The 91665-nt window shown below is 51.1% G+C and carries 85 protein-coding genes, 2 tRNA genes, 2 rRNA genes, 1 other RNA gene and 1 riboswitch; of the genes, 31 read left to right on the forward strand and 59 right to left on the reverse strand.

The window, feature by feature from the left end; all coding sequences use genetic code 11:
• The 15 genes from AC0YN0_RS30055 to rpoE all read right to left on the reverse strand — a co-directional run.
• A 16S ribosomal RNA gene (locus AC0YN0_RS30055) occupies positions 1-89 on the reverse strand; the annotation flags it as partial.
• A gap of 286 nt (positions 90-375) precedes the next feature.
• Positions 376-639 carry a pro-sigmaK processing inhibitor BofA family protein gene (locus AC0YN0_RS30060; protein WP_442052030.1) on the reverse strand — a complete coding sequence of 88 codons (264 nt, stop codon included), beginning with the start codon at positions 637-639 and terminating at the stop codon, positions 376-378.
• Positions 636-884 (reverse strand): DUF2508 family protein, encoded by a 249-nt coding sequence (locus AC0YN0_RS30065; RefSeq protein WP_475824584.1) that lies wholly within the window; start codon positions 882-884, stop codon positions 636-638. Before AC0YN0_RS30065 ends, AC0YN0_RS30060 begins: the two co-directional genes overlap by 4 nt.
• A gap of 132 nt (positions 885-1016) precedes the next feature.
• Positions 1017-1616 (reverse strand): recombination mediator RecR, encoded by a 600-nt coding sequence (gene recR, locus AC0YN0_RS30070; RefSeq protein ID WP_307208436.1) that lies wholly within the window; start codon positions 1614-1616, stop codon positions 1017-1019.
• A gap of 61 nt (positions 1617-1677) precedes the next feature.
• Positions 1678-1989 carry a YbaB/EbfC family nucleoid-associated protein gene (locus tag AC0YN0_RS30075; protein WP_442052028.1) on the reverse strand — a complete coding sequence of 104 codons (312 nt, stop codon included), beginning with the start codon at positions 1987-1989 and terminating at the stop codon, positions 1678-1680.
• 33 nt (positions 1990-2022) lie between these two features.
• Positions 2023-3828 carry a DNA polymerase III subunit gamma/tau gene (dnaX, locus tag AC0YN0_RS30080; RefSeq protein ID WP_475824585.1) on the reverse strand — a complete coding sequence of 602 codons (1806 nt, stop codon included), beginning with the start codon at positions 3826-3828 and terminating at the stop codon, positions 2023-2025.
• 261 nt (positions 3829-4089) lie between these two features.
• Positions 4090-4357, reverse strand: an RNA gene (gene ffs, locus AC0YN0_RS30085) — signal recognition particle sRNA large type.
• An 88-nt stretch (positions 4358-4445) separates the two neighbouring features.
• Positions 4446-4859, reverse strand: a complete 414-nt coding sequence (locus AC0YN0_RS30090; RefSeq protein ID WP_475824586.1) for a hypothetical protein — start codon at positions 4857-4859, stop codon at positions 4446-4448.
• A gap of 81 nt (positions 4860-4940) precedes the next feature.
• A complete protein-coding gene (gene rpmE, locus AC0YN0_RS30095; protein WP_307208422.1) occupies positions 4941-5138 on the reverse strand; it encodes a 50S ribosomal protein L31 in 198 nt (65 codons plus the stop codon).
• Positions 5139-5301: 163 nt separating this feature from the next.
• Complete coding sequence (locus AC0YN0_RS30100) at positions 5302-6555, reverse strand: radical SAM family protein (protein WP_442052025.1); 1254 nt, start codon at positions 6553-6555, stop codon at positions 5302-5304.
• A gap of 21 nt (positions 6556-6576) precedes the next feature.
• Positions 6577-7917, reverse strand: coding sequence for a transcription termination factor Rho (gene rho, locus AC0YN0_RS30105; RefSeq protein WP_442052024.1), 1341 nt, complete (start codon positions 7915-7917; stop codon positions 6577-6579).
• A gap of 98 nt (positions 7918-8015) precedes the next feature.
• Positions 8016-9284, reverse strand: coding sequence for a UDP-N-acetylglucosamine 1-carboxyvinyltransferase (locus AC0YN0_RS30110; protein ID WP_442052023.1), 1269 nt, complete (start codon positions 9282-9284; stop codon positions 8016-8018).
• A gap of 372 nt (positions 9285-9656) precedes the next feature.
• Positions 9657-10055 (reverse strand): response regulator, encoded by a 399-nt coding sequence (locus tag AC0YN0_RS30115; protein ID WP_337102246.1) that lies wholly within the window; start codon positions 10053-10055, stop codon positions 9657-9659.
• A 221-nt stretch (positions 10056-10276) separates the two neighbouring features.
• Complete coding sequence (locus AC0YN0_RS30120) at positions 10277-11881, reverse strand: CTP synthase (protein ID WP_475824587.1); 1605 nt, start codon at positions 11879-11881, stop codon at positions 10277-10279.
• Between the two features lie 322 nt (positions 11882-12203).
• A complete protein-coding gene (gene rpoE, locus AC0YN0_RS30125; RefSeq protein ID WP_475824588.1) occupies positions 12204-12782 on the reverse strand; it encodes a DNA-directed RNA polymerase subunit delta in 579 nt (192 codons plus the stop codon).
• Between the two features lie 407 nt (positions 12783-13189).
• On the opposite strand from rpoE, the gene AC0YN0_RS30130 reads away from it, so the two are divergent.
• A complete protein-coding gene (locus AC0YN0_RS30130) occupies positions 13190-14326 on the forward strand; it encodes a S8 family peptidase (RefSeq protein ID WP_475824589.1) in 1137 nt (378 codons plus the stop codon).
• 33 nt (positions 14327-14359) lie between these two features.
• Here the strand turns inward: AC0YN0_RS30130 and argS are convergent, their stop codons facing one another.
• The 8 genes from argS to phnD all read right to left on the reverse strand — a co-directional run bounded on the left by argS (position 14360) and on the right by phnD (position 23516).
• Positions 14360-16045 (reverse strand): arginine--tRNA ligase, encoded by a 1686-nt coding sequence (gene argS, locus AC0YN0_RS30135; RefSeq protein WP_475824590.1) that lies wholly within the window; start codon positions 16043-16045, stop codon positions 14360-14362.
• Entirely contained in the window at positions 16045-16512 is a 468-nt protein-coding gene (locus AC0YN0_RS30140; protein ID WP_475824591.1) for a YwiB family protein, read from the reverse strand. Before AC0YN0_RS30140 ends, argS begins: the two co-directional genes overlap by 1 nt.
• 83 nt (positions 16513-16595) lie before the next feature.
• Positions 16596-17105 carry a DNA-deoxyinosine glycosylase gene (locus AC0YN0_RS30145; RefSeq protein ID WP_475824592.1) on the reverse strand — a complete coding sequence of 170 codons (510 nt, stop codon included), beginning with the start codon at positions 17103-17105 and terminating at the stop codon, positions 16596-16598.
• 508 nt (positions 17106-17613) lie between these two features.
• Positions 17614-19833 (reverse strand): bifunctional 2',3'-cyclic-nucleotide 2'-phosphodiesterase/3'-nucleotidase, encoded by a 2220-nt coding sequence (locus tag AC0YN0_RS30150; protein ID WP_475824593.1) that lies wholly within the window; start codon positions 19831-19833, stop codon positions 17614-17616.
• 194 nt (positions 19834-20027) lie between these two features.
• Entirely contained in the window at positions 20028-20861 is an 834-nt protein-coding gene (gene phnE, locus AC0YN0_RS30155; protein ID WP_442052015.1) for a phosphonate ABC transporter, permease protein PhnE, read from the reverse strand.
• Positions 20861-21655, reverse strand: a complete 795-nt coding sequence (phnE, locus tag AC0YN0_RS30160; RefSeq protein ID WP_475824594.1) for a phosphonate ABC transporter, permease protein PhnE — start codon at positions 21653-21655, stop codon at positions 20861-20863. Before phnE (AC0YN0_RS30160) ends, phnE (AC0YN0_RS30155) begins: the two co-directional genes overlap by 1 nt.
• Positions 21655-22467 (reverse strand): phosphonate ABC transporter ATP-binding protein, encoded by an 813-nt coding sequence (phnC, locus tag AC0YN0_RS30165; protein WP_475824595.1) that lies wholly within the window; start codon positions 22465-22467, stop codon positions 21655-21657. Before phnC ends, phnE (AC0YN0_RS30160) begins: the two co-directional genes overlap by 1 nt.
• A 68-nt stretch (positions 22468-22535) precedes the next feature.
• Entirely contained in the window at positions 22536-23516 is a 981-nt protein-coding gene (gene phnD / locus AC0YN0_RS30170; protein ID WP_475824596.1) for a phosphate/phosphite/phosphonate ABC transporter substrate-binding protein, read from the reverse strand.
• A gap of 251 nt (positions 23517-23767) precedes the next feature.
• Between phnD and AC0YN0_RS30175 the strand changes: the two genes are divergently transcribed.
• Complete coding sequence (locus tag AC0YN0_RS30175; protein ID WP_475824597.1) at positions 23768-24415, forward strand: GntR family transcriptional regulator; 648 nt, start codon at positions 23768-23770, stop codon at positions 24413-24415.
• 150 nt (positions 24416-24565) lie between these two features.
• Here the strand turns inward: AC0YN0_RS30175 and speB are convergent, their stop codons facing one another.
• Positions 24566-25435, reverse strand: coding sequence for an agmatinase (speB, locus tag AC0YN0_RS30180; RefSeq protein ID WP_475824598.1), 870 nt, complete (start codon positions 25433-25435; stop codon positions 24566-24568).
• 41 nt (positions 25436-25476) lie between these two features.
• Positions 25477-26304 carry a polyamine aminopropyltransferase gene (gene speE / locus AC0YN0_RS30185; RefSeq protein WP_337102260.1) on the reverse strand — a complete coding sequence of 276 codons (828 nt, stop codon included), beginning with the start codon at positions 26302-26304 and terminating at the stop codon, positions 25477-25479.
• 267 nt (positions 26305-26571) lie between these two features.
• Between speE and AC0YN0_RS30190 the strand changes: the two genes are divergently transcribed.
• Positions 26572-28683: a transglycosylase domain-containing protein gene (locus AC0YN0_RS30190; protein WP_475824599.1), complete on the forward strand. Its 2112-nt coding sequence runs from the start codon at positions 26572-26574 to the stop codon at positions 28681-28683.
• 160 nt (positions 28684-28843) lie between these two features.
• On the opposite strand, the gene AC0YN0_RS30195 is transcribed toward AC0YN0_RS30190, so the two are convergent.
• Entirely contained in the window at positions 28844-28966 is a 123-nt protein-coding gene (locus AC0YN0_RS30195; RefSeq protein WP_475824600.1) for a hypothetical protein, read from the reverse strand.
• Between the two features lie 338 nt (positions 28967-29304).
• Between AC0YN0_RS30195 and AC0YN0_RS30200 the strand changes: the two genes are divergently transcribed.
• The 6 genes from AC0YN0_RS30200 (at position 29305) to AC0YN0_RS30225 (ending at position 34505) form a co-directional block, all read left to right on the forward strand.
• Positions 29305-29592: a hypothetical protein gene (locus AC0YN0_RS30200; protein ID WP_337102267.1), complete on the forward strand. Its 288-nt coding sequence runs from the start codon at positions 29305-29307 to the stop codon at positions 29590-29592.
• A gap of 297 nt (positions 29593-29889) precedes the next feature.
• Complete coding sequence (cyoA, locus tag AC0YN0_RS30205) at positions 29890-30888, forward strand: ubiquinol oxidase subunit II (protein WP_475824601.1); 999 nt, start codon at positions 29890-29892, stop codon at positions 30886-30888.
• A gap of 38 nt (positions 30889-30926) precedes the next feature.
• Positions 30927-32897 (forward strand): cbb3-type cytochrome c oxidase subunit I, encoded by a 1971-nt coding sequence (locus AC0YN0_RS30210; RefSeq protein ID WP_475824602.1) that lies wholly within the window; start codon positions 30927-30929, stop codon positions 32895-32897.
• Positions 32897-33535: a cytochrome o ubiquinol oxidase subunit III gene (gene cyoC, locus AC0YN0_RS30215; RefSeq protein WP_475824603.1), complete on the forward strand. Its 639-nt coding sequence runs from the start codon at positions 32897-32899 to the stop codon at positions 33533-33535. Before AC0YN0_RS30210 ends, cyoC begins: the two co-directional genes overlap by 1 nt.
• Position 33536: 1 nt before the next feature.
• Complete coding sequence (gene cyoD / locus AC0YN0_RS30220; protein WP_442052006.1) at positions 33537-33887, forward strand: cytochrome o ubiquinol oxidase subunit IV; 351 nt, start codon at positions 33537-33539, stop codon at positions 33885-33887.
• Between the two features lie 147 nt (positions 33888-34034).
• Complete coding sequence (locus tag AC0YN0_RS30225; protein ID WP_475824604.1) at positions 34035-34505, forward strand: VOC family protein; 471 nt, start codon at positions 34035-34037, stop codon at positions 34503-34505.
• A 60-nt stretch (positions 34506-34565) separates the two neighbouring features.
• Here the strand turns inward: AC0YN0_RS30225 and AC0YN0_RS30230 are convergent, their stop codons facing one another.
• The 7 genes from AC0YN0_RS30230 to AC0YN0_RS30260 all read right to left on the reverse strand — a co-directional run bounded on the left by AC0YN0_RS30230 (position 34566) and on the right by AC0YN0_RS30260 (position 39027).
• A complete protein-coding gene (locus tag AC0YN0_RS30230; RefSeq protein ID WP_442052004.1) occupies positions 34566-34760 on the reverse strand; it encodes a hypothetical protein in 195 nt (64 codons plus the stop codon).
• 153 nt (positions 34761-34913) lie between these two features.
• Complete coding sequence (locus AC0YN0_RS30235; RefSeq protein ID WP_337102274.1) at positions 34914-35102, reverse strand: hypothetical protein; 189 nt, start codon at positions 35100-35102, stop codon at positions 34914-34916.
• A gap of 162 nt (positions 35103-35264) precedes the next feature.
• A complete protein-coding gene (locus AC0YN0_RS30240; protein WP_475824605.1) occupies positions 35265-35945 on the reverse strand; it encodes a hypothetical protein in 681 nt (226 codons plus the stop codon).
• Positions 35942-37144, reverse strand: a complete 1203-nt coding sequence (locus AC0YN0_RS30245; RefSeq protein ID WP_475824606.1) for a hypothetical protein — start codon at positions 37142-37144, stop codon at positions 35942-35944. The genes AC0YN0_RS30240 and AC0YN0_RS30245 overlap by 4 nt, the downstream gene beginning before the upstream one ends.
• A gap of 77 nt (positions 37145-37221) precedes the next feature.
• Positions 37222-37779, reverse strand: coding sequence for an anti-sigma factor family protein (locus tag AC0YN0_RS30250; RefSeq protein ID WP_475824607.1), 558 nt, complete (start codon positions 37777-37779; stop codon positions 37222-37224).
• On the reverse strand, positions 37776-38360 hold the full coding sequence (locus AC0YN0_RS30255; RefSeq protein WP_475824608.1) for an RNA polymerase sigma factor: 585 nt from the start codon (positions 38358-38360) through the stop codon (positions 37776-37778). Before AC0YN0_RS30255 ends, AC0YN0_RS30250 begins: the two co-directional genes overlap by 4 nt.
• Positions 38361-38505: 145 nt before the next feature.
• Complete coding sequence (locus tag AC0YN0_RS30260) at positions 38506-39027, reverse strand: YwhD family protein (protein ID WP_475824609.1); 522 nt, start codon at positions 39025-39027, stop codon at positions 38506-38508.
• 107 nt (positions 39028-39134) lie between these two features.
• Between AC0YN0_RS30260 and AC0YN0_RS30265 the strand changes: the two genes are divergently transcribed.
• From AC0YN0_RS30265 to AC0YN0_RS30275, 3 genes are all read left to right on the forward strand, one after another.
• Positions 39135-41153, forward strand: a complete 2019-nt coding sequence (locus AC0YN0_RS30265; protein ID WP_475824610.1) for a M1 family metallopeptidase — start codon at positions 39135-39137, stop codon at positions 41151-41153.
• Positions 41154-41180: 27 nt separating this feature from the next.
• Positions 41181-42008 carry a hypothetical protein gene (locus AC0YN0_RS30270; RefSeq protein WP_475824611.1) on the forward strand — a complete coding sequence of 276 codons (828 nt, stop codon included), beginning with the start codon at positions 41181-41183 and terminating at the stop codon, positions 42006-42008.
• Positions 42009-42360: 352 nt separating this feature from the next.
• Positions 42361-42554, forward strand: a riboswitch (cyclic di-AMP (ydaO/yuaA leader).
• 3 nt (positions 42555-42557) lie between these two features.
• Positions 42558-43034, forward strand: a complete 477-nt coding sequence (locus AC0YN0_RS30275) for a C40 family peptidase (protein WP_475824612.1) — start codon at positions 42558-42560, stop codon at positions 43032-43034.
• 127 nt (positions 43035-43161) lie between these two features.
• On the opposite strand, the gene AC0YN0_RS30280 is transcribed toward AC0YN0_RS30275, so the two are convergent.
• Complete coding sequence (locus tag AC0YN0_RS30280; protein WP_475824613.1) at positions 43162-44388, reverse strand: MFS transporter; 1227 nt, start codon at positions 44386-44388, stop codon at positions 43162-43164.
• A gap of 99 nt (positions 44389-44487) precedes the next feature.
• Here AC0YN0_RS30280 and AC0YN0_RS30285 point away from each other — a divergent pair, with 99 nt between their 5' ends.
• Positions 44488-45009, forward strand: a complete 522-nt coding sequence (locus tag AC0YN0_RS30285; RefSeq protein ID WP_475824614.1) for a GNAT family N-acetyltransferase — start codon at positions 44488-44490, stop codon at positions 45007-45009.
• A 15-nt stretch (positions 45010-45024) separates the two neighbouring features.
• Here AC0YN0_RS30285 and AC0YN0_RS30290 read toward each other — a convergent pair whose 3' ends face one another.
• Both AC0YN0_RS30290 and AC0YN0_RS30295 read right to left on the reverse strand, forming a co-directional pair.
• Positions 45025-46263: an EAL domain-containing protein gene (locus AC0YN0_RS30290; protein ID WP_475824615.1), complete on the reverse strand. Its 1239-nt coding sequence runs from the start codon at positions 46261-46263 to the stop codon at positions 45025-45027.
• A 177-nt stretch (positions 46264-46440) separates the two neighbouring features.
• Positions 46441-46740: a hypothetical protein gene (locus AC0YN0_RS30295; RefSeq protein WP_475824616.1), complete on the reverse strand. Its 300-nt coding sequence runs from the start codon at positions 46738-46740 to the stop codon at positions 46441-46443.
• A 247-nt stretch (positions 46741-46987) separates the two neighbouring features.
• Here AC0YN0_RS30295 and motA point away from each other — a divergent pair, with 247 nt between their 5' ends.
• Complete coding sequence (gene motA / locus AC0YN0_RS30300; protein ID WP_442050138.1) at positions 46988-47788, forward strand: flagellar motor stator protein MotA; 801 nt, start codon at positions 46988-46990, stop codon at positions 47786-47788.
• Positions 47772-48599 (forward strand): flagellar motor protein MotB, encoded by an 828-nt coding sequence (locus AC0YN0_RS30305; protein WP_475824617.1) that lies wholly within the window; start codon positions 47772-47774, stop codon positions 48597-48599. Before motA ends, AC0YN0_RS30305 begins: the two co-directional genes overlap by 17 nt.
• Positions 48600-48675: 76 nt before the next feature.
• Here AC0YN0_RS30305 and rluF read toward each other — a convergent pair whose 3' ends face one another.
• From rluF to AC0YN0_RS30320, 3 genes are read right to left on the reverse strand one after another with little or no spacing between them, the layout of a single operon-like run.
• Entirely contained in the window at positions 48676-49380 is a 705-nt protein-coding gene (rluF, locus tag AC0YN0_RS30310) for a 23S rRNA pseudouridine(2604) synthase RluF (RefSeq protein WP_475824618.1), read from the reverse strand.
• Positions 49381-49388: 8 nt separating this feature from the next.
• The gene (locus AC0YN0_RS30315) at positions 49389-50156 is read right to left on the reverse strand and encodes an NAD(P)H-binding protein (protein ID WP_475824619.1); all 768 of its coding nucleotides are present in this window, start codon (positions 50154-50156) and stop codon (positions 49389-49391) included.
• A 26-nt stretch (positions 50157-50182) separates the two neighbouring features.
• A complete protein-coding gene (locus AC0YN0_RS30320; protein ID WP_475824620.1) occupies positions 50183-52024 on the reverse strand; it encodes an ATP-binding protein in 1842 nt (613 codons plus the stop codon).
• A gap of 276 nt (positions 52025-52300) precedes the next feature.
• On the opposite strand from AC0YN0_RS30320, the gene tadA reads away from it, so the two are divergent.
• On the forward strand, positions 52301-52765 hold the full coding sequence (tadA, locus tag AC0YN0_RS30325) for a tRNA adenosine(34) deaminase TadA (RefSeq protein ID WP_442050143.1): 465 nt from the start codon (positions 52301-52303) through the stop codon (positions 52763-52765).
• On the opposite strand, the gene AC0YN0_RS30330 is transcribed toward tadA, so the two are convergent.
• Positions 52766-52960 carry a Spo0E family sporulation regulatory protein-aspartic acid phosphatase gene (locus AC0YN0_RS30330; protein ID WP_442050144.1) on the reverse strand — a complete coding sequence of 65 codons (195 nt, stop codon included), beginning with the start codon at positions 52958-52960 and terminating at the stop codon, positions 52766-52768.
• A gap of 467 nt (positions 52961-53427) precedes the next feature.
• Between AC0YN0_RS30330 and AC0YN0_RS30335 the strand changes: the two genes are divergently transcribed.
• The 9 genes from AC0YN0_RS30335 to AC0YN0_RS30375 all read left to right on the forward strand — a co-directional run bounded on the left by AC0YN0_RS30335 (position 53428) and on the right by AC0YN0_RS30375 (position 65012).
• A complete protein-coding gene (locus AC0YN0_RS30335) occupies positions 53428-54603 on the forward strand; it encodes a carboxylate--amine ligase (RefSeq protein ID WP_475824621.1) in 1176 nt (391 codons plus the stop codon).
• 28 nt (positions 54604-54631) lie between these two features.
• On the forward strand, positions 54632-56125 hold the full coding sequence (locus AC0YN0_RS30340) for a Mur ligase family protein (RefSeq protein ID WP_475824622.1): 1494 nt from the start codon (positions 54632-54634) through the stop codon (positions 56123-56125).
• A gap of 44 nt (positions 56126-56169) precedes the next feature.
• The gene (gene cuyB, locus AC0YN0_RS30345) at positions 56170-56886 is read left to right on the forward strand and encodes a cysteate racemase (protein ID WP_475824623.1); all 717 of its coding nucleotides are present in this window, start codon (positions 56170-56172) and stop codon (positions 56884-56886) included.
• A gap of 312 nt (positions 56887-57198) precedes the next feature.
• Positions 57199-58320, forward strand: coding sequence for a GntR family transcriptional regulator (locus AC0YN0_RS30350; RefSeq protein ID WP_475824624.1), 1122 nt, complete (start codon positions 57199-57201; stop codon positions 58318-58320).
• A 330-nt stretch (positions 58321-58650) separates the two neighbouring features.
• A complete protein-coding gene (locus tag AC0YN0_RS30355; RefSeq protein WP_475824625.1) occupies positions 58651-60000 on the forward strand; it encodes an ABC transporter substrate-binding protein in 1350 nt (449 codons plus the stop codon).
• 72 nt (positions 60001-60072) lie between these two features.
• On the forward strand, positions 60073-60954 hold the full coding sequence (locus AC0YN0_RS30360) for a carbohydrate ABC transporter permease (protein ID WP_337102303.1): 882 nt from the start codon (positions 60073-60075) through the stop codon (positions 60952-60954).
• 11 nt (positions 60955-60965) lie between these two features.
• Entirely contained in the window at positions 60966-61793 is an 828-nt protein-coding gene (locus AC0YN0_RS30365) for a carbohydrate ABC transporter permease (protein ID WP_475824643.1), read from the forward strand.
• 47 nt (positions 61794-61840) lie between these two features.
• Positions 61841-64885: an alpha-mannosidase gene (locus AC0YN0_RS30370; RefSeq protein ID WP_475824626.1), complete on the forward strand. Its 3045-nt coding sequence runs from the start codon at positions 61841-61843 to the stop codon at positions 64883-64885.
• A gap of 49 nt (positions 64886-64934) precedes the next feature.
• Positions 64935-65012, forward strand: a tRNA-Arg gene (locus AC0YN0_RS30375).
• A 174-nt stretch (positions 65013-65186) separates the two neighbouring features.
• On the opposite strand, the gene AC0YN0_RS30380 is transcribed toward AC0YN0_RS30375, so the two are convergent.
• From AC0YN0_RS30380 to AC0YN0_RS30390, 3 genes are all read right to left on the reverse strand, one after another.
• Positions 65187-69173 carry a fibronectin type III domain-containing protein gene (locus AC0YN0_RS30380; RefSeq protein ID WP_475824627.1) on the reverse strand — a complete coding sequence of 1329 codons (3987 nt, stop codon included), beginning with the start codon at positions 69171-69173 and terminating at the stop codon, positions 65187-65189.
• Between the two features lie 42 nt (positions 69174-69215).
• Positions 69216-71627, reverse strand: a complete 2412-nt coding sequence (locus AC0YN0_RS30385) for a hypothetical protein (RefSeq protein ID WP_475824628.1) — start codon at positions 71625-71627, stop codon at positions 69216-69218.
• 214 nt (positions 71628-71841) lie between these two features.
• Positions 71842-72735 carry a LysR family transcriptional regulator gene (locus tag AC0YN0_RS30390; protein WP_475824629.1) on the reverse strand — a complete coding sequence of 298 codons (894 nt, stop codon included), beginning with the start codon at positions 72733-72735 and terminating at the stop codon, positions 71842-71844.
• Between the two features lie 276 nt (positions 72736-73011).
• Between AC0YN0_RS30390 and AC0YN0_RS30395 the strand changes: the two genes are divergently transcribed.
• Positions 73012-73353, forward strand: a complete 342-nt coding sequence (locus AC0YN0_RS30395; protein ID WP_475824630.1) for a YhjD family protein — start codon at positions 73012-73014, stop codon at positions 73351-73353.
• 90 nt (positions 73354-73443) lie between these two features.
• Here the strand turns inward: AC0YN0_RS30395 and AC0YN0_RS30400 are convergent, their stop codons facing one another.
• Genes AC0YN0_RS30400 through AC0YN0_RS30410 form a run of 3 tightly spaced genes read right to left on the reverse strand, consistent with a single transcriptional unit; the run spans position 73444 to position 75091 of the window.
• A complete protein-coding gene (locus AC0YN0_RS30400) occupies positions 73444-74550 on the reverse strand; it encodes an FtsW/RodA/SpoVE family cell cycle protein (RefSeq protein ID WP_475824631.1) in 1107 nt (368 codons plus the stop codon).
• Positions 74520-74762, reverse strand: coding sequence for a hypothetical protein (locus AC0YN0_RS30405; protein ID WP_475824632.1), 243 nt, complete (start codon positions 74760-74762; stop codon positions 74520-74522). Before AC0YN0_RS30405 ends, AC0YN0_RS30400 begins: the two co-directional genes overlap by 31 nt.
• On the reverse strand, positions 74759-75091 hold the full coding sequence (locus tag AC0YN0_RS30410) for a PadR family transcriptional regulator (protein WP_442050151.1): 333 nt from the start codon (positions 75089-75091) through the stop codon (positions 74759-74761). The genes AC0YN0_RS30405 and AC0YN0_RS30410 overlap by 4 nt, the downstream gene beginning before the upstream one ends.
• 283 nt (positions 75092-75374) lie before the next feature.
• On the opposite strand from AC0YN0_RS30410, the gene AC0YN0_RS30415 reads away from it, so the two are divergent.
• Complete coding sequence (locus tag AC0YN0_RS30415; protein ID WP_475824633.1) at positions 75375-75731, forward strand: DUF4870 domain-containing protein; 357 nt, start codon at positions 75375-75377, stop codon at positions 75729-75731.
• 48 nt (positions 75732-75779) lie between these two features.
• Here the strand turns inward: AC0YN0_RS30415 and AC0YN0_RS30420 are convergent, their stop codons facing one another.
• Positions 75780-76628 (reverse strand): MurR/RpiR family transcriptional regulator, encoded by an 849-nt coding sequence (locus tag AC0YN0_RS30420; protein WP_475824634.1) that lies wholly within the window; start codon positions 76626-76628, stop codon positions 75780-75782.
• A 184-nt stretch (positions 76629-76812) separates the two neighbouring features.
• On the opposite strand from AC0YN0_RS30420, the gene AC0YN0_RS30425 reads away from it, so the two are divergent.
• From AC0YN0_RS30425 to AC0YN0_RS30440, 4 genes are read left to right on the forward strand one after another with little or no spacing between them, the layout of a single operon-like run.
• On the forward strand, positions 76813-77694 hold the full coding sequence (locus AC0YN0_RS30425; protein WP_475824635.1) for a DUF8171 family membrane protein: 882 nt from the start codon (positions 76813-76815) through the stop codon (positions 77692-77694).
• The gene (locus AC0YN0_RS30430) at positions 77691-79517 is read left to right on the forward strand and encodes an ABC transporter ATP-binding protein (protein WP_475824636.1); all 1827 of its coding nucleotides are present in this window, start codon (positions 77691-77693) and stop codon (positions 79515-79517) included. The genes AC0YN0_RS30425 and AC0YN0_RS30430 overlap by 4 nt, the downstream gene beginning before the upstream one ends.
• Positions 79498-80331 (forward strand): energy-coupling factor transporter transmembrane component T family protein, encoded by an 834-nt coding sequence (locus AC0YN0_RS30435; RefSeq protein WP_475824637.1) that lies wholly within the window; start codon positions 79498-79500, stop codon positions 80329-80331. The genes AC0YN0_RS30430 and AC0YN0_RS30435 overlap by 20 nt, the downstream gene beginning before the upstream one ends.
• 53 nt (positions 80332-80384) lie before the next feature.
• On the forward strand, positions 80385-81140 hold the full coding sequence (locus AC0YN0_RS30440) for a PHP-associated domain-containing protein (RefSeq protein ID WP_475824638.1): 756 nt from the start codon (positions 80385-80387) through the stop codon (positions 81138-81140).
• A gap of 53 nt (positions 81141-81193) precedes the next feature.
• Here the strand turns inward: AC0YN0_RS30440 and AC0YN0_RS30445 are convergent, their stop codons facing one another.
• From AC0YN0_RS30445 to rrf, 12 genes are all read right to left on the reverse strand, one after another.
• Positions 81194-82261: a hypothetical protein gene (locus tag AC0YN0_RS30445; RefSeq protein ID WP_475824639.1), complete on the reverse strand. Its 1068-nt coding sequence runs from the start codon at positions 82259-82261 to the stop codon at positions 81194-81196.
• A 175-nt stretch (positions 82262-82436) separates the two neighbouring features.
• A complete protein-coding gene (locus AC0YN0_RS30450) occupies positions 82437-82586 on the reverse strand; it encodes a small acid-soluble spore protein P (RefSeq protein WP_475824640.1) in 150 nt (49 codons plus the stop codon).
• A 27-nt stretch (positions 82587-82613) separates the two neighbouring features.
• Positions 82614-82790 (reverse strand): hypothetical protein, encoded by a 177-nt coding sequence (locus AC0YN0_RS30455; RefSeq protein WP_337102447.1) that lies wholly within the window; start codon positions 82788-82790, stop codon positions 82614-82616.
• A 15-nt stretch (positions 82791-82805) separates the two neighbouring features.
• Positions 82806-83153, reverse strand: a complete 348-nt coding sequence (locus AC0YN0_RS30460) for a hypothetical protein (protein WP_337102448.1) — start codon at positions 83151-83153, stop codon at positions 82806-82808.
• A 298-nt stretch (positions 83154-83451) separates the two neighbouring features.
• Positions 83452-83540 (reverse strand) — tRNA-Ser (locus AC0YN0_RS30465).
• A gap of 87 nt (positions 83541-83627) precedes the next feature.
• Positions 83628-84911: a serine--tRNA ligase gene (gene serS / locus AC0YN0_RS30470; protein ID WP_442053387.1), complete on the reverse strand. Its 1284-nt coding sequence runs from the start codon at positions 84909-84911 to the stop codon at positions 83628-83630.
• A gap of 21 nt (positions 84912-84932) precedes the next feature.
• Entirely contained in the window at positions 84933-85517 is a 585-nt protein-coding gene (gene pdxT / locus AC0YN0_RS30475; protein WP_475824641.1) for a pyridoxal 5'-phosphate synthase glutaminase subunit PdxT, read from the reverse strand.
• A gap of 96 nt (positions 85518-85613) precedes the next feature.
• Complete coding sequence (pdxS, locus tag AC0YN0_RS30480) at positions 85614-86495, reverse strand: pyridoxal 5'-phosphate synthase lyase subunit PdxS (RefSeq protein ID WP_442053385.1); 882 nt, start codon at positions 86493-86495, stop codon at positions 85614-85616.
• A 120-nt stretch (positions 86496-86615) separates the two neighbouring features.
• A complete protein-coding gene (locus AC0YN0_RS30485; RefSeq protein ID WP_442053388.1) occupies positions 86616-87905 on the reverse strand; it encodes a D-alanyl-D-alanine carboxypeptidase family protein in 1290 nt (429 codons plus the stop codon).
• 211 nt (positions 87906-88116) lie between these two features.
• Positions 88117-89574, reverse strand: coding sequence for an IMP dehydrogenase (gene guaB / locus AC0YN0_RS30490; RefSeq protein ID WP_442053384.1), 1458 nt, complete (start codon positions 89572-89574; stop codon positions 88117-88119).
• Positions 89575-89717: 143 nt separating this feature from the next.
• Positions 89718-90920 carry a GNAT family N-acetyltransferase gene (locus AC0YN0_RS30495; RefSeq protein WP_475824642.1) on the reverse strand — a complete coding sequence of 401 codons (1203 nt, stop codon included), beginning with the start codon at positions 90918-90920 and terminating at the stop codon, positions 89718-89720.
• Positions 90921-91574: 654 nt separating this feature from the next.
• Positions 91575-91665 (reverse strand): 5S ribosomal RNA (gene rrf / locus AC0YN0_RS30500); the annotation flags it as partial.

The following is a 91665-nucleotide window of genomic DNA, read 5'->3' on the forward strand; positions in this document are numbered from 1 at the left end:
TCATCCCCGAAGGAATAACTCCGCTCGACTTGCATGTATTAGGCACGCCGCCAGCGTTCGTCCTGAGCCAGGATCAAACTCTCCATAAAGGTGTTTGACTTGCTCAAAAACATTTTATTGCTTTAGTCAGAAGCCGAAGCTTCTTAACTGGCAGTTTCGCTCGTTGTTCAGTTTTCAAAGAACAATCACTTGTCTTCCGTGTCGGCGCTTTGTCTCAGCGGCGACTTTTATAATATATCACATTCGCCCATTTTAATGCAAGCACTTTTTTTAAAAAGTTTTCTTGGCCTTCATTACTACTGTTCTAGGCGCGAGATATAATGTAGCATAGATCGACGGATGGCGTCAACCTTTTGCCTAAACTTTATGTAGAGCTCATACGACCACCCACTGCAACCCAACGATTAGCGCTACTCCGGGCACGCCCAGCGCGACGACCGTCCCAATCGTTATCGGATTGAGCGGAACGTGCAGACCCGGTATAACCTCAGTTGCATTTAGCACGTATAGCAATGCCGCCGCAAGCACCAGGTGCAAGCCAAAGCCTCGCAACCACCCCCATGACAGTCGATTGCGCAGCAATACCATGATAAGCAATAACGATGATACAACGAACATGGCTAACCAAATTGTTTTCATTTCATCAATCCTCCCCATTGCGGCCAATGTTTGCATGTTCTTTTTGCAAGTCGAAGAAGCATTTCGTATCTCTTCTCAGCTGTAATGATCGCATAGATCGCATAATCCACCTGATCCTCGCCTGAAGCATACTCGAAGAAGCGATTCGCGTTTTCCCAATCTCGATGTGCTTCTGCTATTTCCTTACGCAGCTTTTCTATCCATTCTAAGTCGCTTACAATTGTCACCGGTCGTTCTGCTGCCATCACGATCCCCTCCCGCTTGTCCTATCGCATCATCTACGCTCTCCTATTTGTATTAGGCTTGTATGCCGAATTAGAACAAAAAAAGACTGCCTCAAGGAAATCATTCCTCGAAGCAGTCTCTATTGCAGCCATCTAGCTTAGCTCTCGCCGACCCTCAATGGCTTTGGATAATGTTACTTCATCTGCATACTCAAGATCCCCGCCGACCGGCAAACCGTGAGCAATACGTGTAACTTTGATGCCGAACGGCTTAACGAGCCGCGATAAATACATCGCTGTCGCTTCGCCCTCGATATTCGGGTTCGTGGCCAAAATCAGCTCTTGCACCTGTTCATCGCTTAGTCTTCTAAGAAGCTCGGCAATCTTGATCTCTTCAGGACCGATACCCTCCATTGGCGATATCGCACCTTGCAGCACATGATATTGTCCTTGGTAATCCTTCATTCTCTCGATTGCAACAAGATCTTTGGAATCCTGCACAACGCATATGACGGATTGATCGCGAGACTTGTCTTGGCATATTTTGCACGGATCGGTATCTGTAATGTTGCAGCAGACCGAGCAGTAGAACAAATTACGCTTCACACTTACAAGCGCCTTCGCAAAATCAATGACATCGTCTTCCTTCATTCGGAGCACATGAAACGCAAGACGGGCGGCTGTCTTAGGACCGATTCCCGGCAAACGGGTAAAAGCATCAATTAATTTCGCAATCGGTTCAGGGTAAAACAAAGATGCTACAGCTCCTTTCAAGCGTCAAAAGCTAGGTGCGATTGCTCGCTTCCTAGAACTCCTAGAACAAACCTGGGATTTTCATACCGCCAGTAAATTTGCCCATATCTTTGTTCGCAAGCTCGTCGACTTTACTTAGCACATCGTTAACTGCCGTCAATACAAGATCTTGCAGCATTTCTACATCTTCCGGATCTACGGCTTCCGGCTTGATCGTAATGCTCAAAATTTTCTTGTGGCCATTGGCAACAACCGTAACAACGCCGCCGCCAGCAGTTCCCTCAAGCGTCTTTGTTTCCAGTTCTTCTTGCGCCTTCATCATTTGATCTTGCATTTTCTTTACTTGCTTCATCATTTGGTTCATATTGTTCATTCCAAATCACCTCATCATTAGAATTAAGTTTAATTAAGTATTCTCTTTCACAACGACCAAATCCTCGCCAAACAACCTTACTGCTTCTTCAACCCACTCCGGACGTTGCGCTCCTGCAGCAGGACCATCGCCTTGCTCGGGTTCGAGCTGAAGCGTCTCGCCCTGCTTCGAGGCTCCCCCATCAGCAGTGGCTGCTTGCCACTCCTTCATCATACACGTAACGAATTGAAGCGGCTTGCCCATTAACTCACGCAGTATTTGCTCGATGATATCCCGGTGCGCTTGCTTCTCGGTTGTCTCCCTATGCATCGTATTCTTGAATGCAATAAGAAGCGTGTCATCCGCGACGGCAACTGGTTCGCCATCGGTCAACCAAGCATGCACCGTGATCTTCGTCTCCTTCACACGCTGGAGCACGGCGCTCCATTTCATGCGAACTTGATTAAAATCATCGTTGCCCGCAGCCGCTAAGTAACGATCCAGCTTAACGGCTGAACGGACAATACCGCCCGAGCTGCCGCCAAAGCCTCCGCCTCGCGAGCCGCCCCCACCGCTTCGGGCTGCAGGTGCCGCTTGTCGTCCTCCAGCGTCTCCGCCAGCTCCAGATGCAGCGATGCCATTCTGAAGCGCTTGCTCCAGCTTGCGCTCCAGCGCCTCAACCTGCTGACGCAATCGATTCACTTCCACGGAAGGCGCAGCGGAGCCAGAAGCAGCACCTTGCTGCGACTGTCCTTCACCGCCAGCTCCCAATCCCTCATCAAGCGTACATAACTTCATAAGCGCAACCTCAAATAATGTCTGAGGCTGTGATGCATGCTTAAGCTCGACCTGATATTTGTTAAGCGTATCAATCATAGCGAACAGCCTCTGAGAGGTATAAGCATCAGCCATCAATCGGAATCGTTCTGTATCGACGACTCTCTCCGTTACAGCTCCGCCCTGTGGGGCGAGCTTAAGGACGAGCAAGTCGCGGAAATAGTAAATCAAGTTCTCTAAGCACTTATCAGCGCTCTTGCCTGCTTGCATCAGACTTTCTACAAGCGGCATGATTCTCGCTACGTTCCGATCTTTGACGGCATCGGCCAGCTCGTAGAATTGATCTGCTGCCATACCGCCTGTCACATCAACAGCTGCAGACAGCGTAATATGGGAATCGCCAAACGCCGATACCTGTTCCAGCAAGCTGATCGCGTCACGCATACCGCCCTCCGATAAGCGAGCGATATACGAAATGGCGTCATCCTCCGCCTGTATGCCTTCTTCACGGCAAATTTGCAGCAATCGTTCCGTCTGTTCTTCAAGCGATACTTGACGGAAATCGAATCGCTGGCATCGCGATATAATCGTTGCCGGCAGCTTATGAGGCTCAGTCGTCGCCAATATAAAAATCACATGGCCCGGAGGTTCCTCCAGCGTCTTAAGCAACGCATTGAAAGCTTCCGTAGTAAGCATGTGTACTTCATCTATAATATAAACTTTGTAACGGACATCCGACGGCGCATACCGCACCTTGTCGCGTATATCCCTAATCTCATCGATTCCTCGGTTGGATGCTGCGTCAATCTCAACGACATCCATAATATGTCCAGCTGTTATTCCAAGGCAAGCATCGCACTCGTTGCAGGGCTCAATGGCAGGACCTCGCTCGCAGTTAACCGCTTTCGCCAACACCTTCGCGGCAGTCGTCTTTCCTGTCCCCCGCGGGCCGTTGAACAAATAAGCGTGCGATACGCGCTGCTCCTTGATCGCATTCTGTAGTGTCTGAATAATATGCCGTTGTCCGACCATGTCCTGAAACGTCTGCGGACGCCAGGCACGATATAATGCGATATGTGACACACAGACCTTTCCTTTCGGATTGCATATAAATGGTTTATCTTAGCTCTAATCCCAATGCCTCTATTATACATGAACGCACAGCAAAGGGCTATCTCTAGACCAAGAAGCAGAAGCTGTTGCCCTTTATCAATTTACTAGAATAATAGCGATAACCCGATAACCAAAAAAACATCTGCGGCCGCGTGCGCCGACTTGAGATCGGGCTTCGATCGAAGATGTTATTTGTAAAGTTGGCTATTGCATGCATGATAGTTCGTTGTACCGTGCACCTGCCTTCGATAGATGCGACCCAGGCGGCATCCTTGCACTACAGCTCGAGTCAGGCACTCCCCCGGCACATGAACTAACCTACTTACGGCTGCTTCCTTCCGGACCTGACCGGGTTCATAAGCGTTCATTGCGGAGGACCCGACTGTCAACACTGCTCGCAAGTGCCAAACCCCATATCGACATAACCTCGAGCAGGAATTCAACCTCGCTACAGCGGATTGCGAGTTACAGGGCACCGCTACCTCCCCGTCTAGCACGGCAAAAATAAGTATAGCCGATTCCGTACTAAAGCGCAACCGACGTTGTCCGTTAATTTATGGACAACCTTTGCAGGAGCTGGCAATCGACTACCGCTTCGCTTCGACATGCACGTTATATCTAGGCATATTGTATTGGACGACTGACTGCGCCTTCTCACGGACCTTAGCTACATCTGCGTCCGACAGCTTATCATTAACGTTCAAATTCACATGCACCGTGGTACCGTTGAAAATAATTTGCGTCTGCTCAATGCCGTCTATCGGTTTCAGCACTTGCTCGATCAAGTTACCGTCTACATTGTAATTCAGCGTGCCGAATCGATTCGGCATGTTCGGATTACTGTTCGAGTAGCCCATATATCCATCATGGCCGTACGTCTTCATATGGTCGGAGGTTTGGTTGCCGCAGCCCGTTGCGCTCAGAGCCATTACGGCAATAACTCCTGTTGTTACTAAGGCTGTGCGTATCCGGTTATGAAGAGCCCCGTTATTATTTTGCAATCAAAAAACCTCCCTTTAACCATAGGATGGCTGAGGGAGGCTCTTGTATTCTGCCAAATATTGGCCGAATGATTCGGACAATTAAATGCCGTATTTCTTCTTGAAACGGTCGACGCGACCGCCGGCATCCAGGAACTTCTGCTTACCCGTAAAGAACGGGTGGCATGCGGAGCAAACCTCAACGCGAAGGGTCGATTTGATCGATCCTGTCTCGAAAGTGTTGCCGCAAGCGCAAGTTGCTGTAACGACGTGGTATGTCGGATGAATAGCTGGTTTCATCTCGTTCACCTCTTTCCGCCCTGAGCTACATGCGAGCCCAGAGTATAATCACACAACTAGGATTATAGCACGAACCGATTTTCAGTTGCAATAAGCGCAATCGGTTGATATTGCGAGATTTGGAAGCCAATTCCGTCCCGAGACGGAAGGCGATCCCTTAATGTTAACGACGAAGTGCCGTTGGCGGTATGTGCGTATACGATCCGATGACGACATCCGGCAGTTCCTCGCGGAAGATTTCCAACATTTGCTTCATGCCATAAATCTCACCCTGCGCCTTCGGAATAATCGACAGATAGCTCTCAGGGTCGATATTCAGATTGCGCATTTGAATAAGCTTAAGGCCTGTGCGCTTCGCGAAACCGATCATCGCTTCGATCTCTTCCTCGCGATCCGTTACGCCAGGGAAGATCAAGTAGTTAATGGAAGTATATACCCCTTTGTCGGTAGCGTACTTAAGCGACTTCTCCACGTTCTGAAGCGTGTAGCCGCGCGGCTTGTAATAAGCATTGTAATGCTCGTCCAGCGCGCTGATCGTGCTGACCCGCATCAGATCAAGGCCTGCATCAACTATTGCGCGCATGAAGTCGGTTAACCCGGCATTCGTATTAATGTTGATATAACCATTCGACGTCTGGCTGCGCACACGGTTCATCGCTTCAACAATGATGCGTGCTTGCGTGGACGGCTCGCCCTCGCAGCCCTGACCGAAGCTAATGATCGCGTCCGGCGTACGCAAATGCTCCAGCATAACCTCGACTACTTCGTCGACGGTCGGCTTGAAGTTCATCCGCGTCTGAGGAGCAACGAAGCCGCTGTCGTCCGGTTGCTCGGATATACAGCCAAAGCATCCTGCGTTGCAGGAATACGATACTGGAACAGCGCCTTCCCAGCGTCCGAGGAACGTGTTCGAGGACGTCAGGCATTCGTAACCGAGAGCGCAATTAGACAGATGCTTATACAACCGATTTTCCGGATATTTGGTCAAAATTCGATCGACTTGAATACCGAGCTCATCGCGATCGCAATTAAGTGGATCCCATCTCTCCGGATCGTCGCATTGTTCAGCCGTCACATAGAACTGATCGTCCTTCCACACGACTGCGGTATAGCCGAATAACGGCAGCTTCTCATTCTTGTCGGCCTTCACGTAGCCGGGCAAGCAAAGTCTTGTGAAACCTTGCGGAAGCAAGGCGCCAACTGCTTGCGCACCGTCAGGCAGCACTTGCATCTGGCCATTGCTTGGGTTCAGACCGATCGGCTTCGTGAAAGGAAGGCTCACAAGCGTCGCTCCGTTAGGGAGCGGAATGAGCTCTTCTTCCATAATTTCGACGATCATATCGCCGCTGCGGCCAAGCCCGATATAATCGGGATGGTCGAATACATTTCCATGTTCATCCGCATATACGAGATTCATGATGTTCTCCTTCCTGCGGCCTTACGATCCGTGCGTCGTGGTTCTTGGCGCTGGGCGCCGGCCGGTAGTCGACGTACTGCCGCTTTTTATGCTTGGGCGTTCCGGTTTCGCATCCGCGGATGTATCCAGCGACATGAGGAACTGCTCATTGTTCTTGCTATCGGCCAGCTTCTTCAAGAAGTTGTCCACAAATTCAAGCGAATCGTTCATATTGCGGCGAATCGACCATACTTTCTCAAGCTCTTCCTTCGTGAGCAGCATTTCCTCGCGGCGCGTGCCCGATCTGCGAATATCGAGAGCAGGGAATATACGGCGTTCCGACAGCTTACGGTCCAGATGAAGCTCCATATTGCCCGTACCTTTAAATTCTTCATAAATGATATCATCCATACGCGACCCCGTCTCAATCAACGCAGTAGCCAATATGGTAAGGCTTCCGCCCTCTTCGATATTGCGCGCAGAACCGAAGAATCGTTTCGGACGATGGAATGCAGCAGGATCGATACCGCCGCTCAGCGTGCGGCCTGATGGAGGAATAACAAGGTTGTAAGCTCTAGCCAGACGTGTAATACTATCCATCAAAATTACGACGTCCTTCTTGTGCTCGACAAGTCGCAGCGCGCGCTCAAGCACAAGCTCCGCTACTTTGATATGATTCTCAGGCAGCTCGTCGAAAGTCGACGCAACAACCTCGCCCTTCACAGAACGCTGCATATCCGTTACTTCTTCCGGGCGTTCGTCAATCAAGAGTACGAACAGCTCGATATCGGGACGATTCTCCGTAATGCTATGCGCAATTTCCTTCAATAACAGTGTCTTACCTGTCTTCGGCGGCGCTACGATAAGCCCGCGCTGACCAAGTCCAACCGGTGCAAGCAAATCCATCATTCTCGTAGACAGCTTGGATTGCGCTGTCTCTAGCACAAGCTTCTTATCGGGATAGAGAGGAGTAAGGGCAGGGAAATGCAGGCGTTCGGCTGCAGTTTCAGGGTTCTCACCGTTAACGGCATTTACCTGCAGCAGGCCGAAGTAACGTTCGTTTTCTTTAGGAGGACGGCATTTGCCGGATACGAGATCGCCGTTACGAAGGTCGAATCTACGAATTTGGGAAGCAGAAATATAAATATCCTCTTTACTCGGCAAGTAATTAATAGGGCGCAGGAAACCGAAACCCTCCGATAAAACGTCTAATACGCCTTCCATAAACATAAGTCCGCTTTTTTCCGCTTGCGCGCGCAATATCGCAAAAATTAGTTCTTTCTTCTTCAACTGACCATAATAAGCGATCTGATATTGCTTCGCTAGTTTGTACAGTTCGGTCAACTTCATCTCTTCCAGATCCGCGATCTGAAGGTCCGTCATGTTCTCACCACTCTATTCAGTTTTCATTATAATTGCTTGATTATCCATCATTGCCGAATCGGACGCCGTCTATTCCACAGCGCCCCCGCTTCTGCTAGTTAGTCTTCTACTGAAGTATCTTGCTCACGCCACACATCTGCGCCTAAACGTCTTAGATTTTCGACTAGATTGTCATAGCCTCGATCAATGTACTCCACGCCGGAGATCTCCGTAATGCCATCCTCGACTGTCAATGCCGCTACAACAAGCGCAGCTCCTGCGCGCAAATCGGCAGCCTTCACTTTCGCAGCATTCAGTCTGCCGCCTTCTATAACGGCCGATCGTCCTTCGACCCGTATATTCGCGCCCATACGAGAGAGCTCAGGAACATGCTTAAAGCGTGTGCCATATACGGTATCCGTAAGAATGCTAACCCCTTTGGCTTGCGTTAGCAGCGTCGTCATCGGCGATTGCAAATCGGTCGGAAAGCCCGGGTAGACAAGCGCCTTTACATCAATGGGGGAGTACTCATGCGATCCAACAATACGGATCGATTCATCCATCTCATGCACCTCGACACCCATCTCTTCAAGCTTTGCAGTCATCGCTTCGAGATGCTTAGGAATGACGTTGTCAATCAAGACGTCGCCGCGCGTTGCAGCAGCGGCAATCATATACGTACCGGCTTGGATTCGATCGGGAATGATGGAATGACGGCAGCCGTGCAGGCTCTCGACCCCTTCAATCCGAATCGTCTCCGTTCCCGCACCCTTGATCTTCGCGCCCATAGCGCTCAGGAGAGTAGCTACGTCAATAATCTCAGGCTCTTTGGCTGCATTCTCGATGACGGTTAATCCTTTGGCCCGTGAGGCCGCCAGCATAATGTTAATCGTCGCGCCAACGCTTGCAACGTCCAAATAAATCTTCGCGCCGCGCAGCTCCTTGGCCGAAATGTGGATAGACCCTTGTTCGTTCGTAACCGTGGCGCCAAGCGCCTCGAAGCCTTTAATATGCTGATCGATTGGCCTTGGCTCGAAGTTGCAGCCTCCCGGCAAACCGATCGTCGCTTCGCCGAAACGGCCAAGCATTGCACCCATCAAATAGTAGGAAGCACGAAGCAGCTTCACCTTACCATTGGGCATCGGCTTGGCCTTCAGATGGGTAGGGTCAATCCGCATCATATCATTATCCCGCGATACGACTGCCCCAAGCTCTTGCAATATTTCACTGTATACAGCAACGTCGCTAATAAGCGGCAAATTATCAAGTACAACTTCAGACTCCGCTAGTATAGATGCCGGCACCAGCGCAACGGCGCTGTTCTTCGCCCCGCTAATCTGTACGGTGCCCCGCAGCGGCTGTCCACCGCGTATCATCAATTTCTCCATCAATATATTAATCCTCCCGTGGATTGGAAGAGAACAAAGGAAAACCGCCGAACTCAATAAGGCGGAATGTTGTCCTATGCTCCTAATTTTACGCTTGGCTGTCGTCTTAACAGCTTGGATATGGTATTCCAGCGACCATTCGCGCGGTAAGCAAACCCTCTATACGCGCTGCCAAACGTCATTCTGAGCCATTATACCATAATGCGTTTCGGAATAGTGAATAAAACTCCTTCCGGTGAGGGTGAAGGAAGCGCGCAAGCGTATTAGCAGAGGCCACATCCCAATCAGAACGGCGGAATCCTACACATGATTAGAAATCTTAAAAAAACGGCATCGCCGCTAGCTAGCGACGATGCCGTTCGTAAAAACGATTTATGACCCGATAGCGAATCGACTCGAAGAGCTGCCGCCTTGCAGCTCTGCATTAACCGCAATCCGCATCTCGTCGATGTCGAACGGCTTCGTAAAATGCATTAAGGCACCGAGATCGGTCGCTTCCTTAATCATGTCGAGCTCGCCGTAGGCCGTCATCATAATAACTTTAATATCGCGATTAATCGTCTTCACATGCTTCAAAATTTCCAGTCCATCCATGCCAGGGATCTTCATGTCCAGCAATACGAGGTCGGGAGCATCTCGCTTGACGATTTCTAAAGCCAGCTTGCCGTTAGACGCCTGAAACGTATCGTAGCCTTCGCTGCTGAATACTTCCATCAGCAATATTCGGATGCCGTTCTGATCATCGACGATCAATACCTTCTTCTTCTCCAACGCTAATTCCCCCCGCAACTGAGCTTAGCCCAATAATTGGCCAACTCTTCCATAATCGCTAATATATTCGCTGAGGTGGGTAAATAATCCTTCTCTTACACTGAAAAACTTGTAGGATGGTGGTAAATGATGCAGCATTGGGCAGGCAACGATTACATAAACCCAATAATCAACGAAAAATCGACCTTGCCGTCATAGGTGCGGCAAGGTCGAAGCGTCTTTTATTGCTCGGAATATTTAAGCGCTGCGTGAACGAATCCACGGAACAGCGGTTGCGGACGGTTCGGTCTGGACGTGAATTCCGGGTGGAACTGAACGGCCAAGAACCAAGGGTGATCAGGCATCTCTACCATCTCAACGAGACGGCCGTCCGGCGAAGTGCCGGAAATGCGCAATCCTGCCGACTCAATGCGCTCGCGGTATTCATTGTTGAATTCATACCGGTGACGGTGACGCTCGTATACAAGCTCATCGTTGTAAGCTTCTTCTGCAAGCGAGCCTGGAACGATTTTGCAAGGGTACAGACCAAGACGCATCGTACCGCCCATATCTTCAATATCCTTCTGATCCGGAAGCAGATCGATAACCGGATACAGTGTCGATGGATTAATCTCAGAGCTGTTCGCGCTAGCAAGCCCAACGACATTTCGCGCGTATTCGATAACAGCGACCTGCATGCCAAGGCAAATACCGAAGAACGGAACGTTGTTCTCACGGGCATAACGGATAGCCGAAATTTTGCCCTCGATGCCGCGATCGCCGAAGCCGCCAGGTACAAGAATGCCGTGAACGCCTTGCAGCTTGTCCGCTACGCTCTGATCCGTAAGCTCTTCCGCATTGACCCAACGAAGCTTGATTTCGGAGTTCGCATCAATACCTGCGTGGCCAAGCGATTCCACGATACTGAGGTAAGCGTCATGAAGCGCAACGTATTTACCGACAATGGCGATTTCAGTCGTCTTCTCAAGCGATTTCACGCGCTTAACAAGGCTTTCCCATTCCGTCATGTCCGGTTGGTTCGTTGTCAGCTTCAGGTGGTTGACGACGATATCGTCAAGACCTTGCTCACGAAGCATTAATGGAACTTCATATAGTGTAGAAGCATCGAGACATTCTACGACTGCATTCGCATCGATGTCGCAGAACAAACCGATCTTGCGCTTTAAGTCCTCAGCAAGCGGATATTCCGTACGGCATACGATGACATTCGGCTGAATGCCGATGCTGCGCAGCTCTTTCACGCTGTGCTGGGTCGGCTTCGTTTTCACTTCGCCTGCAGCTTTAATATATGGAATAAGCGTAACGTGGATATACATCACGTTGTCGCGGCCGATGTCGCTCTTAATCTGACGAATCGCTTCAAGGAAAGGCAAGCTCTCGATATCGCCGACCGTACCGCCGATTTCTGTAATTACGACGTCCGAACCCGCTTCTTTGCCTGCGCGGAATACGCGGTCCTTAATTTCGTTCGTAATATGCGGAATAACTTGAACCGTGCCGCCGAGGTAGTCGCCGCGACGCTCTTTGGTAATTACGTTGGAATAAATTTTGCCTGTCGTTACGTTGTTGTTCTTCGACAGGTTGATGTCTATAAAGCGCTCATAATGCCCAAGGTCGAGGTCCGTTTCTGCGCCGTCGTCGGTGACGAACACTTCGCCATGCTGATAGGGACTCATCGTTCCCGGGTCTACGTTAATGTACGGGTCGAACTTTTGAATCGTTACTTTGAGACCCCTGTTCTTCAGCAAACGACCGAGCGACGCTGCGGTAATGCCTTTGCCCAGGGACGATACTACGCCGCCGGTTACAAATATATATTTGGTCACTGTGATGTTACCCTCCAAGCTCCTATGGTTAATGTTTAGGTTTGCCCATTTACTCGATAAACATGGATGCGGATACCTTCCGCTTGTCCATCCAGTTTGTGGGAATATATCCTGCCGACGCATCCCTCACAAACAAAAAAAGTGACACCCGTAGCCACGGGGCACTTTTTCCAATTGGCATATAAATATGCGTTATTTGTTAACCGAATCTTAAGCCCATGCAATAGTTTACTCCGCCGTTATAGGCGCTGTCAAGCGTAAACAGATGTTGCTGGCCATAAGCGGCAACATCTGACGTTTCGCATGGAATTCTAAGACCGGTTTACTTGTCGTCCTCGTCTTCGTCGTCAAATTCTTCGTCTTCTTCTTCGGCGTCGTCTTCGGAGTCTGCTTCCAGCTCTCCTTCGACTTCTTCCTCGTCAATCTCTTCGTCGTCGATAACGACTTCCTCGTCAACTTCCTCTTCGGCTTCCGCCTCTTCGAAGTCTTCGCGGTCCTCGTCGTATACATCGTAATCTTCTTCTTCCGCTGCGTAAGTATCTTCTTCCTCGTCAGCGAACAGATCGTCATCATCATCGTCGTCGTCATTAATAATACGCGTACGCTTCGCATTGCCTACCGGATCCTCGGAACGCTCAACCGGATACCAGCGCTTCAGTCCCCACATATTGCTGCCTACGCAAGCGAAACGGCCGTCAATATTGATCTCCGTGTACACTTGGGCGATGAATTGGTTAATACCTTCCGCGGAAAGACCGCGTATTTTAGCGATCTCCATCATGAGATCACGGTAATAGTAAGGCGTATTCGCTGCTTTCAGAACTTCGAACGCCAAATCGACCATAGGCATTTCCTTCATACGTTCAGGATCCAGCTTTAACGTAAAATTGCTGCTGCTCATATGGACACATCCTTTCTTGCCAATCTATTTATGTACACATTCATTGCTCGCTTATCACAGTATAGTAAAACCTATTTCGTCCAAAAAAGCAAGCGGCATAGCGCAGCGGCTCCTGACATCATCGGGCGGGACCTCCACATGGGCGTAAGACAACTCACAGCTTGGACGTTCATGCAAAAAGCGAAGGGATTACTCCCTCCGCTCTGACTGTATCCATCCGACACCAAATGCCTGATGCATAACGGTGACGTAAGAGCCCCTGAGAACTCCTAGTTCATACTATGTCCAGCGACGGAATTTGACACGGTTTCTCGCCTATTTATGATAAAAAGGGCAAGTTGCTCACGCCGACGGGTGCGATTGCTCATACAATACCTCAGCATCGTCCGTCGGGAGGGAAGCCAAATTTGGACACCGCCGCATTTATCCGCTCGTTGCAAGACACGATGGCTTGCGCAGATCCCACCGCAACGAAGCGCATTGTTCGCTTCCAGCATGTGAGCGACTACCGACGCTTCCTGCAGCAGTTATCCGATGTTCCAGCGGAATCGCCGCTAAAGCAGGTAAAACAAATGTCTATTATACGCAGCCTCTCCTGCATGCTGCCAGCCGAGGAGACGCTCGAGCAATTCTCAGGGCGGGTCTGGATTGAGAAAGACTGCAAAATAAGCGTTCACGCCGCTCCGGCTCAAAAGTCGATTTCCATTGAGAAAGGAATACCCTGGGGTGTTCAACAAATAAAAGCTCCGCAAGCATGGGGAGCAACGACAGGCCATAAGGTAAAGGTCGGCGTCATCGATACCGGCATCGACTTCAACCATCCCGACCTCAAGCAATCGTTGTCTCGCGGTATTAATCTGTTGAACCGCAGCTTGCTGCCTCATGACGACAACGGACATGGGACACATATCGCTGGCACGATTGCCGCAGCCAACCAGCTTCAAGGAATGATTGGCGTTGCGCCGCGCGCCCTCATCTCTCCCGTCAAAGCATTCGATCACAATGGGAGCGCATTCGTATCGGATATTATACTCGGCATCGATTGGTGCGTCCGAAACCGCATGGATGTTATCAATATGAGCTTCGGTATGAAAACAAGAAGCAAGGCGTTGCTTAACGCGGTAATCAACGCGCACAACGCAGGCGTCATTATCGTTGCCTCATCCGGCAACGACGGCAAGCGGCGTTCGGTCGATTACCCCGCCCGCTATCCCCAGACCATTGCCGTCGGCGCCACGAACAAGATGCGCCGCATCGCTCCCTTCAGTAACCGCGGTGCCTACATCGACGTTTATGCGCCCGGCGATAAGATCGTATCCACCTGGCTGAAGGGCAAATACAACGAAATGAGCGGCACCTCGATGGCTACCTCGCATGTCAGCGGAGCTATAGCTTTACTGCTTGCGCTGAAGCCCGGCCTCTCGCCAACCGATATCAAAGCAATTATCAAACGTTCCGTACAGCCCCTAAGAGGCAGCAAAGCCCGCCGAACAATCGGCGAGCTCGATGTGATGCGTATATTGCAAGCCGTAGAGAAGACCTAGCCTCTGCGGCTTGTTTTCACGTTAGAAGAGGTACTACATCCGCTCTAGAGCGGATACGCCGACGAGGCGCAGCACGTTCGCAATAGCCGTGCGTACGGCTCCAAGCAGCGCTAGACGGGCAACCGACTGCTCCGCGTCATCCGTAATGACCCGCTCCGCTTTGTAATAGCTGTGGAATTGCGAGGCCAGCTCGTACACATAACGAATCAACCGGTGCGGCGCATGCTGAGCAGCCGCTTCCGTAATCTCCTGCGGCAGCTCGCCGAGCTTGCGCAGCAGATCGAACTCCGACTCGGCGCTCAGCTTCGCGAAGTTCAGCTTGCTCGTGTCAACAGCGCCGCTTGCAACACCTTGCTCCTCCGCTTGGCGGAAGATGCTGCAGATACGGGCATGCGCATACTGCACATAGAACACCGGATTCTCGTTCGAAGTCGAGATCGCCAGGTCCATATCGAAATCAAGATGCGAGTCCATGCTGCGCATCGTGAAGAAGTAACGGATCGCATCGACGCCAACCTCGTCCATCAAATCTTCCATCGTTACCGCTTTGCCGGTACGCTTCGACATCTTCATCTTCTCGCCGTTCTGGAACAGGCTGACCATCTGCGCAATCAATACCGTCAGCTTCGCCGGGTCGTTGCCGAGCGCAGCCATAGCTGCCTTCACGCGCGGGATATAGCCATGGTGATCTGCACCCCAAATGTTGATCATCCGATCGAAGCCGCGGCTATACTTATTGCGGTGGTAAGCGATATCCGGCGTCAAATACGTGTAAGAACCGTCGTTTTTGACGAGAACGCGGTTTTTGTCGTCGCCGAAAGGCATCGTGGACAGCCACGTTGCGCCTTCCTCTTCATAGACATGACCGGAAGCCTTCAGAGCTGCTAGGCCCTGCTCAACCTGCCCGCTCTCATAGAGCGACGTCTCGCTATACCAGACGTCGAAGCCGACGCGGAAGCGCCCGAGGTCGCGCTTAATCTTATCCAGCTCGCGCTCTAGCCCGAAGCTGCGGAAGAACGTGAAACGTTCCTCGTCCGGCAGCGAGAGCAGGCGGTCTCCCTCTTGCTCGACCAGCAGCTTCGCGAAGCCGATAATATCTTCGCCGTAGTAGCCATCCTCCGGCATTTCCGCCGATTGGCCCAGTGCTTGGCGGTAACGCGCTTCAATCGACACGGCAAGGTTCTCAACTTGCTTGCCCGCATCGTTAATGTAGTACTCGCGCGTCACTTCATAACCGGCAAAGTCGAGCACGTTGCAGAGCGCATCGCCAACCGCCGCTCCGCGGGCATGGCCGAGATGCAAGCTGCCTGTCGGATTCGCGCTCACGAATTCGACCTGTACGCGCTGACCGCCGCCATCTGATGTGCGACCGTAGTTGTCTCCCGCTTCCAGCACTTCGCTAATAACCGAATATAAATAACTTTTCTCTATACGGAAGTTAATAAAGCCGGGACCCGCAATCTCCGCCGATTGAATCGACGCCTTCTCCGTATCGAGATGCGCGATAATCGCCTCAGCGATTTGGCGCGGATTCTTCTTCGCCAGCTTCGTCAGCTGCATCGCCGCGTTTGTTGCCAGATCGCCGTGGGACTTGTCCTTCGGCACCTCAAGCACGAATACGGGCAGTTCCTCTCTGGCTGCCAAGCCGGCCGCAACCGCCGCATCGGCAATCGCGATTTTTACCTTTTCATACATTTGATCAAGCGCATTAGCTTTCATTAATAAGTATCCTCCTGTATATAGAGTCGAATGTCGAATCGACCCGATGATTGTTCATTTACACGCATCTCATATGCCCACTCCAGCGTGAATGGCAGCCCGGTCGGCAAACCGTGCTCGTCTACATTCGCTGCCCCGCCGGCGCCTGTGAGACCCAGCTTCGACGTATCCGTCTCCAGCTCGAAGGCAATAGCTGCCGAGCGGTAGCGGCCTGTGCGCCGTTGTCCGGCTGTAAACAGCTGCTCCGACTCGATGACTCCGCGCCGTACGATCGACAGCTCCTCCGGACGATAACGAATTAGCGTCCGCACTTCACCTGCACCAGGGTTGTCGTTATCTGCCGCTTCCGTATATCGGATGTAGATCGACCGCTCCTTGCGGAACCATTCCCCGGTATAGCTATGGTTAAATGAGCTTCCGTCCTGCGTGCTCGTCAGCGTAATCCGTACTTTCCTGCTGTCTCCCATTTCCCTGCTTGCTCCTAATATCAGTCTAATCGTATGTAACTACTATATACAGGAAGACTATTTATTTCAACGCCGAGGCCATCTTATTCCGCTATAAAAGGCATAATGACTGTCCATGCCTCGATACGATCCTCGAGCGTTCGCATATGCTTCGTTGGTATCGGGCTGGAAGAATGCAGCTTAATGAGCGCCACGTCGCGGAAGCTCTCATGGCCTCCGTAGTATTTGCGAAACGTGTCGTAAGCCTTCGTCCCGTTGAAGCCAATACAGCGAAGCTCAGGATAATCGGCGATCAGCTCCGGGAAACGGTTAGGCACTTCTTCCTTGATATTCACATCGAGACTGCCCTCCCGCACGCAAGATTCGATCACATCCCATACGGCAAGCTTATGCTCCTGCAGAAAATGAAGCCGGTTCTCATAGATCGGATCGGGACCGCCCGCATCGAATAGACCGTATATAATCCGCCAAAAGTAATTTTGCGGATGACCATAAAATTGCCCATGCTCCAGCGACTTCACGCTCGGAGCTGTACCCGCGATGAGGACGCGGGCGCGCCCGTCGATGACTGGAGGAAATGAATGTATGCGCATCGTTGCATCGCCATCCTTCTCTAACCTAGTTTATAAAACGTACCATAGTTAAGCAGCTCCAGCTAGCCGTAAATGGTTTAGTTATCCACAAAGTTATCAACAATCGGTGCACAACATGTGGGAAACTGTGGGTAAGTTGCTTTGCGCTGAATTGGAACGTGGAGTGGATATTGGAGGCTGTCGATTAATTGTTAACCAATTAGATTAAGACCACATTTTATATGATTTTTCACACAAGACCAGTTAAACAAGAGGCAAATTGTCAAACTTATATGATTTATCATATAAAAGTGGTTAATCCATCTACGCAGCCGATGATTCTGTACGATTTTTCGATCAAAACCTTGATTTGACCTATCCGTAAAATTGGTTTGTACGATATATCGTACAACAATTGGTTAGTCACAGTTAATCGGCGGCCTCTTTTGCGCATTCAAATGGACAGTCATAAGAAAAGACGTTTCCCGCTCTATCATTAGCGGAAAACGTCCTATTCAACCGTTAAATGTTACTTGGCAGGAATCTTGATCTTCTGACCTGGGTAGATGAGATTCGGGTTTGCCAGTTTATTATAGCTCGCCAGCTTCTGCCACGTTGTGCCGTGTTTGATCGCAATCCAGTAAAGCGTATCGCCGCTCTTCACGATGTAAGTGACGTCCGGGGCAGGCTTAGGCGCTCCCGGCTTTGGTTGCTCCGGTTTCGGTTGTTCTGGCTTCGGCTGCTCTGGCTTTGGTTGTTCCGGCTTCGTGGACGTTGTCGCAGCTTTCAAGTCGAGCTTGAACTCGGCATAGCCATCTTCCGTCGTAGCCGTGTACGTGAGCCATTTGAGCGCTTCGTCCATCGACTTCGCATCCGGAGAAGTCTTGTACGTCACGTTGACCTTGTCATTAATCGGTGCAAGCGACCAGTTGCCGTCGGCGGACGGATTAATCGTTTTGTTCGAGCGAATGTAGTCAATTACGACTTGGCGGTTCTCATCCGGGGAAGCGAGAATGATCCTTTTGCCATCCGGATTAGCGAACTTGCTCGAAGAAGCGCGGTAGTTGTTCGATGCCACGACGAACTTCTGATCCGCCTTGATCGGCTTGCCCTCGAATTGCAATCCGACAATACGGCTTGACCCTTCATTTTTAAGCGTGCCATTCGCCTCGTATTTCGCGGGCTTCGTCACGTCGATCTGATAAGTAATGCCGTCAATAACATCGAAGTTGTAGGTCGGGAAGTCGTAATTAACCAAGTCCTGCTTCGCCGTGCTGGCCGGATCGATCTGATTGAATTGCCCAGCCGACCACTCCAGCCATTCCTTGATTTCTGCACCCGTTACGAGTACCGCATTAACGGTATTGGAGTACAGATACAAGTCCGCTACGTTCTTAATCGCGATATCGCCCTTGGCGATGTTCGTGTAATAGTTAGGTCCTTGGCGGCCTCCGGCCTTGAATGGCGCACCTGCCGACAGTACCGGGATATTTTCATATTCTGTTCCTTGAAGCTGCTTCTCGACGTACCACTTCTGCGCGTTCGTTACGATCTGAATCGATGGATCGTCCTGTACGAGGGCGAACCAGCTGTTGATCGGCGCCGTCGTCTGACCGACCGGACCGCGAATATAATCAAGCGTATGCTGATGATCGTCCTTCACTGCTTCGACGATCGCAGGATCGGCATCGACAAGCGGCGTTTTGTTAACCGTATCGAAGATCGGCTTCACGGACGACTTGGAATCGGCAACGACCCACTTGCCATCCTTCTGCTGGAGCGTCAGGTCGATAATACCAAGATTGTTGCCCCAGAAGCCAGGCTCAACGGCGGCTACCCCGTTAATCGTGCCCTTCGTTAGATCCACGCCTGTTTTCCCTTCGAACGACTTGTCAGGGAATACTTTGTGCGCATGGCCGAACAGAATGGCATCGATACCGCTAACCTTGCTCAAATAGAGAACGGAGTTTTCCATGAGCGGCGTCTGCGGAATATCCTCAAAACCCGAATGCGGAATGGCGATAACGATATCCGCGCCTTTGGCCTTCATCTCCGGCACATATTTGTTCGCAGTGGCTACGATATCTTTCACTACCACTTTGCCTTCGAGATGGGCTTTGTCCCATTGCGTAATTTGCGGCGGCACGAAGCCGATGACGCCAACCTTAAGCGTATGGGCCGCTCCAGTGCTGTCTTTCACTTCTTTGTCGAGCAATAGATATGGGGTGAACAGGTTCTTGTCGTTCGTCTCGTCGGCGTCCCCGTCGTAGACATAGATGTTGGAGTTCACATAAGGGAAGTCTGCGCCTGCAAGCGCAGTGTTCAAGTAGTCGAGGCCGTAGTTGAATTCGTGGTTGCCGAGATTGCCCGCATCGTAATCAAGCAAATTCATCGCTTTGTATACGGGATGCGTCTCTCCTTGCTGGAGAGGGTCGATGGTGGCGATGTAATCGCCGAGCGGATTGCCTTGAATCAGGTCGCCATTGTCGAACAGCAGGCTGTTCGGCGACTCTTGGCGAGTCTGCTTGATGAGCGTGGCCGTCTTCGCAAGCCCGTACTCATCCGTCGACTTGTCGGAGAAGTAGTCGTAATTCATGACATTGACATGAATGTCCGACGTCTCCATGATCCGCAGTTGAACCGTCGTTTCTCCATCCGCCTCGGCCGCTACCGAATAAGGAAGCGACACCAGGCTGAAGGAAATGACGGCGAACAGCGTTCGCTTCCACTTCGATTGATACAATTGCATTCCCTTCACTCCTTGTCCAATAATTCGCTAAAGGCTTGCGACGGGCGCAAGCCTTGAAGCTTCTTTATATACAAAAGCCATGCTGCAGCTCATGATGGACAATCTATAATCTCTTCGAACAATATAATAATTTAAAAATTCTGAATTGTCACTCTCATTTACCAACTCTTAGGAATCGACAAAATATCGCCCCGTTAAGCCCGCTTGCGCATCCTCAGCTTCAATCGGTTGGACACCAGCTCGACGCTGAACACCATCATGAAAATAACTAATCCAACGAACAATGCTTCGTCAAAATGGTAGCTGCGCATCGCATGCGTCAGCTCAAAGCCGATCCCGCCTGCGCCAACGGCTCCCAATATGGTAGATTCGGCAAGATCACCCTCGAAGCGCATGACGCACCATGCCAACAGCGCGGACAACGCGCATGGCAATACGCCTTGCAGCACGATCTGCAGCCAGCTTGCGCCCGTTGAGCGCATCGCTTCAATGACGCCTTCATCTACCTCCTCGAGCGATTGGGAGAACACTTTAATGAGACCGCCGATCGCATGCACCATGATCGCAAGCACGCCTGGCAAGGGACCCATGCCGACCGCGACGATAAAGATAAGCGCCCAAATCAATGTCGGAATTGCTCGAAGGAGCGACGCAAAGCTGCGGATAAACCAGCTGAGGGCACGGTTAGGAGCAATATTGTCGGCTGCAAGAAATGCCAGGAAAAACGCGACGATGATGCCGATCACCGTTCCCAGAATGGCTACTTGAATCGATTCCACCGCCGCCAGCAGCACATGCTTCCACTGCGAGGCATCCGGCGGGAACATAAGCCCGGCCGTCTTCGTGAACTTTGCAATACCCGGCAGAATGCGGCTGTAATCAAGTTGTAATTGGATAAGGCTGAATACGAAAAACGCCGCACCGAACCATCCATACCACCTTAGCGGATTGCTCCGTCTGCGCCGCTCGCCGTTTGCGCGCAGCGTCCCGTTCTTAGGCGCTTGCCCTGTGTGTGCCGCTGTAGCCATTAGATGATCCGCTCCCTAATCCGATTTGTCAAAAACTCAGTTGCCAGTACAATCGCCAGCACGAGCAGCACCGCCATGCTGACCTCCTTGTACTGGAATAGCTTTAGTCCGGACTGTATCGTGAAACCAAGGCCGCCTCCGCCTACCATGCCGACAATAGTCGATGCGCGAACATTGATCTCCAGATTGAATAACGACCATCCAATAAGGCTTGGCAGAAATTGCGGCAGCACCGCTTGCGTAATGACTTGCATGTAGCTTGCTCCCGTCGAGCGGAGGGCCTCCACTTGACCCATATCGATCTCCTCGAGCGATTCCGCGAAGCAGCGGACAAGCATGCCGATAGAAACGATAATAAGCGACATCGTTCCGACTAGCTTGCCCAGCCCGAAGGAAGCAACAAGCAGGATCGTCCATATGATAACCGGCACGTTGCGAAGCATTGCGGATGCTGCCCGCATGCCCACTTGCAGCACCGGATGCGGCGATGTGGTTGCAGCGGCAAAAATAGACAGCACACTGGCGATGAGCGCGCCAATAACCATAGCGACGAAACTCATATAAATCGTGTCCAGAGCCGGGCCGATCAGACTCGGCAGCTCCGCCGTCTTCGGCGGCATCAGATCGACGAACAGGAATCTCGCACCGTCGCCGATTCCGCTCCATAGCGCATTAGGCGTAAAGTTCGTCCCGATTGCCGACCATACCGTTAATGCCGCAAGAAAAGCAAGGAATAGAATAAGCTGATTCCGCTTGCCGCGGCGTACTCTCTGCAGCTGTTCAGCCTTCATCATTACGCCGTCTCCTTCTTGAGGGCGCGAGCCAGTCTAGCATCGGCTTCCGATATATCGCTTGCTTTATCGTTATGCTGATTATAGATAAAGTCGATCATCTCATCCGTCAGTTGTTCAGGCGTACCGTCGAACACCTTCGTACCTTTATAGATGCCGATAATGCGCGTCGCATACTTTTTGGCGACATCGACTTGATGCAGATTGCACAAGCAAGCAATGCCGTCCTCCTTGCAGAACGTATAAAGACTGTTCATTACGATTTCCGATGAAGCCGGATCTAGACTTGCTATAGGCTCATCTGCCAATATAAGCTGCGGCTTCTGCGCCAGCGCCCTGGCAATGCCTACCCGCTGCTGCTGTCCGCCGCTAAGCTCATCGGCGCGCTTATGGACCTGCTCGCTGAGCCCGACGCGCTGCAGCAGACGGGTCGCTTCCGCAACATCCGGCTTCGTGAACAGACCAAACGCGCCGCGCCACGCGCTCATATAACCGAGTCTGCCGTGAAGAACGTTGGTGAGCACCGACAATCGCTCGACAAGATTGAAGCCTTGGAAGATCATCCCCATGCTTCGACGAATTTCGCGCAGCTTTCTTCCGCTTACGCCGGTCGTGTTCGTTCCTTGGAACAGCACCTTGCCCGACGTCGGCTGGACCATTTGGTTCAAACAGCGAAGCAACGTGCTCTTGCCCGCTCCGCTCGGTCCGATGACGACGATGAATTCACCTGCCTCCACCGATAAGTCAATACCGTTCAGCGCTGCCGTTCCATCTGCATATACCTTCTTCAAGTTCTCAACCTGCAGCAATGTCATTTCCATTGTCCTCCGCTTCATCACTCATTTATATTCGCGCGCTTGTTGTTAGCGCTATTACGTTCTACTTACTTCAACATCTCTTCCGGCGACATATTCAGCAGCTTCGCTACTTCGCGAACGCCGTCGAAATCCGATTCCTCACCCGGGAAGAAGCCAGCTACACCGAGCGCTTTGAAGTACTCCGGATTTTTCTCGGCATAGCCGAGTGCGAATTCACGGATTTTTTCGACAAGATCCGTTGGGAGATCGCCACGGTATGAAAGTGCGCCGCCGCCCTTAATTGGCTCGGATTCGCCAATAACGCGAATGTCCTCTGCCTTAATCAATCCGGCGTCAGCAATCATCTTGATGCACTGGCTGCATGTTGCAGCGCCGTCGGCATCGCCATTAGCGATCGCAAGCAACGACTTATCATGACCGCCGGAGAACGATACGTTGCTAAAGAACGTGTCGACCTCTTCGTTCGTAATGCCCAATTCCTTCATAATCGTAGCTCGCGGATACAGATGGCCCGTCGTGGACGCCGGATCGGCGAACAAGAAGCTCTTGCCTTTCAAATCGGCGATCGTCTGAGCCGGGGAGTCTTTCGGCACGATAATAACGCTCGTTCCTTCCGTTCCTGGTCCGTTGCTCATTTCCGCGAGAAGCTTCGCTCCGCTTCTCTCAGTCGCGATAATATATCCGAAAGGGCCATACGTCGTGATGTCGATTTTTTTGGAACGCATCGCTTCGATCATCATGTTGTAATCTTCGCCCTCGAACGTTTCTACTTTAATATTCAAATATTCGCCAAGATCCTTCGCGAATTGATCTGCGTTACGGGAAGCCTCACCGTCTTCCATTGGAAGACTGCCGATTCGCAGCACGTCCGGCCATTCCGTTTCAACCGCCGTCTCCGCTTCGCTGTTGCTGCTATTGCTGCCATTTCCACCGTTGCCGCCGTTTACTTCAGCAGAGTTGTTGTTAGCGTTCTGTCCGCAGCCAGCGAGCACCACCATTAACGCAGTAATCACTAGAGCAATCGGTAATCCCATCTTCTTCAGCACAGTACATCCTCCTAATTTGTCGCGGGCGCTATTTTAGCATTCCTCGCATCTTCTCTCACGCTTTCTCTACTGTGGTACACAACTAGGATACAAGTTGAATGTCAATGCAATGTTCGAAAAGTGTCAATGGAATGTTTGCGCTGTTTTGAGATTTTGTTAATTTCGAAATCGTGTTGCGAAGACGAAAGACGGACTGTTAAGATGATGTTAATCCGTTCTAGAGAACTATGAATTCGAGAGGAATATGCGCCATGGCATCGCAATCGCTTGTGAATACGGCCTATACGAAATTAAGAGAAAGAATCGTCGGTGGCAACCTCATGCCCGGCACACTGTTGTCAGAGAATGAGCTTGCGGAGGAGTTGCAGATGAGCCGGACACCGGTCCGCAACGCCATAACGCACTTGGAATCGGAAGGGTTCGTCGTCGCTCTTAAAAATCGAGGAGTGCTGGTGAAGGAAGTAAGCGGCAAGGAATTGCTTGATATGTACGAGGCCATCTTGGCGCTCGTCGTCTATGCCATTGATGTTCGAAGCGAAAGGGAAAATCATATTCCGATGGAATTGCTGAAGGAGTATTTGGACCGTCAATTCGAAGCGGAGCAAGCGGGGGATTACTATACCTATATCAACAACTCTATGCTGTTCATGCGGACGCTCGTATCGTCCATCAACAACACCGCTATGACGTCGCAGTTGGATATGTACGTGGACAAAATTACGATGGCTTCTTACATTAACTTTAAGCTGACGCCGCATATTAAACACTATTCAGCCAATCAGCTGAACAAGTCGATTTACGACGCGTTGCTTGCCGGCGACGAAGAGCAGGCCCGCAAGCTGGCGAAGGGCGCTTTCATTTATGCGCGCAGCCGCATGTTCGATCGAGGTCAATTCTAATAAAATGATCAATAAAAAGGACCGGCATGCCTCGTTAATCGAAGCGTACCGGTCCTTCTCCTGTTGGCAAAAGAAGAGAAATAACGAGAAGAAGCTGCTCACGGATACGAGGATCCATGGCAGCTTCTTAATAAATATATGATTCATTCGTTATTTAATGAAGCCAAGCAGCATTTCGCGGATCACTTTCGCCGCAACGATCTGCGTCTGTTCCGTAGGGTCATAGGCGGGTGCCACCTCGACAAGGTCGCAACCAACGACGTTCACGCCGGAACGAGCGATTGCATGAACCGCCTCAATCAATTCCTTCGACGTAATGCCGCCCGCTTCCGCCGTACCTGTACCAGGAGCAGCCGATGGATCAAGCACGTCGATATCGATCGTCAGGTATACCGGACGGCCAGCCAGCTCAGGAAGCACCTTCTTCAGCGGCTCAAGCACCTCGAACGGGTGGAAGTTGATGTTCTCGCGAGCATACTGCCACTCTTCACGGGAACCGGAACGGATGCCGAATTGATAAATGTTATTGCCGCCCATAAGCGTTGCCGCTTTGCGAAGCGGCGTCGAGTGAGACAAAGGCTCGCCTTCGTACGACTCGCGAAGATCGGCGTGCGCATCGAAGTGGATGATCGCCAGATCCGGATATTTCTTGTATACCTCTTGGAATATCGGCCACGATACAAGATGCTCGCCGCCAAGTCCTACCGGCATTTTATCGTCAGCCAGCACGCCGTTTACAAATTCCCCGATCACTTCAAGGCTGCGCGCCGCGTTGCCGAATGGCAGCAGCAGGTCTCCTGCGTCGAAGTACGTAATGTCTTCCAAGCTGCGGTCAAGATACGGGCTGTATTCCTCAAGGCCGATCGACACCTCGCGGATGCGCGGAGGGCCGAAGCGCGAGCCAGGACGGAAGCTGACCGTGAAGTCCATCGGCATGCCGTAGATGACCGCCTTGGAGGCTTCATAATCCTCCGAGCTCAAGATGAATACGTTGCCGGAATATTTTTGATCTAATTTCATGAGTGTAATCCTTTCTAAGCTGCAGTCGTACAGCCGTTCGCTTACTTAATAAGGTCTTCCACAAACTTCGGCAATACGAATGCCGCTTTGTGCAAGCGCGGTGTGTAATACTTTGTATCGATCTCTGGTATCGACGCCTCATCCACTTGAAGCGGATCATATTTCTTGCTGCCCATCGTGAAGGTCCACAGACCGCTCGGGTAAGTGGGAATGTTAGCGCCGTATACGCGCACGATCGGGAATACTTCCTTCACGTCCTTGTTCACGCTTTGAATCAGGTCAGCCTTGAACCAAGGATTGTCTGTCTGTGCTACGAAGATACCGTCTTCCTTGAGCGCGTCGTAAATGCCTTGGTAGAAGCCACGTGTGAACAAGTTCGCAGCAGGGCCGACAGGCTCAGTGGAATCGACCATAATAACGTCGTACGTGTTTTTGTGATCGTGAATATGCATGAAGCCGTCGTTCACAAGCACTTCGACACGCGGGTTGTCGAGCTCGCCTGCGATCGTCGGCAAATACTTTTTGGAGTATTCGATAACTTTGCCGTCAATGTCAACGAGAACTGCCTTTTTCACTTGCGGGTGTTTCATCACTTCACGGATAACGCCGCCGTCACCCCCGCCAACTACAAGGACATACTCCGGATTCGGATGCGTGTAGAGGATAGGATGCGCGACCATTTCGTGATATACGAACTCGTCCTTCACCGTCGTCATGACCATGCCGTCAAGCACAAGCATCGTGCCGAACTCTTCGGTTTCGATCATATCAAGCTGTTGAAAGTCCGTTTGTTCGGTTACGTACGTTTTCGTAATCTTCGCCGTAATGCCGAAGCTTTCGGTTTGTTTTTCTGTATACCACAACTCCATCGTGATGAATCCCTTCTTTCCTTCAATAGTTCACACTGTATTATAGTAAAAACTGCCCTTTGCTACAAGTATTTCTATGGGTGATGCGGCCAACTTAACATTTCGCGAATCCCCGTACCTTCGAGTGACTTCGATAGAAGTTTTTCTTATCGTTGCCATAATGCACGCAAATTAATTCCCCTTCCACGTTCCCCTAATGAATAGCGATCTCTTCGTTTTTCCATACTAAGGAAAAGTGAAGCTTTGCGCTGAAGGGAGTACGCTTACGTGACTAAGACTTCCAAACGACCGGTCAAGCCGCGCCGCTTGCCATCCATACCGATATTGGCCGAGAGATTTCTCCCTCAAATACTCCATATGAAAAAGTGGCTGAAGCGTTCCGCCATTCTGTTCGCTATCATTACTGGGCTTGCCTGCGGACTGCTTATTTTCTTGCGAACGCAGTCGCTGCCAGCTGCGAGCATCAGTCAGACGTCGCAGATGCTCGATCTGAACGGCAACGTGATCGATACGTTCCATGCGGGGGAGAATCGACGCTCCGTTAAGCTCGAGGATATTTCGCATTATGTAATCGAAGCAACGCTCGCCATTGAGGATCGGCGTTTCTATGACCATAGCGGTTTCGACGTGAAGGGTATGGCGCGAGCCGTCATGGTCAACGTGCAAAGCATGTCCGCACGACAAGGCGCCAGCACGCTGACGCAGCAGCTCGCGCGGAACTTGTATCTGACGCATGAGCGTACGTGGCAGCGCAAGATGAAGGAAGCCATGTATACGGTGCAGCTCGAAATGAACTATTCCAAGGACGAGATTCTCGGCATGTACTTGAACCAAATTTATTACGGACACGGCTCCTACGGCATTGAGGCAGCGTCCAAAATGTATTTCGATAAGCATGCGTCGGAGCTGTCGCTAGCTGAAAGCGCCATGCTCGCCGGCATTCCGAAGGGACCTAAATACTATTCGCCGTTTCTCGATATGAAGAACGCGAAGGATCGGCAGCACGCCATTCTCCATGCGATGATGGAAGGCGGAGCGATTACGAAGGAGCAGGCCGACAGCGCCTATGCTGAAGTACTGAACTTCCAGTCGCTTGAAGCCGGGCAGAGCGAAGGATTCGCCCCGTACTTCCGTGACTATATCCGTTCGGTCGCGGTCGATAAGCTTGGCATCGACGAGCATCTGCTGAACGAAGGCGGCATTACGATCTATACGACGCTCGATCCAGAAGCGCAAGCAGCAGCCGAGGATGCGATCAAGAAGACGATGCCATCCAAATCCGAGCAGCAAGCGGCGCTCATCGCTATCGATCCGCGCAACGGCTATATTAAGGCGATGGTCGGAGGACGTGATTATAAGACGAACCAGTTCAACCGTGTATTCGCGCAGACCCGTCAACCCGGTTCATCGTTCAAGCCGTTCCTATACTTGACCGCTCTGCAAAGCGGCTATATGACGCCGGTGACCCGTTTCAAAAGCGAACCGACCATCTTCACATTCGATGAAGGGCGCAAAACGTATGAGCCGCATAACTATAACGACAAATACGCGAACGAGTTCATCGACATGCGGCGGGCGCTCGCAGGATCAGATAATATCTACGCTGTTAACACCATCATGACCGTCGGGGCAGACAAAGTTATCGATACGGCTAGGAAGCTTGGCATTAAGAGCAACATGCAGCCCGTGCCTTCCCTTGCGCTCGGAACGTTTCCCGTCAGTCCGTTCGAGATGGCTTCCGCTTACGGAACGTTCGCGAATGCGGGCGTGCATACCGAGCCGGTCGCGATCATCAAAATTGAAGATCGCAAGGGCAACCTTATATATGAAGCGAAGCAACAGAGCCAGCAAGCCATATCGCCTGCCGAGGCTTACGTAATGACCAGCCTCATGGAGAGTGTTTTCGACGAGGGCGGCACCGGCTACCGCGTTTCTTCTATAATAAAGCGTCCCGTCGCCGGCAAGACGGGAACAACGGCTGCCGACGCATGGCTGGTCGGCTACACGCCGGAGCTTGCGACCGCGGTATGGGTCGGCTATGACAAGGATCGCACCTTGTCGGTAGCTGAGGCTCATCTAGCCGCGCCGATCTTTGCGCGGTTCACGGAGCAGTCGCTAGCGACTGTACCGCCGAAGATCTTCCCGATCCCGGCGGGCGTCGTGAACGTCTATATCGAACCGGAGAGCGGCAAGCTGGCGCTCGACACTTGCCCGACACGCAGACTGGAGACGTTCATTAGCGGCACGGAGCCGACGGAAGTGTGCGGAGCTCCTGCTTCCGCTGGCCAAGAAGGCGGCGGCACAGGCAAGGACGACGGCGCTGGAGCGGTTAAACGCCACTCGTGGTGGCAAGACCTCAAACGTTGGTGGACAGATTAAGCTAAGCACGCTTGCAGCGGGTAGTACAGTTAGCCCAACCCCTGATCGAAACACGATCAGGGGTTTTTTGATGACTATATGTCTTGTTAGGACTGATTTCGTTGCACATTTTGCAACAGAACGACCCGCTCGTCTTCCAACTGACCCTCGCCGCTGCACTTTATGCAACAGATAGATCCATGTAGTCATTCTTTTGCCAGTTCTGAGTCATTTCCGTTGCATATTGTGCAACGAAGCCCCTCTCCAACAGCCCTTTCTCCCTATTCTGTTGCACTTCCTGCAACGACCCCGCACCTCCCCCTTCATACGACCCTCTCTACTTCGCCCCTCACTCCCGCCTCTACTGCAAACGCCGGCATACGCGTCGCGCTATCGGCATAAACTAATTAGGATACTCCCGCTCCTACAACATATAGACGGCAAGGTCATAAAACCGCCATATTTTGCGTTTATTCGATAGGTGCAGATGGTCATTTTTGCGATTTCAAGTCTGCTAACCCCTGATCTTCGTTTATTTTTGACGGAAATATGATGAAAAAGTGAAATTTCTTTGAACAACGCAGACATATTGTGGTATAGTAAAAGCAAGTAAGCACTTACAATGACTCGGGAGTGTTGAATATGACGACGAAAACTGCATCAATCAGCCACGCGCAGCCGACTAAATCAGATGTCAAACGTCTTGTCAAAGCAATGACTGCCATTGCCTGGGGTATTCTCGGCATCGGCTTTCTGCTCTGCCTCGTTAATCTTAGCCACTTCAGCGATCAAAATGTCGGACTTATGGTCGGCATCGGATTTCTAATCGGCAGCGTTCATATTTATGTCATCGGTACGGCAATCGGACTCGTTCATGCGCGTCTCAATCAAGATCAGACAACGAAGGATCATCACGATCCGCAGGTTTGAGCTCCATAAGTAACGTGAATTAGAAGCTTAACAACCAGAATACCGGAGCGAGAAACTCCCTTTCCTATGTTGAGCTTGCCAGAGGGCCACTTTCTTCCTTGCGAAGAAGTGGCTCTTTTGCGTTATAAAACCAATTGAAAGCGCTTAATTACTGGTTAAAAGTAACTGGTGTCTAACAGGTGAACTTTCTATTACGGAAAAAAGACGAATTGTTGACGTAATTGTTAACCATGGAGTATTTGTTCTTCATATCTGCTATCTTAAGCGTAAGCAGTCATTTTGAGGAGTTGAAACGTTATGAGACCGTTTATTCGCATGCTGACACCTGTACTCTTGTTGCTGATGGCCGTCACGCTCTCCGGCTGCGGCGAGCAGTTCATTGTACTCGATCCGAAGGGACCGATCGGGGAATCCCAGAAGGATCTCATCTATTTATCCACCATACTATGTGCGGTCATTATCGTACCCGTGCTGATCTTAACGGCGATTATTGTATGGCGATATCGCGATAAGAAAGGCAGTACCGCTAAATATAGACCGAATTGGGAGCACAGCACGAAGCTCGAGGTCATCTGGTGGAGCATTCCGATCGTCATTATTATTGCGCTAGCCGCTGTAACCGTGAAATATACGCATGATCTGGAGCCTTCCAAGCCGATCGCTTCCGAGAAAGAAGCGATTACGATTCAAGTAACTTCGCTCGACTGGAAATGGTTATTCAAATATCCGGACGAGAACATTGCAACGATTAATTACGTGAAAATCCCTGAGGATGTGCCGGTACGCTTCCAGCTTACATCCGATACGGCGATGAACTCATTCTGGGTTCCGCAGCTAGGCGGACAAATCTACTCCATGTCAGGCATGGCAATGACTTTGTTCCTGCAAGCTGACGAGCAAGGCAGCTACTTCGGCACCGGCGCCAACTTTACGGGTAAAGACTTTGCGCAAATGACTTTCCAAGTCGATGCGACGACCGAAGAAGATTACAACGCTTGGGTGCAGGAAGTGAAGAACACTGCTCCGGCGCTTACAATGGAAGGCTTCGAGAAGCTGACCGAGCCGAGCACGTCCGAAACACAGCTGTTTTCCAGCTTCCCTGAAGGCTTGTTCGACAAGATTGTTACGCAGTACGTAGAAGAAGGCAGCGCGGGCGGTCATCATCACGGTGCTGCTGCACAAGACAGCGAGACGGATACCGCATCTGCAAAAGATGCAAAAGATGCAAAAGATACGAACGACGAAGCTGACAGCACAGATATGGATCATGAACATATGAACCATGAGGGGCATTAACCCCTAAGCACAATTACATTAATGTAGGAGGTCCCCTCATGTTGGACAAAATAAAAGAGTTCGCATCCGAGTTTTTCGTTACGGGCGACCCGCTTATTCTAGGGGCGCAAGTATCGATAGGACTGTCGGTCGTGGCGATCGTATTTGTACTCACCTTTTTCAAAAAATGGCGCTGGCTCTGGACCGAATGGCTAACGAGCGTCGATCATAAGAAAATCGGCATCATGTATATCATTGCCTCCATTCTTATGCTGTTCCGCGGCGGCGTCGATGCGCTGCTCATGCGGCTTCAGCTGGCTGCGCCGCAGCTCGAGTTTCTAGAGGCCGAGCACTATAACCAAATTTTCACGACGCATGGCGTAATTATGATCTTGTTCATGGCCATGCCGCTTATGTTCGGCTTATTCAATATCGTCGTTCCGCTCTTGATCGGCGCGCGCGACGTCGCATTCCCGTTCCTGAACTCCCTAAGCTTCTGGATGTTCTTCTTCGGGGCGATGCTGTTCAACGTATCATTCATCATCGGCGGTTCGCCCGATGCGGGCTGGCTCGCTTATCCGCCGCTATCCGAGCTGTCAGGCAGTCCCGGCCTCGGCCAAGACTTCTATATCTGGGGTATTCAAATCTCCGGTATCGGCTCGCTGGCAACAGGCATCAACTTTATCGTTACGATTCTGAAGATGCGCGCGCCTGGCATGACATTGATGAAAATGCCAATGTTCGTCTGGTCCGTCCTGTCTTCGTGTATTACGATTATTTTCGCATTCCCGATTCTAACCGTTACGCTGTTCCTGCTCTTCATTGACCGTTACCTCGGCGCGCATTTCTTCACGCTCGACGGCGGCGGCAACCCGATGATGTACATCAACCTCATCTGGATGTGGGGACATCCCGAAGTATATATCGTTATTTTGCCGGCATTCGGTATTTTCTCCGAGGTTGTATCGGCATTCTCGAAGAAAAAGCTATTCGGCTACAAGTCGATGGTATTCGCTCTTATGTCGATCAGCTTCTTCTCGTTCTTCACATGGGCGCATCACTTCTTCACGATGGGCTCCGGCGCGAACGTCAATGCGTTCTTCGCCGTTACGACGATGCTGATCGCGATCCCGACAGGGGTCAAAGTGTTCAACTGGCTGTTCACGATGTACCGGGGCAAGCTAAGCTTCCCGACACCGATGATGTGGTCGGTCGCATTCATTCCTTGCTTCGTTATCGGGGGCATGACGGGGGTGCTGCTGTCCGTAGCACCTGCGGACTTCCAGTTCCACAACAGTTACTTCCTGATCGCCCACTTCCACCAAGTATTAATCGGCGGCGTCGTATTCGGTTACTTCGCGGGGCTATACTATTGGTGGCCGAAAATGTTCGGGTTCAAGCTTCACGAGGGACTCGGCAAATGGGCATTCTGGTTCTGGAACATCGGCTTCTACGTCTGCTTCATGCCGCAATACGCGCTTGGCCTCATGGGCATGACGCGCCGCGTCAACACGTACGACTTCGATATGGGCTGGCAGCCGCTTAACGTCATCTCTACTGTCGGCGGTTTCTTAATGGGTATCGCGTTCCTGTTCCAAGTATGGCAAATCGCGCACAGCATTAAGTTCTTTAAGAAAGTCGACAATGGCGACAACTGGGACGGCAGAACGCTCGAATGGTCGATTCCATCGCCTGCGCCGCTCTATAACTTTGCAAGAATACCGCAAGTACAAAGCCAGGATGACTGGTGGGAAACGAAGCAACGCCGCGCTGCGGGCGAGCCTGAACCGGCGCCTGCGCCGCTTGAACCGATTCATATGCCGAAAAACTCGGGCATTCCGTTCATTATGTCCGTCTGCTGGTTCGTATTGGGCTTCGGCCTTGTCTGGGATTGGCTCTGGATGGCGATACCGGGCTTCATCGGCATCGTAGCCTGCTTGCTGGCCCGTTCGTTCACCTACGACACCGACTATTACATTCCTGTCGATGAAATCGAGCGCACGGAAGCTGCTCTAAGGGGGGCAAAATAATGGCACACGCGATTTCAAAAACAGCGGGAGCCCATGGCGGCGGCGGTCACCATGACGAGCACCACGGCCATGACCATCACGATCAAGAATCGATGAAAATGTTCGGCTTCTGGCTGTTTCTTATTACAGACGTTATCCTGTTCGGCACTCTGTTCGCGACGTTCGTCGTGCTGCGCCTCAATACGGCAGCAGGACCTACGCCGGGCGAGCTGATCGAGCTGAACGGCATCATTATCTCGACGTTCATCCTGCTTACGAGCAGCTTCACGAGCGGTATCGCCGTGCTGGAGATGAACCGAGGCAACAAGCGCGGGCTTATTCTATGGCTCGCCATTACAGCGCTTCTAGGCGCATCGTTCATCGCCTTGGAGGTTACCGAGTTCATTCACCTCGTTCATGAGGGAGCGAATATCGGCACTAGCGCCTACTGGTCGGCATTCTTCACGCTTGTCGGCACGCACGGACTTCACGTCTCGGTCGGTCTCGTCTGGATGGTTGCGCTCATGCTGCAGCTGTCACGCCGCGGCATTACGCCGGTCACGAAGCGCAAGGTCGGCATTATCAGCTTGTACTGGCATTTCCTTGACGTCGTATGGATCTTCGTATTCACAATCGTTTACTTGATGGGGGTGATGTAGGATGGCGAATCATAACGCGCACGATGTGCAGCATGGCAACGGCGAGCACGGCTCGCATGAGCATGGCGGCACGATGAAGTCCTACGTCATCGGCTTCTTGCTCTCGATCGTGCTTACGATCATCCCGCTTGTCGTCGTCATGAACGACTTGCTGAGCAAGTCCGGTACAACGTTGCTTATCCTTATCATGGCGGTGCTCCAATTCGCCGTTCAGCTCTTCTTCTTCATGCATATCCGCGATGAAGAGAAGCCGCGCTTCAATCTGATGGCGCTCATCTTCGGCCTGGTCATCCTGCTTACGATCGTCGCAGGTTCGATCTGGATTATGACTTACAATACGGTTGCTCATTAAGAGCAGCGCATAGACACAATTAAAGAGGCTGCACATAAGTTCGCTTATGTGCAGCCTCTTCTCTTTTTTTCACAACTGCTGTTTGGATTTCATTCCAGTTCTCGTTTATTAAATGACAAGACAGTGACCATAGAAGGGATGATCGAGATGTCTGAAGCGTCGAATCAACAACCTCTTAATGCATTAAAATGCGTTTGCTCGAACTATGTACCAGTCAAGGACCCGTTGCGCTCCGCCGAATGGTGGCAACGAAATTTCGGCCTGGCGTATGCCGTGCCATTCAATCCGGCCGAGTTCCAAGTCATTCTTAAGCTTTCCGATGGACAGTGGCTTCACTTGGTGGAAACCGACGGAGTCATTGATAACCAATTCCCTAATAAGAAAGGTTATGAAATGTTCAGACTTACGTTCGAGGTCAGGCAAATCGAGCAGCTGTATGACCGTCTGCAGAAAAACGGCGTACGTACGGAGGAGCTTGAGGATCGGGGCAGCTGCGGCATTAACTTCGTGTTCTACGATCCGGACGGCAACAAATTCGATGTCAACGAGGTTGTCCATATCCATCGCACGCCGGAAGAAGCGGAGAAGGTCAAAACGCATCTCTTTCATATGGCCTAACGAACAAACGAATAAGGGCTGCCTATGCGCACGGCAGCCCTTATTTTCCATTCAGCACAATCAATTGGCGAGCGTCTTGCTGTTCATCATTTTATACATGAAGCGTTGAAGCTGCTTTTCCCGATTCACTCTCATTTGGAGATGATCAAGCGCTGCTTTGGCTCTATCCCTATACGCTTGGTCGCCGAACATTCCATAAAGACGCATATAATCATTGTATTCGTCCAGCCATTCGTTGACGTAAGAAGCATTCATATCCATCCCTCCATCAGCTCAATGTCTAAATGATAACGCTTCACTATGAATCTATTATGAGTTTAGGATAAAAGAATTGTAAATATTCCATTTTTCTTACCTTCCGAAAAAAAATACTCGCACTCCTTGGGGAGAATGCGAGTTCATTCGAAGCTATACCGTAATGGCATCGATCTTCACTTGCGGTGCATTCGCGCATTTCTTGCACACTTTAACCGCTTTATTGCCGGATGTCGTTCTCGAATAAAGCAGCTTGATTCTCGTGCTGCTGCATGCCGGACATGTACCGCGTCCACGCGTAGGATCATTCCAGAGCGCCTTGCCTCTTTTTGTTTTGGCCATTGCCTATTACCCCTTTGCAGACAGATGCGGGGCTTTGCCGGGACAGCCCGGAATGCTGTTCGGCACGCTTCCCTTGCCTCCATTGTAGCGGCGTTGCATGCTGCCTGAAAGGGAATAAATGGTTTAAATCGAATGCGGCTATGAACCAAGCCTCTCTACCAACTAGTAACCCCGATGCTCAACCTCTAGTCCCTTCGGCAAGACGAGCGTGAGCTGCGAGTCGTATGTATCGGTAACGAGACCGCCGTCTCTGCGATCAAGCGTGCCGATCATCATATAGAGCGTATTGCCGACAACCGTCGTCTGCATCAGCTCTTTGTCCGGTTCGCTAATCGGTTCAGCCGACCAATAGCGGATCTGTCCGAATAGCTTTGCCTCGCGCGTATCCGACTCTCCAAGCACAACCCCGCCAATCGATTGCACGATGACTTTGTTCACGTTATCCGGCACTTGCAGCGAATGCGGCTCCACGAAGACCGATCGTTGCGTCGTTTGCAGGCCGCGTTGCAGCTCATCGAATAAGCCAGTAGACATCAGCAGCGCAAGCCCGAGGCTTGCAGTGCCGATAAGGCCTACAAAGAACACGCTTATCCAATCATATCTGACGATGGCAAGGTCGCTTCCGGAGAACTTCAAATATAATAGCAGCTCCAAGCCAAGCAAGATGAACACGATCGGCGCAACCCATAACAGCATTTCATAGGCTTCAATGTCCTGCCAAAGCGATGCGGCAAGCGCCGCACCAATCAGCATTAACGTAACACCCATCGATAGGGAGCCTACTCGCCAAGTGCGAATCCCTCCATCGGGAAGGGGACGATTCAACGTATCTAACGCATTCATTGCATGTCCTCCTCTTGCTTGGATAAAGTCGGCGGCGGTGGCGGTGCCATCGTATCATGCCGCCCCTCGGAATAGGTTTTACCGCCAAACACAAGCCGCATGCCGACGATAATCATAACGAAAGCGACGACCGCCGTCGGAATCATATATTTCAGTTGCAAGTATTGGGTGTAAATTTCGTTGGAATATCTCGATGCCACTTCCGCGGCTACACGGTCAAGCAAGTAGTAAGCGCCGAAACCAAGCAATGCGAAGCCGAACCAGCGTTGGTACGGTACAAGCTGCGTCAATACAGGCTCATCGCTAAGCGTCTGACGCTCGTAGCGTGACGTCTGCTGCAGCGCATCGAAGAATGCGAAGCACCAGAACAAGGGCAATAAGAAGAAGAACAATGACAATCTGAGATTGTCCATAATGTAGACGGTGAGCAAGAAGCCGCCCATCAATTGCAGGCCGCGCTTTTGAAGACCCAGATACAGATGGCCTGCCCCGGGGAAAATCGATAGCGCAATCGCCAGCACCTTGCTTTTGCGTCCCGAAGCGATATGCGCCTCAAGCTCCTCGAACACCGCGCGATCCTCCATACGCTCACCGCGCTGCTTCGCATGCATCTGCTGAATCGCATCGAACATGCTAAAAATCCAAATAATCGGAAGGCCCAGCAGAAAGATGAGCAGCGCTGCCTTACCCGTCACCACACTCAGAAACACGATAATCGCGAACAGCCCGATAAATGAAATGAGAAACGTAATGCCGCGCTGCATCAGACCGAGACTCATATGACCAAGACCAGGCAGGAAGGAAAGCATAATCGTCCTCGTCTTCTCTTGCTGCAGCTGATGCTGCATATGATACGCCTGAGCCTGATCATACGGATTGAAGCTTGATTCCGCCCCTCCTTGACTCGGGTACGAGCCAAGCATCGGAGGCACTGCGGGCGACCCCGCATTCACTCGTCCCGAGAACAGCGTTATAAGCATATCGAGCATATTGATAGACCAACTGACCGCCATAATAAAGAATCCAAAGAAAGCGAAGCCCTCATCCAAATTGTTCGATATGCCAAAAAGGAACATGAAGAACATAGTTCCGAAAAACGATCCTCCATATAATACGAACCGGACGGGACGGCCTAAGTAACCATGACCTACCCCCGGTAAAAACGACAGTAAAAAAGCAGCTAACGGGCTTTTGTTCATTCTAAATTCCTACCTCTCTGTTCATCGTACTCCCGTGCATCTATCTTCATCGAGCGAAGCCGTACATACGCTCTTGCTTACCTGTACCTGCTCTCCCGAATGCCATCCAGCCAAGATCCCGTACGATCAACCATACGATCCGACCATGATTCGGACGGTAGCGACGGCAATTGCTCTGTTGCCTGGGGAGGTTGAACGACGGCCTCCTGATCCAGCTTGGACAGCTTGTCGGACAGACCGGCGAATGTACCTGTACCCAAAAGCAGCAGCGTAATAGATGCCGCTATCGTATATTGAGCGACCGGATGCTGCAGCCAAGAACGGCGGCGAGCAGGGCGGGGTGATGACTGAACAACCTTGACCTCAGCTGCAGCTGCACTCTCTGCATGGAGCTGTGCAATGACCCGCTGCTCCAATATATCCATATCCGGCAGCAACAGCTCACTCTCTGCTTGCGTGGCCTGGGCCGCATCCATAAAGCGCTGCAAGCAATGTTCGCACTCAGCCAAATGCCCATCAACGAGCTCGCGATCCTGCTCCGATAGACGATGCTCCACGTAGTTCTTCATCATAGGTTCGGCTACATGATCGACCGTCCCATCTGCACCTTCTCTGCTTGCTATATGCTTGTTCATTCAAAATCCTCCCTTCGCCAATGCTTCTTCATCCAGCTTCGCGCCCGGTACAGCCTGGATTCGACGCTCTTGCGCTCCAATCCGGTTTCGACCGCAATCTGTTCATACGATTTGTCTTCCATATAATAAGCGGTGACAACCTCGCGATAATTTCCCGGCAGCTCGTCCACCCGCTCACGAATATGCCGTAAATGTTCTTGTTCCAGCGCGATCGATTCCGCGGCGGGAACATGGCTGTCATCATGCAGCTGCTCCTCGGTCCGCAGGTTCGCCTCGCTCTCGAACAGCTCCTCGGGTTTCCTTGCTCGGCTGCGCTTGTAATCAATCGCGCGATTAACTGCTATTCGTGTAATCCATGTCTTCAAACCGTCTAATCGGCATTCCGGGAGGGAGCGATAGATTTGAAGGAGCACTTCCTGTGTCACATCCTCCGCATCATGCGGCGAATGCAGCACGGCATAGACGGTTTTGTATATATACGGACCATAAGCTTGCACGAACGGTCGATAATGCTCGGGCCCGCCGCTCTGTACCGCCTTGATCCAATCCGTATCCTGAATGTCGCTCTCCTCCTTCCCCATACAATAGACGACAGAGACTGTCCTATACCCTGCACTTTTTTAAAAACTTTTTTAGACATAACGATGAAAACCCCACCATTCGCAGTCAAGCTCATCCCTGCGAACGGTGAGGTTCTCCCCATTATTTCACTAGCAAAGTCGGAAATTACACCTCAAGCGCTTGCTTGAGCTCATCTGTCGAACGATTCCACCACTCGGCGTTGTGCTCCACGAGCAGCTTGCGCAACGCGGCTTTCTCCACATCGCCAAGCTCGCCAAGAACGATACGGCGCTTCAATGAATAATCCAGCTTGTTGACGTGATCGGCGAGAATCTTCCACCCGCGGCGCGCTTCCGTATCGATCCACATCTCGCAAGCCGTAGCGCCTGCGTAATAAGCGCCCTCTTCATTGCGATCCACCGCTACCCATACGATCCAGCATTGGCGGCCGTTCGGCGTATCTTCCCGGTTCGGCGTAAACTTAATGCCGCGCTCGATCTTGCTCTTCGCATGCATCGCGCCTACATCGATATAGGCCTCTCCGTTATCGATAATGATGCAGGATACTTGGCTCAGATCGATGGATCCGGCTCCGAAACCTTTATGTTGTTTGTTGCTCACAACGTTGAGCGACAGTTGTTTCTTCTCTTTCTTCTCTGGCTGTTCTTGCTGATTCTGATCATCCATCCCTGCATTCACACCTTCCCCGTACAATAATTACATTTTAGCTAATAATCCTCGAAAAGCAAACATATACATGCTGTAGATGCTTGTCAACGGGAGGGAAACGTTCAATGACTCCACGCAACGTCAAACGAATCTTATTAGTTATGCTCGGAATTGTACTGCTCGGCGTGTCTGTGCAGTACGGCTTCGGGAATGCTTGGCAATCGCAGTATACCTATGCATTAGCTCCCGCGGCGATTGCCAAGCAGCCACCGCCCGCTTCTGCCCAAAAAACGGCCAAGCCGCCCGCCCAGCAGCAACCCGACACGGGCGCAGCGCCTAAGCCGCAATCGCTCAGCAAGCGTGTAGTTGAGTACCACATGAACGTCAGCTTGCGCGAGGACGCTCGGCATTTGGACGGCGATCAGATCGTAACCTGGACCAATCCCGGCAAAAAAGCGGTGTCCGAGCTCTACTTCCATCTGTACCCGAACGCTTTCCAGTCCAAGAAAACAACGTTCATGAGCGAGTCAGGCGGCAAGCTGCGCGAGGACAAGGCTACGGCGGACAGCCTCGGCTTCATGAACCTGCTGTCGCTTCAGACGCTTGAGGGGGAGAACCTGCTGCCTCGCCTCCATTACGTTCAGCCCGATGACGGCAACGTCAACGATCTTACGCTGGTCAAGCTCCGCCTGCTGGAGCCCGTTGCGCCAGGCAAGACCGTAACGCTGCGCATGGGCTTCGAGGTGAAGCTGCCCGAAGTGTTCGCCCGTATGGGCTACTCCGGCAACTTCGTCATGGCGGGCCAATGGTTCCCGAAGGTAGCGGTCTACGAAACGGTGGGAACGCGAGGACGTACCGCCGAAGGCTGGAACGTTCATCAATACCACGGCAATTCCGAGTTCTATAGCGACTTTGGCATTTACAGCGTGAAGATCAACGTACCTGAGTCTTATACCGTTGCAGCTACAGGCTTCCAAACGAAGACGGCTGAAGGCGGCAACGGAAGAAAGTCGTATCAATTCTACGCGGAAGACGTTCACGACTTCGCATGGTCGGCATCGCCCGACTTCGTCTTCGCGGAGGAAGCTTTCTCGGATAAAGGCGTGCCGGGCGTTCGCATTAAGCTGTACCTCGACCCGCTGCATGCCGACCTCCAGGAACGTTACATGCATGCGGCCAAGTCCGCGCTCTCCAAGTACGCGCAGTGGTACGGCGAATATCCTTACAGCACGCTGTCGATCGTTGTCCCGCCGAAGGGCGGCAATGGCGCAGGCGGCATGGAATACCCGACGCTCGTCACCGCGTTCGCCGCCGAGAAGGCGAATCCCGGCTACGACCTCGAGCGTACCGTCGTTCATGAGATCGGCCACCAATATTGGTACGGCATGGTTGCCTCCAATGAATTCGAGGAAGCTTGGCTGGACGAGGGCTTCACCTCCTATGCCGAGGATATGGTCATGGAGTCCGCCTACGGACTTGAGCCGAACCTCAGGATTGAAGCGAGCTATATGACGGACCCTGCGCCGCTTAAGCAGCCGTCTTGGGCTTATAGCAGCCATAATCAATACGCGGAGAACGTCTATCTGCGCGCGAAGCTTGTCCTTGTCGGCATCCAGCATCAGGTCGGCGACAAGACAATGGCGAAGATTATGCGGACCTATTTTCAAAAATACAAATTCAAGCATCCTTCGACTGCCGACTTCCAGCGCGTTGTCGAACAGGTAACGAAGACGAAGTGGCATGACTACTTCAGCGGATACGTTTACGCGAACCAAATGTCCGACTACTCGGTCGAATCGATTCAAGTGAAACCGACTGAGCAGGACGGCCAGAAGCTCTATGAATCGACCGTGCTCGTGAAGCGGAACGGCGGTGTAAGCGGTCAAATCCCGATCACGCTGCAGTTCACGGACGGCGCGACGGTGACAAAGCTATGGGATGCCGACGACTCCCACGTCCAGATTACGCAAGTGCATACGGCTCCTCTGCAATGGGCGATGATCGATTCCGAGCATTCGAACGTACTCGACAATAAGCTCATCAACAACTATATGCAAGCCGATCTGCCGGACAAGACGCGCATCCGGTGGGGCATCAGCGTATCGAAGCTGATCGAGGGACTGTTAGGTACGCTGAGCTGGTAAGTATAAGCGCGCAAGGAGCGATCGAATATGAAAATGTATATGAAGCAAGGTTGGCAGCTTGCGGTCAAGCACTTCCACCTCATCATTCTGTTATTTCTGTATCAGTTGCTATGGGGCTTCTTCCTCTATCGATTTATCGATTCGGTCGTCTCGCCCTTGCTGCGCCGGTTTCCAGCTGCATACCCGTCTGATACAGCCGTTCACCTCTTTCTGACCGAAGCGCAGTTCCAACTGCTGAAGACGGACATCCTTACGCCTTATGTATGGATGCTAGGCGGCTTGTTCGCCATCCGCATGCTGCTGACTCCCCTGTTCAATGCCGGACTGTTCTATTCGCTGCACCATTCTAGTACGCGAGGCGAAGGCGTGTCCGGCGGCGGCACTAAATTTGTAGAAGGCATTCGCAAAGCTTGGAAACCGGTCATGGTGCTCCACTGGGCGGAGGCCGCGCTAACACTTGCTCCCGGATTCTGGGTGCTGCCTCATGCGCTCGACGCATACCTGCAAGGCGGATCGAACGTCGACCTGCTGCAATCCGTCCTTCCCGGCGCTGGACTATGGCTGTTCTGGGGCGTGCTGCTGCATCTGCTCTTCCTGGCCATGCAGCTTGGCGCCGCTTCAAAAGAAGGCATCCTCCACTCGCTCGGGCGCGCTCTGAGGCATATCATCTCATTCGCTGCCATCTCGCTGGTTATGTGGGCCATCGGAGCCGGATTAGGACTTCTCATCACCGGCGTATCGCTGCTATGGGCCGGACTATTCGCGCTCATCCTTCATCAAGGCTACAACTTGGTGCGAACGCTCGTCCGAGTATGGACCATTGCCGCCCAATACGAATGCCTGCAATCCAAGTAGCTTCATTATCTTAGCCCGCTTTAGCTCAAATACCCCCGAATTTACGCCTGTCCTATTATGGCGAATTCGGGGGTTTTTACGTTATCATCCTACTAATGACGGCGACAGCCTTTTTTGCTAGAAAGATGAGAATCCTCTCACCATTAGTACCTTGGGGTCATACTTTACAGAATATCCACATAATTAATGAAATCGAGTATCGATTATTTAGTCCCTCGGTCCTAGTTGCGGCTTAAATATTACATGAAAAATGATTATACGAAGCAGTTTGTCAAAAGATTACATGAGAATTATTAGAATTTTGTTAGAAAGGCAGGAGATCAATGAAAATAATCGAATAATTGTCAAGAGCAAAACAAAACTGCCTAATTTCCTAGCGGAAAACGGGGGAACCACTCTGGGTGAATTGATTCCGACGCCACGGCTATAAGTCATACCGCCTCTGTAGAAGAGGACATCATCGACTTGTTCGTAGCGCCTGAGGAATCATAGGGAACCTTCAACCGAACCCCACAGCTAACCTCGTCGGCACCGGAAGGAGTTTCACAATTGAAAAAGGTTACCGTAATGCTTTTGGGGCTTGCGCTCTTGCTCGCTTTTCAAGCGGGAAGCGTTTTCGCAGACTCCAAAATGAACGGATTTATCAATGACGTCATTGGTACTCCGTACAAAAGCGGTGGAACTACCGCGAAAGGCTTCGATTGCTCCGGCTTCACGAGCTATGTGTTCGCTAAGATGGGCATCGATCTTCCTCGCGTTTCCTCCGATCAAGCAACAGTTGGCACGAAGGTCGCTAAAGATGACCTGATTGCCGGGGATCTTGTGTTCTTCGACACAAGCGGCGGCAACAACGGCGCAATTTCCCACGTCGGTATCTACATAGGGGACGGCAAGATTGTACACGCTTCGGTTAGCCGCGGCGTTGTAGTCGACAAGCTCGATTCCTCTTACTACAAACCTCGTTATGTGACAGCACGTCGCATTCTTAGCGAGGAAGCATTCACTACTTACGCCGACGCAAAATAGTTTCACCCTTTACAACAAAGCCGCACTCTGTTCGTCCACACGAGACAACAGTCTGCGGCTTTGTTGTTTTTCTGACAAAATAGGCCACCCCAACAGCCTGCGGGCTGTTGGGGTGGCCTATTACTTTCTATCTATTACGCACAGCATCGCGCCGCTGCGACTGCCCTCTGCCCAGCACAAGCATTGCGCCCAGTACGAGCAGCATGATCAGAACCAGTACGCTTACATACCAAAGCGTAACCCCGCCGTCATATCGATCCATGAACCAGCCGGTAACGCGAGGGAAGATTGCCCCGCCAAGCCCGCCGCATGCTACGAGCAGGCTCGTCGTCCGCTCAGTCATGCCTGGGATTAACGCGTTCGCATAGACAAGGGCGATACCGAATATACCCGAGAAGAACAGACCGCTTAAGGCGACGAAGAAGAGCATCGAGCTGAGTTGACCCATGAGCGCCATTAATGCGAACACGATCGTTGCTCCGCCAGTAGCAATAAACAAATACTTCGCGTACCCCATTTTCTCCGCCAACGTGCCTGCAAATATACGTCCGAACACCATTGTTGCCCAGAACAGGCTGAGCGCTGCCGCAGCACTCGACTCATCTACCTGCGAACGCTCAATAAGCAAGGAAGGCAAGTAATTGGAGAAGCTCATCTCCATGCCTACGTAGATCATGAAGAACGCTGCCGACAGCAGCAAGAACGGAAGCGCAGTGCGCGGATAACCGAATAAACCGGTTCTTGCACCCGCCGTCTCTTGCTCCAGGCTGCTGCTCACCACTGCTTTCGGCGGTTGAAAGCCGATCTGCTCGTCCAGCTTGCCGAAGGACATCGTGAGCCATAATACGAATGTAACGCCCGACAGTGCCGCCAGTATCGGGAACGATACCTGCCATACGTTCTGAGCGATCAAGTAAGCGGCTGCAACCGGTATAATAAGCGCGCCGACGCCAAAGAACGTTTCCAACCGGCTCATCGCCGAAGCCTTGCCCTTAGCAAGGTCGATAATCATCGCGCCGACGACCGCTTCCGTCATGCCGAAGCCGAACCCCGCGAGAGGAGCAACGGCCAGCATCCAGCCCCAGGGAAGAAGCAGGCTGTAAGCGGCTTCGCTTAAAGTAAGCGCGCCAAGCGCAATAAGCACCGCGCCTCGCTTGCCGATTCTTGCCGTGATGGAGGGAGCCAGTATGACACCGACCAGGAAGCCGAGAAATTGATTCATAATCCATTGTCCGCCGTCTTTGTACGTGAGCCCATAATGATCAATCAGCTGCTCCAGTATCGATCCGCCTACCACATGCGCAATACCGATTACCAAGTAAGACAGACAGCCGATCCATATTAACTTCTTCATGCCGTAGTTCTCCTTATGTCCGCGCGCCTTCTGGCGCCTATCTGATATACTTATTCGTAAGTATCCAACTCATTTGCTCCGTCCGGAGGTTATAAGAAATTGAATCATTTAAACCACTCTTCTCATTATAAACGCTATCCGATTCAAATGACCATATGTCCGCTGGAAATACAGCATGCTGTCGAAATATGTAATTGGAATTACGAGCCTCCCTACGACGTCTACCACTGGCCAACTTGGGAGCAAATGCAAAAGGACGAAATCGAATTCGGCGATCCCGTCCTGCGTGCGCAGCAATATATAGCAATCGTTGACGATAGGTCGAGACTGATCGGCTTCGCCCAGTTGTTCCCCATGACCGACGTAACCAGGCTCGGGCTCGGCCTTCGGCCCGATCTATGCAGCCGGGGTCTTGGACCTTCCTTCGCTAAGCTAATTGCACTTGAAGCGCGAAGAAGAATGCCTCAGCATGAGATCGACTTGGAGGTGCTCGCTTGGAATACGCGAGCCGTACGCGCCTATGAACAGGCGGGCTTCCGCATTACCGATACGTATGCCCGTCCTTCTCGGAACGGTTACGCCGAATGCCACTGCATGGTGTTCGAGCCCATCCAGAGCTAACAGCTCTGAATGCAATTATATCGCTTGCGTGCCATGCTCTATATCGATTACATCCGCGAATAAAATAAGTCCAGGTCCAACAAGCACCGATATCGTCCGAATCCATGCATGTGTATCGAGATCCGTATAAGCTCTCGATACAATCGATCTTCGATCCTCGTTCATCTGTACGATGTTCGGAACGAAGTAAGGCCGCCAGCACCAGTTCGCGCCTCGGAACTGGTCCTCGCTCCGCCATGAGCCGTCAGACTCGCGAAAATAGTTCGCCGATAGCTGGATGCCGTCCTGATTGCACAAGTACACGCGAATATAGCTCGTGTCCAGCTCCGGCAGAAGCCGCAGAGCCCAATCGTCATTATTTTCCGTAATGCCATCGGAGGTTTCCACAATATGCGCGAGTTGCTTCGCAAGCTGCTCGGCCTTGACTTGCCAATCGCGCTCCGAGATGACGTGATGCAGCAGATGCCTCTCCAGTTCCTCTACAATAATCGGAGCGAAGCAATCGGGATCGCGGAAGTCCGCCTCGGCCCTCGCGAACATGAACCCTTGCACATAACGCGCGCCCGCTCGAATCGCCCTGGCAAGATCCTCTCTCGTCTCGACACCTTCCACGAGCAAGGAGGCGCCGATCAGCTCCGCCATATCTGAGAAGGAGCGAAGCACGCCGAAGTAGCCGTCATGCGTTGCGCTCCTCTTAATCATATGTATATCGATCTTCAGCAAGTTAGGCTGAATCTGAGCAATACGGTCGAAGCTGCTGAAACCGCTGCCTACATCATCAATTGCAATCTGACAGCCTTGCTCCCGATAGAGGTCTACAACGGTGCGAAGCACCTCCATTGAGCCTTGGAAGCTCTGCTCCGTAATCTCAATAACGACTTTCCTTGGGTCAATGCCGTATTTCTTAAGCAGAGACAACGTGAACAGCTCTCCGGATTGCTCATAACGATAAATCCAGGAAGGCTTTAGATTAATAAACAGCATAGGAGGTTCATCCATCTGACCCAGCTTGGCAAAAGCCTGCTCGCGCAACAGCCGATCCACGAGAATATGCTCCTCATCGGGCACCGTCTCATCACTAAAGAAAGGCCCCAAGCTGCGAACAGAATCTCCCTTTACCGCTCTAGCCAGCACCTCATAGCCCATAATTCGCCGAGTATCCATCGCTATGATCGGCTGATAGTAGGCTGCTAGCTTTTCGTCTTGTAGACCTAGCGCTTTTGGTAGTGCTATTGTAGTGTGACCATCACTCATAGCGCTCTCCTTTGTGTTACTCGCATGTTATATTATCTACCATATTAATGAGTACCATTGTAAATGAATCGACATTAAATGTAAAGAAGCGACATATTAACTGCCATTCCGACTATTTTGTCGAATGATACATCTATTATATAGTAGCAATCTAACAGCATCTGGAGAAAAGGTGACTTAGATCAGTCTAACTATGCGTGTAACCTGATTGCTCTGGGATACTTCTATAATATGATGTTTGCTGTTGTAAGTAATGACGCCTTCGCCGACCTTAATTTCCGGATTCTCGCCCAGTCCGAAAAACACGTCGTCAGCCAGCGCTTCCATTACCTCATGACGGTCATCCTCATGCAGCGCTTCCCATTCCTCGGTTTCCATCTCAAAAAACGTGTAGCTGTTCTCAATCTCCGCTACAGCCTCCGTCAACTCTTTCAAAATATCCGCGTATTCTCTTGCATGTCTTACTCCCATGTTCATAACCTGCCTTCTATTATTAGTGTCGTTTATCGGGCTTGCTCCGCATGTCTTCATCGGGCTTTCAAATCCCCAATGCATATGGCCTTATACTCCTATTTTACATCATTTCGACAATATTAAACGTCTTCCGCCCCAAATCGTTTCGTTTACTCTAATCTCAGCCACCCTATTTGTCGATAATAATAGAAAGTAGACAAGCGTAAACGCTAGAATATTTAATTCGAATACGTACTGGACGGGGTGTATGATGAAAAATTCAACAATTATAGGTATTGTACTAGGTCTTGTCGCTGTTTTGGGAGGTATGGTGTTTAAAGGCGCTCATTTATCGTCTCTAGCCAATCCGGCCGCATTCATGATTATCATACTAGGTACAATTGCAGCGGTCATGGTTGCCTTCCCAATGTCTGAGCTCGGAAAAATCGGTAAACTGTTCAAAATGGTTTTCTCCGAACAAAAGCTTATGCAACGCGATCAGCTGATCGCTAACTTTATGGAATGGGCATCGATCACGCGCCGCGAGGGCTTGCTTGCGCTTGAAGCGAAGGTCGACGATATCGAAGATCCGTTTCTCCGGAACGGCATGCGCATGATTATCGACGGCAACGACCAAGACTTCGTTCGCGACGTCTTGCTTGAAGACATTGCCGCTACCGAAGATCGCCACAAAGCCGGCGCGCTCATCTTCACGCAAGCTGGTACCTATGCGCCTACGCTCGGGGTACTCGGCGCCGTTGTCGGTCTCGTCGCGGCACTTGCCGACATGAGCGACATGGAGAAGCTGGCTCATGCGATCGCCGGCGCTTTCATCGCAACCTTGCTTGGTATATTCACAGGTTATGTATTATGGCATCCGATTGCCAACAAATTAAAGCGTTTGTCGAAGAGCGAGATTCAAATCCGCCTAATGATGGTTGAAGGTCTGCTGTCCATTCAATCCGGCGTATCGACGATTGCGATTAACCAGAAGTTGTCCGTATTCCTCACTCCAACAGAAAGAAGAAAACTGAGGGAGAAGGAGGAAGGCGCCGTTGAGCAGAAAGCATAAGCATGACGATCACGAAGAGCATGTAGACGAATCTTGGCTCATCCCTTATGCCGACTTGCTGACCCTGCTGCTTGCACTCTTCATCGTTCTGTACTCCATGAACTCCGTTGATGTGAAGAAGTTCGAGGAAATGTCCAAGGCATTCAGCATCGCGCTTAATAGCGGCAGCGGCATACTCGATAGTCCGGCAATCACGCCGGAAGGCGATTCTCCCGATAAGCCGAAGGAAGATCAAATCAAAAAAGACGATAATCCGAAGGATCAGAAAGAACAAGATGCACAGAAGCTTCGCGAGGCTGCCTTGAAGCAAGAGCAAGAGGATCTCGAGAAACTGAAGAAGCAGCTTGACGAATATATTGATAAAAACGGCCTGACAACCGATCTGGAGACGAAGCTCAATATGTCCCAGCTCATGATTACGATCAGCGACAATGCGCTATTCGCTCCTGCACAGGCGACCGTCAAGCCGGAATCGAGAGAGCTTGCCATAGCCATCGGCAAGATGCTGCAAGGATATCCCGATTACGAAGTCATCATATCCGGCCATACCGATACGACCCCCATTTCGACCGTCTTCTTCAAGTCCAATTGGGATTTAAGCTCGATGCGGGCCATTCGGTTCATGGATATTTTGCTGGAGAACAAGCAGCTTAAGCCTCAACAATTCAGAGCCGTCGGCTATGGCGAGTATCAGCCGATTGCCGACAATAAGACGACTGAGGGCAAAGCGAAGAATAGACGGGTCGAAGTATCGATCTCGCATACCGTCGCCGATCCAACTAATCAGCAAGTCATTCCAGCCGCCAAATAAATACGAAGCCCCGGCAAGCTGCTTCATCGCAGCCTGTCGGGGCTTTATACTTTCATCGGAATTAACATAGATAAGGTTAGCTGTTTACCTCATACCCCAGTGTCCGGAATAACGCCGACTTCTCCGCCTCCGTTAGATCACGCCACTTCCCGGATGCGAGCCCGCCAAGCTGAATATTCATAACCCGTACACGCTGAAGCTTCCTGACATGATAACCGAACGCCTCGCACATGCGACGAATTTGCCTATTCTTTCCTTCGGTCAGAATAATGCGGAATACGCGGTCTGTCACACGCGTTACCTTGCAAGGCAGCGTCATGCTGCCGAGTATGCGCACACCCTCCGACATGCCTCGAACGAAGGAATCGTTAATAGGACGGTCAACGGTTACTATGTATTCCTTCTCATGCTTGCCTTCCGAACGCAGAATCGGGTTCACGACATCGCCATCATTCGTAAGCAGAATGAGGCCCTCGGAATCCTTATCGAGTCTTCCGATCGGGAATATGCGTTCCTCATGACCGATAAAGTCAACGATATTGCCTTTAATATGAAGCTCAGTCGTACAAGTAATGCCGACAGGCTTATTCAACGCAATATATACATGCCGTTTCTGTTCGCCAATCCGTCGTCCATCCACGCGCACATCATCGCCTAGCTCGGCTTGGCTGCCGAGCACGGCCGTCTCGCCATTAATCGTAACTCGGCCGCTGTCCACCAGCTTGTCCGCCTCGCGGCGCGAGCAGTAGCCCGTCTCACTAATAAACTTGTTAATTCTCATCTGTATGTTCACCTCGCCTGTATATGCCCTATCTCAGCAATGTCGCCCGAAGCGTACACCTTTACTTCAGGACTCCGCTGAACGGTCCTATTCTGCCCTTGCCCATGCTGCTCCGCCCATGCGATTCGAGTAGCCCGAAGCATTGCAGCAGCCACTACATCGCCGCGAATCGCCCTATACCTGCGCAGCGGTCCGACCATCGTGAAGCCAAGCGCCGTTGCCAGCCACGTCCCCACCGTCTCGCCTAGCCGCTTTTCTTTCCGGTGACCAAGCAGCAACGACGGCTGGAAAATATGGAGCAGAGGTATTTCCAGCTTCGCAAGCTCCTCTTCAAGCTCGCCCTTTACTCGGCTGTAGAAGAAAGCCGAGCTCTTGGAAGATCCCATCGCCGTAATTACAGCGAACTGCGATGCATTCACTCGCTTCGCATAGCGAGCCAGCGCGAGCGGATATTCCAAATCAACCGTGCGGAACGCTTCCTGCGAGCCCGCCGCTTTAATCGTTGTTCCAAGCGCGCAATAGACAATATCGGCCTCTACGTCCTGCAGCGCTAAATCGATATCATCGAAGGATGCTACAATTATTCGCAGCTTAGACCTCTTGGCCTCAAGTCCCGCCGTTGCAGCAGCATCCAGCGGCCGCCTAGCGAGCACGGTCACCGCTCTAGAATTCGGATCCTCCAGCAGTTGTCTTAACAGCGCAGCGCCAACAAGCCCGGTCGCACCTGCAAGCACACAGCTATAGCCCTCTCCATCGTCACGAGGCCCAGCGCTCATTGCATCCTCTCCCTCGCACTTCGCATCTACATACCCTCGGTTAATGATGCTTCTAGTATACCGTCCTCCGTCAAAGGTTTCAAAGCCGGAAGCGACACATGCACCGTTGTTCCCACATTTTCTTGGCTTTGAAAATCGAGATTCCCTTTATGATTCAGAATAATTCGCTGGCTGACCATAATACCAAGTCCCGTGCCCGATTCCTTCCCCGTGAAGAACGGGTCGCCGATCTTCGAGATCATCTCCTCCGGAATGCCGACACCTTCGTCCGTAATCGTAATCGAAACGATCCCTTTTCGATTCGTAATATGAATATGGATCGGGCCGCCTGCCGGCATCGCCTCGATCGCGTTTTTCAGCAGATTAATGAATACTTGCTTCAATTGATTCTCTTCGCATGAAACGAGACAGTTCTCTTCCGTGAATAGCGACTTAAATTCGATATTGTGCAGATGCGCCTCGCTATTCATCAATGCAACAACATCATTTAAAATATTGCGCATATCCTTGGTTACAAACTTCGTGGCCTGCGGTTTCGCCAAGATGAGGAACTCGCCGACAATCAGATTAATTCGGTCCAGCTCCGATAACATCAGACCTACATGAGACACATTAAGCTGCTTCGTCTGCTGCTGCAGCTGGAGAAAACCTCTCAGTGTTGTAAGCGGATTCCGAATTTCATGCGCGACCCCTGCCGCCAATTGTCCGACCGTGGTTAGCTTCTCGGAGCGCCGCAGCAGCTCGTCCATCTTATTGCGGGAGCGCATATCTCTAGAAATGCTTGCGAAGGCGCGGATTGTCCCGTCTGAATCGCGGATTGGCGATATGGTGATACTCACCGGGATCAACTCTCCCGACTTCGTCATTCGCATGGTTTCCTTGGCCGGAAGAACTCTGCCTGCGACGAGCTGACTGAGCATCTGTTCCAGCTCGTCACGGTGTGAATCGGGCAAGATCGGGAATACAAGGCCAATCGCCTCCTCTTCCTCATAACCGTAAAGCAGCTCGAAAGCGCGGTTCACCTGAATAATCGTGCCATCCAGCTCCAAGAGATGGATCGCATCGCTAGTATGATTAATGAACGACTCCAGATGCTCCTTCATCCGTCTATTCTCTTCGAACGCCTTGCGCAGTTTGTCCATATAGATGCTTAAGTTTTGCGACATGGCATTCACCTTCAAAGCGAGCAGACCGAATTCATCCTTGCGCCGAATCTGTATCGGCTGATGGAACCTTACGGATGACACCTCATTAACCTTCCATAAAATATCTTTGAGCGGGCGTATCATAACGCCTACAAGCCAATAACTAATTAATAGTACGAGTACCGTAACGATTGCGGAGTAGATTAACGTGTCATTTCGTTTCTCTCCAACGAGATCCTGAATGCCTTTGCCGTCATAGACGATACTGATTGTATAGCTTCCAAGCTTCTCGTTCGAATAGTAGCTTCGATAATACGTTTTGTCGTCGATGGTCATTTTGCGAAACACAAATTCACTGTCTCTCGCTTCTTGCACAAATGGGCTATCGTTGATAGCATCATTGTAAGCATACGTTCCCGCCGATATTTCCTGCGAGTTATTATGGAAGACGGTAATCTCTTTGATATTGTTATTTAATTTCTGTACCAGGTCGAACATGTCTCTGCCTTCTACCTTACTCTTCAATCCTAGAGACCCGCCATCCGATCTCGTTTTGAAGGCATCCATGGATACAGCTACCTGTATGGATGTGTCCAGCATGACCTGCTTCATTTCTTCCCGTATGCTGCGTATCCAAGCATATTCGTTCAACATGCTGTAGACAATGAAAATCGAGAGTACAATAAGAGAAATCATAAGTGAAAACTTCATCTTAATCGACAACGATAGACACATCCTTTTGTTCGATGATCATTTCGGAGCAGTTCCTAGGAACTATTCCATTAACTAGAAATTTATAAAAATAGCGATATCGCATAAAAGTCGTTACTTATAGACAGCTTATACCCACTGTTCACATGAGTTATACACAGAAGTTGATATAATGTGCATAAGTTTGTGGATAACTAATATTTTATCCACAATTCTATCCACTGCATGTTAACAACGGAATATTTGTTCGCAGAATAAACTACGATTATCGAAAGGAAATTTACCAAAATGATACGAGAACTGGAAGATCAGGCCTGGATGACGGAAGCTATCGCAGAAGCCCGAAAAGCTGAGCAGATCGGGGAAGTGCCAATCGGGGCTATTATCGTTCGTAATAATGAGATTATCGGAAGGGGTTATAACTTAAGAGAGACGCATAACGATCCAACCGCCCATGCGGAGATGGTCGCAATCCGCGACGCCACAGAACGCATCGGCGCATGGCGATTACTGGACTGTACGCTCTACGTCACATTGGAACCTTGTCCGATGTGTGCAGGCGCAATCGTCCAGTCTCGTGTGAAACGTGTCGTCTATGGCACTACCGATCCGAAGGCCGGCTGTGCAGGTACACTTATGAATCTGCTTCAAGAGCCGCGCTTCAATCATGAGACGGAGCTGACGAGCGGCATTCTTCAGCAAGAATGCGCCTCGCTGCTAACGCAGTTCTTCCGCAAATTGAGGGAGAAGTAATCATATATTCGATTGCCTGGAAGAACTGTATGTCAGCTCTTCCCGCTGTAGATATTGCAGTTCTACGATCAATTGATCAGCCTCTTCGCTGATCGCCAGAACGTCGGGGTCAGTCAAGCTGCCTCGTGCCTCAGCAATTTCATGAAGCTTAAGCCGCAGCGAATGCAATTGTTGTAGCAGATTGTATTTGTCCATATTCGCTTCGGGGCACACTCCTTATATAGCACTCGTGTGGTAATAGTTCTATTATACTCCTAGACTTTTAAGGAGTTTGTAAAATCATGTCGACGATCACCAGCAATTTTCATTTATTATTCGACATCTGCGCTTTATTTTTTACCCTTTAATAGTTCTAATTTCCTATTTCTGTTTATAGTGAAAGGAAATCAATTTATAATCGTTTACGTTTAAAACCGATTATGGCGCCTATTATTGCTAATAAATCCATTTGTATTATAAGGAAGTATGCAGTAAAATTATTTGAGAAAAACTCCTGTCGGAGCACCTCTAAGATGTGCGACCCTAAAGTTTGCAAAGGCAAACTCGCTTCGAAAGCATGGGAAGTTTTTATCGCCAATCAGAATGATTGCCTTTACCTTATATCTGTAAAGTACATAACCATTCTGATGTGGTAAGCAAATCAAGCGGGGTGTGCCTTTTCTATGAACAACAAAGCAGTCATCTTAGGATGCAATTATTATATCGGCCTTAGTACGATTCGTTGCCTCGGCGTTAATGGAATACATACGGTTGCTGTCGATTACACAGACAATCATAATTACGGTGCTCAGTCCAAGTATTGTTCAGAGCGGCTGATTGCCCCTCATTATAAGAATGACAAGAAGGCTTTCATTCAATTTCTGAAGGACTACGCCAAAGGGCAATCCGCGCCTCCAGTGCTCATTCCTTGCCACGACAATTATGTTGAGGTAGTGGATGAATTTTTGGAGGAGCTGCGCGAGTTTTACCTCATTCCGCAGGATGTTCCAGGCATCTACACGAACCTGATGAACAAAGAAATTTTGCACCGTCTGGCGAGCGAGAACGGCGTTGCTGTCCCGGAAACCGTCCGCGTGGACGAAGACCAATTTTTCGAAAAAGTAGAATCGATCTTGAAATATCCGTGTGTCGTGAAGCCGACTGATTCTCCTTCGTTCGTTGCTAAGTTCAGGAAGAAGCTGTTCATAGTCGACAACAAAGCGCAGCTCGTTGAGGCGCTTGAGAAATCGAAGCAAGCTGGACTTGAAGTCATCGTACAGCGCATTATTCCAGGCTTCGATGATCATATGTACACCTATGACGCGTATTTGAATCAAGATTCCAAGGTGACGAACTGGGTAACTTGCCAGAAGTACCGCCAGTTCCCGATCAACTTCGGCGCTTCCGTCTATACGGGACAGAAGTATGTACAGGAACTGCACGATATCGGCGCTCCCTTCCTAGAGAAAATGAAATGGAAAGGCTTTGCCGAGATTGAGTTCAAAAAAGACGCTGATACCGGTCAGTTTTACTTGATCGAGGTCAACGTGCGCATCACTAACTTGAACAACCTGCTTTACAAAGTCGGAATGAACATTCCTTATCTCACATATATGGAACTGACAGGCTCGCCGCAGCCGCCAAGCGCGCTCAAGAAGGACACGAACCGCGTGTTCTGGTATTTCTACGAGGACTTGTTGGCCATCAGAGGTTACGTTCGCACGAAGCAGCTAACCGTCGGCCAAGTGTTCAAGTCGCTGTTCAAGCCCAAAGCACCTGCTATCTGGTCATGGAGCGATCCGAAGCCTGCCTTCGGATTCCTTCGCATGATTACCGGCAAAATTTTACGCAGATCATGAATCGATTCGGACAAAGGAGTGCGTTTAAATGATTCTGTTACGGGAACTACTGACATCCACCGCAACTTTAGATACGCTGCATCCGAAGGATATAACGGTTTCGGGAATTAGCTACCACTCCCAGAAGTGCAAGCCGGGCGACTTGTTCGTCGCAATCAACGGCTACCAAACGAATGGCCACAAGTATCTCGGCAACGCGGTAGAGAACGGCGCTGTCGCTGCTGTCGTCGAAGAGTTCAACTTCGATCTCGACATACCGCAAATTCGCGTAGCGAACAGCCGAATCGCTTTAGCGCAGCTTGGCGCGGCATTCTACGGCAACCCTGCCGACAAGATGAAGATGATCGGTATAACGGCGACGAACGGCAAGACAACGACCTCCTATATGACCAATGCCATCCTAGAGAACCATGGTCTCAAGACGGGGTTGATCGGTACAGTTGTCATCAAGGTTGACGATGTCTCTATCCCGTCGGAGCTGACAACGCCGGAATCGCTTGACCTGCAGCATTACTTGAAGCAAATGGTCGATAAGGGCGTTTCGCATGTCAGCATGGAGGTATCCTCCGCCGCTCTGGAAACTCGCCGGGTCGAGGGCGTCGATTACGACATTGTGACGTTCAACAATTTAAGCCGGGAGCATATCGATTCCCACGGAACGTTCGAGCAATATTTTGAGGCCAAATCCAGCTTGATCACGAATGCGGGCGAGCACAGCTACGCCGTCCTCAATCTCGACGATTCCTACTCGGCATCGCTCGCGGATAAGACGAAAGCAAGCGTCGTGACGTTCGGCGTGAAGAGCAAGGAAGGCCATTTTTATTGCAAAAATCTCGATCTGTCAACGGGACGCGCACGTTATACATACGAGATTGTGAAGCCGTTCCAAGTGGATGGCACTTGGCACACGGCTGGTGAATTCGATATTCAGCTTGCTGTACCAGGTCTGCATTCCGTCTATAATTCGATGGTGGCCATTACAGTGGCGCTGCTCTGCGGCATTCCCGTAGAAACCATTCAGGCTACGATGCGTACATTCGCCGGCGTTGAGCGCCGGTTCGAGTTCATATATGAAAATGATTTTATGATTATCGACGATCATTTCGCCAATCCAGGCAATATCCATGTCACGCTGGAGACGGTGAAGTTCATGGATTACGATAAGCTTCATCTTGTCTATGCCATTAGAGGCAGCCGCGGACCTACCGTCAATCGGGAAAACGCCGAGACGATTGTCCAGTGGATGAAGCGTTTGGAGCTTGATGAGATCATTGCTACGCGGAGTATTTCGCATGTGACGAGCAAGGACTTCGTCACCGATGAGGAGACGCAAGTATTCCTCGACGTCATGGAGCAAGCGAACATCCGTGTACGGCTGTATGACGAATTGCCTGACGCGATTGCTGAAGGGCTATCCCATGCAGCGTCTCGCGACTTAGTGCTGTTGGCAGGCTGTCAGGGCATGGATCCCGGCGCTCAGATCGCTCTGAAGCAGCTTGAGGACAGATCCGCTGCCAATTAATCCGCCGCATGGACAACTAATTCATTTTAAAAGTGGGTAGAGCAATGGAACATAAAAGCTTAGGCGTCATTGGCGGAATGGGCCCGAAGGCAACCTCCGTTTTCTTCGATAAGGTGATTGAGCATACGGCAGCCGACCGCGATCAAGAGCATATCAACATGATCATTCTGAATCATGTGACGCTGCCTGACCGTACGAGTGTCATTCTTAGCGGACAAGGAGAGCTGTTTTTGGAGGCGATCGCGAAGGACTTCAAGCTGCTCGAGCTTGCTGGGGCGGCGCATATCGCCATTCCGTGCAATACGTCGCATTACTTCTACGATCAGATGCAGGAGATGACCACCGTTCCAATTATTAATATGGTCGACGAAACGTTGAAGGCCATTCACGCGAAATACGGCGACAATAGCAAGATCGGTATACTGGCGACCACCGGCACTATTAACAGCGGTGTTTATAAGGCGGGCTGCGAGAGCTACAATATGAAGCTCCATGAGCCGAATGAAGCGATTCAAGAGCTCGTGATGGACATTATCTATAATCAGGTAAAAAGCAATCTGGAGGTCGATCCGGCCGTTCTTGAAGGGATCATTAACGAGCTCGTCTACCAAGAAGGCTGCAACTGCGTCATTATCGCTTGCACGGAGCTGTCGTGCATACCGATTAGCAAACAAACGATGGAAATCAGCATCGACGCCATGCAGGTGCTCGTGGACCAATCGATTGTGCGTTCTGGCAAGCAGACGATCACAGAGATATAACTAAGAGCGGTACAGGGATCGATCCCTGTACCGCTCTTTTTCTTTGGCGCTCTCATCGACCACCACTGCCACACCAGACCCTCACGCCGCAAGAGCACATATGGCTCCTACAGCACGAACACACTAGCTACTTCACCGCTACCGCTGTAAGCTCACCGGCGCTCTTACAGCTCCCTCTCGATCGAGCGACAAAGGGATGTTTATACGAAATGCACACCTATCTGCTTATTTCCGTTTTTCGTTGCAATTTCATTGATACAGTTGATACAATAGTTGCAGGTATTTCAATTCGGCTCTGAAGAAAGGAAATCCATGTCGACATATCCTTATTCCCGTATCAAGGAAGATATTAAGAAAAGAATACTGGAAGGCGAATGGCTTGGCGATACGAAGCTACCATCAAGCCGCGACTTCGCCGAGTCGTACCAATCAAGCGTGAATACGGTAGAGAAAGCGATCAAGGAGCTGTGTGCGGAAGGGCTTCTGAAGAGGGACAAGCGACGCGGCACGTTTATCGAGAACGGCGTCTCCTCGCCGCTCAGCCAAAGCCGATCCGGACTTATTGCCGCTTCGGTCGTCGGTATCGATAACCCGTTATGGGCATCGGCGCTTCGGGGGATCCAGGACGTGCTGCAGCTGCGTGGATATCACCTGCTCAGCTATAGCGACGACCGCAACCTCGACAAGCTGGAATCGCTTATTAAAGGAGCGGTTGCCAAGCGCGTAGACGGCGTCATTCTTAGCCCCATCTACGATCAGAACCATGAGGAGCGCAACCAGAAGCTTTACCGCTTACTGAAAACGAACGGCATCAAGGTTATTTTTCTCGACCGCTACATGTACAATAGCGACATTCCATTCGTAACGAGCGATAACGCGGCTGGTGCCTATCAGCTCACGAAGATGCTGATCGAGAAAGGCCATCGCCGCATCCTATTCATACGCAACTCCGATCTCAGCACGTTCAATGAACGGCTGCTTGGCGTAAAGCAAGCTTTTCTCGACTCGGGAATCGAATTCGCGCCCGAGCTGGATATACTTCTTCCGACCGCCTTCGAGAATTTCGCCGATGAATTCGAGGCGTACAGCTCGCGCCTTGCTTCGCTCATTACTGAGAGCGGCTGCACAGCGATCTTCTCAGCCAACGACCAGATCGCCGAAGCCGCAATTGCAGCGCTGGATAAGCTGCAGCTGCGTATTCCAGAGGATATCTCGCTCGTTACCTATGACGCTTTAAACCTCAACCTTAAGCTGAAGCTCGATATTACGGGCATTAATCAACCCTTCTACGACATGGGACGCACTGCAGCGCAGCAGCTCATGTATGTGCTCGAAGGCAAAGATCATCTATCCGTGCTCGGACAAATATGCAAAGGTGAGATCAATTACGGCAGCTCGATCGGCAAAGCACTGCCACTGGAATCCATCGTGTAATTTCACCCCTCATACGGCTTGGCAAAAAGAGAGACTGAACCCGTTCAGTCTCTCTTTTCTGTATCATCTGTATTAATTAATAACAATATATCATTTAATTATTGACACAGTGAATAAACGGATTTATGATAAGGCTGTAAATTAACACAGAATATTCAAATCTGTATCAAAGTTATTGATACAGACGCCGACGAGAATCGAGCTGCCACCTTCAGCAAACTTCAACTAATGAACGCAATCGATGATGCAGGCCTCAGTTGTAAGCGCTATCGTCTCTATCTATACAAGACGAAGCCTTCAATATACTATTTTCACTAAGGGGGTAACGCAATGCACAAGCGGTACGGAAAAATAGTGGTGGTCTTGTTCGTATTCATCCTCATGACAGCGCTTGCTTCGGCATGCAGCGGAGGATCGAATAAGGACAACAACGAGGGCTCTTCAGGAACGAATGAGCCCAAGAAGACGGATGAAGCAACCAAGGCGCCTGACTCCGGCAAAAAAGAGAAGCTCGTCTACTACGGGTTCTCGGAATGGGTGGCCGATCCGAACATCGCTCCCGTCTTCGAAGAGTTGAAAACGAAGTTCGAAAGCGAAAATCCCGGATACGAGGTGGAATTCCAAAGCGATCCATGGGGCGATTGGGAAACAAAGTATAAAGTGATGTTCGCGAGCGGCAACGCGCCTGACGTATTTATCGTGAACAACCCGGACTTCCCGACATTCGCGAATTCCGGCTATCTGCTCGACCTCGGCCAAACGCTGGGCGACGGCGCGTTCACCGACTTCTTCCCAGGCATTCTGTCCATGTATACGTGGGACAACAAGCACTTGGCGCTTCCGTACACGACCGACGCACGCGTCCTCTGGTATAACAAGGAAGTGTTCAAGCAAGCTGGGCTCGATCCGGAGAAGCCGCCAACAACATGGAGCGAGCTTAAGAATTATGCCGCTAAGATTACAGAAGCAACGGACGGCAAAGTAGCAGGCTTCGGCATGGACCTCGGTCTTAAGGAATTCCCGACACAAAGCTTGTTCACTGCTTCCACCGGATCCATTATCAATGTGGACGGCGGCGCCATTACGCCTAACGTCAATACGCCGGAATTTAAAGGCTATCTGCAACTGCTTGCCGATATGAAGTCTTCTTATGAATCGGATTATGCTACACTCGATCACCTCAAGCTCGGCACGCTCTTCGCACAGCAGAAAGTAGCGATGGTCATTGCGGGTACATGGGTAACCGATCAGAACCCGGATTTGAAAGCAGCAACGTTCTTCGGCCAATCGCTTGTTCCGAAGATGGATGCAAGCGCACCGGACGGCTCTTTCGGCGGCGGCTTCGGCATCGGAGTCTCGGCTAGCTCGAAGCATCCGGAAGCGGCCGCGAAGCTGGCGCAAATGTTAACCTCGGTCGACTTCAACGCACGCACGATGACCGACGTACCGGCGAATAACGCGTCGCTGGCCGTGTCGAAGTTCGCAACCGATCCGGCTTACGCGATTTTCAAAGACCAAATTAAGTTCGCAAGACAATCGCAGCCAAAGACGCTTTACTACAAAGAAATCGACGCAGCTGTCTATGACACGGTGACAAAAGTCATCATCGGCGACCAAGCGGTCGACCAGGCTGTCAGCGATCTAGAGAACAAAATCAAAGAAATTGCAGCGCAAAAGTAACCGGCTAGGGCAGGCAACGCAACCCGCGGACACCTGCCCTCTTCGTTAAGCCGAAGTTCGGGAGATATGTTTATGACAGATAAACGGCTTCTACGCAAGTTTGTTCCTTACCTCTATTTATTGCCATCGCTAGTCGTAATCGTAGGTTTACTGGCTTACCCGTTATTTTATAACCTATATGTCAGCCTTCACCGGTGGCAGCTCAGCAAGCCCGATAAGCCGTTCATCGGACTCGATAATTTCAAGGACGTAATAACTGACGATATTTTTATGAAAATATTGCTTACGACAATGATATGGACAGTGTGCGGAGTGCTGCTGCAGATGGCAGCCGGGCTATTATCCGCCCTATACGTGGACGAAAGAAGACGAAGCAAAGGCATTCTGCGCTCCGTGCTTCTGCTCCCTTGGGTGCTGCCGGGCGTCGTAACCGCTTTAATGTGGAGCTGGATGCTCCAATCGGATATGGGCATCGTGAACGACATTCTCCAGTACTTGCATCTGACCGATAAAAATATTTCGTGGCTGGGCCCCGACCGGGCGCTATCCACCTTAATTCTCGTCAATACGTGGAAGGCGTTTCCCTTCTGGTTCTTGATGCTGCTTGCATCGCTGCAGGACATTCCTGACGATCAGCTGGAAGCGGCGAAGATTGACGGCGCAAGATGGTTCAGTATTGTTCGCTATATCAAAGTGCCGCATCTCATGCCGATTATCGGCGCGACAGGCGTCATTACGACGATATGGACGCTCAATTATTTCGACCTGATCTGGGTAACGACCAAAGGCGGTCCGATGGATGCGACCTCCACTCTGCCGATCTACACGTACCGGCTGGCATTTGAATTTTTTGACTTCGGCAAATCGTCGGCGATGGCGCTCATTAGCTTGGTCATTATCGGAGTGATCTGTTCGCCGTATATGCGGGCCATGCTGAGATCAGTGAAGGAGTGAGCGTGAACACCATGAAATCGTCTCTTAGAACCGTTATAAACGTTGTTGTTATTGCCGCTGTAATGATCGTTATCTTGTTCCCCCTCTATTGGCTGTTCGTGACGTCGACGAAGCCGTCGGAGGAAATATTCCGAGATCCGCCAACGATGCTGCCGGAGCAATTCACTTGGGAGCATTACGGCAATGTGTTCCGAAGCTCGGAAATTCCGACCTACTTTATGAATTCCGTCATCAATACGGCAGGTACGGTGCTAATCGTGCTCGTTATCGCGAGCTTTGCCGCCTACAGTATGACGAGATATGCGTTCAAGGGGAAGCTTCTCTACTTCACCGTTATTCTATTTGCTCAAGTGATGCCGTTGACGACGCTGATCGTGCCCCTGTACATCATGTGGGGCAAGTTCGATATGCTGAACTCGCACGAGAGCATTATTTTGACCAACAGCGCTATTATGCTTCCGATGGCGATTTGGCTGTTAACCGGCTATTTCAAAAGCGTGCCGAAAGACATCGACGAAGCCGCGACGATCGACGGCGCTTCCTCGCTCGGCATTTTGTTCCGCATGGTTATTCCGCTTGCCAGGTCCGGTCTCGTGGCGGTCGGACTGACCGTCTGCATTACGGCTTGGCAGGAGATGCTGCTCGCCATGACGTTCATTAATTCGGACGCCATGCGGACGCTGCCTGCGGGCATCAATACGTTCATTACGAAATCCGGCATCCAATGGGGACCGCTGAATGCGGCGGGAATCGTGACGACGCTGCCCGTGCTTATTATTTTCATCGTGTTCCAGAAGGCGCTCGTCAGAGGACTAACGGCGGGAGCGACGAAAGGCTGACCTCCCCGGGGTCCACACACTTATCTGCAATACCGGAGGCGTTAATTATGTATGCAAAAGAACGTTTTTATCATATAGCGAAATGGATCAGGGAAAAGGAACGGCTATTGTACCGACCGCTTCAAGCGGTGGCTCTCACATACGCTCCGGCGGATCAATGGTTGTCGCTTGAAGAGGCGCTCCAGCTGTCGTATAACGAGATTGCGCCCGGCACGGAATGGGGAGCGACTTGGCAATACGGCTGGTTTGGCGGACTCGTCGAGCTGCCTAATGAGGCAGCGGGACAACGTGTTGAACTGCGGCTCGCGCTCGGCTCGGAGAGTACCGTGTACGTGAACGGCAAGCTAGCCGGCGCTATCGATCTGCAGCACAAGACCGTGACGTTGACGACGGATGCAGCGGCTGGCGAGCGGTACGCGATTATGGCGGAAGCTTATGCCGGTCATGACCGCGAGCTCCCCGTCTATAAGCAATCATGGCTCGTTCGATCCAATGAGGAGATGTACCATTTTTTCATCGATCTGGAATCGCTGTACCAGCTTTGGAACTTGATTGACCCGAAGACGCTCAGAGCAAGCGAGATCGACCAGGCGTTCGAGCGGTTAATCGCGCTCATGGATTGGAGCGTCCAAGACGACGAGATGGAAGCGATGGCCCGCGCCGGACGTGACGTGCTAAGGCCGCTGCTCGACTGCGTGAACGGATCGACCGCGCCAAAGCTGTTCATGATGGGACAGTCCCATCTCGACATTGCTTGGCTGTGGCCGATCGAGGAGACGAAGCGCAAGATCGCGCGCACGCTCTCCAATCAGCTCTCCCTTCTGGAGCAGTATCCGGAATATCGCTACGTGCAAAGCCAGCCTTATTTGCTGCAACTGACGAAGGAGCTTTATCCCGAACTGTTCGATCGTGTGAAGCGGTACGTCGCAGAGGGACGGATCATTCTTGAAGGCGCTATGTGGGTAGAGCCGGATGCGAACATCCCGAGCGGCGAAAGCCTAGTTCGCCAGTTCCTGTACGGAAAGGCTTTCCTTCGGGACGAATTCGGCGTCGATAGTCAGATGTTATGGCTGCCCGACGTCTTCGGCTATTCCGGCAATCTGCCGCAGCTGATGCTGAAGAGCGGCGTCCGTTATTTCGCTTCGGTCAAAATGTTTCAAACCTACGATAACGACGGCGATCCATTCCCGTACAATACGTTCACATGGGAAGGCATCGACGGCTCGTCCGTTCCCGTTCATCTGCTTGATTACGGTCCGTTCCCGAATCCGGCGGACGTCAACTTCGCCATGCTCCAGTGGAAGGACCGTCCGCAGACGTACGGCATATCGACTCGCCTCTCGCAATTCGGCTATGGCGACGGAGGCGGAGGCGCGAACCGCAACGACTTGGAGTTTCTGCGGCGCATGAATGACCTGGAGGGCGTACCGCGAACGGCGATCAGCTCGCCGATTGATTACTTTGAGGATCTGGAGCGGCGCGGCATGCCGGACAGCCGTTATGTCGGCGAACTGTATTACTCCGCTCATCGCGGAACATTCACCTCGCAAGCCGCGATGAAACGCGGCAACCGCGCCGGTGAAGCAGCGCTGAAAGAAGCCGAGCTGCTCAGTACGCTTGCAGCTTTGGCAAGTGCAGGCCGAACCGCTTATCCGCTCGCGCAGCTAGAGGAAACATGGAAGAAGCTGCTGCTCCTGCAGTTCCATGATATTTTGCCGGGGACGTCCATCGAGCGTGTGCATGAAGAGGCTAGAGCAGGCTTTGCAGGTATGCTTCAGACTGCTAATGGGATAAGCCGCAAGGCCGCCGCCTCTTTAGTGAAGGGCGAGCCTGAGGCGGGCATTACACTGTTCAACGTGCTGCAATGGGAGCGAAGCGCCCTGATTGAGCTGCCGCAAACGTACGAAGGCGCTAAAGATAGCCTTGGACGAATGCTGCCTGTGCAGTCTGTGGACGGCAAGCTGTATGCTAGGGCAGAACTACCGGGCAGCGGTTATCTCACTATCGAGCCTGCTCCCGCGCTGCCTTCCGAGGAGGCAGCCACGCACGGCGCATGGGCAACGGCGGACACGCTCGAGAACGAGCTGCTGCTCGTCCGCTTCAATGAACGGGGAGAAATCGTCAGCATTCGGGACAAGGAGCGCGGGGAAGAATGGGCCAGCGGATTGTGCAATCAATTCCGCCTATATCGTGATCAAACGTCTAACTATGATGCTTGGGAGCTGGATCGCCGTTATGCAAGCTCCGAGCTTGCACTCGATGGGGCTGCCGAGCTGACGGTTACGGCTAGCGGGCCCTTATTCGCGGAAATCACGATTCGCAGAAGTATTGCATCGTCTACTCTTGTGCAGACCGTTCGGCTGACTGCGGGCGGCCGCCGCGTCGAATTCAAGACAACCGTCGATTGGCAGGAACGCCATAAGCTTCTAAAAGTCGGTTTCCAAGTAAACATGCATACGAACGAAGCGCTGCACGAGATGCAGTTCGGTTATGTTAAGCGCCCAAACCATTACTCAAGGCCGCATGACGCCGACCGCTATGAAGTGAGCCAGCACCGCTGGTCCGCGTTCGTCGAGGGCGACCGCTGCTTCGCGCTGTTGAACGATTGCAAATACGGCATGAATACGTATGGCAACGAAATGAACCTGACGCTGCTTCGCGCGCCTTCGGACCCTGATGCGACGGCAGATGCCGGTCTGCATGAATTTACGTATGCGTTCCATGTCTGGAGCGAAGGCTTCGTCAGCAATCCGGTCATTCGTGAAGCATTAGAGCTCAATACGCCAATTCCGCATGCGGCCGGCGCAGCCGGCACGTTCTGCGGCTTGCTCACATCATCCAATGTAAATATTATTGTCGACACGGTGAAGATGGCCGAAGACGGCTCCGGGCATGTCATCGCACGGCTGTACGAGTCCAAAGGCATGTCGGCGCGCAGTACGATTTGCTCCGCTTACGGTTTCTCCAGCGTTCGGGAAACGGACCTGCTGGAGCAAAATGTAGGCGATGAGTTGGCTGCGAACGGCCCTTCGGAGGTCGAGCTGCGGTTTACCCCATTCGAAGTGAAGACCATTCGAATCATCCCGCAATAAAGCGATCACTTGCGCCTCCAACTTCACCCATGTTAAAATGTGAAGTGTTGCGCCCGTAGCTCAGCAGGATAGAGCAATCGTTTCCTAAACGATGGGTCGGGGGTTCGAATCCCCCCGCGGCGCGCCATCATGTGAAACTTATGCCCGTACTGATTTTCGGGTCTTTCCTATTATTAGGCTAACCTTTCTGGTTAGCCTTTTTTCATACTTGTTCGTCAATAGTTAAAATCGTAGTATAAAAAACGAATCGCCCCACTAATGGAGCGATCCGTTATAGAAACAATGACTATGTGCTGCTATTTTATTGATTGCCCAGCGCCTTAAGCAGGATAGCTACCGCTTCCGCCCGAGTCGCTTGATCGTTTGGAGCAAACAAGTTGCCTCCGCGTCCCGATATAATGCCAAGTTCCCTTGCAGCCTCTACGGCTTCCCTGGACCAAGACGGAATATCGTTTGCATCAGCAAAGCTGACTTCCGCTGCCGACTCTGTCCTTGCAAAACCAAACGCTCTGCTGATCAATACTGCAATCTCAGCGCGCGTAATTTCGGCGTTTGGCCTGAAGCTGCCGTCGTTGTATCCAGAAATGACCTTCGCTTCAACCGCTTGCGCTACCGCCTTCTCTGCCCATGAGCCAATGGACTCCTTGTCCGTAAACGATAGGACAGAGCCTTCGTTTTTCCAGTTCAGCGCCTTTGCCAAAATAACGATGAATTCGGCACGGGTAATCGTTTGATTAGGCTTAAATGTACCCTCCGGATATCCCGTAATGAGCGATTTTTCTACAGCACGCTTAATGTCCAGCTCCGCCCAATGTCCGGCAATATCGTTGAACGCGACCGACGGCTTCGGAACTTCCTTGTTCACCGCGAACACGGCAAACTTTGTGAAATGGTCTACTTGTACCGTTATGAATCCATTATTGACGTCCCCGCCGATTTCAATCCAGCGCTTCTCCGTCTCGTCATAGTAAAACACCGAGACAGTCAAGCTTTCGTCCTGCAAAATCTTTTGATCGAACGCAAATCGAAGCGTCACCGGATTTTTGAAGTTTTCGGTAAAGTTTTTCAGCAGTTCAAAAATCGGGCTGGCGAGCTTTTGAGTGTCCTCGATCAAATTAGAGCTGCCCGGAAGCTTCTCCACCTTAATTTGAATCGGCTGATCGGATGTTTCGCTCGGAATAGAAACCCATATTTCCTCGTTCAACTTGACTTCACCCGCTTCGTTGGCAGGAATAACCGTTTCGACAGTTGTAGGCGTTGCTGTTGGTTCTACTGTCGGTTCTACCGTTGGCTCTACCGGTGTTACGGGAGTCGAAGAGCCCCCGCTTGTCGGTACAACCGATGCGGAAGAATCCGATGGCAACGAGTCCCCTACGCCATTGCTCGCAACGACCGTAAACGTATATGCGGTTCGATTAACGAGACCCGTTACCTTGATCGGGCTGGCAATGCCGGTCGCTGTCTTGACCGCCTCGCCACCGCTCCATGCCGTGACCGTATACAAGCTAATATCGCTGCCGTTTCCTGACGGAGCCGTGAATCGTACCGTCGCCTCGCGGTTACCCGCCGTCGCCGTTACGTTTGTCGGCTTATTCGGCGCACTGGCTGGCGTTTCGGCTGCTGTCGGCGTGATCTCATCCGACGGGTCGGAGGCCGATGAGTTACCTACTCCATTGGTCGCAACAACCGTAAACGTGTAAGGCGTACCGTTCGCAAGTCCCGTTACCGTTATCGGACTCGATGATCCAGTGGCCGTCTTGACCGCTTCGCCGCCGCTCCACGCCGTAACCGTGTAGACACTAATATCGCTGCCGTTCGAAGACGGCTCGGTAAAGCTTACCTCCGCTTCGCCGTCTCCCGCCGTCGCCGTTACGTTTGTCGGCTTATTCGGCGCACTGGCTGGCGTTTCGGCTGCTGTCGGCGTAATCTCATTCGACGGGTCGGAGGCCGAGGAATTTCCGACTCCGTTGGTCGCAACAACCGTGAACGTGTAAGGCGTACCATTCGCAAGTCCCGTTACCGTTATCGGGCTGGATGATCCAGTGGCCGTCTTAACTAGTTCTCCGCCGCTCCACGCCGTAACTGTGTATTCACTGATATCGCTGCCGTTCGAAGACGGCTCGGTGAAGCTTACCTCCGCTTCGCCGTCTCCCGCCGTCGCCGTTACGGCCGTCGGCTTGTCCGGCGCGCTGGCCGGCGTTTCCGGCGTTACCGCTTCCGAAGGCTCGGATGCCGGCGAGTCGCCGGTCGCATTGGTTGCAACTACCGTAAAGGTATAGGCTGTGCCATTTTCCAGGCCTGTTACGGTTACAGGGCTTGATGCTCCGTTAGCCGTCTTCACCGATTCGCCGCCGGTCCATGCCGTAACCGTATAATTCGTGTTTATGCTGCCGTCCGGATTATCGGAAACGTTGAAGCTAACCTCCGCTTCCCCGTCACCAGGAACTGCGCTAACTTGGACAGGCGCAAGCGGATGAAGCGGAACAACTTCTACAAGTCGGCTCGAAACAGCTGGTGATTGCTTAGTTGTCGTATTGGGCTCTACAGCTGCAGTCAGCGTTGCAAAACCCAGCTTATGCGCCGTCAATTCGCCTGTCGCAGGATCAATGGAAATGACGCTTTCGTCGGAACTGCTGAACGTAATGCTGTCGTTGCCCTCACTGAGAGCAGCAGTAATGACCGCTTCCTCCCCGAAGCTATACGTTTCCTGCAAATTCGTAAAGCTCACCGTTCTTTTCAGCCATTCCGCAGTCAGCGTGGAGGATAAGCTCCCCGCAGAGCCCGCTTCCAGCTTGGAAGCGCTAGAGGAGATCGCAATGAATTTGGCTCTGTATATATCACCGGATAAAGCCGTGATCGTCAACTGCGACGGGTCGTCGGCATTGCCGGCAATAGCTGCTGGGTTGGAGCCTGCTCCTTTATGCCATTCGACCGTGTAATCCGTACCATATACAAGCGGATACCCGCTTTTGTTGACTACCGAGTCCAAGTTCGTAACGGACAAGGTAACCGGCGTTCCGTAATAGAATCGGCTGTCTTCTTCAACATCAGCCTGAACCGAAATGACCGGCAATGTGCTCAGCTCGCGGGAAACCGTTGCGTTACTGTTCGGATAAGAGCTCGTAGACGTCGTTGTCGTAACTTGTCCATAGTAAGTCTTTCCGGAAGGTTTCAACGTAATATCGACCGGAATTTTGCCCGCTGGAAGGAACAGGTATACCGTTCCAATGCTCAATATAGACGTGTCCAACGTTTGGTCCCCAAAATGTACGGTTACGGCCGTACCGTTCGCAGGAACGGTTGAAGCGTCCACCTTAATCGCCGTAGCATATACCGTCTGGCCGTCCTTATTCACAGCCTGCCTGCCATAGAGGAGAGGAATGCCGTTCGTAAACAGTTGACCGCCGTTGACGATCACGGTTGTCTTCAGAACATTGTCCGCTCTGTTTGCGGAGGAGGCGTAGCCTGACCCAATCGCATCATAATTATAACTGGCAGCATTGGTAGGGACCTTAGCCGTAATCGTTCCGCCATTAATCGTAACTCGCGTCGTCTTGCCGGGATAAGTCGAGTATACGTCGCCGCCGCCTATCGCCGCTGCTGTACCGTTGTAAGACTCCGCATTAATAACGCCCCCGTTTATGACGATATTGCCACCTGCGCCTCCTCTGCCGCCGCCGATTGCGGCGGCCGTATTACCGGTCGCTCTGAATCCTGCTGTAATCGTTCCGCTATTAATCGTAATGTCGCCTGCGGTTTCCGTAATATTGCCGCCAATTGCCGCTGCGCTGCTGTAGCTGCTGACCGACAGAGAATGGCTGTCCGTACCGTCAATCGTATCAACAATCAGCTCCGTTCCTTCTGGCACGCTGATAGCTGCCTTCTGGGTAGCACCGTTATAAGACGAAACGGTGTTTGCGCCGTTAAGAGTCAGATAGACCTTCGTACCGCTGCCTTCGATTGAAATCGTCGGAATAGAAACATAAGCGGCGGTCGATTTAGTAATGGACGCGTTCTCCAGCGTCACATGCTGCTCCACGCCGCCTTTGATCGTCACTACGTTGGCGGAAGATGCGCCCGTAATAATGTAGCCATTCTCATTGTAAGCAGCCGCCCCGCCGCTTGCCGTTTTCCCCGTAACGATGCCGTCGCCGATTGTAATGCTACCCTTGGAAATATCCAGCGTCGTCCTCAGCTCGTCGGCGGATGCACGGGGGACTGCCGATGTAAATAAATTCGCAATAATGGCAGCCGCAAGGCCAAGCCGCAACCAGTTTCCTTTCTTCATTGCGTATGCTCCTCTCATGATTGGAATGTGTCCGGCTCTTCTCTATTCAATCCGGGTAGCGTTAATGACGATTCGGGTATCGCTCGTAATCGTATCTAGGCTTAATAATCCCGTTTCGCTGTCATAGCTATAGTTGGCGTACTTTACTTGAATGTCGCCATCCTGTATTTCATAGCCCTCTTGCGCATGCACGTAAAATTGCGCGCTGCCTCCGGCCACGACGTCTACTGCAGCTGTCTCCCATACAACGGAGTCGGATGCTACGGGAGTTACCGTCCACTGAGCGGTTTGAACCCAAACATAATAACGATAGTCTGATGCAATCGTATATACATCGCCATCGTAGGAGGCTTTATAACGGATGCTGTAAAGGCTCGGAAACGCATTTTCAATGACATTTCCGGTAACCGAATAGATTTGCTGGTTGGTCCCGATTTGAGGAATCCATGTGATATACTCCATTGATTCATCCACGCCATAGATTTTCCCATTCGTCGTCCCCGTCTTGGCTGCAATCGTCGTAAATCCTGACGGCCTCTCCGGCTTTACAACCGTGAAGCTTTTGCTGTAGCTCGCTCCTTGGTAGGAAACGGCCTTTGATTTGCCGCCTTCGTAAACGATGCGAATGGAGTGCTCGCCCGGTAATAGCGCGTTGAAGGTAAAGCTAATAACGCCTGCTTTGTCTCCTGTACCCGTCACTCTCGTATAAGGATACTTGGAGCCGTCTTGATAGAACCGCACTGTAGCTCCCTCAATCGGCGTGTCTAGACCGTCGTCTGAGGTCAGCTTTACGGTATACGTAATTGCCCCGGCGGTTGGGTCCGGCTGCCTTGTAAACTCCGCCTCCGAGGTAACGCTCAGTTTGGCAGGCACGCTTGAAATGGTACTGCCGCCTTCCTTAGGGGCAAGAGCCGTCTTAACCGCGGAGAGCGAAGAAGAACCGGTAACTTTGCCGCCGGATACGGCTATGAATTTAGCCTTGTATACATCGCCTTCAATAGGAGTAACGGTTAGTGTCGCCTCGTCTTCCAAATCTCCGGAGATCGGTTCCGATCCCTTATACCACTGCACGACAAAATCAGTGCCAGGTTGAAGCAGGTAGCCTCCTGCATTAACGACTTCACGGTAGTTGGAAACGGCTAGCACGCTTGTTTTGCCCTCATTTAAATCCGTATCTTCTGGATCGCCATTGTTAACCGTAAGAACAGGTGCGCTCTTAATCGTGCGGGATGCGACGCCGGGAATAAAAGAACTGCTGGTGCCGCCTTCTCCGATGTTTACAGTTCCGTAATATACCGTCTCTGCAGCCTCGCGAGTAATCGCCACATCATGAGCGCCTGCCGGCAAAAAGAGATAAACATATCCGCTGTTCACTAGGTTCGTCCGTACGCTGCCCCCCTCGTACTGTACGTTAACCGCCGTGCCGTTTGCCGGCGCGTCTTCCAGCTTAATGCCCGCTGCATACAACGCCTGCCCCTCTTCATTAACCGGCTGCCGTTTGTATAGAAGAGCGGTAATATTACTGCTATCATTCCGATTAACGATGCTGCCCCCGTTAATGATGACTGAGGTTGAAGCCTGTACCGCTGCTGTATAACTAGAACCGACTTTGCCATAGCCGATAGAATCGTACGCTGCCGCATTCGGAATTTTCGTCGTGACCGTTCCTCCATTGACAGTTATTGCGGTCGTTTTGCCGTTATAGCCAGTAGAGGAGTTGCCGCCCCCTATGGCTGCGGCATAGCCGCCATACGACTCTGCCGTAACCGCGCCGCCGTTAATGACGATTTTGCCGCCCGCTCCGCCTTGTCCGCCTCCGATTGCCGCTCCATAGTTGCCGCTGCGGACAAACTTGGCATTGATTGTACCTTCGTCAATCGTTATTGTGCCTGATGCGGCAGCTTCATTGCCTCCGATCGCCGAGGCGTAGCCCCCATACCCGTTGGCCGTCAATACATGGCTGTCTGTTCCGTCCACCGTACCGATTGTCAGCTCCGTCCCTTCGGCCACGCCGAGCGCTGCCTTTTTCGGATTGCCGGATGTGAGCAAGCTCGTTCCGCTAAGCGTCAAATAGACGACTGTTCCCGCATTTTCAATCGATATCGGGGACAAGCCGTTATAGCCGGTGCTGATTTTAACGTTTTTTAGCTCGATGTCATGGACTCCGCCGCCAATTGTGACCGTATTAGCGGTCTCAGAACTAGAGCTGCTTGTAATGATATAACCATTCGCGTTATATACCGCCGCAACCCCTGCAGTCGTTTTACCGGTAACTGTACCATTGCCAATCTTGATGCTTCCCTTCGATAGATCAAGCGTTGTCTTTGGCGTCTCCGCCGACGTGTAAGGAGCCGGGGCAATGAGGGAAAGCAGAAGCGCGATGACACCGACGAACGCTGCCAGCTTGACACGGTCGGCCTTAGAAGCTGTCCGCAGCTTTGATTGTTGTTGCATAGTCAACATCCTCTCTTTTTATATATAAATAACCCTATACGCATAGTCGGATTTAAAAAACAAATAAACAATGCTCCGACGCATTTCCATACTAATCTGCTTATCTCCGCAAGCTATCAATCCATACGGGAAGCGTCTTCCATGGAAAAGGATAGAATATGATCCTAAGATTATCACCCTGGTTAACATACGTCCAATAAGCATTTGCAGCCGATTAATAGAACCGTTCTATCAACTTCAGCTCTTTATTGATCTCTAGAACCGCCTCGAATATGGAAGGAGCACCGCCTTTGGGCATAATAAGGTTGGTCACCAGCGACAGCTCCGACAACGAAGGAATCGTGACCGGTATGAGCAGTCCATCGTTAATCTCCCGCTTAATGCACAACGTAGGCAAAAAGCTGATACCTTGACGCTCAAGGACAAGCTTCTTCGCCGTCTCCATATTATCAATATGATAATCGATTTTCGGCGGCTGGCTTAGCGTTTCGAATAAACGATGGATTTTGGTCCAATTGAGCGATCCGCATTCATAAAAGACGAACGACTCGGACTCCAGCGCTTCAATGGATAACGGCGGCGCATGCAAAAAGGGATGACCTTGATAAACGCATAGTTTAATGGGATCTTCCATAAATCTTACAGATTCCAAAGCGGGGTGGGACACGCTCCGCACAAAGCCCAGATCGATTTCTTTGTTCAATACCTTTTCTATGATGGAGTCGCTGTTGTCCGTAATGATACGAATTTGAAAATTCGGAAAACGTTCCTTAAGCTTCGGCATAACAAGCGGCACTACATAGTGGGAGATCGTCTCGGTGCAGCCAAGCCGCAGCGTCTTTACTTCCGCCGTTTTGCCGGACATCAATTGCTCCGCTTTCTTGAAGGACTTGAGCGTCTGCTGGGCATGGGGCAAAAACATTTCCCCTTTCTGTGTCAATGAGAAGCGTTTCCCTTCTCTGACAAGCAGCTCAACGCCGAGCTCCTTCTCTAGTGTCCGGATTCGAGATGATATAGACGGCTGCGTCAAAAACAGCGCATCCGCTGCCTTGCGAAAGCTGTTGAAATGAACGACATATACAAAAGCTTCAATGTTTTCAAGGTTCATCTATTCCGTCGCCTCCTCAAGCGGTAGGGGTAGTCTGCAGGGCGATAATCCGACAATCGGATGAGACTTAAGGCCTGCCTTTCGGTTTGCCCATCGCATTATTTCAGACTATTATACTATGTTTTATCGGAATTAAAACCATGAAATTCCTAACCTGTTAAAGTTCCTATCAAAATTCTAGAGAGAAGATAGATAGTTTGGTTATCAAATTCGATTGAAGTGTCCATTGACTGCAGAACAAACGTTCGCATATAATGGAAATGAGGTGACGAACGAATGGCTATGAACGCTTATGTAACAGAGCAACAACCTCCCCTGAGGGAGCCGAATGGACTGATTAAAGAATACATCATTCTTTCTTATACGCTTGCCGCTGTGAAGCGCAATCGCTTGGAGCTTGACAAGAAGGCAAGGTCGCTTCGACCGCTCTTTATTCAAGCGGCGAGCATCGTCGTCGCAAGAATCGAAGCCGATCTTGCGCTTGCCGAGCAGCTGCTTCGGAGCATGCATATCGACATGGGCATAGATGTTCCTCTCATGCCGCAAGAACGACTGAATGCCGAGATCAATAATCGTATTTCCTTCTACGTGACGGAGCTGTTCTCCAAGAAACAGTAGCGGCGGTTGCCGATAACGGGAAAGAAGACCGTACACATGGGAGCTGCGCTCCTCTGTTATATGGTCCACCTTAGTATGGCCAATCGGCCGTTATATGTTGTGAGAAGCTATGGACTTTGCCGCAGATTGTCCGACGATATCTTTACGTCTATACGCCCCCAGCATCAGCCCGACCACTGCCAGTTCAATGAAAGTGTACGAGCCCCAGCCAATAAGGGGAAGCCTCGTAGAGGAGATCGGCATAAATCCGAAGCTCATGAGCAGATTCCAAACGAATTGAACACCTAGAACCGTTACTACCCCGACAATGATTCCTTTTGCATACAGGTCTTTCAGCTGCAGCGCCATGCTAACGACTTTCATAATAAACAAGAACGCTAATACGACTATCATGAGGCCGAATGCCCAACCTAAGCTGTACACAAGATAGGAATAGAGCATTTCGCCGTTAAAGGCAGGTAGCCGGTCGTTGATCGCCCCGAAGCCTTGACCCCACATGCCGCCGCTGCGGATCGCTTCGATTGATCGGTCAGTGTGATAGTTGCTATCCGCATAGGGATATAGGAATCCCTTTAATCGCAACCATACATAACTATATCTGTAGCTATCCTGAGCAATCCATAGAATAATGGCCGCCAAAGTGCCGAAACCGGCTAGAGCCAGCTTGTATTTCCTGCCAATGACAATGATCAGCAGGAAAGTACCGAAGCAGAAGATGCTGTAATATAACAACAAAGAGTTTGAGAGATAGAAGTAAGAAGGCAACAGAAAGAAGAAAACAATCTCCCTCAGAGTCCTCGACTTCTGTTTTAGTCCGCTCTGCTCTGCGGCTCTTTCCATCGTCAATATGCCAGCGAAGGCAACCATGAACAGCAATGGGGAAGCAGCCGCAATATTGAAGGTGAATGGTCCAACCGCAATCCATTGCCGCAAACCAGTTATCACCGGGCCAATCTGGCTAGCGGCCAGCATCAGTGCAATGGTGAAGCCGTATAGATGCCAGGAGTAGCGCTGCAACTTTCGATAATCGAGGAAATAGAAGTACACCATCGCTGCCAAACCCAAGACTACATAAACGATTTTTTTCACGACGTAATGATGGCCGAGTACGGCGCTACCCGTCGCCTGTACCGCCAGCATTGCGACTAGTCCGATCCCAATGAGCATCATGCAGATGCCAAGCAAAGTCCACTCCATTCTCGGCCTATGCGCTGCATGAAGCTGCTTGCGTCGGCTATGGCGGTTTCCTCGGATACATCACCTGCTTGAAGCTTGTCCTGAACCCGCTCTTCCAGATGACTGAGCATTTCCAACCTAATATCCTCATGCACTTCCTTTGCTTTCACTTTGCCGCATACGCTCTCTAGATATTGCTCGACCAAAGGATGCCGCTTAAGCTCATGGTTCATGCATGTCCCTCCCCGATCACGCGATCCACGGTCGCACGGAACAAGGACCATTCCTTCTTCTTCTCGCCTAGCTGCTTGCGGCCCAGCTCCGTTATCCGATAATACTTGCGCTTGCGTCCGCCCTCTTCGTTCCAATAAGACTCTACTTGCTGCTCCACCTCAAGCGTATGCAGGATCGGATATAACGTCCCTTCCTTGAACGTAAACACACCGCCCGAGCTTTGTTCGATTTCCTTCGTCATCTCGTAACCGTACATTTCTTTCCGATTCAGCAGCGTCAGAATAAGGATGACCGTGCTTCCCTTCATTAGCTCTTTATTGATTTTCACTGCAATCCTCCTCATGAGCGAACCAATACATAGATTAACTATACATCGAATATCTATGTATATACTATAAAAAATTTGCCCTTGCTGCAAGCAAATCTTTAAACGGCTTAATGCGACTTGTCCGCCGAGGCGTAAGCAGGCCCGTTAAACGCCACCCCTTGTTATCAATGCGACATACAAAATATTACATGAATTTCCGAGCTAGAGCTGTTATATTTATACATAAATGCTGTGCGTCCGCGCAGCGAACGACAGCTAACGGACAAGAAAGGAGAATCGTTACTTGAACCATCCCTACACGCCTCATCCCGACGAGAAACAATTTGCGATGTTAGCCCACGTCATTGCCTTCGCCGGATTCATCATTCCGCTCGGCAACATTATCGGACCGCTCATCATTTGGCTGATCAAGAAGGATCAATCGCATTATGTGGACTTCCACGGCAAAGAATCGCTGAATTTCCAAATCAGCGTCATGATCTATGGCATCATATCCGGTATTTTGTGGCTGGTGGTCATCGGTATTGTTGCATCGATCGCCGTCGGTATCTTCTGGCTCGTATTGACGATTATCGGTACGATCCGCGCTACGGAAGGACAGTACTACCGTTACCCGCTTACGATTCGGTTTTTTAAATAGCCAAAAAACGGATTCTCTCGACAATCGAGGAATCCGTTTTTTTGTGTCTTACTTCGGTAATTGCGCCGCATATCGCTTGCGCAAGCCGTGCAGCTTATCAAGCTTGTCGAGCGCCTCGCGACCGCGGCGCTTCGTAAGACCTACCGTCAAGGCGTCGATCAGCGCGACAGGAGCGGTCATCGAGTGAAAGCCCTCCAGCTCGCCGCGGTCCAGCTGCAGTACGATATCGCTTTGCGCCAGCATATCCGATACGAGCAGATCGGTCACGAGCACCGTCGTGTAGCCCGCTTCCCGCGATTGCTCAAGCAATACCGTAAGCTCAGGCGACCGCCGCACGAAGCCGAACATAAGCACCGTATCGCCATCTCCCGCTTGTGCCAGCGACTCGAGCAGTTCGCTCCCGCTTCCCGCCATGCCAATGACCCTTACGCCTAGCCGGTTCATACGAAATTTCAGCAGCTCCGTTAAGCAGACGGAAGCTCCCGTTCCGAATACGTAGAGCGTACTCGCTCGATCAATCGCCTCAACGGCTTGTTCGAACTGCTCCCTCTCCACCCGCTTCGACGTTTCCTCCACGTTAGCCGAAGCAATACCCATCATTTCCGTCACGATATCCGCTTCTTCATGCTCGACCTTGCTTAAAATCGACTTCATCTTGCGTGCTGGTGTTGCATGTTCATTTTGCAGCAAGCTTTTCTTGAAAGCCTTTAGATTCGGATAACCGATCGACCGCCAGAACCTAGAAACAGTAGCCGTGCTAACGCCAACGGCTACCGCGATATCCTCCTCCGTACAATACGGGATATGCTGCAGTGCGCCCGCTACGTAATTGGCAATCGCCTGCTGGCTTTTCGACATCGACTCCAAATCCATCTCCAATTGAAAAGAAGTTGCCATCCTGGTCACTGCTCCCCCCTCTTTCTACTTACATGGATTATAGCAAATGATTTTCGATTATGAAGGTTTTCTTTCATACATACATTGAATGAAATTTATTTTACATAAACCATACAATTTGTTGATGATCCGATAACAATTGATCCCTATATTAGGGAGGAATCTAATTCGAGGAGGAATTACAATGGTTTCTGCCCCAAGGCGCCGATACGAGCTTACGCAATCCCAAAAACTGATGGTGTTCATACTCGCGATGTCGCTTTACGGAATTTCTAATATGTTCTCCGAGCTTATTCCCGAGCTCAAGCTTGGGCCGATTGAAATTAAGGTCGAATATTTCGCATTCATTCCTTTGACGCTTTGCATCTTGTTCAACCCGCTGTACGCCGCGCTGGGTGCCTCCTTCGGCGAAGTCATCTTCGGCGAGCTGCTGCTGGGCCAATTCGGCGGTCTTGGCGAGCTGGAGAAGTTTATCGAGTTCACTCTTGCGATGTACATAGCCGGCCTGCTCGTCAGCGATCCGCGCAACCGCAAGCAGCTTGCGCTCGCTTCGTTCGTTGCCGTCGGCATTGATCAAATGCTTAGCGCGATTGTCGATATTAGCAAAGTATGGTTCGGCATCGAAGAGCTGGAGGCCGTTCCCGGCATTCCAGAGAGCATCGTGTTAATCGAAGGTCTCAGCTTCTTGAATGCGATGGTCATTACAGGCGTACTGTTTTCCTTGCTTCCTACGCTGTATCTTGTACCTCGTCTGTACGGCAAGATCGAGCCGCTGCTTGGCATGAAGCCGCGCGACAGCCGCGTGCAGGTGTCGTTCGGTCAGTTGATGACGCCGCGTCTGCTTATCACGTCGATTATGTTCGTCTTCATCGGCGTAACCGGCGAATTTTTATCGGAAGCCGACATTAATATCGCCGTATGGGAGCCGGAGTTCTTGGAGCAGTACGGCAGCGGGTTCATGTGGGTAAGCGTTGGCGCTGCGGCGCTGATTCTGATTGTCACCTTATTCGCAGCCATTCGGGCTAAGTCCAAAACAAGTCAATCTCCGGAGGGAAAACAGATTTGAACGCACATCGGAACGACAGACAACAGGAGGGGCCGCTAGCCGCGGCTCCTATCATCGAGCTGCAAGAGGTTAACTTTCAATACCCCGGTGCGGAAGTCATGGCACTCTCGCATATCCATCTTACCGTACAGCCAGGGGAGTTCATCGCCATCGCGGGAACGAACGGCAGCGGAAAGTCGACGCTGTGCAAATGCCTCAACGGACTGATCCCGAACTATTACGTTGGTGATCTTAGCGGCTATATTCAAGTCGCCGGTCTAATCGCCGAGAACGAATCCGTATCCGCCCTTTCTCGCAAGGTGGCTTACGTCTTCCAAGACTTCGAGAACCAACTGGTACGCCCGACCGTCTATGACGAAGCTTGCTTCGCGCCGCTTAACTACGGCTTCGCGGACTACCGCGAGCGTGCCGCCCGAGCTCTAGCGATGCTGGGATTGGAGCCTTTGAAGGAGCAATGGATATGGCAGCTGAGCGGCGGGCAAAAGCATTTGACGGCGCTGGCCGGCGCCTTATCGCTTGATCCCGATATTATTATCGTCGACGAGCCCGTGGCTCAGCTCGATCCCTATCACGCTAGACTTATTTACGACAAGCTTAAGATGCTGAACGAGCAATATGGGAAAACGATTATCGTCATTGAGCATCATACCGAGTTCATAGCCGACTATTGCAGCAAAGTGGTGCTTATGGACAGCGGCACGATTCGTTGGGTGAAGCCGGTTCAAGAGGCGCTATCGGCGGTTGAAGAGCTGGAAGCTCTTCATATATTGCCGCCGCAAGTGACGCTCGCGGTTAGGGAGACAGAGGCGCATCGACAACTGTCGCCGCTCTACCCGATTACGATCCCGCAAGCCGTCGATTATTATCGCGCGAAGCTGCCTCAGCATCCGGAGCACTCAACAGTCGTTACAACTCAGACCGAGGATAACAGCCCATCTATTTCAGCAGCAGCTGCAGCAGCACCGCTTGTCCATTTCGATAACGTATCCTATGGTTACAAAACGATCACTCGAACCTTGCATCCCGTCCTTCGCGGCATCGATCTCTCCATCCATGAAGGGGATCGCATTGCGCTTGTTGGAAACAATGGCGCAGGCAAATCGACCTTATTGAAGCTCATATCGGGCATTCGGCGTCCGAATGAAGGTTCACTCTCGGTATGCGGTCATCTAACGAAGCATACTTCACCGGAGACGCTATCCGACTACGTGTCCTATATTTATCAAAATCCGGAAGAGATGTTCATTGAAGATACCGTCCGCAAGGACGTCGAATATTTTCTCAAAGCCCGCAGCACCGAGGATTACCGTCCCTTTGTGGATGAAGTGCTGGAGCGGCTGCGACTCACTCCGCTGCAAGACCGGGATGGCCGGCTGCTCAGCGGCGGTCAGCAGCGCAGGGCAACATTGGCGATCGGGCTCGCCATGCAGCCTACCGTCATGCTGCTGGACGAACCGACGGCAAGCCTTGACGCATCCAGCCGCCGCGAGATGACTGCCATGCTGAATCAGCTGCAGGGGCGAGTGAAGGCGACAATCATCGCCACGCATGATATGCAGCTAGTCGCCGAGTGGGCGAACCGTGTCATCGTTATGCATAACGGCCAGGTTGCGCTCGACACTGATCAGCAGTCGCTGTTCGGCCATACGGCCGTGCTGGAGCTTGCGGGACTCATCGCTCCCCAGATCGCCCAGCTCAGCTTAGCGCTGGATTTACGGCCGCCTTCCTTGTCCGTGGACCATTTTGCCGCTCGCATCCATTCGCTTATGGGGCAACATCACATTCGAGAGGAGGCTGCCTCCATTGGAACTGGAAGCCATTAAACAAAACATGCTCGACAAGCTGAGCGTGGAGCAAATCAAGATTGAGCTGATGCGCACCGCCTTCGGTCGTCAGTCCGTCCTGCTGTCCCGTTTCGACCCGCGCATCCTGATTGTTTGGTACTCGTTCTTTGCTGTGGCGCCTTGGTTTTTCCACAACAAAACCGTATTGCTCGGCATGCTCATCCCGATGATTTTTCTTACGATCTCGTCCAAAGTTAGTCCGCTCGTGCTCATCATTATGGGCATCGGCCTTGTCAGCGAGATCGCTTATATTTTATTCGGCTCGCTCCTGTTCGGCGGAAGTTTGGACGCCGTCTGGCCCTTATTGACGCTTACGCTGAAAATCCTCATCATATCGCTCGCCAGCATTGCGGTCTTCTCCAGCATGGATCCCGAGAAGCTCAGCGATGCTTTGCTCAGTATGGGGATGCCGGCGCAATTCAGCTTCGGGGTTTCCTATGGCTACCGCATGCTGCCGATTCTGATCGAGGAGTACCATAACCTGATTCACTCGTTCAGGCTGCGCGGCCGTACGCCCCGCAAGAAAGGTTTGCTGAAATGGCGGTCCCTCGTCTATATGGGCAAAATCGCGGTTTGCGCTTTTTACCCGTTGATCTTGAACACAGCCAAGCGTACGCGCACGACCGTAGAAGCCTTGGAGGTACGCGGCTTCACGTATGCCCTGATCAGCCCGGACGCTAAGCGGTTGAAGCTTGCTTACTTGCGCGTGAAGCCGCTGGATTTCGTTTTCCTAGGCTGCTCGGCGCTTTATATGATCGCTTTGCTCGCTTTTGGCCACATGTTCGTCTTGTGATCCAATGAAATCAAATCAAACCAACACCTCATTTATAGATTGGAGACATAACAATGAACATCGATTTGCATACACACGGCAAGTTAGCGAAAAAAACGGATTTTTCGATGGACTACTTCCTATCGATGACACGCGAAGCGAAGGAAAACGATCTGCAAGCGGTAGCTCTGACCGAGCATTTCAACACGCGCAATTTCTTCGACATGCTGGATCAGCTCGATCGCGAGTTTGAATATAACGGTGACCACTATGTAGTGGGCGGCCTTAAAGTGTTCTCGGGCATGGAGGTTGACGTTGCCGAAGTTGGCCATATCCTCATTATCGGTAACCGTGTCGCTATCAGGGAGCTGCGCGGGCAGCTGGAGCCTTATAGCGGCAAAGACAGCTTTATCCCCTTCAAGGAGCTGCTTGATCGCACGGATAACTATGACGTTCTCCGTATCGGTGCTCATCCGAAACGCGAGAGCACACCGCTGACCCATCACGATCCACTCCAGCTGCAGCGTCTCGATGCGCTTGATGTCAACGCCAAGGATCTGTTCCAATACGGCTTCGGCATGGCCGATGAAGTGCGCCGTTTCGCCGACCAGCTTGGCTTGCCGGCCTGCGCCGGAAGCGATTCGCATCAGCCGCTGCAATTCGGCAGCGTCTACAACCAGCTCCAAGCGGATTGCGATACAGCAGCGCAGATTCGCGATGAAATCCGTGCAGGTCGCTATAGTCTCGAGATTTCCCAATGCCTCAACGTAAAGGTGAAAGCAGCCCAAATGATGAAAGAGCTGCTCAAGAAATCAATGGTGGTTGCGTGACAACCGAAAAAGGCAGGGACAGCGGTTATCCGCGTTCCCTGCCTTTCCTATTTTCACATGCCAGTTGGCGACTTGAACAGCTGAACGAGCTGCTCTAACGTGATTGTTTCGGTTGGAGTTTCGTACTTCAGCTCCGGTGATTTGTTCACATCCGCGTAGCTGACGTTCATATGCAGTCCGAGGTTCAGCTTCTTGCCCTCTTCCTTATCGCTTACCTTAACCGCCAAGTCCATCCCTAAATAAGACAGATACTCGTCCTTAATCGCTCCGGTTGCTTTGAAGAGGTCGAGGCTAACGTCGTTTTTCAACATGTCGAGCGCCTTCGCTTTGCTTGCATCCATTTCGGATTTCATTTTCTCGACATCTGTCTTCTCCAGCTTCAAGGCTGGCAGGGCCGCCTCGTTCGCTAGCAGAACATCGATCAGCTTCGGAAGTGTCTGATTAACAAGCGTCTCAACCGTCTGCTCATAATTGCTGTCATTGATCTCGAATTGAACGATTTGGTCCGCTTTCATATCCTTCGGCAAGCCCGCATCGGCCGCTTTCGGCTCGCTGAAATACGTCTTCTCGTCGAATGACTCGAGAAGCGTGCTCACTGCTTCCTTGCCCAGCTTCTGCTGCGCTTCAACATCCATCTCCGTTACGTTCTCTTGTTCCGCTGAAGCTGATGCTTGGGATAAATCGAGCTTCAAGTATTTATCCTTAATCGCTTCGGGCAGCTGCAGCATCGGAATTTGCGGAATCTTCACGTAAAGCGCATCCTTTTTCATAATCATCGGCACGCTCAGCTTCATTTCCATGTCGCCGGGAAACACGATTTCCATATCCATGTCCATTTGCATCGGATCTTTGCGATATACGCCATCTATCGTAATCTTCGCATCTTTCAACATGCCGACAAGAGCTGCCGCTACAAGCGTATTAGGCTGCGTTGTCGCGCCCCCCGTCCATTCCAAATCATCGATGTCGACATCCATGTGGATGGCGTAGGAGTCAGCCGCCGCATTGTTGCTCAGAGCTTTCAAGAGCGCTTCCTTAGGCGGTGTACTGGAGCTGCAACCCGCTATGGCGAAAATCATTACCGCGATAAGCAGCAACGTTAATTTTTGAAATTTGATCATTACGAAGTTCCCCTCCGCTCATTAGTTCAAGCACCTCCATTCTATACTAATAACCTGATCATTTGAAGCGCATAGGAAAAAAACCGTTCCGAAGGACTCGAAACGGTTCCAAAGTAATATTCCAAAAGCTGCTGCGGGCGAACGGTTCTACCTGTTCGTATTGCTGCCGAGCTAGCTAGCCTTGCGGATTGTTATGCGACACATGATTATGCTGCTTGGTCTTCTTGGATCCTGAATTCGGGGCTTGCAGGCCGCCGCCGGATCGCTGCTTCTGCTGCTGCTGCGTATTCGCTTCTGGCACCGGAACGCTATCTGGCTTGCTCAATCGTATAACCTCCTTCTTCCAAGCTTGTTAGTTGCGCTGATGCTCCAAGTCGGTAGGTTGATCGAAATTCAATGAGTCTTGATGACGGCGATCGTTCTTGTCCTGCTGCAGCTGTTGCGCATGATGGCTGTTTACCGGCTCGGTCTCCAGCGCCTCAACGACGTTCTGCAGGTTTTTGTCGGCAGTGCCCTTTGCTTTCGTCATAGCAGCGCGTCTCCTTTAGGCATGCGTCAATTGCTGCAGTGCTTGAGCGCACTCATGCAAATGACGCTTATAATCGTGTATCAGCTGCTGCATCATATCGGTACGCTCGTCGACAGCTACTTTGTCCTTTTCCACATCGACCAGCTCCACCAGCACCTCGCGGCTATCCACGTAGGAAACCTTGAAATCGAACGTATACATTTGATGACCTGCCGAATGAATCGTTACGCGCAGCGCTTTCGCGTCTGCTTCATCGGGGAATACCTCGCACTTATCGGAGCTGTTCATCGTCTCCGGCAGCGTATTGCGCCAAGCTTCGGCAAGCTGCTCAGGACTCGTGCGAAGCTCGTCTATTTTAGCCATGATTGAAGCACCTCCACATCGATTAAGATGCGAAGAATGACGATGTTTTATACGATGAAAAAACGCCTAAGCGGCTAGAGCTCGGGCGTTGTCATTTGTTGTTCAAATATAACTGGCGGAGAGGATGGGATTCATTCCGTCGCACATAGCCGTACAAGTCGGCCATGTAATTGCGACTATCATGCCAGGGCCTACGGACATGCCTTGGGGCATCTCCGCTTCACGGCCCGTTCGAATCCCATCCCGCCATACACAAAAAAACGATTCCCTTTTCAGGAATCGGCTTGTTTTTTGTATATGGCGGAGAGGATGGGATTCGAACCCATGTGGGCTTGCACCCTAACGGTTTTCAAGACCGCCCCGTTATGACCGCTTCGGTACCTCTCCACATCTAATCGTCACAAATGCTATTGTACCACAGGCCAAAAACGAGAAGCAACTTTATTTTCGGCCCATGGTCAACATTTCTATAAATTACTGTGCAGAAGGAATCGAACTGATGCCGCCCATATACGGACGTAATACTTCTGGGATCGTAATCGATCCGTCTTCTTGCTGATAATTCTCGACAATCGCCGCGAACGTGCGGCCGACCGCAAGACCCGATCCGTTAAGCGTATGCACGAACTCCGGCTTGCTCTTCGCGTCTCTTCTGAAACGAATAGCAGCGCGGCGCGCTTGGAAGTCCTCTACGTTCGAGCAGGAAGAAATCTCGCGGTATGTGCCTGCGCTTGGCAGCCAAACCTCAAGATCGTACGTCTTCGCCGCTGTGAAGCCCATATCGCCCGTACAGAGCGCTAGAACACGGTATGGCAAGCCCAGCAGTTGAAGCACCTTCTCCGCATTAGCCGTCATCTTCTCGAGCTCGTCGTACGATTCTTCCGGCTTCGTCAGCTTAATAAGCTCAACCTTGTTGAACTGATGCTGGCGAATCAGGCCGCGTGTATCGCGACCTGCTGCGCCTGCTTCAGAACGGAAGCATGAGCTGTAAGCGACGAAATATTTGGGTAGATCTTCAGCCGAGAGAATCTCATCCCGGTGAAGATTCGTCACCGGTACTTCAGCCGTAGGAATCAGGAAATAATCAGAGTCGGACAGTTTGAACAAGTCCTCTTCGAACTTCGGCAGCTGTCCTGTTCCGAACAAGCTGTCGCGGTTAACGATGTACGGAGGCAATACTTCCTCGTAACCATGCTGATCGCTGTGCAGATCCATCATGAAGCTGATCAGAGCGCGTTCTAGACGCGCGCCAAGGCCGCGGTAGAACGTGAAGCGCGAGCCCGTTACTTTGCCCGCACGCTCGAAGTCTAGAATGTTCAGCGATTGAGCCAACTCATAATGCGGCTTTGGCTCGAACGCGAAGGATGGAAGCTCGCCGACTCTGCGAATTTCCACATTATCTTCTTCCGATGCGCCGACTGGAACCGTCTCGCTTGGAATATTCGGAATCGCCTGCGTCAGTTCGTCTACTTGAACCTCAAGTACGCGCAGCTCCTCGTCAAGCTCCTTGATGCGATCGCCTACTTCTCTCATCTCCACGATAAGAGCTTCTGCGTCGCCGCCCGACTTCTTCAGCTTGGCAACCTCTTGCGATACGACATTGCGGCGATTCTTCAGCTGCTCCGTCTCTGTAATCAGCTCGCGACGCTTACTATCCAATACCGGAAAACCAGCAATAAGATCAAGCGATGCGCCGCGGTTGCGAAGCGCCTGCTCAACCTTCTCGAATTCATTTCTTAACAGCTTCACGTCAAGCACGTTAGTTAACCCCCCTACAATCTAAGCCTTGCCCGCTGCCGCTTCCTTCACCATATCGACGAAATAAGCGTGCAGACGATAATCGTCCGTCAATTCCGGATGATACGATGCCGCAAGCAGATGGCCTTGTCTTGCCGTCACGATCTCGTCCTTGTATGTAGACAATACGTCAACGTCCTTGCCTACCTTCTTAATAAGCGGCGCACGGATGAATACGGCACGGATCGGCTCGTTAATCCCTTTCACATCGAGATCCGTCTCGAAGCTTTCCCGTTGGCGGCCGAATGCATTTCTTGCCACGGTCATGTCCATGAGGCGCAGATGCGCGTCCTCTTGGCCTTCAATCTCTTCCGCAAGTACAATAAGACCTGCGCAAGTGCCGAACAATGGCTTGCCTTGTCCAGCGAACGCTCTTACGGCATCAATGAAGCCGTATTGGCGCATCAGCTTGCCGATCGTCGTGCTCTCTCCGCCAGGGATTACAAGCCCCTCCAGCTCTTCAAGCTGCTCGACTCGCTTAACGGCGACCGCTTCCGCGCCCGCCGCCTCCAAACTTCGTATATGCTCTGCCACCGCGCCTTGAAGCGCAAGTACGCCAATCTTCATGACCCAATCGCCTTCCTTTACGAAGCTGAAGCCGGCCGCGCAATAATCTGCACAAAGCCGGCGTCCGCGTATTACTCACTATATGAATTCTGAAATTTAGATACCGCGATCTTGCATGCGTTGCGAAGAATCAAGCTTGGAAATTTCAATGCCTTTCATTGGCGTTCCCAAGTTTTTGGATACTTCCGCAATCAATTTGTAATCTTGGTAGTGCGTTGTAGCTTCAACGATAGCGCGAGCGAATTTCTCTGGGCTGTCGGATTTGAAGATACCGGATCCAACGAATACGCCGTCAGCACCAAGGTGCATCATAAGCGCTGCGTCAGAAGGTGTTGCTACGCCGCCAGCTGCGAAGTTAACGACAGGAAGCTTGCCTGTCTCGTGAATTTGAAGAAGAAGGTCATAAGGTACGCCAAGAACTTTCGCTTCATTGTAGAGCTCGTCCTTCGACAAGCCTTGTACTTTGCGAATTTGGCCGTTAATAAGACGAAGATGACGAACTGCTTCTACGATGTTGCCTGTTCCCGGCTCACCTTTCGTACGAAGCATTGCTGCGCCTTCTTGAATACGGCGAAGCGCTTCGCCAAGGTCCTTCGCTCCGCATACGAACGGAATCGTGAACTCGTTTTTGCTAATGTGGAAAATCTCATCTGCAGGAGTCAATACTTCCGACTCATCGATATAGTCAACGCCCATCGACTCGAGCACTTTTGCTTCAACATAGTGACCGATACGTGCTTTCGCCATAACCGGGATCGAAACAACCTTCATCACTTCTTCGACGATTGTCGGGTCAGCCATACGGGCTACGCCGCCTGCTGCACGAATATCGGAAGGTACGCGCTCAAGTGCCATAACTGCCGTTGCACCTGCTGCTTCTGCTACCTTTGCTTGCTCAGCGTTCATGACGTCCATAATGACGCCGCCTTTTTGCATTTCTGCCATTCCGCGTTTTACGCGCGATGTACCTGTTTCCATCCTACAAATCCTCCTATTTTCGACCATTGTCATTGTTTCTTGCCGAAGTTGTACTAACCATTGATTTTACAGGAAGCCCGATTAATCGACAACCCTAGATTTGCCTCGCGAGGCAAACAATTAGAACATATTGATGATCCCGTTAAACAATCCGGAGAAAAACTCGCCAATTGCTCGGAACATCAGCTTGAACCAGCCGGCTTTCGCCACTTCATCCGTGGTCACCAAGTTAACCGTGTACTCGGTCGTAATGTTCAGTTCGGCATCGGTATACTTATAAGTCACTGTGCCTACAGCCGTTCCGGCTGGAATCGGAGCAACAAGCTCATCTTCCGACTTCACTTGGCTGCCGATGAGCTCGACCTTAGGCTCGACGCCTTTCTTAACCATGAAAGTAATGTCTTTGTCCGTTACGACATTTACGCTCTTTTTTGCGCCTTTTTTAACTTTTACCGATTGGATCGTTTCTACCACAGATTTCGGCGGCAATACCGTCTTTTTCTCAAAAGTGCTAAATGCGTAGTTGTACAGCTTCGCCGTTTCTTGGAAACGCGAGTTTTTCGTAGCCGTATCCATAACAACGCTAATGAATCGGATATCGCCGCGCTTTACCGTACCTGTGAAGTTGTAGCCCGCCTCTTCGATGAAGCCGGTCTTCATGCCGTCAACGCCCTCATAGGCTAAGAAAGCAAGACCCGACTTGTTCTTATTAGCGCCAAGCATATAGTTGAAGTTAACCATCGGCGCTGTGTCGCGCGGACGGAACTTGTATTCCTGCATGCTGGAGAATTCCAAAAACTCTGGATGTTCTTTCAAAATAATTTGCGACAGCTTGGCCACATCGGATACCGAAATGACGGTATTCGGTTCGAAGCCCGTTGCGCTTGTAAATACGGCAGATTTGAGATCGAGATTTTTAGCCGTTTCGTTCATTTTGTCGACAAAAGCTTGCTCTGTGCCTGCAATTTCCGTTGCAAGCGCGCGAGTCGCGTCATTAGCTGATCCAACTGCCATTGCTATATATAAGTCCCTGACCGAGTGCTGATCGCCCTCAGCCAAATATATTTGCGATTCCGAAGGTTCTGTATCTGCAGCTTCTGGGCTTACCGAAATGATCTGATCCCATTTTAAGCGGCCATCCTTAATTTCCTCTAACACGATATACTCTGTCATAAGCTTCGTCATACTCGCTGGCGGCAGCGGCTCGTCCTTGTTTACCTGGAACAACACCTGGCCGGTATCCGCATCAATCAGTATTGCCGATTTAACCTGCAATCCTAGTGAGTTTTCCGTACTTGGTCTATTATCGTAACCTTGCGCCTCTACTACCGCAGTATTAAACGATAGCATTACCATCCAAATCGCCAAACTTGCAGCGATGACCGACAAAAACCGAACCGGTCTAACCATAACCTTCAACGTCGTCTCCCCTTTTCCCACTTGGATTGTCCGTTGTTAATTGTAACATAACAAACCAATACAATTAAACCTCTTTGAACAGTTACCTAAATGAGTAATCTCTCACCAATTATAAGGGGATTGCACATCAAAGAAAACCAGACAAGGACAAGCGTAGTATACGCAAATCCCTGTCTGGCTGTTATCCCGTTAGTCGGGTCTATTATAGAGAGTAGTTTGGTGCTTCTTTCGTAATTTGAACATCATGCGGATGGCTCTCACGGAGACCCGAACCCGTAATGCGTACAAATTGCGTGTCGTTGCGAAGCGCTTCAAGCGAAGCCGTACCGCAATAACCCATACCCGAACGAAGTCCGCCGAGCAATTGGTGAACCGTATCGGCTAGCGGCCCTTTGTAAGGTACGCGGCCCTCGATGCCTTCCGGAACGAGCTTGCTCTCGTTCTCTTGGAAGTAACGGTCCTTGCTGCCTTCTTTCATCGCGCCAAGCGATCCCATGCCACGGTATACTTTGAAGCTGCGGCCTTGGAAAATTTCCGTCTCGCCAGGGCTCTCAGCCGTTCCCGCGAACAAGCTGCCGATCATAATGACGCTTGCGCCAGCTGCGATTGCTTTCGTAATGTCGCCGGAATACTTGATGCCGCCGTCAGCGATAACTGGAACGTTGTATTCGCGTGCTACCGATGCACAATCGTAGATGGCTGTAATTTGCGGTACGCCGATACCTGCAATAACGCGAGTCGTACAGATCGAACCAGGACCGATACCGACCTTAACGACCGATGCTCCTGCTTCGATCAAGTCACGCGTAGCTTCACCCGTTGCAACGTTGCCTGCAATGATCGTAAGATCCGGGTATGTTGCGCGCAGCTTGCGAACCGCTTCAAGAATATTTATATGATGACCATGCGCCGAATCAACGACAAGTACGTCGATACCCGATTGCACAAGCGCTTCTGCGCGATCCATCGTATCTTTCGAGATGCCTACCGCCGCTCCGCAAAGCAGACGACCGTGCTTATCCTTTGCCGCATTCGGGAATTGGATCGCTTTCTCGATATCTTTAATGGTAATAAGACCTTTGAGCGTGTTCTCTTCATCCACGAGAGGCAACTTCTCAATCTTATGTCTTTGCAGAAGTCCTTCGGCCTCTTGCAACGTTGTGCCAACAGGCGCCGTCACAAGATTCTCGTGCGTCATGACTTCACTAATTTTAATGGAATAATCGTGTACGAAACGCAAGTCCCGGTTTGTCAGAATACCAACAAGCTTCTTGTTGTTATCCACAATCGGTACGCCGGATATACGGTATTTGCCCATAAGCTCTTCAGCGTCGTAAACATGATGCTCAGGTGTCAGCGAGAACGGGTTAGTAATAACGCCGCTTTCCGAACGTTTTACGCGGTCAACCTCTTCCGCTTGCTGTGCGATGGACATATTCTTATGAATAATACCGATACCGCCCTCACGAGCTATAGCAATCGCCAATGCCGATTCCGTAACTGTATCCATGCCTGCGCTAATGAGCGGAATATTCAGCTTAACGCTGTCGCTTAATCGAATCGAGATGTCAACTTCCCTTGGTAGCACTTCTGATTTGCGCGGAACAAGCAGTACGTCGTCAAACGTAAGCCCTTCTTTGGCGAATTTTGTTTCCCACACGAGTATGTTCCTCCCTTATTTTCAGTACCTCTCACGTATATTATTGCAATATTAGCAGAGGGGGTAGGGGCTGTCAAGGCTGAACAAAACAGCGTGCACGTCAGTAATTTGTGCAGATTGTTAGCCAAAATGGCCGTATTTTATCAGAAAAAGTCCATTAAGTACGTGTTTCGTTCGGGAATACGCTTCTGTAAGCGGTTTATAATGGACTCGTCTCCTTGGACTCGGCCATATTGGTATAATTGCAATATGTTCATATAACCTAGAAGTATCGTCGTTAATGTGCCAATACTGAGTTCAACGCTGTTTTGACCATTATTTGACGCAGAATAATCATAGGGAGCAAGGCTAGCTTTACCCGATTCGGCGATGCCCAGCATGTAGAGTCCATTATTCCATGGCGCATGCTCATCCTTTATTGCAATCACAATGTGATCCTCATAATCTGCCGCCTCAAACGAATATTGCTCCACAAAAGCTGCTGCATCAACAATACGCGCCATAAAGTACGGAATCGTCTCGTGCTGGATGCGTGGATTATCTAATAGGAATGGCAACTGATCGTCGGACGGCGCCGTTATCGTTACTCTCTCTATCATCGAATCATGTTGAGCTATAAATGACCATAACGAGCTGCGAGCATCCTCGTTAAGATAGACCAACTCATGTATCGTCATCTGACTATTTTTAACTTCATAACGAATATAGCCTTGGGGTTTGTCCGCATTATCATAATACACAGCAGTCTGGCCAGGCTTGCGTTTGTTCACCCGATACTCCCACCATAGCTCGCTACGTGCCAACGTTCCGTTGTACTTGGAAGCATAAGCTTCGTACAGTTGACCTATTACATTGGATGATGCCTCCATGCCCACTCTTTCAATTCGACCATTTATCGTTTGCCTTGCGGGTAATTGCTCGGTGCGGATGGTGTAAGACTTATATTCGGTATACGTCTCCCAACCGAACTTCCGGTAGAAAGCAAAGGCGAATGGATGCAGAAACGATATACTCTGACCTCTATCCTTCATCCCCTTTAGCGCATGTACGAGCAGCTTAGCAACTAAGCCTTGTCTACGATACTCCGGCCAAGTAGCTACACCAGCCACTCCACCCATTGCAAATCTTTTTCCTCCGATATAGGTGTGCAGATCGAACACCGCAGCTTGCGCTGCAAACTTTCCATCTACGATTGCGGCCCACTTCACAGCGGGTTCTGCTAAGAACTGCTGCTTCGTCCGCTCAATCTCTTCAGGCGATCGGACATACTGAAAGGCAAACTGGGATAATGCTATGCTCGCATCATATAACTCTTCCTTCATCTGAACAATTTCAATTTTTCGCATCTCATATCGCCTCCAATTATCACCATCATATAACAAAAGAAGAGTGGCTACTATATGCAGTAGAACTCTCTCCTTTTCCGACGTCGCTTTTTAAATGAGATAAAGAATACTAATCACTCTATTCAACATTTCGCGACTCCTATGAGTATGTAACGAATTCAGTAGTTCTTATTCAATAGCTTTGATGCATATTTCGGTACTTTGGAGTCAAATAGGGATATCAGTATTTTTAAAATCGGAAAATCAGCCGATTTGAAGCAAATAGGGTTTATAGGATTCGTGGTCATACGCTTAAACAACGAAAAAACCTACCGTATGTAGATCCGATAGGTCTTTCGTGTCTCACCGACGGCCATTCCGCACCGGCTGAATAGACTACTTTTGTGCTTCCTCGCCATTTCTGTGCACAACAAAAAACCAACCGCATCACATGCGGTTGGTTCCTCGTGCTTGGCGACGGACATTCCGCACCGGCTGATTAGACTACTTGTGCTTACTTCGAGGTCGGCATCTGAACCTTCCTCTATGGCCGGGCCTGCTTCCTCGCCTTTTCATCGATCGAAGGTTCAGTTACTCTCCCAGGCTGGGAGAGGTAAGTCGCTGCTTCTGCGCACAACAAAAAACCAACCGCATCACATGCGGTTGGTTCCTCGTGCTTGGCGACGTCCTACTCTCCCAGGACCCTGCGGTCCAAGTACCATTGGCGCTGGAGGGCTTAACGGTCGTGTTCGGTATGGGAACGCGT

The organism is Paenibacillus sp. J22P218 (assembly GCF_056269195.1).

Bases quoted from the DNA above. Each gene is read 5' to 3' on its own strand.
- AC0YN0_RS30445 (WP_475824639.1), bottom strand. From the start codon at position 82,261: ATGATCAAATTTCAAAAATTAACGTTGCTGCTTATCGCGGTAATGATT.
- AC0YN0_RS30395 (WP_475824630.1), top strand. From the start codon at position 73,012: ATGGCTATGAACGCTTATGTAACAGAGCAACAACCTCCCCTGAGGGAG.
- AC0YN0_RS30485 (WP_442053388.1), bottom strand. From the start codon at position 87,905: ATGGTTAGACCGGTTCGGTTTTTGTCGGTCATCGCTGCAAGTTTGGCG.
- AC0YN0_RS30440 (WP_475824638.1), top strand. From the start codon at position 80,385: ATGAACATCGATTTGCATACACACGGCAAGTTAGCGAAAAAAACGGAT.
- AC0YN0_RS30315 (WP_475824619.1), bottom strand. From the start codon at position 50,156: ATGAGCGCTGGGCCTCGTGACGATGGAGAGGGCTATAGCTGTGTGCTT.
- pdxS (WP_442053385.1), bottom strand. From the start codon at position 86,495: ATGGAAACAGGTACATCGCGCGTAAAACGCGGAATGGCAGAAATGCAA.
- cyoA (WP_475824601.1), top strand. From the start codon at position 29,890: ATGAGACCGTTTATTCGCATGCTGACACCTGTACTCTTGTTGCTGATG.
- AC0YN0_RS30230 (WP_442052004.1), bottom strand. From the start codon at position 34,760: ATGAATGCTTCTTACGTCAACGAATGGCTGGACGAATACAATGATTAT.
- AC0YN0_RS30420 (WP_475824634.1), bottom strand. From the start codon at position 76,628: ATGGCAACTTCTTTTCAATTGGAGATGGATTTGGAGTCGATGTCGAAA.
- rpoE (WP_475824588.1), bottom strand. From the start codon at position 12,782: ATGAGCAGCAGCAATTTTACGTTAAAGCTGGATCCTGAACGTATGAAG.
- AC0YN0_RS30385 (WP_475824628.1), bottom strand. From the start codon at position 71,627: ATGCAACAACAATCAAAGCTGCGGACAGCTTCTAAGGCCGACCGTGTC.
- pdxT (WP_475824641.1), bottom strand. From the start codon at position 85,517: ATGAAGATTGGCGTACTTGCGCTTCAAGGCGCGGTGGCAGAGCATATA.
- AC0YN0_RS30250 (WP_475824607.1), bottom strand. From the start codon at position 37,779: ATGAACAAGCATATAGCAAGCAGAGAAGGTGCAGATGGGACGGTCGAT.
- rpmE (WP_307208422.1), bottom strand. From the start codon at position 5,138: ATGAAACCAGCTATTCATCCGACATACCACGTCGTTACAGCAACTTGC.
- cyoC (WP_475824603.1), top strand. From the start codon at position 32,897: ATGGCACACGCGATTTCAAAAACAGCGGGAGCCCATGGCGGCGGCGGT.
- speB (WP_475824598.1), bottom strand. From the start codon at position 25,435: ATGAAATTAGATCAAAAATATTCCGGCAACGTATTCATCTTGAGCTCG.
- AC0YN0_RS30290 (WP_475824615.1), bottom strand. From the start codon at position 46,263: ATGAGTGATGGTCACACTACAATAGCACTACCAAAAGCGCTAGGTCTA.
- AC0YN0_RS30455 (WP_337102447.1), bottom strand. From the start codon at position 82,790: ATGACGAAAGCAAAGGGCACTGCCGACAAAAACCTGCAGAACGTCGTT.
- AC0YN0_RS30145 (WP_475824592.1), bottom strand. From the start codon at position 17,105: ATGCGCATACATTCATTTCCTCCAGTCATCGACGGGCGCGCCCGCGTC.
- AC0YN0_RS30260 (WP_475824609.1), bottom strand. From the start codon at position 39,027: ATGGATGATCAGAATCAGCAAGAACAGCCAGAGAAGAAAGAGAAGAAA.
- phnC (WP_475824595.1), bottom strand. From the start codon at position 22,467: ATGACATTGCTGCAGGTTGAGAACTTGAAGAAGGTATATGCAGATGGA.
- cuyB (WP_475824623.1), top strand. From the start codon at position 56,170: ATGGAACATAAAAGCTTAGGCGTCATTGGCGGAATGGGCCCGAAGGCA.
- phnE (WP_442052015.1), bottom strand. From the start codon at position 20,861: ATGGCTACAGCGGCACACACAGGGCAAGCGCCTAAGAACGGGACGCTG.
- AC0YN0_RS30390 (WP_475824629.1), bottom strand. From the start codon at position 72,735: ATGAACCTTGAAAACATTGAAGCTTTTGTATATGTCGTTCATTTCAAC.
- AC0YN0_RS30365 (WP_475824643.1), top strand. From the start codon at position 60,966: ATGAAATCGTCTCTTAGAACCGTTATAAACGTTGTTGTTATTGCCGCT.
- rho (WP_442052024.1), bottom strand. From the start codon at position 7,917: ATGACGGACCTTCAGATCGCGGATCTGGAAGAGATGAAGTTGACCGAA.
- AC0YN0_RS30245 (WP_475824606.1), bottom strand. From the start codon at position 37,144: ATGAACAAAAGCCCGTTAGCTGCTTTTTTACTGTCGTTTTTACCGGGG.
- AC0YN0_RS30380 (WP_475824627.1), bottom strand. From the start codon at position 69,173: ATGAAGAAAGGAAACTGGTTGCGGCTTGGCCTTGCGGCTGCCATTATT.
- AC0YN0_RS30265 (WP_475824610.1), top strand. From the start codon at position 39,135: ATGACTCCACGCAACGTCAAACGAATCTTATTAGTTATGCTCGGAATT.
- AC0YN0_RS30225 (WP_475824604.1), top strand. From the start codon at position 34,035: ATGTCTGAAGCGTCGAATCAACAACCTCTTAATGCATTAAAATGCGTT.
- AC0YN0_RS30335 (WP_475824621.1), top strand. From the start codon at position 53,428: ATGAACAACAAAGCAGTCATCTTAGGATGCAATTATTATATCGGCCTT.
- AC0YN0_RS30175 (WP_475824597.1), top strand. From the start codon at position 23,768: ATGGCATCGCAATCGCTTGTGAATACGGCCTATACGAAATTAAGAGAA.
- cyoD (WP_442052006.1), top strand. From the start codon at position 33,537: ATGGCGAATCATAACGCGCACGATGTGCAGCATGGCAACGGCGAGCAC.
- AC0YN0_RS30425 (WP_475824635.1), top strand. From the start codon at position 76,813: ATGGTTTCTGCCCCAAGGCGCCGATACGAGCTTACGCAATCCCAAAAA.
- phnE (WP_475824594.1), bottom strand. From the start codon at position 21,655: ATGATGAAGGCTGAACAGCTGCAGAGAGTACGCCGCGGCAAGCGGAAT.
- AC0YN0_RS30210 (WP_475824602.1), top strand. From the start codon at position 30,927: ATGTTGGACAAAATAAAAGAGTTCGCATCCGAGTTTTTCGTTACGGGC.
- AC0YN0_RS30330 (WP_442050144.1), bottom strand. From the start codon at position 52,960: ATGGACAAATACAATCTGCTACAACAATTGCATTCGCTGCGGCTTAAG.
- AC0YN0_RS30295 (WP_475824616.1), bottom strand. From the start codon at position 46,740: ATGAACATGGGAGTAAGACATGCAAGAGAATACGCGGATATTTTGAAA.
- AC0YN0_RS30340 (WP_475824622.1), top strand. From the start codon at position 54,632: ATGATTCTGTTACGGGAACTACTGACATCCACCGCAACTTTAGATACG.
- AC0YN0_RS30370 (WP_475824626.1), top strand. From the start codon at position 61,841: ATGTATGCAAAAGAACGTTTTTATCATATAGCGAAATGGATCAGGGAA.
- AC0YN0_RS30110 (WP_442052023.1), bottom strand. From the start codon at position 9,284: ATGGAGAAATTGATGATACGCGGTGGACAGCCGCTGCGGGGCACCGTA.
- AC0YN0_RS30355 (WP_475824625.1), top strand. From the start codon at position 58,651: ATGCACAAGCGGTACGGAAAAATAGTGGTGGTCTTGTTCGTATTCATC.
- AC0YN0_RS30400 (WP_475824631.1), bottom strand. From the start codon at position 74,550: ATGGAGTGGACTTTGCTTGGCATCTGCATGATGCTCATTGGGATCGGA.
- AC0YN0_RS30460 (WP_337102448.1), bottom strand. From the start codon at position 83,153: ATGGCTAAAATAGACGAGCTTCGCACGAGTCCTGAGCAGCTTGCCGAA.
- AC0YN0_RS30350 (WP_475824624.1), top strand. From the start codon at position 57,199: ATGTCGACATATCCTTATTCCCGTATCAAGGAAGATATTAAGAAAAGA.
- argS (WP_475824590.1), bottom strand. From the start codon at position 16,045: ATGAAAGCTAATGCGCTTGATCAAATGTATGAAAAGGTAAAAATCGCG.
- AC0YN0_RS30495 (WP_475824642.1), bottom strand. From the start codon at position 90,920: ATGCGAAAAATTGAAATTGTTCAGATGAAGGAAGAGTTATATGATGCG.
- AC0YN0_RS30140 (WP_475824591.1), bottom strand. From the start codon at position 16,512: ATGGGAGACAGCAGGAAAGTACGGATTACGCTGACGAGCACGCAGGAC.
- AC0YN0_RS30280 (WP_475824613.1), bottom strand. From the start codon at position 44,388: ATGAAGAAGTTAATATGGATCGGCTGTCTGTCTTACTTGGTAATCGGT.
- AC0YN0_RS30240 (WP_475824605.1), bottom strand. From the start codon at position 35,945: ATGAATGCGTTAGATACGTTGAATCGTCCCCTTCCCGATGGAGGGATT.
- speE (WP_337102260.1), bottom strand. From the start codon at position 26,304: ATGGAGTTGTGGTATACAGAAAAACAAACCGAAAGCTTCGGCATTACG.
- AC0YN0_RS30270 (WP_475824611.1), top strand. From the start codon at position 41,181: ATGAAAATGTATATGAAGCAAGGTTGGCAGCTTGCGGTCAAGCACTTC.
- AC0YN0_RS30075 (WP_442052028.1), bottom strand. From the start codon at position 1,989: ATGAACAATATGAACCAAATGATGAAGCAAGTAAAGAAAATGCAAGAT.
- AC0YN0_RS30405 (WP_475824632.1), bottom strand. From the start codon at position 74,762: ATGAACCATGAGCTTAAGCGGCATCCTTTGGTCGAGCAATATCTAGAG.
- AC0YN0_RS30200 (WP_337102267.1), top strand. From the start codon at position 29,305: ATGACGACGAAAACTGCATCAATCAGCCACGCGCAGCCGACTAAATCA.
- AC0YN0_RS30235 (WP_337102274.1), bottom strand. From the start codon at position 35,102: ATGGCCAAAACAAAAAGAGGCAAGGCGCTCTGGAATGATCCTACGCGT.
- tadA (WP_442050143.1), top strand. From the start codon at position 52,301: ATGATACGAGAACTGGAAGATCAGGCCTGGATGACGGAAGCTATCGCA.
- AC0YN0_RS30065 (WP_475824584.1), bottom strand. From the start codon at position 884: ATGGCAGCAGAACGACCGGTGACAATTGTAAGCGACTTAGAATGGATA.
- AC0YN0_RS30150 (WP_475824593.1), bottom strand. From the start codon at position 19,833: ATGCAATTGTATCAATCGAAGTGGAAGCGAACGCTGTTCGCCGTCATT.
- AC0YN0_RS30360 (WP_337102303.1), top strand. From the start codon at position 60,073: ATGACAGATAAACGGCTTCTACGCAAGTTTGTTCCTTACCTCTATTTA.
- AC0YN0_RS30100 (WP_442052025.1), bottom strand. From the start codon at position 6,555: ATGAATCTCGTATATGCGGATGAACATGGAAATGTATTCGACCATCCC.
- rluF (WP_475824618.1), bottom strand. From the start codon at position 49,380: ATGAGAATTAACAAGTTTATTAGTGAGACGGGCTACTGCTCGCGCCGC.
- AC0YN0_RS30255 (WP_475824608.1), bottom strand. From the start codon at position 38,360: ATGGGGAAGGAGGAGAGCGACATTCAGGATACGGATTGGATCAAGGCG.
- AC0YN0_RS30060 (WP_442052030.1), bottom strand. From the start codon at position 639: ATGAAAACAATTTGGTTAGCCATGTTCGTTGTATCATCGTTATTGCTT.
- motA (WP_442050138.1), top strand. From the start codon at position 46,988: ATGAAAAATTCAACAATTATAGGTATTGTACTAGGTCTTGTCGCTGTT.